Genomic DNA, 115,343 nt, shown 5'->3' on the forward strand with positions numbered 1-115,343 from the left:
GTTGGCTAATCTGAGATCCGAATTGAGTGGATTGCTGGGTGAGATGTAAAATCTGCGCCACATCGGCACCATCTGCCCGATAAGCACTTAATAAACCATTGACGCTGCGTGAGAGTTGCTGCATTTGATCTAGGCGAGTTTTTGCGATCACGGTTTGCCCTTGGCGGTCTTGTAATAACGATCCATCGCTTAAAGTAATCGGCGCTCCGCTAGGGGTGCCGATGGCCAGTAGGATCAAACGCCATGGACTACCTTGCAAGATAGGGGTGATCTTGGTGCGTTCTGTGGGACTTAGGTCATCGGCCAGTAAAATCAGATCGCCACGGGCATGTCCTGCTTGCTGCATCATAGTGATGGCTAACTGGATGGCGGCGGCGGCATCGGCTCCTTGGTAGGGCATGATATCGGGTGACAAAGACGGCACCAAGCTGGCGAGGGTGGCGCTATCACTGGTCAGTGGACTTACGATATAAGCGTCGGCGGCGTAGGCGATAAGCCCAGTACTGCCTTCTGACCAACCTTGCAGTAGATCGAGAGCTTTATAACGAGCCTGAGTTAAGCGGTTAGGCTGCAGATCCGTGGCGTACATTGAATGTGACATATCCATGATCAATACGCGGGCCGCACTGTTTTGCATACTTGGCCGCGTCGCGGTTTGCCAGCTTGGGCCGGCCAGTGCCAACGTGGCGATCAGCCAAGCGAGTGCCAGTAATCCAGCTTGGTGGCGGCGAGAGTGCGTGGTTACACCTAACGCCGGTGCCAAATGTGCGGCAATTAGGCCACGCGGTGGCCGACGGAGTCCTAACCACAGCGCGAACATGCCTAGCGGGATCAGTAACCACAACCAGTGTGGATAGAGAAAAATCAGCGGTGACATGTCATCTCCTCACTATCACCAACATCACTGAGAGCAGTAACGCCAAGCTGAGCGGATAGTAAAACCATTCGCTTTGTGGACGCCAAGTTTGGTTGGCTTGGCTAATCGGTTCCAATTGATTAATCGCGTTATAAATGTTTTGTAAATCTTGTTGATTACGGGCGCGAAAATATTGCCCTCCCGTGGTTGAGGCGATGTCCTGTAAGGTTTGCTCATCTAGATCTTGCGCGGTATTGACCTTACGACTAAACAGGAAGTCTTTGACCACCATCTCGCCAGCACCAACTCCAACCGTGTAAATCGTAGTGTGATATTGCTGGGCAATCTGCGCGGCTTCTCGTGGGTCAAGCACGCCTGCAGTGTTGCTCCCATCGCTCAGTAAAATCATTACCCGCTGTGGCGCATCACTGTCGATAAAGATTTTCGTCGCCAGACCAATCCCTTCGCCAATCGCGGTTTGTGTGCCGATCAGCTTTAATACCGCTTGATTGAGTTGGCTAGCCACGGTGGCGCGATCTAACGTCAAAGGGGTTTGCAGGTAGGCATGATCAGCAAATAAGATCAGCCCTATTCGATCCCCTTCGCGCTTGGTAATAAATGGTGTCAGCACCTGTTTCACTGCGGTTAAGCGATCTACCATCTGTTGACCCGCTTGCATATCTTGTTGACTCATTGAATAGGAGAGATCGACCACTAACATTAAGTCACGATGTGCGGTGCTACTGCTGAGCGGATCGCCATACCAGACTGGCCGTGCGGCGGCACAGAGCAGCAAAATCCATACACCAGCTGCGAGTAAACGAATCAGCCACCCGCTTTTGTGGGTGACTGACGTCTGTGGAAGGTAGGCGAGCTTAATCGCAGTCCGAGGGGGGATGGCTGGTACGAAAACATAGATAACCCAAGGCAGTGGTAGAGCCAAAAGCACCCACCACCAAATAAACTCAAAACTTGCCAAGTGCTGATTTTCTCCGCTTTTTAGGGGGTAATGCGTTGGCAACCCAGCAATAACAGTGTTGCACCAACTCATCGGCATTGCTCACTGGCTGTTTTTGATACAGGGCTTGTTGCCATTGGGTCTCATTCGGTATAAACAGGGGCTGACCCATTTCCGCATCTAAAAACGCATACCACTCTTTGCCTGTTAAATGAGCAATGTCTTGCCGAGGGTAATAACACAGCGCCGCTTGACGAACTAATTCAATCGCGGAAGAGGGCGTTTGTGGGATGGCTTTTAAGCTCAATAGCCGCAGTGCGGTTTTCTTTGGCGCGAGTCGGCGACGACGCCAACGCACCGCCAAGCCAATCATGAGCACCACCAGTAGAATGCCACCCAAACTTGCCCACCATCCCCAAGCCAGCGGGAACCAGCTAGGCAGCTCAGGTAGATGTAGGCCGTTAAGATCGAGTGATAGGGTTGACGATTCCTTCATTTCTTATAGTCCGATAATTGTGGTAGCAAAGGGAGTCCGCTGGAAATTGAGCGGTAGTCTATTGCCAATAATAGACAGAGTGATTCTAATTTTTCTTTTTGAGTTTCAAAGGCTTTTTTGATGCCTATCCGGGTACTATTTATCGAAAAGTTGAGCCAGCGCGTCTCTTGGCGATTTTGTACTTGCTCAATGCCACGAAATGAGGTGTCACCACACTCTAAAGGATCGAAAATCTGCACCATACGCACTTGGTTATGCCGACACAGTTGGCGCAGTGCGAGTGCATCTTGATCGGGGTCTAAATCGGTAAAATCGCTGATCAACACCACTTCACTGCCTTTGGGGCATAAACGATGCAGTGTAGTGAAGACTTGCTGGCGGGTCAGTTTTCGATCTGTATGTGATGAGGGGGGTGTTTGCTGCGTAGTGACACAGGCGGCTAAAATGGCTAATACACCTTGTTGACGAGCTGTGGGCTTGATCTCAATCAGTTGTTGACCAAGATCAATCACCGCACCGACGCGATCTTGCTGCTTAACCGCGAGCCAACTGAGTAAACTGGCCAGATGCGCGGCTTGTACGGATTTGAGCAGCAAGCAGGAGCCAAACTGCATTGACTGGCTAAGATCGATGTAAAGTACCACAGCTCTTTCGCGTTCTTCACTGAACAGCTTAGTGTGTGGCTTGCCCGTACGAGCGGTGACTCGCCAATCCATGGCACGAATATCATCTCCGGCTTGATATTGACGCACCTCTGAAAAGTCCATTCCGCGTCCTAAACGGCGGCTTTGGTGCTGACCGATCCGCGTTGACCACACCGGACGAGCAGGGGGTAAGAAATGCACGGTTTGTGGCTGATAGGCGAGCAATTCGGCCAAACACAGCGTAACACCATTAGCATGTAAAGGGAGAGTATCGTGCATCGTGATCCCCTAAGCGCTGCCAACCAGTGACAACAGATGAGCAATTACCTGATTGGGGTGTATGCCTTCCGCTTGCGCTTGGTAACTGAGCAATAAGCGGTGACGCAGCACCGAGAAGGCCATCACTTGTACATCATCTGGACTGACAAAATCACGACCTTGTAGCCAAGCTCGCGCCCGAGCGCAACGATCCAGCGCAATGGTTGCCCGTGGGCTGACCCCCATCGCGAGCCACTCGGCCAGTTTGGCATCGTATTTGGCGGGTTGGCGGGTCGCCATAATTAGGCGTACCAGATAACTTTCAATCGCTTCGGCCATATGAACATTCAGTACCGCTTGGCGGGCACTAAATATCTGTTGTTGAGTCATCAATGGCTTATCAATCGCTGGTACGCCTTTCGCTTCGCCACGATTGAGGCGCAAAATCGCCAGTTCATCCGCCGCATTGGGGTAGCTGACTTCCAAATGCAGTAAAAAGCGATCGAGCTGTGCTTCTGGTAGCGGATATGTACCTTCTTGCTCAATCGGGTTTTGGGTCGCCATAACCAGAAACAGTTCAGGTAATCGATAGGTTTGACGACCCGCAGAAATCTGCTTTTCCGCCATCGCTTCTAACATCGCCGCCTGTACTTTGGCGGGTGCGCGGTTAATTTCATCGGCGAGGACTAATGAGTTAAAAATCGGCCCAGCTTGAAACACAAATTCACCGGTCTCAGGGCGGTAGACATCGCTACCGGTTAAATCAGCGGGCAGTAAATCTGGTGTAAATTGGATGCGATGAAAATCACCTTCAATACACTCGGCCAGTGATTTTACCGCGCGAGTTTTTGCCAGCCCCGGAGGCCCTTCTACCAGAATATGTCCATCCGCTAACAGCGCGACAAGCAATTGGTTGATGAAATCACTTTGGCCGATCACTTGCTGATTTAAATAGTGCTGCAAGGTTTGAAAGGGCTGGAACGTCATGAATGGTTTTACTCCCAAATGGTTTTACTCTCAGACCGCTGTGCGGTTAATGCGGTTTCTCATCGATAAAATTGTGTAACAGGTCACCAGATAAACGGCATTGACTGGTTTGCGATTTTTACCGCGATGTTAGCGTATTTCAGCTTATTGTGCTGGTAGATATCTCGGTGGTGACTGCTGGTTTATTACTCAAAATTGATGGTGGATGGCTATTTTTGTTTAAAATTGTGATTTATGTCGCGCTTGGCGTGCCAAGTTGTAAGAATTTGCTTAAGTATTGTGATGTTAGGCCGATAACTAATCAGTTTTAGTGATAGTCATGATGTAGGTGGGGAATATGTTCAAATTGCAGCAGATAAGTATTAAACAAAAGGTTGTGTTAGGCGTGACGTTTGCCGTATTGGCATCAACATTGATTGTGGGTGTGATGGCACAGCGTCAGGCGCGTGAAGTTCAAGAGCACCGCCTGATTGATTTAGAACTGCCGAATATGCTGAATCTGATCAAAAGTGATATCGATCATCAGGTGATGCAACTGTTGGCATCTGCCCAGCAAATTGCGAGTAATGAATTTGTGCAACAAGCGATTGCAACTACGCAGAGAGATCCCGCTACAGAAGCCTTGTTGATTAAGCAACTGAATAATTTACGCGATCAATATCAATTAAATGATGCTTCAGTGGCTAACCGAAAAACCGCCTATTACTGGAATCAAGATGGCTTCCTACGCCAACTGAATCGACAACAAGATGGGTGGTTTTTCGGTTTCACTGGTTCCGGCAAACCGACCATGGTCAGCATGTTCCAAGAAGCCAATGGTGACGTCAAAATGTTTGCTAACTATCAGTTGCTCAATGGCGATGCGATGTCTGGAATGTCGAAATCGATGGATGACATGGTTAACTTACTGAATAGCTTCAAAATCGAGAAGACAGGGTTTGTCTTTTTAACCAATGCGCAAGGTGAGGTACAAATTCACCGTCAGCAAGCGCGAGTCAAATCCAATTTACAGCAAATCTATGGCTCTGCGACCCATTCACTGCTCAATAAGCATGGCTTCAACTTGATTTCAGCACAGGATCAAGGCAAAGAGGTGATGGTGGCAAGCTTGTATATTGAAAGTATGGATTGGTTCTTGGTCGGGGCTGTTCCGGTTAATGAAGCGTTTGCTGAATTAAATGCGGTGGCACAGCGTATGATGTTAACCACCTTGATTGTGGCCGCTATTTTTATTGTGATGGGAATTTTCCTGGCTAACAGCATTACTATGCCAATTAAGCAAATCGCCAAACGTTTCAGCGATTTGGGTAAAGGCGATGGCGATCTTTCCCAGCGGATTGAAATACAAGGTAATGATGAAATTGCCCAACTTTCTCAAGGCTTCAACGGTTTTATCGAAAAGATTCATCATTCGATCAAAGATGTCGCACAAACTAGCCGAGAGCTACAAGTGGCTGCCGAAGGGGTATCGCGTAAAGCGTTAGTGACCCATGATAATAGTCAGCAGCAGCGTGATCAGACCATCCAAGTGGTGACTGCGATTAACCAAATGGGGGTGACCATTAGTGAAATCGCCTCTAATGCGGCGACGGCAGCAGAAACGGCGAATTTTGCATCCACCAATGCGGATCAAGGGCGTAATGTGGTTAATAAAGCCAAAGATGCCATTAGCGGTCTGGCCAATGATATTGAACACACAGGAAACGTGGTGGCGCAATTAGCCTTAACCACTCAAGAGATAGGTTCGATTCTTGATGCCATTCGAGGCATCTCGGAACAGACTAACCTGCTGGCACTTAATGCGGCGATTGAAGCGGCTCGAGCTGGGGAGCAAGGCCGTGGTTTTGCTGTGGTGGCTGATGAAGTGCGTAATTTGGCAAGTCGCACCGCCGTCTCAACCGAAGAAATTCAGAAGATGATTAATCAACTGCAAAGTGATGCCAAGAATGCGGTATCGGCAATGGATGCGGGTAAAGTTGTTACTCATCAAGGTGTTGCTGCGTCTGATGAGGCGGTCAACGTGCTGATGAGTATCTCGCAGCGTATTCATGATATTTCCGATCGTAATACTCAAGTCGCGACCGCTACGGAAGAACAATCGACGGTGGTGCACACCATCAATCAAAATATCGAAGAAATTAATGCGATCAACGAAGTGACGACCCGTACTGCTGAAGAATTGGCCGATGCGAGTCAATCACTGCGTGAACTGTTTGGTCGTTTGGACAAATTAGTGGGCAGTTTTAAACTCTAGCAACCTCGCGAGGAGTTGGTTACACTGCCGGCCAGTAAAAACCAAGTAGGTAAACCGTCATGAACGATTTCGAAAAAGAGCTGGAGCTACTCTCTCAGCAGGTGGCACAAGAGCCAGAAACTAAACTGCCGAGCCTTGAAGAGCAAAAAGCGATTGCTCAGCAACTCAAGCAGTTGGAAGCAGAAGGCAAATTGACGCCTGAAGTGTTGGAAGCTTATTTTGGTCAATATTATGTGACGAATGATGCGCCAGTACACTAAGTGAAGTGTGACGCTATCCATATTATCGAGCCGCTATTGCGGCTCGATGTCTATCGAAATGATCGTATCGGTGGGTTACCCCTTTCCTATTTGAAGCTGCAGCGGTGTTGACGACGCTCCTTCACCCCAATTACATAGTTTGCCGATGCTCATGGGGACTCACTCACTGGCCGCCTACCTGCAACTTCAAGTGGTTTGGGTATTATCAGCATGCTCAAGTGTATGTTGGCGGGCAACCGTGATCCCTAAGCGTTTGGCGAGTCGAATAAGATTAGCGCGATCGGTATGCAGGCGTCGTGCGGCTTCGGCCCAATTGAAGTTGGCTTGCGTGAGGGTTTGACTGAGCAGATGGCGCTGGAATTGATCGGTAGCTTCACGCAGTCCAATATCAAGGTTGATCGGATCTTGCAGTGTTGCTTGAGCGTGATCGGCAGCCATACTTGGCCGTGTTGGGCCTTGTAACTCACCGATATCTAATGCACTTAAAGTGGTGACCGAGCGCCCCACTTGGCGGGCCTTCGCTTTGAGCGCGGCGCGATTAATTACATGCTCCAGTTCACGTACATTGCCTGGCCATGGGTAGGCGATCAGTAGATTTAACGCATCCGCATGCAATTTAAGCTGAGTGATAGCTAATTTACGTCTGGCATGTTCAACGAAATATCCGGCCAATAAAGCAATATCACCCTGCCGTTCGCGCAGTGGTGGCACATAAATCGGATAAACACTCAATCTATGGTACAAATCTGCCCGAAAATGACCATTTTGTACTTCCTGTTTTAGGTCACGATTGGTGGCCGCAACAATCCGTACATCAACGGTTTGTACCCGATCTTGCCCAACGGGTTGAATCTCTTGGTTTTGTAAAGCACGCAAAATTTTACTTTGTGCGCTTAACGGCAACTCTCCAATTTCATCGAGAAATAGCGTACCGCCATCGGCGAGGGCAAATTTGCCCATTCTTTGCCGATCGGCCCCGGTAAATGCACCTTTGACATGACCAAATAGCTCACTTTCCAACAAATGCTCTGGGATCGCCGCGCAATTTACATACACCAGAGGTTGGCGCTGGCGATTTGAGCGCTGATGGATGGTTCGCGCAACTAACTCTTTGCCCACTCCCGTTTCACCATGGATCAAAATAGTAAACTGAGAGGGGGCAACCACATCAATATCGGCTTTCATGGTCTGCATTGGGTGACTATTGCCGATAATTTCGAGGTTGTCGCGACTCCACACTTCTTGATTCAGCTCTTCTAACCGTTGTTGAGTCTGTTTGGCTTGATTTTCCAGCTCGGCAAAAGTGAGCGCCATTTTCAAGGTCGCGGCGGCAATCGCGCTCAGCATTTCCAAACTGCGTGATGAGAGAGGATCAAATGCATCCGGCTTAAGACTATCGAGGGTCAGAATCCCGAGCAGTTGACCACCGAAATGCAACGGTAATCCCATACAGGAATGGATGGGCAGATCTTCTTCACTGTCGAGCAGCAATCCATCAAAAGGATCGGGTAGCGGGCAATCAGCAGCAAAACGAACTGGGCGATCGGCACTGCAAATTTGTGCCAGTCGTGGATGCTGATTGACCACAAAGCGCCGTCCTAACGTATCTCGTGTTAGCCCTTGCATGGCAAGTGGGATCAATGTTTGATTATGCAGCGCCATCAGCACTACACAGTCACAAGTGACCGCTTTGCGTAGCGCATCGAGTAAACGGTGAAAGCGGTCATCGTTATTGGTGCCGCTGGCGAGCCCAACGGTCATTTCGAGTAAATTCGCCAGTGAGAATTCTTGCATACTTGTCATTGGGTTATGTTTTTTTGATAGTGTAGTGTCCAATTGACTCGTTTCAAAGGGTTTAATTGACACGGTCAAAATAATTTTATTACTATTTTTCATGGTGTTAGCTTTTGGCACGTATTCTGCTTTGTAACAAGGCTTATTGAGAGTGGCTCTAACCACCGTTTTTATGCCTTGATTGAGGAAAAGTTATGCTCACCGAACAACACATTACGATTATTAAAAGTACCATTCCTGTTTTGGAGTCAGCTGGTCCGGCTCTGACTCAATATTTTTATCAGCGTATGTTCAAATACAATCCAGAACTGAAGCATATTTTTAATATGACCCACCAGAGCACCGGCCGGCAAAGTGTGGCTCTATTTGAAGCGATCGCCGCTTATGCGAAACATATTGATAATTTAGCGGCTTTAACCAGTGCGGTTGAGCGCATCGCTCATAAGCACACCAGCTTTAATATTCAGCCTGAGCATTACCAGATTGTTGGCCATCATTTACTAGAAACACTACGCGAATTGGCACCGCAAGCGTTTACTCCGGCAGTCGAAGAGGCTTGGACGGCGGCGTATCTGTTTTTGGCACAAATCTTTATTGATCGAGAAGCCGCCCTTTACTTAGCGCGTAAACATGCACTGGGTGGTTGGCAAGATGGCCGTGCGTTTATTGTGCAGGATAAACAGACTGAATCTGCGGATGTAACCAGTTTTACACTGGCGGCAGCGGATGGCGGTGCGGTGCTGGATTACTTACCAGGACAGTATATTGGCCTGGAAGTGACGCCGACTGGCAGTGATTATCGTGAGATCCGCCAATACTCTTTATCGCAAGCATCGAATGGGCAGGAGTATCGGATTTCGGTTAAGCGTGAAGGGGTCGGCTGTAGCAATCCGGGGCTAGTTTCACACTATTTGCATCAGCAAGTGCAAGTGGGTGATACGGTTAAGCTCTACGCGCCAGCCGGTGATTTTTTCTATATTGAGCGTCAACGCCCAGTAGTGTTGATCGCTGCCGGTGTCGGCGCAACTCCGATTCAGGCAATGTTGCACACGTTAGCGCAGCAAGGTAAAACCGAGGTGACTTATCTGTATGCTTGCAATGATGCTAGCCAACACACTTTTGCTTTAGAAACGCAAACCGTGGTTAAACAGCATGGTTGGGATCAGCATGTGTGGTATCGCGATGAAAACTCAGAGCATGCTCAACATGGTGAGATGCAGCTCAGTCAGGTGGTGTTGCCGATCCAAGATGGGGATTTTTATCTGTGTGGCCCAATCGGCTTTATGCAGCATGTGGTGAAACAACTGTTGGCGTTAGGCGTGGAGCAAGAGCGCATCCATTACGAAGTGTTTGGCCCGCATGCTTCGCTAGTTGCTTAGCGAAAAAAGGCCATAAAAATAGCCAGCCTAATTAGGCTGGCTATTAAAATCTTTGGCAAGTCTATTACAGAACTTTGATGCTTTCAGCTTGTGGACCTTTTTGGCCTTGAGTGATCACGAATTCCACTTTTTGACCTTCAGCCAGAGTGCGGAAACCGTCACCTTGAACTGCACTGAAGTGAGCAAAAACGTCAGGACCGTTTTCTTGCTTGATGAAGCCAAAGCCTTTAGTTTCGTTGAACCATTTCACGGTACCAGTAACTGGAGTAGACATAATAAATATCCTAAAAACATTTTTTAACGTAGGCCGATTACGGCGCGGATAGCGTGGAAAAGTAGCGTGCTATTGCGTACGACACGGACGGTTACGAATAATCCAACCAAGCGATGTGTATACAAAGAACTTTTTCTAGCCGCGATTGAGTCTAGAGCAAACCATTAAGTTGTCAATCGAATCTTGAACAGAGTCGAAACTTGTTAACAAAATTCATCGATTTTTTGCATCCCATCGCATTGAGCGGTGATTTGGTGTTCTGAATACTGAAAGATGAGTGTGTTAGGTGCTGAGCAAATTGTAGGCTACGCCGTTTCTAGTGGTAGCAAGATAAAGTGGGTCTTATCTCTCAGAATAGAAAAAATGAGCAGATGAATATTGTGGTTATTAAGTCGTTCAAAGTTGCCGTCAGTGGCGATATTGACCTCTGCTTTCTAGTTATCTATTGAATTTATTGATGATTTTTATTTGGCATTTGGTTAATGGTTGGTTTTTGTAAAATTGATTAACTCAATACATTACTTGTTTAGAACTTGAAATAAATTTAGGAAGGTTCAAAATTAACTAAAAATGAGTTTGCAAAAATGAAGGGATGCGGTTAACGATAATTTGAGGTAGGTGCACCATGAAACTATTTTTAATTCTGATGCTTTCTGTATCCGGTGGAATCGCTTCTGCGGATCATCTCTATTCGTTTATGCTCGGTTTTGGCGTGGCTTCCCTTGCCGTCGGTAGCTGTTACTGGCTGGCGTTTCGCAGTACTCGTTTTCCACAATTGGCGGTGTTTTTGCTGCTGTGTGGTTTTTTTGCCAAAGTGGCGGTGACTGTGGTCGGAGTGCTGTGGGGTATTTCTAATCAGCTGATGACCTCCCCATTTGTGTTTGCGTTGTCATATCTGTTCTTCTCGATTGTTGCGACCTATTTTTGGTTTCGTTACCGCGAATTATCGATGAAACTGAAAGACAAAATTATTGCTTCACATACTCAGCACCATTCCCATTAACGGTAGCGGGATATGGTTGACTAAAGCAGAACCTGCGTGTTCTGCTTTTTTATGCCTCAAAAACGGATCATGCTAGCCATGTGAGTTAGCTGATTAGCGTTGCTCTAGGTTGATCTCGCCACCGTGTAATGGTAGGTATACACTGTAGTCTCTGATAAAAATATTAATAAAAACCAATAATAAGGTGGTGGCATGTCTGTTCCTATTTTGATCTGTGATGACTCTCCACTAGCGCGCAAACAGATGGCGCGTTCGCTTCCCGCCTCACTCAATGCTGACATCACTTTTGCAGTGCATGGGCTCGATGCGATGGAGATTTTGGCCCAGCAAAGTTTCAAACTGATGTTTTTGGATCTCACCATGCCTGAGCTCGATGGTTTTGAGACCTTAGAGGCCATGGTGAAAAAAGGCGATACCACGCCGGTGGTCGTGGTGTCTGGCGATATCCAACCTAAAGCGGAACAGCGAGTGTTAGCGCTGGGCGCGAAAGCATTTATTCAAAAGCCGATTGATAAAAAGGTGCTGAACGATGTGCTTAAGCAGCTGTTTGAGCCACCGACTCAGCCTCGCATGATTACCCCTGTCGCGCTTGAACTGCCAATCTTGAAACGGCGCGATATTTACATGGAAGTGGCTAACGTGGCGATTGGTCGTGCGGCGGATGCCTTGGCTCGCCACTTTGATGTGTTTGTTGAGCTGCCATTACCGAACGTCAATATTTTTGAAGTCAGCGAGCTGCATATGGCACTGCGTGACTTGGCCAATAACAGCCAAGTTTCTGGTGTTTGTCAGGGCTTCAGTGGCGAGGGCATTGCTGGTGAAGCTTTGGTATTGCTCAGTGATTCGAGTGTCGCCGAGCTGAAAAGGCTGATGAAAGTACCTGTGGCCAGTGAAGATCTGCAAGAGCTAGAGCTGTTGATGGATGTCTCCAACATTCTGGTCGGGTCATTTTTAAATGGTTTAGGCCATCAAGCCGAAGTGCGCTTTTTCCAAAGTGCTCCGGTGCTATTAGGTCGCCATCTCTCGATTGATTCAGTGATTGATTCCACGGCCGGTTCATTTGGTAAAACCATGACCTTTGAAGTGAGCTTCAATATTGAAGGGACCGCAATCCGTTGTGATTTACTGTTTATGTTTGTCGATCAATCGTTACCACTGCTCGACAATAAGCTGTCGTATTTGATGGAGGACTTCTAATGCTAGCCTTACCTGCGGAGTTTGAGCAGTTCCATTGGATGGTCGATATGGTACAAAATGTCGATATGGGCTTGATGGTGATTGATCGCCATTATCAGGTGCAAGTGTGGAATGGGTTTATGACCCACCATAGCGGTAAGCAAGCCCATGATGTGATAGGGAAATCTCTGTTTGAGATTTTTCCAGAGATCCCTGTGGAATGGTTTAAGTTAAAAACCAAGCCCGTGTATGATCTCGGTTGCCGCAGTTTTATTACTTGGCAGCAACGCCCTTATCTTTTTCACTGTCGCAACGTGCGTCCGGTGACTCAACAAGCGCAGTTTATGTATCAAAACGTGACGCTGAATCCCATGCGCACTCCGAATGGGATGATCAATGCGCTGTTCTTATCGATTCAAGATGTGACCAGCGAGGCTCTGATTTCACTGCAAGCCTCAGCCTAGCCATACTATTTGCACAGGCCAGAGTGACACTGGCCTGTGCGGTGCTTGAGCACGATTTATTGAATAAGCTCATTACCGGAATGTTGCTGGTTGAAAAATAGCGCAATATTATTCAGTGTGGTCTGGGCAATATTATTCAGCGCATCTTCGGTTAAAAAAGCTTGATGACCCGTGAATAGGACGTTGTGGCAAGCCGATAGGCGGCGAAATACGTCATCGACAATCACATCGTTGGATTTATCTTGGAAGAACAGATCCTTCTCATTGTCGTACACATCTAAACCAAGTGCGCCAATCCGGCCACATTTCAGCGCTTCAATTGCTGCGGAAGAATCGAGTAGCTCACCGCGGCTGGTATTGATGATCATCACCCCATCTTTCATCTGTTCAAAGGCCGATTGGTTGAGTAAATGGTAGTTTTCTTGACTCATTGGACAGTGCAATGTGATCACATCGCTGTGGGCAAACAGCTCGGCTAGTTCAACATAGCGTGCACCCAATGCTAGCGCATCTGGGTTTGGATAAGGGTCAAAGCACAGGATCTGCATACCGAGCCCTTTGAGAATACGCATGGTGGCTACCCCGATTTTTCCAGAGCCAATCACACCAACGGTTTTGCCATAAAAGTTAAAGCCGACCAAACCATCGAGCGAGAAATTGGCATCGCGTGTACGTTGATAAGCTTTATGGAAACGGCGGTTTAAGCACATCATCATCCCCACCGCATGCTCTGCGACCGATTCAGGTGAGTAAGCAGGAACGCGAACCACTTGCAGGCCCAGTTTTTTCGCTGCGACTAAATCGACTTTATCAAAGCCTGCGCAGCGCATGGCAATCAGACGAGTCCCGCCTTGATAGAGTTGCTCTAATACCTTGGCATGCAGCTCATCATTAACAAAAGCACACACCACTTCACAGCCTTGCGCCATCTGTGCGGTTTTTTCGGTGAGTCGGAAATCATGAAAGTGCAGGGTCAATTGTGAGTGATCAACTAGCTGATTAAATGAGCTGATATCATAAGATTTGGCACTAAAAAATACGGCGTTGAGCATAGTCGTTCCTTGTATTGGGGACTTTTGCTATTGATATACCCATTGTCGGCAAAAATAAACCCCAAATTTTCTAAGTATAAGCTTGGCTTAATGGATGTTTGGACGTCTAGACTGTTGACTTCCATGCTGCTTGGCTTTAGGCTTTGCGACCAATTTTATAATAATATTTTGATATCAATATGCACTCCACTTCTTCATCACAGCCGCAACAACCGAATGGATTAGCCCTGTTACCACTGATGGTTTTCTTACTGCTCTTTATGGGGGTGGGAAGCTATCTGACTTGGCAACAGGTTGATTTCGCATTTTATCAATTGCCTGCACCGGTTGCGGTATTACCTGCTGTAGTGCTGGCGATTGCTTTAAGTAAAGAATCACTCAATCGAGCGATTGAGCAGTTTTTACGCGGTGTGGGTCATAGCGATATTATGGCGATGTGTATGATCTACCTACTCGCTGGGGCATTTGCTGCGGTAGCCAAAGCGACTGGAGGTGTGGATGCCACCGTGAATCTTGGCCTTGCATTGTTGCCGGCTAGCCTGATTTTGCCTGGCTTATTTGTGATCTCCGCTTTTGTCGCCACCGCGATGGGCACCTCAATGGGTACCATTGCCGCGATTGCTCCGGTGGCTTTGGGGATTGCTCAAGCCGCTGAGTTGAATTTAGGTTTGACGGCGGGTGTGGTGCTAAGCGGTGCGATGTTTGGTGATAACCTTTCGATCATTTCTGATACTACGATTGCCGCCACACGCTCACAAGGCTGCCACATGCGTGACAAGTTTAAAGAAAACATCCGTATCGCGCTGCCTGCTGCCGTGTTGGCTTTGGTGGTCTTTGCCTTGAGTAGTCAAGCTGCACAATCTCCACAAACCAGTGCGATTGAGTGGCTAAAAGTGCTGCCATATCTCACCATCCTAGTGTTGGCGGTGATGGGACTGAATGTGTTTCTGGTGCTATTGGTTGGGATTTTAATTGCGGCTGGTGTGGGTAGCTTTAGTGATGGCTACGCACTTTCGGCACTTAGCAAAGATGTTTACGCTGGATTTGGCAATATGCAGGAGATTTTTCTGCTGTCGATGCTGATCGGTGGTATGGGCGAGCTGATGAAGCAGCAGGGCGGATTATCCTTCTTAACCCACCAAATTAGCCGCATGATCAATAAATTTGCCCGTTCACACAGCGATGTCCAAAAAATGCGTGCCAGTGAGTTAGGCATTGCTGGTTTGGTGGCTCTCACCAACGTGTGTACCGCTAATAATACGGTGGCGATTATTGTCAGCGGTGGCGTTGCCAAAGAGTTAGCCCAGCACAATGGCGTAACGGCTAAGCGCTCGGCAAGCCTACTCGATATTTTCTCTTGTATTATGCAGGGGGTGTTACCGTACGGCGCACAGGCGCTACTGCTGGGCTCTATTTTCCACCTGTCACCACTTAGTGTGGTCAGCTATTCTTACTACTGCTTCTTCTTGGCTGCCGCGGCGGTGGTGGCGGTATTTTTACGCCACCCTGCCCGCGGGTAAGTATTGCTAAGCGCTGTTGTGGGTTGCTAACGCAGTTGTCATTAATGCAGTTGTTATTAATGACATGGCGGTTAACCTGACACACGACGGCGCTTAGTTTGAGGTTTCGAAGCGGTTCTTTGAGTGGCACGTTCCGCTAACTGTTGACGATAATTCGCGAGATGAAAACGTCGTTTTGGGCGCTGCGCTGCGACCAATTGCGCTAGTTGTGCTTCTAAGAGTTGATTGCTTTCAAGCAGGGTATTGAGCGATTGGTGATCTTTTTGCGCCGTATCGTCTTCGAAAAAAAATGACGCAACACTGGCGGTCAATAAACCAAACAAGGTAATGCCGGTCAGCATTAAAAATACTGCCACGCCACGGCCAAAACCCGTTACCGGATACATATCGCCATAACCTACCGTGGTAATGGTTGTCATTGCCCACCATAGTGCATCGGTATAGCTGTTGATTGGGCTTGGGGTGCCTTTTTCGACTAAATACACAAACGCCGCAGAGAGTAAGACGGTTGAGAGACTAGTGAGGCCAATAAAGCTGAACGTCTTTTGTCGCAACACCGATTTGGTTTGTTTCCAAGCTTTGGGCAGCACTAATAAGATGCGCAGAAAGCGCAGTGGCCGCAAAAATGGCATCGCGACGATCAACACATCTGGCCAATTTTGTAGCATGTACTGCCATGGCTTAGGGCTAATAAAAATCTTCACCAGCAGTTCGGTGGCGAAAATTCCCCATATAATCCACAGCAAGCCATCCAGAAACTCTAAATCATCGCTGGCGAGATCTGCAATATCGGGCAGCAGAGCCACCACAACATACAGCACAGAGAGAATGAGCATTGGGGTTTCAGTAGTAGTTTCTACTTTTGCTAACAGCTTTTTCCGAATCGCTAACTTCATAAACTTAGAGGAGAGAGGGCAAAGGTTGCCTTAGACTATCAAAAAATGCTGGGTAGGTATTGGTTAGAAATCAAGTTAATCGCTGGCTTAAAAGCGATATTGTCCACCGAGCGTAAACGAGAGGCTCGAATAATCTTGCTCTAAAAATTGGTAGCTCAGCTCCATGGTAAACGCCAAACTTTTGTCGAGACTCGATTGTACTTTAGTGCCCACGCCGAGATAGGGATTGGTTCCAGAATACTGCTGATTATCATACGGCGAATCAAACGGATGGCGCTCTTTAATTTTCATGCGCGCCAAGCCACCTCTGGCATACACCATCGTCATATTATTCAGTGGTTGCTCCATAAATGCACCGAAGTAAAAACCTTCGACTTTAACGTCAATATTTTGCCGCTGCGCATTGAGCATTTCTGCTCCATCACCAATCATGCCTGAGTAGCCGACATCGAATCCGATAAATGGTGAAAATTGGTATTGGTAACCAAACTGAGTCAGCCAAACCTCATCGGTACTGACTGGGCTATCAATTCGGCTGAGCCCGGTTTTTAACGAGAATAAATAAGGGCTGGAGCCCGCATAGGCAGGCAGCGCCAACCAACAACAGAATATAAGCCAATACCGTCCGCGTACCATAGGTCACCTATTTCTTTCCTTGTAAGGAGATGTCAAACCACATTGTTACCCACTGGTCACTTGATGGGCGGTGGGTGAATGCCAATTGAATTCTGGCATTATAGTTGGTTTAAAAGTAAGCAATAAATGCGCCGAATCGCGGTTTATCACTAACCATTGATATGTAGTGTGATTTTGATCGATTTTCGATATCAATGCGAGTCATCGTGCGTACGCAGGGGACTTTAAGATGTGATCTGTGTCTAAATTAACACAATTTAGGCTTAAGCAATCGATTCCCAAACCCAGTAAAGTGAGATGAACATAGCCATGGATCTGGTGTAACTATCTGTTTTTAAATTTATTTTTTGAGAGTGGATGTGTCGAGGTTATGTTGAGTATGAAAACTTCGGCAGGGTAACACAAAAAAAAGTCAAATATCAGTCTTGAGAGAAAAAAAACGCGGCCTATAATGCTGAAAACCGGAGCGTCTGCCAACGCTCCGGTTTTTTTGTGTCCGAAAGGTACTCACGTCTGCCAACGAGGGTACTACGCACTGTGCTAAACGACACAAATGGTCAATTAATCAAGGAATTACATAATGCGTATCGAACAAGAACTTAAGTTAGGTTTTAAAGATGTCCTGTTTCGCCCGAAACGTTCCACGCTGAAAAGCCGCTCTCAAGTTAATTTAACCCGCGATATTACTTTCAAACATAGTGGCCGTCAATGGTCTGGCGTACCAGTCATTGCAGCTAACATGGATTCGGTAGGCAGTTTTGCCATGGCCAGCGCATTGGCGGAACACGGTGTGATGACTGCGGTACACAAGCACTACACGGTGGCGGATTGGGCTGAGTTTGTAGAAAATGCTGATAAAACCACGCTCAATAATGTAATGGTATCTACTGGCACTTCTGCGGCGGATTTCCAAAAGACGCAAGATGTGATGGCGTTGTCTGATGAGTTGATTTTCATCTGCATCGACATTGCCAATGGTTATTCTGAACATTTGGTCGAATACGTACAAAAAGTTCGTGCCGCTTTTCCCGATAAAGTGATCTCGGCAGGCAATGTGGTGACTGGCGATATGGTTGAAGAGCTAATTCTGGCTGGTGCCGATATTGTGAAAGTCGGGATCGGTCCAGGCTCGGTGTGTACCACGCGGGTAAAAACCGGCGTAGGCTATCCACAGTTATCAGCGATTATTGAATGTGCCGATGCCGCCCATGGTTTAGGTGGCCGCATTATTGGTGATGGCGGTTGTACTTGCCCAGGGGATGTGGCCAAAGCGTTTGGTGGTGGTGCCGATTTTGTGATGCTCGGTGGCATGTTAGCCGGCCATGAAGAAGCGGGCGGAGAGCTGGTGGTGCAAGAGGGCGAAACTTTCATGAAATTTTACGGCATGTCATCCAAGAGCGCGATGGACAAACATTCCGGCGGTGTGGCGGGCTACCGTGCAGCCGAAGGAAAAACCGTACTATTGCCCTACCGTGGCAGCGTACACGGTACCATCCAAGATATCCTCGGTGGCGTACGCTCAACCTGTACCTACGTAGGCGCAGCGGAACTTCGTGAGTTAACTAAACGTACCACTTTCATCCGTGTTCAAGAGCAAGAGAACAACGTCTACGGGCGTGAGTAAGCCTTATATTGATCGGAAAAATCGAATGATTAAGAGCCGTTTTTAACGGCTCTTTTTTTGCTCTAAATTTTGGTAATGGTGAAAAAGTGGCGGCAGTGGCGATGAAAATTTTTGTGGCGACAGCCTGAGCAATTCCAAATTGGAAAGCGGATTTCGTGTGATCCGGTCTGATAAAGGATTACCGTTACTGTTTGCCAATAGTAGCAAGAGATGGTATCTACAACCTGATGATTGTGGTGTGTCATCTTGATTTTTCTCGTATTCGATTTTTTTATTTGCGAGGCTTATGATGAAAATTGTAATTGCTCCTGACTCTTACAAAGAAAGCCTGACGGCAATGGAAGTAGCGATGGCCATTGAATCTGGGTTTCGTAAAGTGTTGCCAGACGCCGATTACGTTAAATTACCGATGGCGGATGGTGGTGAAGGCACTGTGCAATCGCTGGTTGATGCGACCGGCGGTGAAATTATTCGCTGTCAGGTCACGGGGCCGTTGGGCGAGCAAGTTGATGCGTTTTACGGTTTGCTGGGGGATCAGCAAACGGCAGTGATTGAAATGGCGGCAGCATCCGGTTTGCATCTGGTGACGCCGGAGCAGCGCAATCCACTGCAAACCACCACCTACGGTACCGGTGAGCTGATTTTGGCTGCCTTAGAGCGTGGGGTGCGACGCATCATCATCGGGATCGGTGGTAGTGCCACCAATGATGGTGGGATTGGTATGGCGCAAGCGCTCGGTATTCGCCTGCTGGATAAGCAAAGCCAAGAGATCGGATACGGTGGCGGGGCACTGGCACGTTTAGCGACGATTGATATGTCGGGTCTGGACCCCCGTTTAGCGCACACCGATATTGAAGTAGCGTGTGACGTAGATAACCCACTGTGCGGCCCGAGAGGGGCGTCGCACGTGTTTGGTCCACAAAAAGGGGCCACGCCAGAGATGGTGGCGCAGCTCGACGCTAACTTGGCGCACTATGCCGATTTGATGCAGGCGCAACTGGGTTGCGATGTGAAAAATCGCGCTGGCGCCGGAGCGGCGGGTGGTCTGGGCGCAGCGCTAATCGGGCTGTTACAGGCGTCCTTGCGACCGGGCATTGATATTGTGATGGATGCGGTGAACCTGCGTGATGTGGTGCGCGATGCTGATTTGGTGATCACTGGTGAAGGGCGAATTGATAGCCAGACCATTCACGGCAAAACCCCGATTGGTGTGGCGCGCGCGGCTAAAGAGTTCAACAAGCCGGTGATCGGGATTGCCGGTTGTTTGGCCAACGATTGTGATGTTGTTCACCAGCATGGTATCGATGCGGTGTTCAGTGTGGTGCCGGGGTCCGTCAGTTTGGTGCAAGCTTTACGTGATGCGGCATTCAATGTGGAGCTGACGGCGCGTAATATTGCTGCGGTGTATGCACTCACACGCTAATTGTCATGCTTATCTAGTCAGGAGCGTGTAGATTGTCGGCTTCAGCATATGGTTACAAGATATCAGTATAGACATTTAGTCCTTTATCAAGCAGATCCTGTACGACGTTGCTTGGAAGGTTTTTGTCGGTGATAATCCCATTGAGTTGTTCAATATCTAAGGCGTGAAAGCTTGCGATGCGGCCATATTTGGTAGCATCTGAAATGAGATAGCTCAGTTGAGCAGCTTGAGCAATAGCTTGCTTTACTTGTACTTTATTTTCATTCGGGGTTGATAGCCCTTTCATGCTCCAAGAGGATGACGAGATAAACGCCACATCAATATTCATTCCTTTTAGGAACTCTGCAACTTTACCGCCAATCGCTGATTGATTTTCTCGATCAACCCTTCCTCCAGTATGATATAGATCACATTGACCATTATTCATCAGAAAATTAGAGATAGAAAAGTCGTTAGTGATCACTAAAAGATCTGCTCGATCGGCTATTTGATGAGCAATCTCTAAAGCGGTAGTTCCGGCATCTAAGTAAATAGTCGCATTTTGCTCAATAAGACCTATCGCAATTTTTCCAATATGGATTTTCTCATGCGCTTGCTGCTCTATTTTATCATTGTGTGATAACTCGACGTGTAAGGCTTGGGCTAATTGAGCTCCTCCTGATACCGAAATGACCTTGCCTGAAGATTCTAGTTTGGCAATATCCCGACGGATTGTCATATGTGAAACCTTAAGGTGCTCAGTTAAATCTGAAATACTCAATACCTCCCGATGAGATAATAGGGACAAAATAGTTCTTTGCCGCTCGGCTGGGATCATGATTTCACTTCTCTCTATCTACCTGTTTTTCATATCCTAACAAACTTTCTAATGTATGTGAATATATGTGAATTTATGTTCGATTCATCAAGTGCAAATGAGCATCATGGCTATTTAAAGCGTGTTTTTGGCTGTTATAGATAAAAGCCAAGTATAAAGTGTTATCTGTTGTTAATTTATGTGATTGCTGTCTGAGTTATGGTTTGTTTTTCACATATAATCACAATAGTGAACAATATGTGACGCATTTGAATTCAATCTCTGATTAGGAAGGTTAATGGTGATGAAAAAAATTCAATCAGTCGGTGTGATTGGTTTGGGCTCAATGGGAATGGGCGCCGCCAAGTCATGTATACGTGCAGGTCTGGATGTGTATGGTTTTGACCTGAATCCTCAAGCGCTCAAGATACTCGCAGAGTATGGTGCGAAAGCGGTTTCAACTAACGCGCTTGAATTGGCAGATAAACTTGATGCACTGCTGATCCTGGTGGTTAATGCGGAGCAAGTAAATAGTGTGCTTTTTAAACATGGACTTGCAGCAGCATTAAAACCCAATACCCCAGTAATGGTGTCGGCAACCATTTCAGCACAAGATGCAAAACAGATACAAGCCAATTTGGCTAAACATAATCTCGTGATGCTGGATGCTCCGGTGTCCGGTGGTGCGGTAAAAGCAGAGGCTGGTGAAATGACCATTATGGCATCTGGAGCCCAGAGTACATTTGAGGTACTAGAGCCAGTGTTAAGTGCTACAGCCACTAAGGTTTACAACATAGGTGAAACGATTGGTCTTGGGGCCACGGTAAAAATTATTCATCAACTACTTGCTGGTGTTCATATTGCTGCGGGTGCGGAAGCTATGGCTCTCGCGGCGCGAGCAAATATTCCGCTTGATCTGATGTATGACATCGTCACCCATGCTGCGGGTAATTCTTGGATGTTTGAAAACCGCATGAAGCATGTCGTTGATGGTGATTATTCTCCTAAATCGATGGTCGATATTTTTGTAAAAGACTTAAACCTAGTATCGGAAACTGCAAAAGATCTGAAATTTCCGTTATCGCTATCCAGTGCGGCTTTAAACATGTTTGTCAGCGCAAGTAATGCCGGATTTGGTCAAGAAGATGATAGTGCAGTTATCAAAATTTTTGATGGTATTAAGCTGCCTGGTGTGGAAATCAATAATCAATAAGCTCACGTAAAGTGGAGAACGAATTATGTTACTCGGTGTTATTGCAGATGATTTTACTGGTGCAACCGACATTGCTAGTTTTTTAGTCGAAAATGGCATGCGTACCGTCCAACTTAACGGCATTCCACAACAGAAGATGGATGTAAGCGTTGATGCGGTGGTTATTAGTCTTAAATCTCGTTCCTGCCCTGTAGAGCAGGCAATTTCTGACTCAGTTACTGCTTTGAAATGGCTCCAAGCCAATGGGTGTCAGCAATTCTATTTTAAATATTGTTCGACTTTCGACAGTACAGCTCAAGGCAATATAGGGCCGGTAACCGATGCTTTACTGGCTGAATTAGATCAAGACTTCACCGTGGTGTGTCCAGCGTTGCCGATCAACGGACGTACGGTGTACAACGGCCATTTATTTGTATTTCAGGATTTACTCAGTGATTCGGGAATGCGCCACCATCCGGTAACACCAATGACAGATTCTAGCTTAATACGCATGATGGATTCACAGTCGCAAGGGTCTACGGGATTGGTGAATTTTCAAGTTATAGAGCAAGGATCATCGGCGGTTATCAAGCGATTTGCCGAATTAAAGCAGCAAGGTAAACGCTATGCGGTGGTTGATGCATTTAACTCTAATCATTTAGCGATACTTGGACAAGCGGTGCAGTCGTTAAAATTAGTGACTGGTGGTTCAGGTTTAGCCGCTGGCATAGCTAAGAACTGGCTAGAGCATTTAGAAGATCAAACTCAGGCCAAGCAAGTGGGTAAGCCCACCAAAGCTCCAACCGTGGTTTTTTCAGGTTCCTGCTCAGTGATGACTAATCATCAAGTGGAGGTTTACAAATCCAAGGCTCCTCATATCGCGATAAATGTTCAAGCGTGTATGACCGATGACGGATACATAAATCAGCTGTTTGATTGGGTTATCAGCAATCTTGACGGTGAATTTGCGCCACTAATATACGCCACAACCGATGCGCCAGCACTAAAAGAGATTCAACAACAATTTGGCGCACATCAATCAAGCCAGGCGGTTGAATATTTATTCAGTCAGTTGGCAAGCCGACTGCAGCAATATGGAGTGAAGAATTTTATTGTGGCAGGGGGGGAAACGTCGGGTGTTGTTACCCAAAGTTTAAATGTCAAAGGCTTCCATATCGGTCCACAAATAGCGCCTGGCGTACCATGGGTCAAATCTTTACAAGGGGAATTATCGTTAGCACTTAAATCTGGCAATTTTGGCGATGAAAATTTCTTTGTCAAAGCACAGTCATTCTTTGCATAAATGGGGTAATTATGAGCCATGATTTACTGACAGAACAGCAGCTACGAGAACAGATGGTTAGCCTAGCCCGCTCAATGTTTGAACGGGGCTATGCGACCGGAGGTGCTGGAAATTTATCACTAAAACTGCCCAATGGGCTGGTTCTCGCAACGCCGACGGGTACCTCACTTGGTCGTTTAGTTGCAGAAGATCTTTCGGTCGTGGACGAGGATGGTAATCATATATCCGGTCACAAACCCTCGAAAGAGGTAGCCTTTCACTTAGCAATTTATCGCAACAATTCTAAGTGTAATGCGATAGTTCATCTGCATTCGACTTATTTAACCGCACTCTCTTGTCTTGAAGGGATAGATACTGCTAATGCAATCAAACCTTTTACTCCCTACTTTGTTATGCGTATTGGTGAGTTACCGGTTATCCCTTATTTCCGTCCAGGAGATCCTAAAATTGCGCAGGAATTAGCGCAGCGGGCGGGTGATTTCCGTGCTTTTTTATTGGCTAATCACGGTTCGGTGGTTACTGGCACTGATTTTGTCGATGCGGTAGACAATGCAGAAGAGCTTGAAGAAACAGCAAAACTGGCATTCATTCTGAAAGATAGTCACATCCGTTATTTAGCGGACCACGATATTCAAGACTTAAAAGGGAGATCTAAATAATGGCAAAGTTCGCAGCAAATCTGACCATGTTATTTACTGAAGTTCCGTTTTTAGATCGTTTTCAAAAGGCGCATCAAGCGGGTTTTAAAGCGGTTGAGTTCCTTTTCCCTTATGCCTATCAGGCGTCAGAACTTGCAAGTAAAATCAAGCAATTTGATCTTGAGCAAGCACTGTTCAATATGCCACCGGGTAACTGGGATGCCGGCGAACGAGGGTTTGCGGCGCTCCCGGGTCGTGAAGCAGAATTCAGAGCCAGCGTTGAAGTCGCTATTGTTTATGCAAACGCCCTCAATTGTAAAAAAGTGCACGCAATGGCAGGGATATTTGATGATCGTTTTACTCGGGAGCAACACATCGCCACTTTTATCGCAAACATACGTTATGCGGCAGATAAGTTCGCACAGCAGGGGATCGAATTGATGATTGAGCCGCTCAATAATCGTGATGTGCCAAATTATTTTATTGCACACCAGCGCGAAGCGGTCGCGTTGATTAAACAAATTGATCGGTCAAATGTGAAGCTTCAATTAGATCTTTACCACGCACAAATTATGGATGGCGATCTCAGTTCATTGATTAGAGAGGTTGCTCCTTATGTAGGACATGTCCAAATCGCTTCAGTCCCAGAACGGCATGAACCATCAGAAGGAGAGTTGAATTATCCACATCTGTTTAAAGTGTTGGATGACTCTGGTTATCTAGATTGGATTGGCTGTGAGTATAAGCCAAGAAAAACCACGCTAGATGGTCTTGGCTGGATCAATTCGTACTTATAAGTCAGCACTGCTGATTATTCCTATTATTTGTGCGACTTAACTTAATGTTAAATCAAAAGTGCAATGAGTGTTCATTTATCACTTTTATAGGCACTTACCCTACAAAGCAAAAGACAAAAGGTAACCCAAATGGACGGAGCATTGATAGGTATTATCATTGGTATTATTGCCATGATGGTGATGATCATAAAAACACGTATTCCAGTAGCACTTGCAATGGTTATTGCAAGCATAATTATGGGTCTATTCGCAGGAATGGCTCCAAATGAACTGATTAATGCGATTCAAGCTGGCTTTGGTGGTGTATTGGGCGGGATAGGGCTCATTATCGCGTTTGGTGTAATAATGGGGGCGTGTTTTGAACGCTCAGGTGCTGCAGTACGAATGGCGAAAACTTTTGTCAAAATTTGTGGCAAAGGACGAGAAGATTTGGCTCTTGGTTTCACTGGTGTCGTGGTTGCAATTCCAGTATTTTGTGACTCCGCCTACATCATTTTACACTCGCTTGTGCGAGCTATTTCAAGAGATACAGGAAAATCAGCGGTTGGGCTTGGTGTCACTTTAGCTCTAGGCTTACTTATCACTCACGCACTTGTACCACCAACACCAGGTCCTGTTGCTGTTGCAGGAATTCTTGGTGTCGATCTTGGCAAGTATATGCTGTGGGGGTTAGTGGTGTCAGTTCCTATGATGCTGTTGTCGATGATTTATATCCGTCGAATTGGCAACGAATACTACCGAGTTCCACAAGGTGACACGTGGATTACTAGCCAAGCACAATGGGCAAACTTAGAGGCGGTTAAGGCAACAGATGATAAACAGTTACCAAGTAACTTCCTATCTTTTGGCCCAATTTTAGTACCTATCACGCTAATTCTTTTTAATACGTTGGTAGGTAAAGGTGATTCTGAGTTTCATACCATACTTGCCCTTATTGGTAACCCCGTTGTTGCAGTCGGTATTGGCGTGTTAATGGCGCTTTACGGCCTGACTCGCCATATTGAACGGAAAGATATGGTAGGTTCAATGGATGATGCATTGTCTACTACAGGATTAATTCTTGTGGTAACCGGTTGCGGTGGAGCAATGGGGGCGGTGCTAAGAGCCTCTGGAGCTGGACCACAAGTAGCAGAAGCGATTGCAAGTAGTGGTATACCGCCATTACTGGTACCACTCGCGATTGCATCAATGCTTAGAATTATTCAAGGTTCAGCAACTGCTTCAATGATGGTGGCAGCAACAATGACACTGCCACTCGTGGAGACGCTTGGCTTAGATCCTGTATTCGTTGCCTTAGCGTGCGCGGTTGGTCCGGTCGGTTTTTCGCATCTCAACGACTCATATTTCCATATTATCAACCGTACACTAGGGATTACTGAGCTAATGGACCAGTTGAAGATTTGGTCTGTCTCTTCAACTATCGCTTGGGCAGTGGGAGCGTCAATTATCATGGCACTCAACCTTGTGTTTGGAAAAGGTGGTACGCTTATTGACCCACTCATTCCTATTGCAGTTCTGATTGTGGTCATTGCTTGGGTGAAGAATAAGCAGCATAAAGTAAAGCCGGAGATTGCGACCAGTTAAAATACCATAGCCTTGCACACGGAAAGTGTAAGGCTCTCATTGAGAGAACGCGCTTTTTAATCACACGCTTTGATAATCACCCCTGAAATTAATTTAGCTTTTAAGCGTAGTAAAAATCGGAACTTACTGAATAAGTTCCGATTTTTGGTGAGCATTGTTCTTATGCTGTAGGATAGTGGTACTTTTCTAAAGCAGTTCAATCACGTGATCTAATCGAGCGCAGATCGGGTGGCCTAATGCGATTACTTCTGGGCTTGGTTTGACTAAATCTGGGATCTGGAAGGCGTGCATTTTGGCGGCCATCGCGGCTTTGATGCCGTTATTGGAGTCTTCAAAGGCTAGGCATTGGCTTGGTTCCACTCCTAAACGCTGTGCCGCGAGCAGGTAAATCTCCGGATCAGGCTTACCGTGGCTCACTTCACAGCCGGTCGTAATATTCTCGAAATAGTGATCTAAACCTGCCAGTTGTAATTTGATCAAGGCTAACTCTTTTTGCGTTGAGGTTGCGACGGCAAGCCGGATTGAGCGAGCTTTTAGCCACTCCAGCAGGGTAATCACCCCCTCTTTATGTGGGATGGCTTGATGCATTACCACCGCATTGTATTGTTGACGCCATTGATTATGTAAGCGTGGCAAATCATCACCATAGGCTTGGCTTAAAATGCCATTAATGGTTTTGGCGTTACAGCCGATGATGGATAAGTAGACCTCTTGATAAAAAGGTAACTCACAAGCGGCACAGGCCTCTTGAAACACGCGCATACAGACTCGCTCAGTATCGAGCAGCAGGCCATCCATATCAAAAATGGCAGCTTGAAATTCCATTGCTTACACCTACCTCAAAAAAAGTGAGCCGCTATTGTTACACATTTTATCGATGGGTGAGAACTCTAAACATCTTGTATTAAAAATCAGCAGATTAGCGAGAGAGTTGGGTTTATTTCCGCTAAACTGTGTGGCAGAAGAATAACAATTGAATGTCGGCTGGTGGATGAAATGAAATTAGCATGGGTAAGACAATGGTTACCGGGGCTCTACCAATATCAAGGTTATGAGCGAAGCTGGTTAGTCGATGATGTTCGTGCCGCATTTTCGGTGGTGGCGGTGGCGTTACCGGTGGCGATTGCTTATGCGCAATTGACTGGCGTGCCGGCGATTGTCGGGCTCTATTCTTGTGTGCTGCCGATGTTAGTTTACGCCTTGATGGGGACTTCTCGGCAATTGATTGTCGGGCCTGATGCGGCAACGTGTGCGGTTATCGCCGCGGTTGTTACGCCACTGGCTGCGGGGGATGCCACGAAACATTGGCAGTTAGTGATGACCATGACCGCGATGACTGGTTTGTGGTGTCTTTTGGCCAGTCGGCTCAAATTAGGGGTGTTCGCTGATTTTTTATCGCGGCCGATCCTACTTGGACTACTCAACGGTGTGGCACTGACGATCATTGTCGGCCAATTTGCCAAAATATTGGGCCTGAAATTCGAAAACCGTTATCTATTGGAGCGAATTGTTGAAGCACCAGAGCTGCTTTACGCCCTGCATTGGCAAACCTTGAGTTTGAGTGTGCTCACGCTAGTGATGTACTTGGTGATTAAACGTTGGCAGCCAAGGTGGCCAGCCGCCATGTTTGCGATTTTGGTTTCGGCTTTGTTGGTCTGGGGCTTCGACCTTGAAGATGTTGGCGTGCAAGTGGTTGGCGTGCTCCAAGGTGGGCTGCCTGAGTTTCAAGCGCCAGTGTTTGATCTGGGGATCAGCCGTGAATTAGTGATGCCCGCGTTGAACTTAGCCATGGTCAGTTTTGTTAGTATGATGCTGACTGCGCGCAGCTTTGCCGCTAAAAATGGCTATGATATTGATGCGGATAAAGAGTTTCGTGCGCTTGGGGTGGCCAATTTGGCGGCGGCATTTTCGCAAGGTTTTGCGATTAGTGGAGCCGATTCACGCACCGCGGTCAATGATGCTAATGGTGGTAAATCGCAATTGGTGTCGGTGATTGCCGCCTTAATCATTGCCCTAGTCGCGGTATTGGCTTATCAACCCTTGCAGTTTATTCCCGTCGCTGCGTTAGGGGTGGTGTTAGTGATCGCTTCATTATCGCTGCTTGATTTGCAAGGAATTTGGAATCTGAGAAAACGCGATAAAGATGCCTTTTATCTCGCGTTGATCACCTTTATTGCCGTGCTAGTGATTGGTGTGATCCCAGGTATTACATTGGCGGTTTTACTGGGGTTATTCCAATTCCTTAAACTGATTATGCGTCCTAGCGATCAAATGATGGGGCTAGATGAAGAGGGGACACTGCGCACTTTGGATGGCACGGAGAAAGCGAAGCCGATCCCTGGGATGGTGATTTTCCGTTTTAACTCACCCCTGACTTACTTTAATGCGCCTTATTTTAAGCGGCGCATCCTCGATCAAACCGAGCGTGAAGAGACGCAGCTTAGCTGTGTGATTATTGATGCGGTGGCGAGTTTTACCCATTTGGATCTGAGTGTGATGGCGATGTTGTCCGACTTACATGGCATACTCAAAAAACGCGGTATCCGCCTGATTTTGGCTGGCCGTAAGCGTAGCCTGCGTCACTGGTGTGAATTAACCGGGATTAGCACTTCCGAAGGCGGAATTGTGCTGCGGGCCGATATGTATTTAGCCATCAAACTCAGTGGCTGTTATTTGAGTGCGATAGAAGAAGGTCAGATCCCGGCGGTACAAAAAGAGCCGGAGATCAGTGTGCTGTTAAAACCGGTCACCACGGAAGTGGCTTAAGCGAGCGTTATCGGGGCAATAGGGGCTCAAGGTCTGAGCCCCTATTGGTCTAAAAATCGGCTGCAACCTCAAAGGTCATCGGCTGCTGAGTATAAGGATGAGTAAAACTTAGCTGCTCGGCATGTAAATATAAACGCTGATCTTGGCTGCCATACAGATCATCGCCGACGATCGGGCAGTTAAGGCCAAGCGGATGAGCGCAATGGACCCGCAGTTGGTGAGTGCGCCCTGTATGAGGGTAGAGGTAGACGCGCGTTTTGCCTTGTTCAATCCGTACTGTGTGCCAATGGGTGAGTGCCGGCTTACCTTGTTGTGTACACACTTTTTGCCTTGGTCTATCATCGAGATCGCCGCACAGCGGTAATCTAATCTCACCTTGAGTTTGTTCTAACTTGCCATCAAGTAACGCCACATAGCGTTTCGTCACCGCACGCGTAATAAACTGTTTTTGTAGATGTTTATTGGCGCGCCGAGTGAACGCAAACACCAGTAGTCCAGAGGTCGACATATCTAAGCGATGTAGGGCAAACACCCCCTCGGTATCGGGAAATTGTGCTTGTAAGCGAGTCAGGACCGAATCTTGAATGTGCACGCCGGGCACCGAGAGAAACTCGGCTGGTTTATTCACCACGACGATCGCTTCATCTTGATACACAATGCTAATCTGCTGATTGGCCGCCGGATTATGCAATAGTGGATTATCGTCTAACGCCATTCCTTGTAGCATGTGGGCTAAAATAGGTTGGCACTTGCTTTGGCACGCCGGATAAAACTTGCGATGTTGACGAATTTCCGATTTGGGAGAGCGTCCCCACCAAAACTCTGCTAATGCGATAGGTTTGAGCTGATGCTGAAATGCGTAATGCAGCAGTTTGGGCGCGGCACACTCACCAGAACCAGCGGGTGGCTGCGGATTTTTGCTAGCGGCAAACAGCTCGAGCAAGTTTTTTTGTGTGCCATCGATATTGCTAAAACGATAGGCGGAAAAGAGTTTGTTTTGCAAAGCCGCTGAACGCTGTTTACGCTGCTGCTTGAGCTGTTCAATATGGTTTTGTTTACTCGCCAATTGACTTTCTAGTGCGGCAATTCGCTGCTGCCAATCTTGCTTGAGCAGCTGTAATTGACGTTTTTGCTGCACACTGGCTTGCGCGAGCGCGGCAAACAGCGCGGCTTGCTCTGCCACCGGGCGTTGCTCGGCTGCGGCTCGTTGTTGTTTGCGTACTTGGCGCTGCTCTATCATTAAGGCGCGCTGTTGCTCAAGCGCTTGTGCCGCTTGGGCTTGATAATCTGCCAGCGTGTTTGCTAACCGGGCTAGCTCTGGGTCAGCTTGTTGTTGACGAACTTGCTGATTGATTGCGGCAATTTCATCACCGTCGAGTCGAAAAAACTGTTGATCGGCAAAACGGTCAAATACCGGAGGCACAAAACCGGGTAGCTCATTTTGCTCTGCGAGTTGACCGGAAAATGCCGCTAAATAGCCTAGAGCTCCCGAGTGATGTTGCACAACTAAGACACCAAACATTTTGCCGTGGGCGAGCGGATCGCTTTCGGTTAATCCAAACGGATGGTACCACTCGGTTTGCTGGGTCAGATGCTCTTGCAACTGTTGCGCGGCAATTTCACACAATCGGTGTGGCTGATAGCAAAATGGGTAGGTAAAACGCTCAGGCAGCGCAATCTCGCTGACGGGGGCAACAAAATCAGTAAAACAGTTCGGTAAAGCAGACATAACCAGCATTGAATCGGCAAAGCAAACGCGCATCTTACCTGCTCTATAGCGACTTGTCAGGTGGTGTTTTCCTGTGTTGGTGGGTGATGTTTGACCTGTACTCAATCACCGTTAAGCACCTGTCGAGGGCAATTCTTTTTTCACGCTGCTGCGTTCAACCAAGGTTGGCTCTAACTGCACTACTTGGGGGGCGGCGTGTGGATTTTGTAGTCGATGTAACAGGGTATCGATCGCGGCTTGACCGAGGCGATATTTGGGTTGATGAATGGTGGTTAACGCGGGAGACATAAATTTCGCAATATGAATGTCATCATAGCCAATTAACGACAGATCATCGGGGATCTGCATTCCTCGATGATGAGCGGCTTGGATGACCCCCATCGCCATCATGTCGTTACACACAAACAGTGCGCTCGGCAGCGTTCCGCGTTGGCAAAGCTTTTCAAATGCTTGGTAACCACCAGTGCATTCGAAATCGGCTTCGACAATCCAATCCGGGTTAATGGTTATTCCGGCATCAGTCAATGCTCGTTTATAACCTTCATAGCGCATTTGTGCTTGATGACGCACTAAAGGTCCGGTGACACAACCAATGGTGCGGTGTCCGCATTCAATCAGATACTTGGTCGCCATGTAGCCGCCTTGTAGCGAATTGTCTTGAATTTTATCGCTGGCAAACAGCATCGGGCCCCAGTCCATTACCACCACGGGAATATCGGGATAACGCTCAAACATCTCCAACCGTTCACCTTCTAGGCTGGAACACATCAGTAACAGGCCATCGACCCGTTTTTGCAGCAAGGTATTGATGCTGGCTTGCATGCGTTGGTGATCGCCTTCGGTATTACACAGGATCAAGTTATAGCCTTGCTGGTAGCAGCTACGCTCGACACCTTTCACCACCTCACCAAAAAATGGGTTAGTTGAGGTGGTGACAAGCATACCGATGGTTTTAGTGCGGTTCATTTTTAGGCTACGCGCCAGCGCTGACGGTGCATAATTGAGTTGCTGAGCCGCGTTATTGACTCGCTCAGCAATCTCATCACTCACAAAACGGCTTTGATTAATCACATGGCTAACGGTGGAAGTGGAGACGCCAGCCAGTCGAGCGATATCCTTCATGGTAGCCATTGGTGTTTCTCCTATGCGTGTTGTGCTAAAAAGGCCTCCACTTCTGCCCGGGTTGGGATGGAGGTTTGTGCGCCAAACCGAGTGACTGAAATGGCCGCGGCGGCGTGGGCAAACTTAATTGCTGATTCTAGAGGCATTTCCTCCAACAAGCCAGTGACCAATGCCCCATTAAAGGTATCACCTGCCGCGGTGGTATCGGTGGCTTTAACCATAAAACCGGGAATGCATTGTCCGCGACCATTTTGGCTTAGCCATACGCCTTTTGCGCCGAGCGTGATGATGACAATTGCGATGCCTTTACAGTGTAAAACGTCGGCTGCTTGTTGGGCGCTGGCATCATCGTAGACCGTAACACCGGTTAACACTTCGGCTTCGGTTTCGTTAGGGGTGATCACATCAATGCAGGCGAGCAATTGATCTGACAGCTCACGAGCTGGCGCTGGATTTAAAATCACGACCGTATCGGCCTGTTTGGCCACTTTAGCCGCTTGTTCAATCCCACAGATCGGCGTTTCAAGCTGCATCAACAGGTATTTCGCTTGGCGAATGTGTTCCAGATCTGCCTCAATGGCGGAAGCGGTTAATTTCGCATTGGCTTCTGCCGACAGGCAAATGCTATTTTCGCCACTATCGGCAACTTGAATCATCGCAATGCCGGTTGGGCAATTAGGTTGTAGCTTGATAGCGGAGACATCGATCCCGTCCAATTTAAAACTTTCACGAATATTGATCCCAAACGCATCATCGCCGACACAGGCAATAAAACTGACATCGGCTTGCATACGTGCTGCGGCAACGGCTTGGTTTGCTCCTTTACCCCCAGGTATGACTTGATAATTACGCCCATGCAAGGTTTCGCCAGGGCGAGGGAAGGAAGGCACTTGCAGTACATGGTCTGCGTTAACGCTACCTAATACCGTCAATTTATTCATAGGGTTGTCCTTAGTTCTTCATGAACCTTATGTTATGAAAAGCACAATATGGGTGCTACTGCTCAGAACGATTAGCATCGAGCAGATTAAAATGTTCACCTTCCGCCATGGTATTCAGCAGAGAAGTGAGGATCGCTTGGTATTGGCACGGCTCACTGAGGATCGGAGTAACGGATCCCCGTGCGCACTTTAAAACTACGTGTCTGATTGGGTTGCAGATAAATCACCGTGCCTTTTTGTTGTGCGGCAAGAAAGCCTTCTGGTCGGCCCGTTGCCGGAATAGCGTAGGCGGCAACCTGCTGATCTTGATTGTATAAAATCCAGCGGGTTGCGTTATTGAACTGTTGGGTGCTGAATTCGGTCACCAGATATTTATCGCCAATGTCCATTTTAAATATGGCCTGATCGGTAAATTGCGAAAGGTTATCTAAGCAATAGACAATTTCAGGATCATGCATCTGGGGTTTATCGAGGGTAGATAAGGGAGCCGAACTGCTTAACTGCTGATTATAAGCGAGCCACTGCTCGGTGGGTTGCACATGAGCAGGCACGCTATCGCGTAATGCAAATGCTTGATCTGGCAGGTTTTGTTTCATGACTGCGTTATTAAAATAAGCGGGATTGATATGACACATATATTGCAGTGGCATCGGCACTGAAGCTAAATTTTGTACCGACATTTGAATATCAAACACGCTGGCGTCTTTGCCTAACTGCACTGATGGAGTAGCAAGATAATGATGGCCAAATCCCATCACATATTCGTAGCTGCCTTTAAGGGATACTTGCTCAGGAGTGATTTCTAACCAAGCGTGATCCATTGCAGCGCAGGGCATTTCACCATGCAATACATGATCATCTGCTGGAGTTGGGCACCCCATGCGTAGCATCCCTGCGTGGAAAGCAAAACAGCCGTAAGTCTCGACAATCGTGTTGCCCGGTTTTGGCTCTGAAAACATATTTTTCATGGTCAGATCCGTACCGAGAAACTTGGCATCCCAAATCATCTGTCCCATAAAAGGCAGCAGTACCAAATGCCCTTGTGAGTTTTTAATTTCAACGGCTTGTACACCTGAGTGGTACTGAAAAGTGTGTACTTGAAAATCATCCGATTGCAGCAGTAGAGTTCGCTGCGTGCTGAAGTGCTGTCGGTATAACGGAATCGTCAACATAGTTTATCTCTTACCGAAAATGGCCATTGTTCGGTCAATGGCCGTGGTGAAAATCACGCGTTAGCGGCTGTGTAAGAAAAGGATTTTTTGTGTCTCTTTTCGCTCATAAAATAGAAAAATACGATGCTAAAACACACGGCACTGACCATAAACGAGGCCTGCATACCTAGTGAATCGGCCATTAAGCCTTGCATGACCGGAACCGCTGCCCCGCCGATGATCGACATCACCACAAAGCCACCCGCCGTTTCGGTGTAACGGGTATCAACCGATTGTAGCGTTGACGCAAAGATGGTCGCCCAGCATGGTGCAAACAGTGCTGATGTGCCTACCGCAACCCATACCGCGCTAAAATCGGGCACAATAGCAACGTACAGCAAGCAGACAAATCCCACGCCGGAGTAACCCATTAACACATTTTCTTGAGAGGTTTTGGTAAACAGGTAGTTCGCCAATAGTTTGCCTAAGAAATACATGATAAAGGCATACAACAAGTAGTTGGCCGCATCATGCTCAATCATGGTTGAGTCCATCTCTAGTGCTAGGCGAATAGTGAAAGACCATACGGCTACTTGCATGCCGACATAAGCAAACTGGGTGACGATGCCTTTCAAAAATCGAGTATTGCCCGCTAAGTAAGAGAAAGTTTCACCGAATGTCGGTTGCGGAGTTTGGTTATGAGTGAGCGCTTTACAGTGCGGGTATTCGGTAATGGCAATCAACGCGGCGACGGTTGCAATAATGCCCACCAGCCATTTATAAGGTTCGAGGGTTTGTTGCAAGATTTGCTCTTTAAACAGCGCTAATTCCTCGCCACTGAGTACCGTCATCATGTGCTGAATATTGACATCTTCTTGAAAAATTAGATGTTTACCAAGTAAAAGACCTACGATGTAACCCATGGCATTAATAGTATGCGACACGTTGAGCCGTAACGTGGCGCGATCTGGCTCACCAATCATGGCGGAATAAGTATTACAAGACGTTTCAAGGAATGAGAGGCCGATAGCGATACAGAAAATCGCCGCCAAAAACATGGTGTAGGTGCCTGCATGTGATGCAGGGAAGAACATTAAGCAGCCAAAAATATACAGGGCAAGGCCAAGCAATATTGCTAATTTATAGGAGGTTTTTTTCACCACCATCGAAGCGGGGATCGCGACGAGGAAATAAGCGCCATAAAACGCCGATTGCACCAGCGCTGAGGCAAAGTTAGACAGCTCAAAAATTGCTTTAAACTGCGTGATCAACACATCATTTAAGGCTGCCGCAGCTGACCATAGGGCAAAGACTGAAGAGAGCAGTAAAAACTGAAACAATGGGGTTTTATTTAAGTAACCATCCGCATGTTGCTCGGTCATATTTTTTATAAGCATAATTCACCTTCCATTTCGAAACGACGTAGAGTCAATCACCAAGTTAAAACGTAACACCCGCTTGGAAAATCACATTGGCGTAAGGGGTACATTCGCCAGTACGGACGATGGCGCGGCTGTGTAACGTGCGTTGTTTAAACGCTTGATGAGTGAGGTATTGAATGGTGATTGGTTTACCATTGATCGGCGGCTGTGCGGCTAACTCTTGGCATAGGGCTTGGTGTAGCTCAGGGCTGACTTGGGCGAACTCTTCGGCGATGATGGCGCTTTCAATCTGGGTTTCAGATAATATCACCCGTACTGTGTCCAAAAAGGCTGGCACACCATGAGTCAGGGCCAGATCAATCCGCGTTACGTCATCGGAGATGGGTAACCCCGCATCACAAATCGTGATTTGGTCGGTATGGCCCAGTGTGGCGACCAGGTAGGAGAGTTCAGCGTTGAGTAGGGTACTTTTTTTCATAGGGATACCTTTTATTATTTTACGTTTAGATCACGATAGCGTGGTTTCAAATGATGAAAAAACGGCCATCGAAACGTTTCGATGGCATAATAATAAACTCAATCGCGTTTGCACGTAGCAAAGTGGCAGAGTGTGAAAACGATCCGCAAAATCAGCAATCTGATATGCGTTTTTGTGAGTATTATTTTGCGGCGACGGCGTGTTTTCACGCTGATTGAACACCACTGTGGTGTAGTTTGGTATAGTGATAGTAAGCAATAATAAGGTGATGAGGATTGAGATGAAAAAACCGTTATTAGTTATATTCAGCCTGCTGGTGCTGTCGGGTTGTAGCGAGGTTGGCAGCAAAGCATGGTGTGATGGGATGCGTGATAAACCCAAAAGTGAGTGGAATACCCAAAACACCCTCGATTTTGCTAAACACTGTTTATTCAACAACGAAGTCGGCAGTCAGTCATGGTGTGATGGTATGGATCAAAAATCAAAAGGGGATTGGACTGCTAATGAAGCAGGTTCCTATGCCAAATACTGCGTGCTGTGAAACTAAGCTATTGGTCGAGTCGTGCGGTAAAAAGCACACCGATAGCGGTATCCGGTATGCTTTTTTGAGTAAGATTGCCGCTCACCAATCAGTGCGTAGCACAAGCACAGTACGGAAATAACAAGCCGCCATCGGTAAAATGTTTGGCTTCTTTGAGTCAGACAGCAGCCCAATCTAATACGCCGTAGCGGATCAGGTAAACAAAAGGATTGGCAATCGCAATAGACCACAGCAGTCTATTATTAAACAAATACCTGAAGAAGATCTGTTTGGCGGTCATCTCGCTTTCGTACGATGGATCATAATCATCGGGATAATCGTTTTTGTACTTTTCAATACAAGGTAAATAAATCTTGAAAGCGTGAGGTTGGAGTGTTGGTGCACTACGCGATTAGTTTGAGCGATTAGTTTGAGAGTCGCTTCGAAAGGTGGCGTTACGCACAATCACGCAGTTTATTAATGTGTCAGCAGTGATTGATTTTTGACATGTCAACGCAATTGCTCATTTTCTGGCACAGATTCTCATTTTTGTTCTCTACTTGTGACCAAGTTGGAACCCCTCTCCCGTTGCGGTTCAGCACATTTTTTAGAAATGGCGTTCTGTAACTGATAATGAATTGGTAACCTGGCTGTCTAGATCCAGAATCAACGCTGAGTGCGCTCGCCGAGATCCTGTGGGTTACTGCTGCCTAAATTTGGGCGCATTATGATAATAAAATAAATAGGTAATCCGATGATGATCAACAAGAAACCATTAGCATTGGTAATAGCTGGGCTATTAGGCAGTGCATCAGCGTTGGCACAAGATGGGCTGACACTGATCCAGATAGGTGAAAAAACCGTTGAGCGGCTCGAATCGATTAAAGCGATGGCTGAGCGTGATGAAGGGGTGTTTGAGCGTAACGGTGAACGCTGGATCACCTACCGAGGTATCGAATACCGTTTAAGTTACAAAAATGACCTGCATTTTCCATTTCTGCCTTATGAAGGCGGTGATGATAGCGCGTATCGCAACGTGATCGATTTCGTCGATCAGAGTTGGGAATTTATGATGTACAACAGCGGCTTTTATTTGATGAGCCGTGAATTTGGTGTTTATCAACCTGATGACCGAGGCTGCTTTATTGAATATATCCCAGCGGCTCATGGTTCTAAGCGTGATGATGGTAGTTACATCTGGGAAACTGATGTGGTGTATCGTACCGAAACATCCAATTGTGGCGAGTTAAGTCAGCCAACGTTAGCCGAGCTAACGGTTTCCAGTTTGTCGGATCAAGGTGCTTCTTTTGACTGGCTTGGGCAAACTGAGCAGGACAATGTGACCTTAACGGTGACAAGTGTCAGCAATCGCAGTGCAGTACGCCGTTTTGAGCAGGTTAGCGCAGGCTTTTTTGTGGGGGGATTGCAGCCGCAAACCGAATATGAAATCACGCTGCAGTCCTGCAATGTGCTCGATTGTGCGCAGCCACAAACTGTGCGTTTTACGACTCAAGAGCCGCGTGAAGGGTTTGCCGATGAGATTGAAGTGGTCAATCATTTACAAGGCAGCTTAATCGGCGGCTTAGGTATCACGCAAACTCACACATCGGTCGCTCCCAATGGTAATCAGTTCACGGGTCAAGGTCACTTAGATGCGATCGTTAATCGTGAAGCCATGTTGCTGTTTACCCCTCAGTCAGATCAGGAGATTAACCAGATCCACGCTGAAGTGTATCTTGATGGTGAATTAGTACAGCGCAGCTTAATGCTGCCACCCAGTGCCTTAGCGGCCTCCGATCAACCGGATAATGGTCGAATGAAAGTGGTGTTCTCACACTACGCTTGGTCACTGCCTTTGCAATGGAACTGGATGCAGCCTGGCTTGTCGCTGCGCTTAATCGACAACTTGGGACGCGAAGGTGTGCTTAGTCAAGGTGAGATCCAATTTGGTGGTGCGCCAGAGTTGGTGATTCAAAATATCGATATCGGTATGCTGACGGAACCGCGTAACCGCAATACCATGATCCAAAATTTACCTACGCTCACCGCTGACTATTTCCAAAAGATCCCCGCTTCTAAGTTGGTGATGGCGGACTATACTCCAGCGCACTTCCCTGTGGTGACCATGCCTAACGGTGTGGTGTACACCGATAAAAGTGCCAGTACTGGCGGATGGCATAGCGGTGATATGCGTGAAGCGATTGGTAAGGCGCTGGTGTCGACCGGTATTAACAATGCCAACGTTGGGATTGTAAGCAGCGAAGGCTATACCCAGCAGTATAACCGTCGTTATAACCATATTACCGCGCACACCAATGTTGGGGTTTACACCCAGCAAGATACCGATCTTGCCCAAGTGGTGGTGCATGGTGGCAGTGGTGGTGGTGGCATCGTGACGCTAGAAGATACCACGGGTAATGAGTGGTCTCACGAGTTGGGGCATAACTATGGCCTTGGACATTATCCATACATGGCTTCACTGCACGATATGGAGTCCGGTTGGGGATGGGATGCTTTCCACCAACGCTTTATTGGTAACTTACACTGGAAAGGTGATGTTTATACCCAGCAACAAGGGGATGATATTGTTCCGCCATTCAAAGATGCTTTCCGTTTTCTGCGCGATGCGCAAAATGGTGGTGAGCAAGAATACGTGGGCACCATCAGCCGCTTTACCCTTGAACACCCAGCGCAATCACGTAAAGCGCAAAACTGGATGAACGGAGGCTTTAATCTTGATCGTAGTAGCCCAAGTGGGTATGTACAGTGGGATCAAGCTAGCCAAAGCTACAAAACGGTTGAAACCGACACGCCTAAACCGCAGCAAATTGGTGTACCAGTCGTCACCCTGCTGGGGATTTATGATCCACAAAATACTCATCCAAGCCAAATTTATCCGCTGATTTATTCCAACTACGGTAATCTATTTGAGCTAGCACAACCTGAATCGATGGAATATCAGCTAGAAGGTTGGCAAGTAGTGGCTAATTTGACCCCTGCACAGCTTAACGCGACCGATTGGCAAACATTGCTGATCGATGGTGAGCAATTGCCGATTTGTCGTTTTGACTACACCAATACCAATGGTGAAACCGCAACTTTTGTCGGGGCGGTTAATGCCGAGCGCAATGTGTGTGAAGGCAGCCGAGATATGCGCTGGTATAACGATTACCAGATTGATTCGCCAGTCGGTGACTATGCACTGCTCTCGCAAGCCGGTGAAGGGAATGTGACTTACACACCCAATGCAGAGATTGGTGAAGTGCAGCTTTGTACGTTAAATAAGCCCGCAGACAATGGCCGCCATGATGGGGCAGGTTTTGTACGTAATGGGCGCTGTGATCAAGTCGAAGGGGTTAAAAATAACGCCGAAAGCAGAACTTGGAGCTATGCAATTCGCACCAATGAAGTATTGCCAAGAACGATGAGCTCTCAGCGTCGCTGTGAATTAGTGGTTGAGCAGCGCAATGGCACTACTCACATTGCTCTACCTGGCAGCCGTCATAAGACCACGGACAGCAATAAGTTCCATGTCAACTTAGCGCTGGATAATGGTGTGCCGAGTCAAGTCAGTTTGAATTGTGCTGATGTGAATGGAGTCACTGAGTTGACGCGCTTTACGCCGGATCAAAATCCGCCATTAGATGAGCTGAAAGGCCCGATCATTATTGGTCAGGAATACGGCTATAGCCAAGTGATCGATGTGACTAAAACCTTCGTGCAAAATGAAACCTTAATCAGTACTGATTTTGCCACGCTCACGCAGTTTGATGATTTTATCGCAGAGCATTATGGCAACGGCATCTTAAACAATGGCGTGAATAAAACCGAACGTCGTGCTGGAGCAGTGTATGTATTTGCTAATCCAGCCACTGGTACACGTGATTACTTTGTGATGCGTACGCTAGAAGCCGAAGACTTTCCAAGCGATCAAACCAGTAATCAAGGTTGGAAATACCTAGGTTCTGCCGATGATCACGTTAACTTCGCTTTTAACCCGATTAAGCTTAACCGAGCGGAAGGGATCAGCGTGGCGGCACGTGTACAAAGCTACTTCGGGGTTGCACGTTTACTGACTTGGGATGAACGCACCACCACCCGTTGGGAAGAGTCACCGAATGCGGTATTTGTTGGGCAAATTGATGGTGAAAACCATTACTTTGTGCAAAAGCGCCCCGGTGTCGGTGATGCATTTCCTGCTCATCACGCTTCCAATCAAGATTGGTATTTCTTGGGCAGTGATAGCACAATTCAAGCCTATATCAGTGAGCTCAACCACGATCTAGCCAGCTTTGAACAGAGCTTACTGGAGTGGTACCAACAAGAGGAAATGGGTATCTGGGGTAGCGATGGTAAAAATGGTACTGTCAACGATATTTATCAATACGTGTTCCGCGGCGGTTATCACTATTATCGTTTGAAAACGACCAAATACGGTTATTTCCCTTATCCGACCGATCCCAACCCAAGCAATAGTAATTGGGAATATTTAGGTCAGTTTTAACGCTTTTGAACTTGTTCATTAATTACTCAAGCCAGTCATAATGACTGGCTTTCTTTTTATTTTACATACCGTGAGAGGCGGTTTCTGGTGCCATATTGAGATTTTGCTTGCTGAATATGCCATCACCCCTGATGGGCTGAGAGTTCAGGACAGGTTTACAAATGACAGAGAAAGCACTATCTTACGCCGCGTTATTTTTATTCAATCTTATGATTCAAGGAAACCATGGCTGTTCTAGAGATTCTTACTGCACCCGATCCACGACTGCGCGTTCAATCGAAATCGGTAACCGATGTTGCGGCAGTGCAAAGCTTGATTGATGACTTGCTCGATACCTTATATGCCACCGACAATGGCATTGGCCTTGCTGCGCCACAAGTTGGCCGTGAAGAGGCAATCGTGGTGATTGATCTCTCTGACGAGCGTGATCAGCCGCTGGTATTGATCAACCCACGCGTGGTCAGTGGCAGCAATAAAGAGATGGGGCAAGAGGGTTGCCTCTCGGTACCGGACTATTACGCTGATGTTGAGCGTTATACCTCGGTGGTGGTGGAAGCACTGGATCGTGATGGTCAGCCACTGCGCATTGAAACCAGCGAGTTTTTAGCCATTGTGTTGCAGCATGAAATTGATCACCTTGGCGGTAATCTGTTCATTGATTACCTATCGCCGCTAAAGCAGCAAATGGCGATGAAAAAAGTTAAAAAATACGTTAAAAATCGCGCCCGTTAGTCACAGACGCGATGATGATTGCCAAATAATAAGGCCGCTCCGGTAATGAGCGGCCTTATTTTATCTCGATGGGATTTTAAACAGTTAGCGAACAATCAAACCGAGCAAAATACCAACCGCGCCAAAGTCTGCATCACTGAAGGTGGTATTGGCAAAACCAAGATCACCGAGCACTGGCATCAGGAAGACTGGCAAGAAGGTGATCAGTAAACCTTGGGCAAATGCTCCGAGGATCGCCCCACGGCGTCCGCCAGTCGCATTACCAAATACCCCAGCCGCCGCACCGACGAAGAAGTGTGGTACCACCCCAGGAATGATCACAGTTAAACCCATGATATACAGCAGGAACATCCCAAGTAAACCAGCAGCAAAGCTCGATAGGAATCCCACCAACACTGCATTTGGTGCGTATGGAAATACCACTGGGCAATCAAGTGCCGGTTTGGCATTTGGCACCAGCTTATCGGAAATACCTTTAAACGCAGGGACAATTTCTGCAATCACCATACGCACACCTTGTAAGATGACGTACACCCCACCAGCAAAGGTGATCGACTGCATCAGTGCAAACATAAACCAATGTTTGCCGCCACTCACTTCACGCACAAAATCACCACCAGCGAACAGGCAAGTCACCATGAAAATAATGCCCATGGTGAAGGAGATCGCTACCGGTGTATCACGTAGAAATAGCAGCCCTTTCGGCACGTTCATCTCTTCTGTGGAGTGGGCTTTATTACCGAATTTGCTACCAATAAAGCCAGCCAGTACATAAGAGAGGGTAGAAAAGTGGCCGATGGCAACATCATCCGATCCAGTTACTTGCTTCATATATTTATGCGCAATCGCGGGGAACAGTACCATCACTGAGCCAACCACTAATGAACCGAGAGCAATCAACGCCACGCCGCTCATGCCACTTGAAGAGAGGATCGCGGCGACCATCATCGACATAAAGAGGGTATGGTGCCCAGTGAGGAAAATAAATTTCCAAGGGGTTAAACGCGCGATCAGAATATTAACCAACATAGCGAAGAACATGATCATCGCCATCTCTTTGCCAAAAGCTTCTTGTGCAATCGAGACAATCGCTTCGTTGTTAGGCACTACGCCAGTAATACCAAACGCTTGTTGGAAAATGGTTGCAAAATCACCCAGTGAGCTGACCACCAGCCCAGCACCTGCACCAAGAATGATAAAACCCAAAATGGTTTTGACGGTGCCTTTAATGCATTCGGTCAGCGGTTTTTTCTGTGCGATCAAACCGATCAGTGCAATCAACCCAACCAGAACCGCTGGTTCTGATAGGACATCATTCATTAAGAAACTGAAAAACTCCATAACGCCTCCTTATAGTGCGCCTAACTCTTGCAGTGCTACTGACAAACGCTCTTTCATTGCAACTTTATCCACCATATTGGCAAGGCTGACAATTTTCGGGGTTACCCCAAGTGCGATTAATTGATCGGTAATATCGTTAGTACCAACAAAAATATCGCATTGAGTCCCTTTCGCACTGCCAAGATCGATATGGTCGACCTGCGCATCAACCTGCAGATCTTTTACGATCGCTTTGATGCTCATTTCCATCATTAGGCTGGTGCCCAAACCATTTCCGCAAACCACCATAATTTTCATCATTCAGTACCTTTTATTTTGTTGAGTTCCGCTTGGGGATAAAGCGGATTAATAGTTTTGGATGACTGCTAGCACATCGTCCACGCTTTGCGCATCACAAATTTGTGCGACATGTTCTTCATTCATAAACAGTTCTGCCAGTTTGGCAATCGCCCCGACATGGCTTTCGCTGTCCGTAGCGGCAAGGGTGACCAGCATTTTTACGGGATCATTTCCATCAGAATTGAAATTAACACCTTGTTGGATCACGGTAATCGCTAAAGAGAGACGATTGACCCCATCTTCCGGTCTGGCGTGGGGCATTGCCATGCCTGGACCAACCACGTAGTAAGGACCAATCTCTTGGTGGCTACGAAAAATAGCATCCACATAGCGTGGCTCTACAGCACCATTATCGATCAGCGCCTGACACGATTTTTGCACCGCATCTCGCCAGTCACTCGCGCTTGGGTAGATACGAATCACCTCACGGGTAATTAGCTCACGTAACATTCAGTTTTCCAATAAGTCGTTATTGATGGCGCTACTCTAGCGATGATGCGGTGAAGAAAAACCGATGGTGATCACAAATGAACGTCACTACTGATAGCGCTACCATTATTTGTGATAGCGCTATCATTTCGGTTTATTCAAGGATTTTCACATGGTCGCTTTGGATGACGATGAGTTACACTCGAGGCCATTGCTAGGTTGTTGTCAGTGGCGGCAGTCTCAAATCAAAACCAATAGTTAAAATCGAAATGAGTGAAACGCGCAAAAGAAGAAATACCGGAAATGTGACTCTAGCGGATGTCGCTAAACAGGCTGGGGTGGGCACGATGACGGTTTCGCGGGCGTTGAGAACGCCGCAACTGGTCTCGGATAAGCTCAGAGAAAAAATTCAACAAGTGGTTGATGAACTTGGTTATATTCCTAACAAAGCCGCGGGAGCCTTGGCTTCTGCCGCCAGTCGCTCCATCGCTTTGATCTTGCCATCCTTGCTAGAAAAATCCTGTGCTAATTTTTTACCGAGTTTTCAGCAGCAGCTTAATCAAGCCGGTTATCAGCTACTACTGGGTTACAGTGGCTACTCGGTGGAGCAAGAACAACAACTGCTGAGCACATTTTTAGAAGATCGCCCTGCCGGTGTGGTGCTTTTCGGTAGTCACCATAGTGAACGCACCCACCAATTACTGCACTTGGCTAATACACCTGTGCTTGAAATCGCAGAATTAAACCGTGCCTCTCGCTATATGAATATCGGAGTAGATTATTTTGAGGTCGGCCGAATGTGTACGCGGCACCTGATTGAACAAGGCTTTAAAAACATTGGCTTTATTGGCGCACGGGGCAATCATTCCACGCTGCAAAAAAAACTGCACGGTTGGCAGACGGCCATGATTGAAAGCTACTTGGCCCCTGATCATTTTCTCACCACACCGCAAGCGCCGTCCGCGCAATTGGGGGTAGAAGGGGTATCGAAACTGCTGCTAAGAGATTCATCACTCGATGCCTTAGTCTGTAGCCATGAAGAGATTGCGATTGGCGCATTATTTGAGTGTCATCGTCGTGTACTTAAAGTCCCCACTGATATCGCACTAATTTGTTTGGAAGGTTCCACTATGGCGGAACATGCGTTTCCCAGCTTGAGCTGCGCAGAATATGACTACGAGCACATGGGCTTACATGCAGCCAATCAATTGCTACAGGCCATCAATGGTGAGCCATTTGAACTGGTGAGTAATTTGGGCTTTCAGCTAAAACCTCGCACCAGCACACAGCCAAAATAATCCGTTCTCCAAGAGGGTTTGCCCTTTACTCAACTTTACCTTCCTACAACGGTGCTTTACGTTGGATCTGTTACGGTTAAATAACCTTACTAATAGAATGGAATTTGGTTATGAGACGGATGAAAGTCGTACTTTGGGCAAGCATCGGTATCGTTATCTTACTATGGCTGCAAGCTGACCCTCATTGGTTACAGTCAACCAATCTATTTCAATGGCGCTCGGGTTTTGTTCAATTATCCGGCATCTTAGCAATCATGCTGATGTCATTGGCCATGCTGCTAGCCTTGCGTTTGCCACTGATAGAGCAATGGACACAAGGTATCGATAAAGGTTATCGAATGCATAAATGGTTAGGGATCACCTCACTATTGCTTGGCATTTTCCATTGGATGGCCTACCAACTCCCCAAATGGCTTGTCGCACTTGAATGGATAAGCCAACCAGAACGCAGAAATAGTATGGGCTCTCAAGCGAGCTTGGAGGGTTTTTCTTTATGGCTTAATCAGGCTAGACCCTGGGCGATGGAAAGCGGTGAATGGGGATTGTATGCCTTACTTGGGCTTATGGTTATTTCTCTTTGGTCGGCCATTAAATACAAATGGTTTCGTATTACTCACCGGATGATGGCGGCGATCTACTTATTGATTGCTTTCCATAGTTTAATACTGCTGAAAAAAGCCTATTGGGGTACGCCGATTTATTGGTTAACACTGCTGGTTATTTTGGTCGGGATATGGGCTGCATTATATAGTTTGTTTGGTTTCGTTGGGCGGCAGTCTCGTTATCTAGCCCATATTCAAACTTTTGATTACAGTTCGAAAAGTAAAACGTTGGATTTAACTATTGGCTTAGATAAACCTTGGCAAGGGCATAAGGTGGGGCAATTTGTTTACTTGAAATTTACTGGAGAAGAGCCTCATCCATTTACGATCGCTTGCGCCAATCACGGTTCACAATTGCGTTTTCTGATCAAAGAGTTGGGAGATTTTACCACGGGCCTACATCAACGGTTGCAACCTAGTGAAGTTGTAGAAGTAGAAGGGCCCTATGGCAAGTTCGACTTTTCGGTTGATCAAGCGCAAATTTGGATTGGAGCCGGGATTGGGATTACTCCATTTATGGCTGTTCTGGATGGTTTACGGATTGAAAAAAGCCAATATCCCATCTATCTATTTTTCTGTTGCAATCAGGTAACGCCAGAGTTGTGCGCCCAACTGAGTGAGCAAGCCGAGCTTGCCGGTGTTTGCTTAACCATTATTGATTCAAGTGTTACACCCCATTTGTCGGTGGCTGATATTGCGCGCTGTTGTGGAGATTTAAGTGACTATCAATTTTATTTCTGTGGACCGGTCCTATTTTCACGTTATTTGAAAAAAGCGCTAAAAGACTACCGTGTTGATCTGGTGCACCAATTTCACGAAGAGCTGTTTATGATGCGCTAATCTTGTCACTGATGGTTGTGATCTTCTCTATTTAAATATGCATCTAGTATTGTCAGCCTGTTCATTCGTAACGTTTCGATTTTTGCTTGTTCGGTAAAAACAAGAGATAGATCACATTTAACATCTAGGACATATCTCTATCTAGATCACAAAGGTTTGCGACTAGACCTTATCTTTGTTGATCGATTTCACATTAAATTTATATGACCAAAGCGAGCCATTGTCACACCATAATCGTAACGTTAAGATTTGTGCGAAATGAGATGATTTGATCCTGCCACTATCGAGTTTTTAGCGATTGCATGCAGGATATTTTTGGGGAGCTTACATGTTTGACTTGACGCTAAAACAGCAGCAAAGGTTAATTATCGTGGCATTTTTAGCGATACCGTTGACCTTACTGTTTACTTTTTCTTACTACCCGGCCAGTCAGCTGTTTTATATGAGTGTGACCGACTGGGATGGTTATGCACCGGTAAAAAACTTTATTGGCTTAGAAAATTACACTTACCTTTGGCACGAGCCAGATCAGCTACAACCGCTGTTGGTTACCTTGTATTACTTTGCTGGTGCAGTGATTCAGCTAACCCTCTCGCTGTGGTTTGCGGTGTTAGTCAACTCGAAATTGGCGGGGCGAAATCTCTTTAAGACGTTGTTATTTATTCCATTTGTATTAAATGCTGTTGCCGCCTCTATGGTGTTTCAAATTTTTTACCAAGTGGATGGCGCGCTAGATAGCTTTTTGATCTTGATAGGATTAGAGGAGTGGATCAAACCGTGGTTGATGGATCGCAATGTTGTCAACTGGGCATTGGTTGCGGCATCCATATGGCGTTATTTAGGCTTCAACCTGATTTTATTTTTTGGTGTACTGCAATCCATTCCGCAAGATCAATATGAAGCCGCCCGCATTGAAGGGGCGAGTGAATTACAACAGTTTCGTTTTATCACCTTACCTTCGATTAAATTAGTGATTGGTTTGCAGGTGCTACTGGCTTTTGTTGGCTCACTGTCGGTATTTGAAATCCCAATGATCATCACTAAAGGCGCCAATGGCACCAAAACGTTCGTGATGGCAACATTGGAAACCGCCTTTAACTTTAATGATTTTGGTCTCGCATCGGCGATGGCTGTATTGCTGCTGATGATTGTTGTCCTATTTATGATTCTACAAAAAGTGCTGTTTAAGGAAGGAAAATAATATGTCGCAACCATCAACCGCCATCAGCTATGAAGAGCAGCGACTTATCGCCAAGGTAGAGCGTTCGGAACGGGCGATGAGAAAAGCGCGTTTGAAGAAGACGTTATCCAATCCAAGCCAGGTGTTTTGGCTAACATTTAAATATTTAACCTTAGCTTTAGCTTCACTCGCGGTATTAGTTCCACCGTATTCGGTACTGATGGCTTCATTTAAAACTTTAGATGAATATTACAATACCAGCAAAGTAGGTTTCCCTGAGACATTTGCTAATTTTAGTAACTATGTCAAAGTTTTTACCGATGGCAATTTAGGCTTGGCGTTTTTTAACACCGGCACTATTTTGATGATTTCATTATTTTTTACTATCGTATTTGGTACTCAGGTTGCCTATGTATTATCGCGTTTTGATTTTCGAGGTAAAAAACTGGTTTTATTAGCCTATGTGGTTGCAATGGTCATCCCTGCGGTGACCACGCAAGTGGCTACCTTTGAAGTGATTAAAAGCTTAGGGTTGATTAACCATAAAGCGGCAGTGGTATTATTGTATATTGGCGCAGATGTGGTGATGATTTATGTCTTTTTACAATTTATGAAAGGCATTCCGGTTGAGCTTGATGAAGCGGCTAAAATGGAAGGGGCTTCGTATTTCCTTATCTACCGTAAAATCATTTTGCCATTGTTAAAACCAGCGATAGCCACGATCATTATTTTACGCACCATCTTTATTTATAATGACTTCTATTTCCCATTGCTGTATTTACCGGAAGCTTCTCAGGTGACGGTCTCGACAGCTTTGTATAAATTCACTTCCGTATTTGGTACGGAATGGACCACCATTTCTGCTGGGATTGTGATTATTTTAGTACCATCGATTGTGATTTTCCTCACCTTGCAAAAACAGATTTATGCTGGTGTCACTAATGGTGCAGTAAAAGGCTAAGCACAATGAACTCTTGCTCCCCATTAATTATTCTGTGTCATTGGCTTACTCGTTTAGCGTGGCTAAATCTGGCTTGGATTGGCTTTAGTCTGCTGGGGGGCGTGTTATTCGGTGTTTTTCCTGCGACGGTGATGGTCTGCGTCATGCTGCGTCGTTATCTCAATGGTGCCGTCAAGGTGACGATCAAACAAATGTGGCAGCAATGTAGACAAGAGTTCATGCCCAGTAATCAACTTGGGTGGCTGTTACTGTTACCGACTGGCTGTGGACTGTGGTATGTGCAGTGGGTGGTTATTCATGCTGAACATACTTGGGTAATATTGGCGTTGAGTTTTTTACCCGTGGCGTGTTTGGTATTGCTGGTGAGCTATTGTGTTTTAATTATGCAAGGTTGTTATCATGCCAATAATATCTCTCAGCGTATATGGCAAGCATTATCATTGCTAAAGCAAGACAAAATGGCGTTATTTTCTTCATTGGGTGTGCTGGTGGTTTGTTTATTACTAACGATGTTTATGCCAATTTTTGGATTATTTTATGGCTTATCACCATCGTTATTGACAGCGGTTGGTTTATTATGGCTTAAGCGTGATGAATTAAAGCGCTATTGAGCGTTTGAATTCAACGCCTAAAATTTTAAGAGAAAAAATTATGTTAGAGTTAACCCAATTTAAACAACAACTAAATGATGAAGCAAAAAATATTTTGGAGTTTTGGTTAGGCTTACAAGATAACCAACAGGGTGGTTTTTATTGCTATGCAGATTTTGTCGGTAAGATTGACCCACAACATAATAAAGCGGTGTTATTGCATTCGAGAATTTTGTGGACTTTTTCTGCCGCCTACCGAATTTTGGGTGATGATCGCTATTTGCAAGCCGCTCAGCATTGCTATCAATTTATTATTGAGAAAGCGCTCGATCAGCAGCATGGCGGTGTTTTCTGGTTGTTAGACAAAAATGGTAACGTTGTGGATTCGCAAAAGCATATCTACAACCAAGGCTTTGCGATTTATGCACTGAGTGAATTTTATTTGGCGAGTGGCGATCCACAGGCGCTGGCGGTGGCGATGTCGTTATTTGAATTGATTGAGTCGCATGCGTTTGATGCGACCTTTAGCGGCTATCGAGAAGCGTTTGATCGCACATGGGATCCGATTGAAAATCAATTGGTGTGTGATACCGCAGAAGGGGTATTGGCTGAAAAATCAATGAATACTCATCTACATGTCTTAGAAGCTTACACACTATTGCATCAAGCCAGCCAAGATCCTCGGGTCGCGTCACAACTGGCTGCGCTGAGTCAAATTATGGCCGAGAAAGTGGTCAATGATACGTTGCATTACGGGCTATTTTTTACTCGTGACTGGCGCTGTGTGTCACAGGATATCTCCTATGGGCATGATATTGAGGGCACATGGTTGATGGATGCCGCGGCGCAACAGCTTTCGGATGCACAATTGGCGGCCAAAATTGTCGCGCAAAGTAGTGCAATGGCGCAAATCACCGCTCAGCAAGGGATAGATCGCGATGGCGCGGTATTCAACGAATTACGTGAAGGGCATCTGCTTGATTGCGATCGAATTTGGTGGGTTCAGGCCGAAGCTATGGTCGGTTTTTTTAACGCTTATCAAAAAGATCGCCGCCCACAGCAGTTAGCCAATGCCCTTGGCTGCTGGACGATTATTCAACACCAGTTAAAAGATCATCTCAATGGTGAATGGTATTGGAAAGTGAATCGCTGCGGGCAGCCTTATCGCAACACGGCCAAAGTCGAGCCTTGGAAATGCCCATACCATAATGGACGCGCTTGCCTAGAAATGATTAAACGAATTACCGATGTAGAGCAGACTGGTCAAGTCGTTCAAGCAACGGCACGATAACACGAGGATGACATTATGCACGCTGTAGAAGTAAAACAACTCAACAAAACTTTTGGAAAAACCGTCATCCTAAATGACATCGATTTGGAAATGGAAGCGGGTGGCTTTACCGTGTTACTCGGCCCATCGGGATGTGGTAAATCGACATTGCTGCGTTTAATTGCCGGTCTAGAAGATGTCACCTCGGGTCAAGTGGTGATTGGTGGTAAGGATGTCACTCTCGCGGATCCGAAAGATCGCGATATCGCAATGGTGTTCCAATCTTATGCATTATTTCCGCACATGACGGTGGGTGAAAATATTGGTTTTGGTATGAAAATCAATAAGAAACCAGCAGATCAGATTGCCAAGCGAGTGCAAGAAGTGGCGGATATGCTGCAAATTGGTCACTTATTGGATCGCACTCCTGCTCAATTGTCTGGTGGCCAGCGTCAACGGGTGGCGATTGGCCGCGCTTTGATGAGACAGCCGAAAGTCTTTTTGTTTGATGAGCCGCTCTCTAACTTGGATGCTAAGCTGCGCGGCGAGATGCGCTTAGAGTTGAAAAAACTGCATACATCGCTCGATTCGACAATTATTTATGTGACTCACGATCAGATTGAGGCGATGACTTTAGCGACTAAAATTGTGTTGCTGAACAAAGGCATTCCTCAGCAAATTGGCACCCCTTATGAAATCTATAATCAGCCTGCCAATGTGTTTGTGGCTAAATTTGTCGGCTCACCACAAATTAACTTACTGAAAGGTTTTTTATATCAAGAAGGCAATCAGTGGGGAGTGCTAGTGGATAATGTTTGGATCCCAGTGAAGGATTATCAATTTACCACTAAGCCAGTAAACGACCGCAAAGTGTTATTTGGTATCCGTCCTGAGCATGTGACTCAATCCCCGCTCAACAGCCATTTTGAATTGACACTGCCAGTCAGTGCTTTTGAAATGACCGGTTCTGAAACTTTGGCTGAGTTTGATATGCATGGTCAGGCGTTAAGAGCAAAATTAGATGCTAATTTAAAACTGAATAATGGCGATGCATTGCAACTGCATATGAATCTGAACAATGTTTCGATTTTCTGTGCCGCTACCGAAGAGCGACTGTAATCGATTGCCGGTGTATCGGTGAGCGTATCGCTAAAGTGACAAGCCATCCCAAGCTATTTGGCGCGGGATGGCTTGATCTTATGTGCATCTCGCATACTTAGCTGATCTGCGTGCGATAGCGCTTAGGGCTCACGCCCGATTTACGTTTAAACACCCGCGAAAAATAGAGTGGATCGCTATAACCGACAATTCGACCGATATGGTTAACCGAATAGTTGGAAGTGACGAGCAACTGTTTGGCGCGACTGATGCGTTGATCATCGCGCCATTCGGTGATGGTCATGCCGACTTCGGCACGAAATAAATGGCCTAAGCGCGAAGCGGATAAGCAAGTGGCTGCGGCAATATCTTCGAGGCTAAAGTTGAGTTTCAAATTTTGGGTCATGTAATTCATCGCTTCAATCACCCGCGGATCAAGCGCTTTACTGACCACATCCGGTTGAATGCTTTTACAGCGGATCAGCAGTTGTTCGAGCAGATTAATCGCCAAATCATTGCGGTAAGGCAGATCGGATTTAGTCACATATTCAATATCAATAAACAGATGTTCGATTTGTGCAATGGTGCTGCTGTCTAAGCCTTGGGTTAAATAGACCCCGTTGGCCTGATCATGCCAGTGTAGCCAATCATGCCAAAAAGCCCGTGGTCGAAAATAGACCCAACGATGAAACCAAGAGGCACTGTCTGCTTTACGCTGATAAAAGTGGGTCGCACTGGGGGGAAATAGCAATAAATCGCCGGTTTTGACATCAAAAGCGTGTTCGCCTTGGAAAATAGTCCCCTCACCTTGGCTGGTGAAATTAATGATGAAACCTTTCATACCATTAGGACGGTCGATGGCAAAATCCAGCTCATCCCCTTCAATAATCGGCGTTAATCCTGCCACAAGGTGAGCATCGAAATTATATCCGGGCTTTAATGGGTCGCTGTTTTGCATGCATCATCTTTATCGATTTTTAGCGCAGTGTATTCTGCTGCGGATTCACTGTCACCGTGATTGCTCACAGTTTATCCAGAATAATCCACTGTTTAGCTGAAAATGCTTCTCTGAACAAATCAGTTTTTTGAGTTTTGGCGAGAAATTCACTGGGTAGCCCATTTCTGTGGTGCTGCCATGCTGACGCTGAGAGGGAGCAAGCGGCGGGCGCTGCATCGCTGGATTGTGGTAGAGGTTGAATGGTGTGGCGGATATCTAAACGAGTCGGTACCGCATTACGAGCCAAATATTCAATCACCAGCGCATCATTGACAAAGTGGTAGTTGATGTTAATCGACAAGGTTTCTGCATGATCAATCTGACACCATTGCTCTAATCGATCCAACTTGTGGCGAAAGCGCCAGTTGGCGCAGTGCATGGCAATTGGCTGTCCGTTATTCATCACGGCCATCTCGCCGACATAGCGAGTTTCACCATTCCATTGCAGCTCAAAATTAGCCGAATGGGAGGTCGAGAGTTTGAGGGTCCACTCGGCCTTATTTAACCGTAACCAAGGCGCGGCAGCGAGATCGGTATCATTCACAAATTAACTCCAGAGTGCTCCCCTACGGGAGCACCTGTTCGGGTGGATTAACGCCGGTAGTATACGCCGTTATTGCGTAATTCTTGCTTGAATTGACGCAGATTGGTGTGATTATCAATCACCACCATTTCTAGGCCAAGGATTTCCGCGTAGTCGGTTAGGGTTGCGAGGCTGACCGCTTGGCTGTATACCGCATGATGCGCGCCTCCTGCGTGGATCCACGCGGCCGCGGCGAGGTTAAGATTGGGCTGTGGCTCCCACAAGGCATGTGCAACTGGCAAATGGGGCAGTGACTGCGGTGGCGTTACGGTGTCTACTAAGTTGACCACCATTCTAAATCGCTCACCCAAATCAATGATTGATACATTGAGGGCCGCGCCCGCCTGACCACTAAAAATCAAACGCGGAATATCACAGCGGCAGCCGATCGTGTGGCGGTGAATTTCTAACTTCGGTTGTGCTGCGGCGATAGACGGGCAAACTTCTAACATATGCGCCCCTAAAACCTGCCCTTTATCACCGAAATTGTAGGTGTAATCTTCCATAAACGAAGTGCCACCCGCTTTGCCGTGCCCCATAACCTTCATAATGTGAGTCAAGGCGGCCGTTTTCCAGTCACCTTCGCCACCGTAACCAAAGCCTTTGCTCATCAAACGTTGGGTCGCGAGCCCGGGTAAATTGGTCAGCCCAGTTAGGTTTTCAAAGGTGTTGGTGAATGCATTGGCGCCAACCGAGTTTAAGAATGCCTCCATCCCCAGCTCTAAACGCGCTTCTTGGACTATCAAGCGTTTTAAGCTCGCGTCACTGAGCAGTGAGTCGGCCATTTGGTAGCTTGAGGCGTATTCATCGAGCAGATGATTCACCTCTGAATCGGTCACAGCGTTTACCACTTCACTTAATTCACCGAGCCCGTACGCATTGACTTCATAGCCAAACTGGATTTGCGCCGACACTTTATTGCCTTCGGTGACCGCCACTTGGCGCATGTTGTCACCAAAACGGGCCACTTTCAGTTGCTGACCCGCATTGACCCCGATGGCTGCACGGCACCAATCATCAATTTCGCTATGCACGTGTTGATCTTGCCAATGTCCGACCACCACTTTGCGTTCAATGTTTAAGCGAGTGCCGATGAAACCAAACTCGCGACAACCATGGGCGCTTTGGTTCAAATTCATGAAATCCATGTCGATTTCATCCCACGGCAGTGCGGCATTGAATTGGGTGTGCAGATGTAAGAACGGCTTATTCAGTTGAGAGAGTCCGGCAATCCACATTTTGGCGGGCGAGAAGGTGTGCATCCACAGCATTAAGCCAATACAGTCCGGATCATTGTTGGCCGCGCGGCAAACCGCGAGAATTTCGTCCGGCGTTTTAACCGTACCTTGGTTGGTGATGGCAACTGAGATACCGGGCGCGGCATTTAATCCTGCAATAATCGCGGCACTGTTATGCGCGACACTGTCTAATACTTTCGGTCCGTACAGGTGTTGTGAGCCTGTTACAAACCAGACTTGTTTTTGATTAAAAATCTTCATCATCTTTCCTTATTGCTTGGTTTGACCGTAGTAGGCGTTAGCGCCGTGTTTACGTAAGTAATGTTTGTCGAGTAGCGCTGGGTTAATTGCGCTGACTTGTGGGTTGATTTGTAGAGTGTGCAGAGCCATTGCCGCGACCACTTCCACCACCACCGCGTTGTGTACCGCTTGGTGGGGATCTTGGCCCCAAGTGAAGGGCGCGTGCTCTTTGACTAAAATACCAGGGCAGGCCATCACATCGCGCTCAGCGATAGTTTCAATGATCACTTTGCCAGTATTGAGCTCGTAATCATGAGCGATTTCGGCATCGCTCAATGCCCGTGTACACGCAATTTGACCGTAGAAATAATCCGCGTGAGTGGTGCCGAGGGCTGGAATTGCTCGCCCCGCTTGTGCCCAAGCCGTCGCTTGTGGTGAATGGGTGTGTACAATGCCACCAATCGCTGGGAATTGGCGGTAGAGTGCTAAGTGGGTCGCGGTATCCGAGGAGGGCTGCAGATCGCCGCCGATGATTTTTCCTTGCAGATCCACCACCACCATGTTTTGTGCACTGAGAGCGCCGTATTCGACTCCGCTCGGTTTGATCACTACTAAACCGGATTCACGATCGATGCCGGAGGCATTGCCCCAAGTAAAGGTGACTAAGTTGTGGCGCTGCAGATCCAGATTGGCTTGCCACACCTGATGGCGCAGATGATCGAGTCGTTGCGCAAGTGGCGTGCTGAGTTGACGTGCGATGGAGTCAGACATCTTAACGCTCCTGTGCTTGGTGAAAGTTTGCCATCTGCTCAATATGCTGACCGAACTGACGATAAGTAGCGTAACGGTCGGCGCGCAGGGTTTGTTGCCCGGGCTGAGGTAAGTAGCTGTGACGTATCGGACTGGCCATCACTTGTTGTGCCGCTGTGGTGGTCGGGTATACGCCAGCGGCAACCGCGGCAAAAATCGCTGCGCCGAGAGCACAGCACTGATCCGATTCCACCACAATGATTTCGCGGCCAATCACATCAGCACACATTTGCATGACATACGGTGATTTTTGGGCAATGCCTCCAATCGCAATCACCCGCTCAACATTGACCTCTTGCTCAATAAAACCATCGACAATCGCTTTAGCGCCGTGGGCCGTCGCTTCAACTAAGGCTGCAAAAAGAGCGGGCGCAGTGCTGCCTAGATTTAAATCACACAGCGCGCCCTTTAAACGTTGATTGGCGTGAGGGGTGCGGCGGCCATTGAGCCAGTCGATGGCCGCTGGAGTGTTGTGGTCGATAGCTTGCTGCTGGGCTGCCTCGGTTAGCAGTGGAATTAATTGCGCGCTAATTTGTTTGGCCGTCGGGGCAAAATCGGGGTGCTGTTCGGCGTAAGCGTGTAGTGGCCACATCAGCAGATTTTTGAACCAAGCGTACAGATCGCCAAATGCCGATTGGCCCGCTTCGAGTGCCAGCAGCTCTGGCATTGCACTGCCTTGCACTTGGCCACAAATACCATGAATGGTGCGATCACCGACTTGCTCTGCCTCAACCATCAAAATATCACAGGTCGATGTGCCGATAACTTTGACCAAATCATGCGCGCCAGCGCCAGCTCCCACCGCACCCATATGGCAGTCAAACTCACCAATCGCAATGGTAATGCCAACGGTTAAGCCGAGTTGTTCAGCCCATGACTGAGACAGGTAGCCCGCGGCTTGGTCAGCGGTGAACACTTCGCTGAACATACGCTCGCGTATGCCATCAAGAGTTGGCGAAATGGCACTGAGAAACGCTTGGTCGGGTAGGCCTCCCCAACTTTGATGCCACATGGCTTTATGTCCGGCGGCACAAATACCACGGCGCAAAGTGTGCGGATGCTCGGTTGCCGACAAAATCGCTGGGATCCAGTCACACAGCTCCACCCAACTGTAGGCGTGTTGGGCCACGAGTGGATCTTGTTCGCTCACCCAAGCGGCTTTGGCCCATAGCCATTCCGAAGAGTAAACCCCGCCGATGTAGCGGGTGTAATCGGTAAATTGGCCAGAGTGGGCGAGTTGATTGATCCGTTCGGCTTTCGCTACCGAGGTGTGATCTTTCCACAGCACGAACATCGCATTTGGGTTGTCGGCAAACTCGGGCCGTAACGCCAAAATCGTACCGTTTTCATCGATCGGCGCTGGGGTTGAACCGGTCGTATCCACGCCAATGCCGACGATAGCCGCGCGGATGGTGGCCGGTACCGTCGCCAGCACTTGTTGCATCGCGCTGGTCATCGCTTCCAAATAATCGAGCGGATGGTGCCTAAATTGTGATTGTGCTGGCTGGCAATATAGCCCTTGCATCCAGCGCGGATAATAGACCACAGCGGCAGAGACTTCGCCACCGGTCTGTGCATTAACAATCAGTGCCCGTACCGAATCGGATCCGAAATCCAAGCCAATCACATGCGGCTGAGGGGTTTTGTTTGTATCCATAACTGCTCCACTTTTGCTCAGCAAACCAAATTTTGTCCAAGTTATAGCGGTAGCATGGCGCTTATCCCATAAATCAGCTTGCTAAATTTATGGATAAAAACGTCATGAAGAGTTTTTTGTGTTGTGACTGATAGTTTGTAATTGTGGGGATAAATTAGCCAAGTTTACGATTTTGTGGCTAAATTTGCTTATTTTATTGGCATTAATAAGTTGCGCTCGATATGAATGCGAGCTGAGTCATATCCTCTATGGCTAAATTAATGGATAAAAACGCTACATTTTTTGACTGTGATTAGGGTCACTAATAAATCTTGTTAAATCTACAACTATGAATAGCGAACACTCACCTCTACCAGTGGATGGATAACAATGAAACTAAAAAAACTACTCACAATCGCTGCTCTATCTGGCGTTACCGTACTCAGTGCCTCAGCCAATGCATTTTTTGGTTCCAATGATGATACGAGACTAGGTTACCTCGTTAAGCAACCTGAAGAGCCGTGGTTTCAAACTGAATGGTCATTTGCGGAAAAAGCCGGTAAGGATTTGGGCTTTCAAGTGATAAAAATGGCGGTACCGGATGGCGAGAAAACCCTCAATGCGATTGATACATTAGCCGCGCAAGGGGCGAAAGGATTTGTCATTTGTACGCCAGATCCTAAGTTAGGTCCTGCGATCATGGCTAAAGCCAAAAGTTATGATCTCAAAGTGGTCACAGTGGATGATCAGTTCCTCAACGCACAAGGCGAGCCGATGACCGAGGTGCCATTGGTTATGATGGCCGCTACCGCGATTGGTGAGCGCCAAGGGCTTGAGCTGTACCAGGAAATGCAAAAGCGTAATTGGGATGTCTCAACCACGGCTGTGATGGCGATCACCGCCGATGAGTTGGATACCGCACGTCGCCGAGTCAGCGGCTCTATCGCGGCGTTGAAACAAGCAGGTTTCCCTGAAAGCCAAATCTACCGCGTACCGACCAAAACCAATGATATTCCAGGAGCACTGGATGCGGCCAACTCTCTGCTAGTGCAATACCCGAATGTGAAGCAATGGTTGATTGTGGGCATGAACGATAACACCGTTCTCGGCGGAGTGCGTGCCACTGAAGGCCAAGGCTTTAATGCCAATAACGTGATTGGTGTTGGCATCAATGGAGTCGATGCGGTGAATGAACTGGCCAAGTCGCAACCGACCGGTTTCTATGGCTCATTACTGCCTAGCCCAGATGTGCATGGCTATAAAAGTATTGAATCGCTCTACAAATGGGTGAAAGAGGATCTTGAACCCGAGAAGTTTGTGGAAGTGACCGATGTGGTACTGATCACCCGTGACAACTTCAAAGCTGAACTAGCGAAAAAAGGGCTATAAGCCGATTGGCGATGACGGTCACACTGGCCGTCATCCACTCATTTACGGAGAGTATGTTATGGCAACGTCCCCGTCTTATCTTGAATTTCGAAATATCTCTAAACATTTTCCGGGTGTGAAGGCTCTGCACAATGTCAGTTTTCGCGCGGATGCCGGCAGTATTCACGCTTTAATGGGGGAAAATGGGGCTGGCAAATCAACCTTACTGAAAACGTTAAGCGGTTTGCATCAGCCGACCGAAGGTCAAATCGCGATTGATGGGCAACCCGTTGTGCTCAATTCAACCAATGATGCGCTTGAGCACGGCATCGCGATTATTTATCAAGAGCTCAACTTAGTTCCTGAACTGACCGTGGCGGAGAACATTTACCTTGGGCAATTGCCGACCAAAGGTGGCCGAGTCGATACCGAAACCCTTAACCGCAATGCACGAGTTCAACTGCAGCGTTTAGGTGAAACTTTCGATCCTGCTTGTCCATTGAAAGCGTTGTCGATCGGTCAATGGCAAATGGTGGAAATTGCCAAAGCACTCAGCCGCAATGCACAAATTATTGCCTTTGATGAGCCGACCAGTAGCTTGTCACAACGTGAAATCCAAAACCTGTTCAAAGTGATCCGTGAACTGCGTGATGACGGCAAAATCATTTTATATGTTTCACACCGTATGGAAGAAATTTTCGAGCTGTGCGATGCGATCACTATTTTCAAAGATGGCCAACATGTGCAGTCATTCTATGCGATGTCAGAGCTGACCCATGATCGTTTAGTGGCTTTAATGGTTGGGCGTGAAATTAATGATATTTACAACTACCGACCACGTAAGTTAGGCGAAAGTGGTTTGCGTTTAGCCAACGTTGAAGGCCCAGGCTTAAGTGCCCCAGTATCTTTAGATATTCAGCAAGGGGAAATTCTTGGACTATTTGGCCTAGTCGGTGCGGGTCGTACCGAGTTGACCCGCCTGATCTTTGGTGCGGATAGAAAAACCGCTGGCGATCTTTATCTACACGATGTCAAAGTCAGCGTGAAAAGTCCGCGCGATGCGATTCGTCTAGGGATCACGCTGTGTTCCGAAGACCGCAAAGCTGATGGCATCGTGCCGATTATGTCGCTGCAAGAAAACACCAATATCAGTGCTCGACCATGGCACTTAAAACTGAGTAGTTTGATCGATTTTGCTTGGGAAACCTCTAACGCGACTAAGCAAAAAGAGGCGTTAAATATTAAAGCGGCATCTTTAGATCAACCGGTAGGCAAGTTGTCTGGTGGTAATCAGCAAAAAGTGATTCTGGGACGCTGGTTATCAACCGCGATGAGTGTGATTTTACTCGATGAGCCGACGCGCGGGATCGATGTCGGAGCGAAATCCGAAATTTATGAACTGATTTTTAAGCTGGCAGAAAATGGGGTAACGGTGCTGGTTGTTTCCAGTGATTTACCAGAAGTGTTGGGTATTTCTGATCGGATCTTGGTGATGAAAGAAGGTGCAGTGGCTGGCGAATTAACTCGTCAGCAGTTTAACGAACAAACCGCACTTCGTCTGGCCATGCTTGATCAGGACGATGCGGCAGCCGCTTAACATTAAGGAGTATCATTATGTCTATAACGAGTTCTACAAAAATACTCACACCGCAAGATGAGAAACGTACCTTGAGTTTTGCCGGTATTTGGGATCGCTTCGGAATGCTGATGGTGTTTGCCGGCCTGTTTTTGTTGTGCGCATTTTTCGTGCCTTACTTTGCGACCTTTATCAACATGAAAGGGTTAGGGCTCGCCATTTCGATGAGTGGCATGGTGGCATGTGCGATGTTGTTTTGCCTTGCGTGTGGTGATTTGGATTTATCGGTTGCGTCAATTGTTGCTTGCTCTGGCGTGGTGACTGCGGTGGCGATCAACGCCACCAGTAGTGTGGTGCTTGGGATTGGTGCTGGTCTACTGTCTGGAGTGGCATTTGGGCTACTCAACGGTTTTGTGATTGCCAAACTACAAATCAACGCTTTGATCACGACGCTAGCCACGATGCAAATTGCGCGTGGTTTGGGCTATATCATCTCTGATGGTAAAGCGGTCGGGATCACCGAAGAGAACTTTTTTGCCTTAGGTAATTCATCAATTTTCGGTATTCCGACCCCGATTTGGTTAACCATGATCACTTTTGCTGTGTTCGCTTTTTTGCTCAATCGCACCGTCTATGGGCGCAATACGTTAGCAATTGGTGGCAACGAGGAGGCGGCACGGTTGGCTGGAGTTAATGTGGTGAAAACCAAGATGATCATCTTTACGGTGTCGGGATTTATCTCGGCATTGGCTGGAGTCATTTTGGCAGCACGCATGACCAGTGGTCAGCCAATGACTTCGGTTGGTCTTGAACTGGTGGTGATTTCGGCTTGTGTCTTGGGTGGCGTTTCACTGAAAGGTGGGATTGGTAAAGTCTCCTATGTGATTGCTGGGGTGCTGATTTTGGGCACGGTCGAAAATGCGATGAACCTGCTGAATATGTCACCTTTCTCACAATATGTGGTACGCGGCATCATCTTACTCGCGGCGGTGATCTTCGATCGTTATAAACAAAATCAACATGGCTAAGTTGGGCTCGTGCCATTTCGTATGGTAAAGCAGAACAAATCCCTCAGCCTTGGCTGAGGGATTTTGCGTTACAGCACTGCTGGCTGCGACACTTAAGGCGGATTGAGATAGTATTTTGCCAAAAATCGCGCATAATCGGATCACTCAACACGTTAAAGAAGAAATGATCTATGACTGATTTTCACTATTACTTTGAACAGCTGCCTTGTTTTAACTGTAAAAACACCAAAGTCAGTACCGATCTTGGTTGGTTAACTGCCGCGATGAAAGAGGAAGTCTTAGCTCAGGTTGCAGAGTTGATTGCCCAAGACAACCTTGAGCCGGATTTAGCCGTAAACGTGACTTGCAGTGAATCGCAAGCGCGGGATTACTTGTTACTGAATTTCTTTGGTTATTCAGAACAAGAGCTGGTGGATCAGGTGGATGCGGAAGATGAGCAAGAAGTTGCCGATGAAATTGCTGAACTACTGGCAGATGGTGACGAGAGTATTGTGTTTGAGCACGACATTGCCCTGCAAAGTTGTACTGAGTGTGAGATAGAAGAAGAGTAACACTCCGTCAGGATTGAGTGGCTAACTGTTGGCTGAACGCCAATTGTGGCACTTGCCGCTTGGCATAAAAAATCCCCCGGCCTTGGCTGGGGGATTTTGTGTTTTAGAGCGGGATTACAGTTTGTCCCACGCCATTTCCCAATGACTACCCGTACCTGGTTGGTACTGAGTCGCATTGGTAGTCCACTGTTGGCAGTAACCTGAGTATGGCCATGGCTTACATTGGTAAATGGCGCCATCTTCAGCCAGCACTTTGCTGCCATCAACGTATTGATCTAAACCGTGAGGGAAGACAAAGTCATAATCCCCTTCGCTAGGTGGCGTTTGTGGCTCGACCAGCATGAAATCTAGGGTTTGTTGATATTGCAAGTTGCCATCGCGATCTTTGCTGCGAGACACCAGCATATGGTGGCCAGCTTTGGCTTCGCTGAGTGTCAATTGCACTGATTTTACTTCACCATCGTTAATGGCTTGGCTCCAGCTTGCTAATGGTGTCTGATGATGATTATACACCGTCAGTTCTGCGGTCATGTCACCTTGCGCTTCAAGCGTCAGATCCAGTTGCACCGGTTGTTCACCAATCTGGTAGTTGGCAGCTAAACCGGATACGGTGAGCGAATATTCTGGCTGTGGTGCTTCGATGTGATAACCGATTTCAACCCGTTGTAAGCCACTCGAATCTTTTAGATAGATTGGGTTAGTGCCGTATACTGGCACAAACTGATCACCATTGAGCTGGCCAGCTCGTAGCTGAGTTTGGGTTTGGTTGATTTTACTGGCTAAAGCATAAGACCACTGGTTGGCTTGGGTCAGCGTTTGCGAATCGATTTTAAGCTCAGTGCGGTAAGCTGGGTTTTCACCGGCAGCATCAAATACACGAGTAAATACGGTATCACCAATACTCAGGTCCATGGTTGGGATGATCTGCCCACCTTGTTGCCAATCTGGGATCACTGGGCTATCGCCAGCAAATTTGACATCGATGACGTTGTAAAACGCCGCCGCCGTATCACCCACATCCCACACCGCAAGGATCACATGGTAGCCTTCGCGCTCAGGCACAATACACTCATGGCTAACCAATTTCGGCGGTTGCACCATATTGCCTTCAATCACACAAAATGGGTTTAGATCAAAAGAATCACGTGATAGGGCTTGGTTGGCGTTCCAATCCGGTTTGGTGATGTAGTATTTCCAATCTTTGGTGACGTGGTTGGCGGTAAACGTCCACTCAAAGTTTTGTGGACCGGCTTGAATTGGGCGTTTTACCCAACGATCCGCAGTTTGCTCATCAAGTGCAGCGGCCAGTGCGCTTTCTGCGCTGGCGATTTTGCCATCACGCGGTCCTGAGATTGGGAAACCTTCCGGTCCTTCAACACTTTGTGGCTCATATTGAATTGCGCCGCAGTTGGTGTTTTTCTCACCGCTGTCATTGGCGGCATATTTACACAATGCGACACGTCCTTCCGCGACGCCGTTTTCCACTGCTGACACATAACCATGGCCATAGGCGATACCACTGATTGCCGATAATGCTAAAGTAATAGCGGTCATTATAGGTTGCTTTTTCATCACAAACTCTTTTTTGTTGGCTGACATATTGTGCCTGATCGATAGTCAGGCGTTATTTTTTTGTTCATTCAGCAACGCAAGCCGACAACGCAGTGAAACTGTGCTGGCAACCCCGCTATCATAGCGATCAAGCCTGTGTTTGAACGAGCGGCTTGAACGCCACAGACCGGTGGTTTTGCGTCCCACTTTTTCAAGTGGTTTGCCGAAATGTGATCAAGCGCAAATTTAACCAAATTAAGCCCAGAAAGCCACTGAGTGCCCAATTTATGGAATCAAACTCTCATCATGATGATTTTACATTTAACTGATTGATATTAAATGTAAATGATTATCGTGTTTTCTATGGGAATGCTTGGTGTAAGGTCAGATTTTGCCTACATGATTTCAGGCTCAAACATAGTGATCGAATCACCAACAATTTTGAGATTGGCAGCTAAAATGAAAGGTGTAATTACTTTCATCGAGATAAGACTAATAAAATAATGTTTTATTGTTAACTTGTTGTTTTTATTTAGCTTGTTGCTTACAGAATACGCCTGTACGCCCGAAAGTCATTGCAGCTTACTGTGAAGTACTTCAAAATTAGGACGTTTATATTTCTTCTTGGTTAAGAATGAGGTTGTGATGAGAGTCGCTGATCTGCTAAAGCATCGAGCTGAACATTTGGTTAAGCACACTGAGTTTAAACAGTGGATGTCACCTTCAGTACGTGAATACTGGGATGATATTTTGAGCAAAACCCATCGTCGCCCGCTATTTGCTTGGGTGAAAGATTTGCATTTGCCAGCCAATGAAGAGACTCCCATCCCAGAGCCGATTGTGCTCAATCCTCAAGCACAACAAGTGTATGATCAGCTACAACATCAAGTGGGTGAAGTGATCCACACGGGTGAATGGTTGCTGGTCGATCAATCGCGCATTAATCAGTTTGGTGCTGTCACCGAAGATATGCAGTGGATCCATACCAATCCTGAGCGTGCTGCAGTGGAATCTCCCTTTAAAACGACCATCGCGCATGGCTTTTTGACGCTAGCGTTATTGCCGAAATTGACCGACAGTGTTGATGAAGAGAATTCGCTATTCCCGAGTGCCAAAATGGTGGTCAACATTGGCCTTAATTCCGTGCGTTTCCCATACCCAGTTAAAGCGGGCAACCGCGTGCGGGCGGTGAGTACGTTATCAAAAGTCACGCCGATCAAAAAAGGTCTTGAGATTGAACGTGAAATTAAGGTTGAAATTGAAGGTGTGCGCCGCCCTGGCTGTGTGGTGGTTTCAGTGATCCAACTGCATTTTTAGTGGCTAACGATCACAAACGACAACAAATCAAATTCAACTAAGGAGAGCACAAGCTCTCCTTAGTCTTTTTTGCTCCGAACACTTCTTAATCCGGCAAGTTACTCTTCATTGCTTGGCATAATATAGCCATATTCCACAATCAATTTTTTGGTTGGTTCAGATTGTAAAAAGGCAATGAATTGCTTGGTCTGCTCACTTGCTTTCTCTGGGTAGTGCAAAATCAAGAAAGGGCGTGAGAGTTGGTAGCTGTGTTTAGCGATGTTATCTGCGCTGGGTTCGGTTTTTTCAAACTGGATGGCCTTAATCGATTTATCGACCGAACCAATCGAGATAAAGCCAATCGCTTGGGTATTGTGGTTGACTAAGGTTTTCACCATGCTGTTGCTATTCACCACTAAAGCGGTTGGAGTAACGTCAGACACTTGGCGATTATTGACTGTTTTGGTCAATCCCATCAAGCTTTCAAAGCTGTAGCGCGAGCCGGAAGAGGCCTCCCGAGTGACCAAGGCAATCTTCTGATCATGACCACCGACTTGTTTCCAGTTAGTGATTTGGCCCTTGTAGATGCCGTAAAGCTGCTCGCGGCTTAAATTGGTGATTGGATTGGTTTGGTTAACCACAATGGCTAAACCATCAAACGCCAGCGTAAAACTGTGCAGATCATTTTGCGCCTCACTTTCGGTCAGGTAACGTGAGGTCATTGCAATGTCCGCCACCCCTTTTTGTAATAGTGAGATGCCTGCCGTTGAACCGACGCCTTGTACGGCAACATAAGTTGCAGGATGCGCCTTGTTGTACTCTTCTGCCAGTATATCCATGATTCTGGCCACGGAAGTGGAACCTGAAACGTTAATTTCACTTGCTTGCACAGAAAATGTCATCGTGCTGATAGAAAAGAAAACTGCGCAAACGGCGGCAAGTGCCATTTTAAACATAGAGTTGCTCCCGTATTATCAAAAAAATATCTTAACCAGCTTACCTGAAGCGTATGACAAAAATGTGAATTTATGCGTAGAGTTAGCGATATCACGTTGGAATTGATCGAAAATGGTTACTGTTAAATCATCTTGCAAGCATAGAATGGTGGTGTACCGTTAGCCATACGAGCAACCTTGATTGAGTGGTGAGGTTAAAATGATTGTTCATCTGCAGCAAAAACAGCTTGAGCGCCGCGCTGAGCTACTGTGCAACTATCGCAATCAAAGCCTGCCGGCTGAGCTTGGGAAAGCGAGCTTTGAGGTGATTGATCATGGTGTGCAGTTTATTTGGTGCCACTACAAGTTAGATTCAACCCAGTGTGATTATCAAAGCTTGGTCGCGAAAATTATTTGGCAACCAGAGTCAAACCAGTGGGAGCTCTATGCTTATGATTCGGATGCCGCTGTAGGCGATGAGCCTTGGATCCCTTATCCTTTTTTAGCGCGCAGCCATGATTTGACCGCGATGATCCGTGAAGTGGAAAAAGATCCGAAAAGCTATTTCTGGGGCTAATCGCGCAGTAAGCACATTCTGTGAGATAAAAAACAATGTGAGATAAAAAAGGGAAGCGCGAGATAAGGCGAGATAAAAGAAAGGCATTCCGAAGAATGCCTTGTGATCACTGGGGGAGTGGTCAGCGTACCTTACGCTTGTGGCTCACTCTGCTCGACAACTGGAGAAGCAACTTCAACGGCGGCATCCGCAAACACTTGGGTAGGTTTACCAACTAAGCTGCGATTTTCCTGATTCACTTCTGTCAGCACAATTTCCAATACATCACCCAATTGATACACCACTTGTTTATCAATCAGTACCGTGCCGGTTTCGCCGTTACATTCGAGACGCTCTTTATTGGCCAAGATCAGCGCACCCGGAATAAAGGTCATTGCGCCGTTTTCCAGTAAACGTACGCGCATGCCCGCACGGTTGATATCAAAGATTTCGGCTTGGAAGCGAGTCTCTTTGGCCGGTTCATCCGCCAGTGTGCGCGCATAGAGCCAATCGGCGACATTACGCTCTGCAATTTTGTGGTGTTTACGATGCAGCGCAAGCTCTTCACCCACCGTTTCATCTGGCGTTTGCACTGGAGCTTTACCCAAAATGTGCGCTTTGAGTAAACGGTGGTTGATCATATCGCCATATTTACGGATTGGAGATGTCCAAGTCGCGTAGACATCAAGCCCCATCGCAAAATGCGGCAGTGGCTGGTTGCCAATTTCGCTGTAGCTTTGGCTCTTACGGATCCGGTTATCGAGATAGCTGGTCTGTTGGGTCGCTAGCCAACGGCGCAGAGCAGCAAAGCCAGCGACACTGGTCAGTGTTTCCACATCGGCATCCGGTGCACCGTGCGCGGCCATTAATTCAACTACATCGGCCAATTTTTCAGCTTTGAAACCAGCGTGAGTATTGAATACGCCAAAGCCAAAAGTTGCTTGCAGGGTTTGACCTGCACAAATATTGGCGGTGATCATCGACTCTTCCACCAAGCGGTTTGCCGAGCGGCGCATATCGGCATGAATGGCCACCACATCGTTATCTGCGCTCAGTTCGAAACGATAATCTGGGCGAACAGGGAACACTACGGCGTGGGTTTCGCGCCAATTCGCACGTGCTTGTGAAAAGGCGTAAAGATCGCGGACTACTTGGGCAATCTCGGTACTCGGTTGCCATTGCTCAGAGTGGCCAGTCTCCAACCAGTCAGAAACATGGTCATACACCAAGCGTGCATGGGATTTGATGTTGGCGGCAAAGAAGCGAATGTCATCGCCAATTACGCCATCTTTACTGATGGTTACCGAGCAGCACAGCGCAGGGCGAACTTGGTTTTCCATTAACGAGCAAAGCTCATCGGCCAGATCACGTGGCAGCATTGGAATGTTGCGCCCTGGCAAGTAGATGGTAAAGCCACGCTCGCGGGCGACTTTGTCCATCTCATCTTCTGGCGTGATATAAGCGGTTGGATCGGCAATCGCGATGGTTAACGCAAAATCATCGTTAGGCAACTGCTGCGCGTACAGCGCATCGTCCATATCTTTGGTCGATTGACCATCGATGGTGACAAATGGCAGGTCAGTCAGATCTTCACGCACCAAATCAGCGTCATCTTTTAGTTGCCAGTCGTCAATTCCGGCCGGTTCGCTATTGGGCAGATCATTTTCCGCCAGCGTAACCCACCAAGGTGCAATTTTATCATCCGCATCGGTGATTTTATGCGTAATTTCGGCAAAGAAACCGTTATCACCCTTCAGGGGATGGTGGATGAGCTGCGCCACCACCCAATCACCTTCTTGCAGATCTGTTCCGTTAAGGCCTTTTTTGGCTTTCGCCTTGAGTGCCATCTTTTTGAGTTGTGGATGATCCGGCGCAACATTCAGTTTGCCTTTAAACAGTTTTACGCGGCCAATGAAGCGCGTCAGCGATTGTTCGACCAACTCTACAGGCTCGGCGACTTCACGTTCATTCTCGGTACGGATGAACGCCATGACTTTGTCACCATGCAGGCACTTCTTCATATATGGAGGTGGAACAAAGTAGCTAGTCTTACTATCCACTTCGAGGAAGCCAAAACCTTTGTCGCTGGCTTTGATGGTGCCTTCTTTTTTAGGCAGGGTTTCTTGGATTTGCTGTTTAAGCTGCGCGAGGAGCGGATTGTCTTGGAACATTTTATTTATCTAACCGTTTAAGTTGGGCACAACTATAATCATTGAAGAGGTGGATTACTACCGAAAACGTGAGATTGGATGGGATTTGCAGCCGATTTGCACGCTGAAAATATCAGCAGTTTCTCAGTTTTTATGGTTTTTTCGGTTAATCAGACGCCATTTTTCCTTTGCTAAGAAAATTTTGTGATGAAATTCAATTTTTTCTGGCTTTTTTTATGCGTTTAAGGAATAATCCGCGTCCCTTATATGTCCCTAGCGGCTTGATGCGTTTTAATACTTATCCGCATCTGAACGGACTCAGCAATTCATTGGATTGGTTGGAATGGTAAAGCACGTGGGACCTTGGTTATTTCTTCATTTAGTGGGATCCCCATGCAAGATACTGCAATTCAATTCAGTGATTTAGCACTGAACAGCGACATCCTTTCTGCCCTAAACGAAATGGGCTTCGTATCACCAACGCCAATTCAAGCAGCGGCAATTCCTTTTCTGCTTGATGGCCGTGATGCACTAGGTAAAGCGCAAACCGGTACTGGTAAAACAGCGGCATTCTCTTTGCCTCTGCTCAACAAACTTGATCTGTCACAATACAAGCCACAAGCTATCGTTATGGCTCCAACTCGTGAACTGGCGATCCAAGTTGCAGCAGAAGTCAAAAACCTTGGCAAAAACATCAAAGGTCTTAAAGTTCTTGAGATCTACGGTGGTGCTTCAATTCTTGATCAAATGCGCGCACTGAAATCAGGTGCGCACATTGTGGTTGGTACTCCTGGTCGTGTAAAAGATCTGATCACACGTGATCGTCTACACCTTGACGAATGTCATACCTTCATCCTTGATGAAGCAGACGAAATGCTCAAAATGGGCTTCGTGGATGACGTAACTTGGATCATGGAGCAAGCGCCTGAATCAGCACAACGTGTGTTGTTCTCTGCGACTATGCCACCAATGGTAAAAGACATCGTTGAACGTTACCTACGTAACCCAGAGAGCATCGACGTAGCGGGTTCTAACCAAACTGTTGCAAAAGTTGAGCAGCAATACTGGGTAGTAAAAGGTGTTGAAAAAGACGAAGCGATGGCGCGTCTGCTGGAAACCGAAGAAACCGATGCTTCAATCGTATTCGTGCGTACTCGTCAAGATACCGAGCGCCTAGCGGATTGGTTGTGTGCCCGTGGCTTTAAAGCGGCGGCTCTGCACGGTGATATTCCTCAATCACTGCGTGAGCGCACTGTTGATCATATCAAACAAGGTGTGATTGATATTCTGGTCGCGACTGACGTTGTGGCTCGTGGCCTTGATGTTCCACGTATCACTCACGTATTTAACTACGACATTCCGTTTGATGTGGAATCTTACATCCACCGTATCGGCCGTACTGGTCGTGCTGGACGTAAAGGTAAAGCGATCCTGTTAGTGCGTACTAACCAAATTCGCATGCTGCGTACCATTGAGCGTGTAACTCGTTCTTCAATGGAAGAAATTCAACTGCCGCATCGCGATAAAGTAGCTGAGTCTCGTCTGAATAAGCTGGGTCTTGAACTGGCTGAAGATAAAGAACACAGCTCACTAGAGCGCTTTACCGATTTGATTGAAAAGCTGCAAGCTTCTCTGGAAATCGATTCAACCACACTGGCGGCGATCCTGCTTAAGCGTCAGCAAGGTAAACGTCCACTGTTCTACGTTGGTGCAGACCCAATGATCGAAGCGATGGAGCGTGAAAAATCACGTCGTCGTGAGCGTCGTGATGACCGCCGTGATGGTGATCGTCCAGCGCGTCGTGAGTTTGGTGGCCGTGATCAAGAGAACCACGATTGGAACACTTACCAACTGCAAGTTGGCCGTGACCAAGGCGTACAAGTAAAAGATATCGTTGGCGCATTGGCGAACGAGCTGGGTCTGACTAAAGGTTCGATCGGCGCGATCAAACTGGCGCAAGGTCATACTTTCGTTCAGTTGCCAAAATCAATGTCGAGCGATGTGACCAATAAACTGCGCAAACTGCGCATTCGTCAAAAAGAAGTTGGTGCAGTAGTGTGTGACTTCGATGATTTCCGCGAATCTCGTGGTGGTCGTCGTGACGGTGGTGCTCTACGTCGTGATGGCGCGCGTCGTCCAGAAGGCAACCGTGAAGGCGGTTTCCGTGGCGGTCGTGAAGGTGGACGCGAAGGCGGCCGTGGTCGTAGCGGTGAAGGTCGTCCTTTCCGTGAAGGCGAGCGTCGTTTCGAGCGTAACCGTAGTGGTGAAAGCAGCGGTAGCTACCGCGGCGAGCGTGGCCATGGCCAAAGCCGTCGTCGTGACGAAGCTTAATCATTAGTGGTTGATTGATAAACCCGCCGTTTTTACGGCGGGTTTTTTATTGTTATCCCTAAACCACCGCCTTGGGCGGTGGTGATTGTTTTGAAAATAAAAGGGAAAGATGGCTAATGTCAGAGCTATATTATTCTTCGAACGGCAGTAAAAATAAGCCGCGAGGGTTAAATACCAAATAAGCGTGCTGAGTTAACGCGTGATTAAACTGCGCGGAATTGAGCTGTAACAGCAGTTCTTGATCGTGCCATTTTACGGTCACTTCATACATTGAACCCATATACGCGGATTTGAGGATTTGGCAGGCTTGGTTTTCGCAGCCTTGCGTATGTAAGGTAATGGCTTCTGGTCGCACGCCAATTTGGTATTCGCCGATAGGCTTATCCCGCGTTACTTCTAGATCGGCATCAATCGCATAGCCATGAATATGGATCTGCTTCCCATCAAAATAGCCTTGGAACATGTTTGCTTCACCCATAAAGTTTGCCATAAACATCGACTTAGGCGCTTTATACAACTCTTGTGGCGTGCCAATTTGCATGATATCGCCCTGTTTCATCACGATAACAGTATCTGATACCGCGAAGGCTTCTGCTTGATCGTGCGTCACGTAGAGCGAAGTAATATCAAAGCGCTGTTGCAGTTCGCGAATCGTTTCACGCATGCTACGGCGCAAGTTGGCATCTAAGTTACTCAACGGCTCATCAAACAACAGCACTTTAGGTTTGAGTACCAAAGCACGGGCAAGGGCAACACGTTGCTGCTGGCCGCCGGAAATCTGGTCAACATAACGTTCACCCATTCCTTCGAGATCAACAATTTTAAGTGCTTCATCAACTCGCTGATGCACTTCTTCACTCGGCAATTTGAGCATCTTTAAGCCATAAGCCACGTTTTCGTACAGAGACATGTGCGGGAATAGGGCGTAAGACTGAAATACCATACAGATATCGCGTTGTTGGATGGAACGTTCGGTGACATCTTCACCATCAATGAAAATCTGCCCGCTGGTCGGTTTCTCTAAGCCGGCAACCAAACGCAAAACGGTGGTTTTACCGCAACCGGAAGGGCCAAGTAACGTAACCAAGCTGCCTTTTTTGATCTCAAGATCCAAGTTGCCAATCACGGTATTGCTACCAAAGCGTTTGCAGATGTTTTTGAGTACAACAAAGTTTTGTTTTTCCACGGTGATGTCTCCTAAGAATCTTGATTGGTGGCTTTGGAACGAGAAACGCGAGCTTCACCGACCAGTAAATCGAACAACAAAATGATGGCTAACATCACGACAATCAGCACGGAACCGTAGGCAATAGCGATGCCGTACTCACCATCTTCGACTCGGTTGAGAATGTAGGACGTTGCAACGCGGGTTTCCGGTGTAACCAGAAAGATGATGGCACTGACCGTGGTCATCGCCCGCACAAAGCTGTACACCAGCGTGGATAGAATCGCGGGGCGTAACAGTGGCAAAATGATGTAGCGAATGGTTTGTAATGAGCTGGCACGTAAGCTGAGTGAAGCTTCATCCAATGATTTATCGAGCTGCCCGAGTCCTGCAATACCAGAGCGGATCCCCACAGGCACGTTTCGCATCACCATCGAGATCACCACAATTGCGGCGGTGCCAGTTAAATAAATCGGCGCATCGTTAAACGCCAAGATGTAGGAAACCCCTGCTACTGTACCGGGTACGGCAAAGCAGAGCATGGTAGAAAACTCGATCACTTTTTTGCCGTAGAACTGCTGTCTCACTACCACATAAGCAATCAATAAGCCGAACAGGGCAGTAATCGGAGCCGCCACACCCGCATAAATCATGGTGGTGATCAGTGAAGGCCAAGCGCCATCAGACATGCCATTCCCAAACAGATTGAGATAGTTTTTGAAGGTCAGGGTGTAATCGACGCCCCAGTTGACCGTAAAGCTGCCAAAGAAGATGCTGCCGTAGAGCAGAACGTTAAAGATCATCCACGCATACAAAGTCACAGTCACGCCAAATTTCAGTGAGGCAGGCATCTCTTGCACATCGCCACGGTAGGCTTTGCCAGAAATGGTGACGTAGGAGCGCTGCCCGATCCACAGATACTGCACTACAAAAATCGCGAGTGAGAACAGCAGCAGAACCGAGCCGAGTGTGCTGGCTGAAGCGTAATCCAACTGCGCCCCTGCAATATAGAAATAGATTTGCGTCGCGAGCACATCAAAGCTGCCGCCCAGCACCAAGGGGTTACTGAAATCTGCCAATGATTGCACGAATATGATCAAAAACGAGTTGGCTAACGCAGGTTTAAGCAGCGGCATGATAATGCCAAAGAAGGTTTGATAACGGTTGGCTTTGAGCGTGTAGGAAGCCTCTTCCAACGAAGGATGCAGAGACTTGAGTGCGCCATCCAAAATCATGAATGACATAGGTGCAAACGCCAGCACCTGTGCGAGCCAAATGCCCGTGAAGCCATATAACCAATTGGTTTTCTGTAAACCAAACCCATCGACCATTAACTCAGTGATATAACCCGAACGACCCAGCATTAAAGTCACACCCAACCCGACAATAAAGGGCGGTGTCACGATCGGTAAAATGGAAAACACGCGTGCGATAAAGGCGGAACGTTTAGCAATACGTGTGGTGTAAATGGCAAAAATCAGTCCGAAGAAGGTTGCGCCAACGCCTACCGCAATACCGAGTGCAATTGAGTTGTAGATGACGGTCAGAGTATGAGACTGGGACATGATCGTCATGAACTGCCATGCCGTCCAGTTGCCCATGTCATCTTTAAACATCGGCAGGAAAATGGCGATGCTCGGATAAACAATAAAAATCACAATCAGCAGAATGATGCTGATCAGTGAGCCAATCACAAAGTGATCGCCACCGAGGTATTCCAAGCGGGCGAAGGCGAGCGTCATAATAGCACCAAGGGCAGTGAACAGAATGATACTGGAATAACCCAACCCTTTACTGCTTAGCCATGCACTCAGCAAAATGGCCAACATGCAGAAGCCAGAATACGCAATGTCGAGGTAGTGGCGAATCGTGTGCTGACGCCCCTGTGCTTGCCGAGGCCGAAAGACAAGCAATAAAGGCAAGCCAAACCAGAACCAAGAAATGTTTGGCTCACTCCAACCCATGGCGGCATAAAATTCATCTGGAGTGGATTCAAACAGCCCATAATCCAGAGCAAATGATGGCAGAAGAATAAAGCTAAACAGCACCGCAGCCAGCCAGTAAAAAACCGGATCGGTTTTGACTGGCTGGTGGAGTGTCAGTTTCAGCGCTTGAGAAGGCTCATGCATGGTAAGACCTTAATATTGAGTCGCACTTAACCAGCCCGCAAGCTGTGAGCAAACTAAGTGTCAGGGGAGAAATACCGCCACTGAGTGGCGGTGCGACTACGATTTCGGGTTAGTTACCCATTTTGATCTCGTTAACCCACTTGGTGATCAAACGCTTACGCTCATCAGAAGAACCGTAGGTTTCCATATCGTAATTGATCAGCTTGAGTGCTTTCGGGTCAAGCGCATAGGGTGATTGTTCCGCTTGAGTATTAGTCAAGATTTGGTAGGAGTCCCCTTGTTTCCATGCCATTTCTTGGCCTTCTTTCGACAATACCCAGTCAACGAACAGCTTGGCGTTATTGAGGTTGCGTGCACCTTTAATAATGCTGACTCCACCAATTTCGTATCCAGTGCCTTCACAAGGAGAGATGAGTTCGAGTGGGGCACCTTTGGCTTGTTCTAGCGAGTAGTCATGCAGGAATCCAATACCAATCGCCACTTCACCACGTGCAGAGTTTCGTGACGGCGTCACTCCAGACTTGGTGTACTGAGAAACGTTTTTGTCGAGCTTTTTGAAGTAGTCAAATGCGGTTGGTTCATCCCACAACTGAATGAAGGTTGCGAGTGCAGTATAAGCTGTGCCAGAGCTTTGTGGGTCGGAGATTTGAATTTCGCCTTTATATTCCGGCTTGGTCAAATCCGCCCAGCAACGCGGAATAGGAATGCCTTTTTGTGCTAAGCGTTCGGTGTTCACACCAAAGCCCAAAATGCCCATGTAAACTGCAGAAGAGTAGTTACCTTTGCGTTTGGCTGGATCACGGAACGCTTCCATGATGTTGGCCAGTTCTGGGGATTGGTAAGCTTGGAGTAAGTCCATTTCACCCGCTTGTGACTGTGGGTCAAGCGTGCCGCCATACCAAACATCTGCTCGTGGGTTGTTTTTCTCTGCATCAATTTTTGCGAGTGTACTGCCTGAACCGTTGCGTACAAAGGAGGTCTTCACATTGTATTTATCGGCAAAAGCTTTGGTGCTCGCCTCACACATAGCGTTTGTTGCACTGCAGTAAACCACCAAACGGCCTTCAGCATGAACCAGCGGCGCGGTCATTATCGAACCAAGAACACTCAGTGCCAGCAGCGTGCGTTTTGCATTAACAATCATTGGGTTTTCCCTCTTGTTGATGCTCCCTTGTGTCCTTGTCAGCTCGGTACTGTGTCAGGTCATAAAGTGGAGCACAATTACGTTATTGGATGGTAAAGATTGGTTATGTTTATCACTCATCTTCCGTCACTGGTTGCTGAGCTTTTATAAAGGGCAGCAGTTGTAAACTGATCACGGCTGCTGACGCAGTAATAAGGCAGAAGAAGCCTTCCCAGTCCCATGCTTCAATAGCCAGTGACATGGGGTAGCTGGCTAAAGCTGCACCGAGATAGCTAAATAGTCCAACAAATCCGGTCGCTGTGCCTGCCAAATCTTTCCTTGCGCATTCTGCGGCTGCCATACCAATCATCATTTGTGGGCCGAAGACAAAAAATCCGATGCAGAAGAAACAGCCAGCCAAAAACCATAAATGATCGATAGGTGTCAGCCATAAGGCAGCAACGGAGGCAAAAATGCCTAATGCAAAAATCAAATTCATCGGGGCGCGGTTGCCGCGAAAGTAATAGTCGGAACCCCAGCCACCAAGCAATGAGCCCAAAAATCCGCCCACTTCAAACATCGCTACTGCGGTATTGGCACTGAGAATGTTGTAAGCGTGCCGCTCAACCAGATAGAGCGATCCCCAGTCGTTAATGCCAATTCTGACCACGTACACCAGCAAGTAAGATCCACACAACAGCCAAATGTAGCGATTAGTCAGTACGTAGCGATAAACCGCAACGCGGAAGGCGAGTCCTTGGCCTTCTTTTTCGTGTTCCAGTTCAAGTGCATCACCGCGCCATTCGCCGACCGAAGGCAATCCCATTTCGGTCGGCTTCTCTTGAATGCGATAACAGAGCCAAAGCCCAACAAAAATCGCAATCCCACCCGCAAACAAGAACCCATAACGCCAGCCAAAGGTTAAGCTGATAAAACCAATCACGATGGGGATCAATGCGCTACTTAAGTTGTGGCAAGTATTCCAAATCGACCACCAAAAGCCCCGTTCGCTACGTGAATACCAGTGTGTGAGCACCTTGGCACACGCTGGCCAGCCCCAGCCTTGAAAAAAGGCATTCGCCGTCCATAACAAAGTAAAAGCCAACAAGGACGAACTTAAACCAAAAGCCATGTTGATGATGCCAGTGGCTATCAACCCCAGCCCCATGAAATAGCGAGAGCGGGAGCGGTCAATCATCAAACCCGAAACAAATTTTGACACCCCGTAAGTGAGGTAGAACAGCGTACCGAGAAAGCCTAAATCTGAGTAATCGAGTCCTAACTCACTGAGCATTTGCGGCATCGCAAAATTGAAGCTTTTACGTGTGAGGTAGAACACGCCATAACCCACATACATGGAAATCATCAAATGAATGCGCCAGTGACGGTAAGCCTGATCGATTTCCATCGTTCCTATGGGTTGTACCTTGGGTACAATCTTCATATTGCTTGTCCTTATTGAGTTTTATCCTAATCAAGTAAGGTCGGAAAAACATGGGAAGGAGTTGTATTCATCTAGGAAATTTTCCTAGTTTTTAGGCATTTGTTAACGGTTTTGTGGGTAAGTTAACAATTATTCGCGTGCCAGTTTGGAAACTGGGCGACGTCATCATTAATTGGCCGCCCAGCGCCGAGACTCGCTCGCTCAATCCTTTTAAGCCTTGTCCGCGCACACGCCAGTCGGGGGGTAAACCAATGCCATCGTCTTTGACTTCCAGCACCATTTCACTACCCGGAAACAGGCTAATGTGTACGTGGTTCGCTTTGGCATGCTTGGAAATATTGTTCAGTAATTCCTGCACAATTCGATACAAAGTCACCCGCGTGGTATCGTCCAGCTTTTGTGGATTCACCCCCATATTGAGACGAACCGTAATACCTTGTTCGGCAAACCGCATTTCTTGCACGAGCTGACGAATCGCATGTTCTAACCCGAGTTCATCCAAAATGTGCGGTCGCAACTGCTTTAAAAGTTGTCGAGTGGATTGATGAATACGCATGGCGAGCGACTGCACGCTGGACGCTGCTTGCTTGGCTTGATCGTTACTGGCTAAACGTTCAGCGAGCATGGATTGAATTTGAATCGCGGTAATGTTTTGGCCGATCTCATCATGCAGTTCACGGGCAACCGATTTACGGATTTGTTCTTCCACTGAGACGAGCTGGCGCGCGAGATCTTGCTTCTCACGTAACTCTTTGGCTAAACGGGAGTTCATTTTGTGCAGCAATAAAGAAAGCTGGTGCTGGCGGCTAATGGCGATACCCAGCCCAAGTCCCACGAGTGCTTGGCTCGACATAAAAATCAGCAGCTCTTGATCCGAAGAGAATGAACCACTGAACTGGCGTGCAGTTGCAAGCAGAATGCAGTTTAAGCTGCTCGCCAACACGCCACCTTGCCAACCATAACGATAGGCAAGAAAAATCGTCGGTAGCAAGATGATCAATAGGGCAAAGGGTTTCATCTGTTCAAGCAACGTCAGCTCAGCCAGCAGCCCTAAGCTGAAAAACACTAAGCTCCACACTAGCATTTTCGGCTTAAGTTTCACATCGTGGTGAATCAGTTGCGGAGAGAGGGGATTCCACGTTTGGTGACGAAGGTAGTCGGTCACCAGATACAAAAATGGTGTGAGCACGATGCCTCCCGTGAGCGAAGCGATGCTCACGGCAATTAACGTATCCGCTCCCATTTGTAGCGGTTTCGCCAACAAGGTAAAAGTCAGGCCAACCAAAATGGTGTGCAGCAGCACCAGTGCAACGATCAGCAGCAACTTTTGCCAGTACAGATTTAATTTCTGCCAATGCTGGCGGGCAATGGCCGCGGCCAGCCAAACCACCCAAGGCATGAGCAGCATCAAAGGGCTGGACTGTTCTGGGAGCAACACCAAGATCGCGCCAGCCAAGAATATGTCACTCAGTAACCAAATCCAAGTATGGGTTGGGCGTGCTAATAAATAGACCACCAAGCGTAAGCCGGTGGGAAAAAGCAGATAGGCTTGTAGTGGATTGTGGCTCAAATATTGGCTGATGTTCCATAGGCTAAATTGACTAATACTGTAGAGAACAAAAGCAAAAATTAGTGGAAACAGCTTCGGCATAATTAACCTTCCGCGAGCAGATGGTGCTGCAGAGCAAAGCGGATCAAATCAACGTTATTGGTTAGGTTTAACTTGCTAAGAATGTTGGCTCGATGAACGTGAACGGTTTTGTGGCTAAGAAACAGCGCTTGCGCGATCTCTTTCACCTCTTTGCCTTGTACCAATAAATCAAACACTTCTACTTCACGCTTGGTGAGGTCGGCAAGCACATTATTGATATCGGGATTACTCAAGTTGACCAAAGCATCGGCGCACAAATATCGTCTGCCAGAGGCAACGGTGCGAATGGCACTCACCAGCTCACTCGGGCCACAACGTTTTGAAAGATAACCTTGTGCACCTGCATCCAGAGCTTTTTTCACAAACGAAGCAGAATCATAAATACTAAGGATGATAGCTTTGAAATTGGGGTTATGCTGATGCAAGCGTTCTAGCAGATTCAGACCATTTTCATCCGGCATTGAAATATCAATGATGGCCACATCGACAGGAGAGCCTATCAAGGCATGAAATGCTTCTTTTGCACTCTCATATTCACCTTGTACCATTATATCTTGCTCAAGATTGAGTAACTGAGCGAAGCCTGAACGAACAATCGTATGGTCATCAATAAGTGCAACTGTAATCATATGGTGGCGTTCGTTGAAGCAATTAATATTTACAAAAGTGTAATGTTTTTGCGTTGTGATGGTTGAGACATACTGCACGAAGAGTTACTTCGCGATAAAGAAAATAGAATTGTTGTTGTCCGTTCAACTTGAAAATACCGGTTTTCAATATTTTAACATTATGGTGAATTCTGGACGTGGGGGAGTTGTAAACAGTAGGCCAATTTTTGACATGAAATAACCCGACGCACTGTTGGTATAAATTGACAACGTTGAGATAGCTGTGAATGAAAAAAGATAACCAGATAAAAACCAATAAGGTTTTATCTCTACGGCAACGTTTGAATCGCCTTATACTTAGAAGAGCTTAAATCTATTTTAATAGAGCGACTCAATAGCCACCGTGGTGATATTAAAGATTTGGTCTCCCCGAAGCGCAGCAAAATTGGCTAGCTTATTGGTTTAAGTGGGGGCACGAGGTGAGGCTGTGTCGGGTCTGGCGATGGTTATACAACATGCGCTGCCTGCTTATAGGCTGGCGGCCTTTTAGCGGTGGTGATTGTGGCTATCGATAACTTGATCAGCGCACAGTTTTACTGCAGCTAAAAAATAAGGCGACCACAAATAGGTCGCCTTATGGCATTTTAACGACAATCCGCTTAAACGATTAACGGTCCCAATACGCTTCTTCTAAACTATCTTCACGTTCAGGCAGGGCACGTGATAAGCGAGGTGAGTGCTGAGTCAGTACTTCGTAACTGACTCGGTTGGCGTATTTACACACTTGTGAAAGTGATGAGTAGGTTAAATAGGGCAGTTCATGCTTGGCTGAATTTGGCACGTTACGTTGGTGATAGGTATTGGCGGCCATATCATGCAGCAGTGCTGAAAGTGCGCCATCGCCAGCGCCATTGGTGTTTTTGATCTCCAGCGGGCCGCCTAAGTAGGGACCAATGAAAGAGTATATTTTTAGGGGTTGTTGGCAATCTTGTTTACGCATCGCACGGCTGAATTCATATTGATTAAATTGCGCAATATGACCGGCGAGCAGTGGCAGTTCCGTTTCACGCTTGGCAGACTCTTCAATATAGCCAGCCATATATAAGCCATCAGGACCTGCGGTACACAACACCAAATCAACCCATTGCAGGGCTTGATCTGCAGCCAGTAGTGGATCGCTTTCACCGGTGAGTGCTGCACCCTCTTCTTCATTCATGGCGACCACAGTGATGTGCTCTTTTAAATAGTTTTGCCACCACTCGGCTTTACCTTCGATCACATATTTGGTGCCAAGGGTGAGAACCACCGGAATTGAGCGCGCTTTGGCAATTTCAATCGCGCGTTGTACCGCTTGTGGCATTGGGTCTTCTGGCTTGCCACGCATCAAATAGGATGACACTACCAAAGCGGAGGCTTTCTCAAATACTTCTGTTGGAATATTTTCCGGGCGTAGTTGATTCATATGCCCTTCATTAATCGCAAAGGTGCGTTCCCCATCACGTGAAATCAGCGTATAGCAGCGTCCAATCGGACCATCGACCGTTTGTAAGTGGTTGAGATTCATTCGTGATGATGTACGGCACAGATAGCGATAAGCATAAGAGCCGACTTCAATATTTTTTGACATCACGCCAAGCAACACCGATTTGCTATCGGCCAGTACCGAGTAATTGTGCAGTGTGTTACCTATGGTATCACCCGGATACTGATGAGTGATTAATCCGCGCTCAACCAATTCCTTATACAGCGCATCGGCTTTGCTCTCTTCAAGCACCAGTGAGTGGCCTTTACTGAGATCGTAGCGAGCTAAGAACTCGTCATCGACGCGCGCTTCGATATCGACAATCGTTTGTCCTACGCCGACTATGGTGGGTCGATGCAATTTAGGAGCAGGCTGGAGTTGGTTGATAAGTGGATCTCGGGCGTGAGTTGGAAAGTAGTGCTTAGATTTGCGCTGGCCAGGAAACTTCATTTTGAAAGTGCGGATTGAAAATTTTCGCGGATCATATCACAAATTCTATGGATTACTTTCATTTTATTACCGCAAGAAGTGAGCTTGATCAGCTCCGAGGGTTTGGTTGATGGGACGATCGTTATCGTCTCTGTCGAACAAAACAGGCCAAAATTGGGAGAGAAAGGCCGTAGTAAGGGATGCTTGAGTGAGAGTATCACCGAGCAATAAGCCAGTGCAGAGGCACTGGCCACATCGATACAGAGTGTCACTCGGAGAGTGGAGTTACTTAATTTGCTGGTGGGGTCGGTTGAACATATGCGGCGGTTCCCCAAAGTGGCACGGTAGATAGACTGTGCTTGAAACTGCCATCGGTTTCTTTGGTGGTATAAGACAAATAGAGCAGGGTTTGATTATCCGCATCATAGATCCGTCTTACTTTCATCGATTTGAAGAAAATGCTTTTGGATTTTTTAAATACGATTTCGCCGGATTTGCTCTTATTAATTTGTGCAATCATGGCTGGGGTGATTTCACCGGTTTGACGGCACGAGATCGAACTGTCACTGGGATCCGATAGGCTCAAATTGGCTTCAATAGACGCAATATGACATGTCACGCCCGTGACAATATCATCACTTAAATTTTCAATTTTCACATCTTTAGATAAAGACATTATTACCAACACTATTACAAAGTTTGATATGATGTTTTAACTCATTAATTTTTAGTAGGTTATAATGATGGGCGAAAAAACTTTAAAAGAAGAAATGTTTCGATACGATAAAACGAAGTACAACGGAATATGTGTACCTTATGCGCGTTTTTCGACAAAAGGGCAATCGAAAGTCGGTAAAAAGTCTCTTGATCGTCAATTATCAAAAGCGAGAGATTTCGCTAAACGTAATAACCTCTTCATTAATGAAGACCTCATCTTTACTGACAAAGGCGTTTCAGGCTATTCAAACCAAGGTGAACTTTCAAAAGCTTTTAAAAATGGGCAGATGGCAACGATGCTTTTGCTGCTTGAAGAAGTTCCTCCAGAAGAGCGTGATAATTTCTACATTACCTTTCATAACTTCGACCGATTCAGTCGAATGTCACCTGATGCGGCTCAGGCGCACTTCAACAAAATCCTGAATCGTGGATTCAAAATCGTCACGACTATAGACAACCAACTCTATGATCGTAGGGATAAAGGTATGTCGAATATGCTTATCTCTATCATCAAAATGACAACCGCTTGGCAAGAGAGCTTAAATAAGTCGATCTATATTACTGATGCCTTGAGTAGAAAGAAAAAGGTCATTGAATATCTTTACAACCACCCATCTCAGAAAGGTAAACATAAGAATATAGGTGTGATGCAACCGTCAATACCTAGATGGGTAGATCAAGAAAATATTATTTATGAGTACATTGCTGCTGATGGTTCAAAACGTACAGACACGTTTAAGAAATTCTCTCTTAATCAACATAAAGCAGAAGTTGTAAGAAGAATCTTCGAGTTGAAACTTGCTGGGCTTGGTTATACAAGAATTTGCCAAAAACTTAATAATGATGGTGTTGAAGTCTTTGAGCAAGGCAGTTTCAAAAAAGCTAAGAAATGGCACCCATACGCAGTCCAAAATATCATCACCTCAGATAAAGTGCTAGGTCACATTACGTTAAAGGAGATGGTAACGGAAGAGTACCACTGTAAAGAAACTGATGAGATTAAGACTAAAAAAGTCAAGAAAGAAGTTACTTCAAAATTAGAGAATTATTATCCAGCAGTTGTTGATGAAGAAGTGTTTAGACTAGCAAACGTGCTTAAGTTCCAAGAGAAAAAGGGAAAGCCGCTAGGGCGCATCGGTGAGAGAACAAACATCTTCGCAACATTTATGAGTTGCTATTGCGGCGCAACGCTTCAATATAGCCGTTCCCAAATTAATAAAAGATCGAACAAAGCACCTGTATATCGAGAGCAGTTACGATGCAATAATGCTTTGGTTAAGAATGGATGTTTTGATGATTACATAAACTATGTAGAACTAGAACAAGCATTTTTCAAATACGTCAATCATATTGACTTTAGACAAGTGTGTTTAGTCGGTGATAAGTCACTTGAGACAGAAATCAAGAACCTTCAAGCTGAAATTACATACCTAAACGGACAAAAGAAAGAGTTAAAGTTAAAGAACTCAGGTCTTGAAAAGACGTTTGAATCAGCAATTAGTCAAGGTCTCAACGCCGACTATGTTCTTATTGCACTAAATGAAGCAAAGAAAAGTGCTGACCTAATCGAAACTAAAATAAATGACCTGAAAGTTAGAATCACTAAGTTACAACTATCTCTCGATTCAAAAGAGTCTGAATTTCTTGATATAGTTGAACATAGTAAGAGAATAAAAAACTCATCGACTGAAACCAAGATAATGATGAGAAAGAAGTTAAACGAGTTTTTACATTCAAAGATTAAATGGATGGAGGTCTGTTCCTCAAAACATAGCAAATTTGTAATTTTATGCTTTCACGACGATGTGATTAGAACGTTCGCATATGGTGAAAACTATGCAAATGATTTAATGTTCAACACGATAAAGATCAGTTACGAAGTAGACGATTCTAAACTTAACTATGAACTATTTCTTATCTACATTCATCAGATTAAACGTTCGTTACGAGGGGAAACTGAAGTCGTTTCTAATGGAGATCTTATCGAAGCTTTACAACGTCTGAAGCGTAAGTTCTACGCTGGTAAAGGGATTGATTATGTTTGATTATGACAAGAGCATATTTGACGGTATCTGTATCCCATATGCACGTTTCTCAACAACGGAGCAAGACAAAGTAGGTCGAAAGTCGCTAGAGCGTCAGCTAGAAGAAGCGAAACGCTACGCAAGTCAAAACAACCTTTATATTAGCGATGATCTCATATTCACTGATAAGGGTGTTTCTGGCTTTGCAAAGCAAGGTCAGCTCTCAAAGACGTTTGAAAAAGGCCAAATGGCGTTATTGCTTGACGTGCTAGAAGATGTGCCATTTAAAGAGCGTGAGAACATATATCTATGCTTTCACGCATTTGATCGATTCTCTAGACAACATCCAGAAGTTGCTTATGAGCAGTTTTCTAGAATTTTAAAGCGTGGATTTAACATCGTAACAACTATTGATGATTGTTTGTATTCAAGTAAAGAAGCAGATCTTGAAAGTATGCTTATATCAATCATCAAAATGTCTAGTGCGCACTACGAGAGTGAGGTTAAGAGCGTATATGTGTCTGATGCTCATAGGCGCAGAAGAGAAACGTTAGAGTATCTTTACAATCACCCAACGCAGAAAGGGAAGCATAAGCATATTGGGCTAAAGCAATCAACAACTCCGCGATGGATTATTGAATCTGAAATCATTTATGATTTTGTTGATGATAATGGAGTAGCAAGAAAAGACTCGTTGAGTAAATTTTCGTTAGATGAAGCAAAGGCCGAAATTATCAATCAGATTTTTGATTGGAAAATTCAAGGCTTAGGTCATACGAAGATATGTCAATTGCTAAACCAAAAAAAAATCCCAACTTTTGAAGATGGAAACTGTAGAAAAGCTGAAAAGTGGCATACTTTTGCGATCTCTAATTTGTTCAAAAACAAAAGCACAATAGGTACATTCACGCTTAAAACTGTAGAAGACGAAGAATATTTTTGTGAATCTGAGCGTATTTTTAAAACACGTTCAAACAAAGTAGATGCGACTTCTGAAATGGAGAATTACTTTCCTGCTGTTGTGACCGTTGAAAAATATGAAGCTGCATTAAAAGTCATTGCGATGAATAATAAAAGGGAAAAAATATCAGAGCCAGAAGACAAAACGCACGTTTTCTCAAAAGTGTTGAGGTGTATCTGTGGTGGACGTCTGGTCTTTAAAGGTACGAGAAAGACTGGCAAAAGCGAGGAAGCTGATTGGTTTGAGTACCTTCGATGTGAAAAAGCAATTCTGAAAGATGGTTGTGATGCAGAGAATATTATTTACAAAGACTTTGAAATGGCATTTTTACGCTTTACCACATCTTTAAACTATACTGTTTTCTCTACGACGCAATCTAAGCTGAAAACGAAGCTCAAAAGACTCAGCATAAAACAATCTTATTTGAACAGTGAAAAAGAACAGTTGTTACTAGAAGCAAAGGGTTTGAAGAAAACTTTTGAAAGTATAGTGACACAGAATCTTGATGCAACCATATTACTTGATTCAATTTCAAAAAATAAATCGTCACTAATTACCGTACAAAATGAACTTGTTAAAATTGACAACCAGGTTAAAGGCCTTGAAATAGAATATGAAAAATCAGGAAAACCAATCGACAAACGAACAATTAAAAAAGAGCTTCGAAGCGAGGACTATTCGAAGCGATTGTTGATGAGAAAAGTAGTAAATCAACAACTAAGAAAAAATGTTGTTCATATGGAAGTTTGTTCAACAAAATTATTGAAGTTTGTGGTTGTGTGTTTTGACGATTATGTAATTCGCACGTATGCGTATCAAGATGAATTTTCATCAGACTTAATGTTTAACTCTATCAAGATTAACATTGAAAACCACGATGAATCGGAGGCATATGATTTAATAATGCATTTGTTTAAGGAAGTAAGGAATTCCCTTTCAGGAAAGAACGCAGTAATTACTAACTTTGATTTGAAAGTCCATTTGTCTGGAATAAAGGAAAAATATTTTAAATAAGTTAAAAGTTAACCGACTTAAAGGTGTAGAAGTACACTATTTGTACGAAGTGAACGAATTGATTATGCGTTTTTCAATGGTATTGTTGGAATCTAGATAAAAATACAGATACAAATGTCGGTCTTTTTTTAGCCATATTTTGTATGTTACATAGTTGATTAAAAATTTGGGAGGGGACTTTATGGCGGTCACACATTACAGCGTCTATCGCTCAGAACATTACAAAAGAGTCAAGCAAGCGATAGACAATGCTACTGAACGTAATGCAATAAACGTTTCGAAACGATACTACTCGAACACACCTGAATTAAGTGAAAACAAAACATTTATTCACTACTTATTAGATGAACTAATAGAGCAATTTGGTGCAAATTACTACTACAGAACAGAAGTAGTAGAAAGTTTGAATCCTGTGAAGTCTCAAATACACAAACAACTCGAAGCAGATCAGCTTTCTATAACTGGATTTGAACAACTATTTGAAATCAATGTTAGATATATTAAAAATCTATATCCTGCTAGGTTCAAATCATTTGAAACCATTGATGAGCTATTTGTGTATCTTATGAGATTTCCAACAATTTCATATATGGTTGATTGTGAAGTATACAATAAGAAGGATGCAATCAAGAAATTAACATTAATTAATGATAATCATTTATAGTAATCAATTGTAGTACTCCATCATCGATCTTACGCATCCGATGATGGAGTAGTCACGACTAGATCTTACTCTGTTGAACTGGTGACTCACAATTAGACATTCGAGACTATCCTTAATTCTGTTTAACTGTCTAAACTTAAGCCTTAAAGGCTAAGGATGGACAGTATGGATAAGAAAGCACTTGAAGCTTTTGCTCGTGAAGCTGCTAAATCAATCAAGACCGAATCTGATCTTAATAACTTCCGTAAGATGTTAACCAAGGTGACTGTTGAGACAGCATTAAATGTGAGCTTGATGAGCACCTTGGCTACGAAAAATACTCTCAAAAACCAAACTCCAATTCCCGCAATGGCTAAAAAGAGAACTCCAATGAACAAAATCAAAGAGGTATTACGCCTTAAGTACGACTGCGGTCTCTCAAATCGCAGCATCGCACTTGCCTTAAACTCGGCCCCTCCACCATATCGGAACTCCTGACTCGCTTTAAACAAAGCCAACTTGGCTGGCCTCTACCCGAAGGTTGCAGCGATGCTGATCTCACGCAGGCGCAGTATCACGGCAAGAAAACCAGTTAGGATAAAGTCATGCCAGAGTTCACGCAATACGCTGTCGAACTCAGACGTAAAGGTATGACGAAGATGTTGCTCTGGCAGGAATATCATGAGCAATATCAAGAGCAAGCTTACGCTTATACTCAGTTCTGCGAGCACTTCACTCGCTGGTTCAAAACCCAAAAGCGCAGCATGCGCCAACTTCATGTGGCAGGTGATAAGCTGTTTATCGATTACTGTGGGCCTCGGCTTCAAGTGGTGAACCCTGACACAGGTGAAGTGAGCGAAGCCGAAATGTTCGTGGCGACCTTAGGCGCGTCCAACTACACCTATGTGGAAGCCTTCCCGAGTCAAGGTAAGTCTTACTGGTTAGAGGCACATGCCAATGCCTTCGAGCACTTCTGTGGCGTCCCCCATCTCTTGGCCCCCGATAATCTACGCAGTGCTGTCACCAAAGCGAATCGTTATGAGCCGAGACTGAACGACAGCTATCAGAAACTGGCGAATCACTATCAAACTGCCGTGCTGCCAGCTCGCCCCTACAAACTATACCTTCAAAGAGCTGAATCTCGCTATCCGAGCGCAGCTGATGGATGAGTTAAACCGACGTGAGATGAAACAGTATGGCGCGAGACGCAAAGCGCTGTTCGACAAACTCGATAAATCTTCATTAAAGCCGCTGCCCAAGCAGCGATACCTCTATACCGAAACGAGACGAGCCAAGGTTGGGCCTGATTATCACATCGAATATCGCCGTCACTACTACTCGGTTCCCCATCAACTGGTTGGCCACCATGTCGAGCTGGAAGCCTCCAACCGTAAGGTGCAGGTCTACCACCAAGGTAACTTGATCGCTCAACATCCTCGCAGCCAAAGGTAACGTGGAAACAGCACTCAACCAGAGCACATGCCGAGTAACCATCAACATCAAAAGTGGTCGCCTGGACGCTTGCTCAACTGGGGAGCCAATATCGGCCCTGCAACGCGAGAAGTCGTCAATAAGATGCTGAACGTTAAGCCTCATCCAGAGCAGGCCTATCGTTCCTGTCTTGGGCTGCTCAATCTGAGTAAAACCCATGGCGAGTCGCGCTTAGAGCAGGCCTGTAAAGATGCGCTGATGCTGACGAAACCGAACTACACCTTCATCAATAATCTGCTGAAAAACAATCGCGAGGGGCAACTGAGCAAAGACACCTCAAGCACACCGAACCTTGTTCACAGCAATGTTCGTGGCCCGAACTGTTATCACTAGGAGAAAAAGGATATGAACGCACTGAACGACCAACTCAAAACCCTGCGCTTAAGTCATGCGGCCAAAGCGTTAGAGCAGCAACCAGCGCCTGTGATCAACAACAAACGGTCAGATACTACCGATTAACTCGCTTGCTCGATGACCTGACCGCAGGTCGTCTGGATGGTAGCTATCAAAAGCAACTGCAATCGTTGGCTAAGAAAGCACTGCTTATCCTCGATGACTGGGGAATGAAAAAACTGACTCAAGAACATGCGGGTCACTTGTTAGAAGTGCTTGAAGACCGCTACCAAAACAGCAGCACAATCGTCATCAGCCAACTACCTGTAAAGTAGTGGTACAACATGATCGGCAACGCCACCGTCGCAGACGCTCTAATGGATCGTCTCGTTCAGGATGGTCAATGAGAAAACTGGCGCCATCCGAACACTTAGAGTAAAAATAGGGAAAGAAAAAAGTGCTGGTTCAGGTGTTCGCAATCAACGAAATACGCAACATGCAAAAACCGTTCAGTTGACTAAGTAAGGTTTACTGGAAAGATAACATTGTTCGGTCACTAGGTTACTTTTTCAGTAGCGTAGTCGTAAATGAACAGGTTATAGCGAATTATGTTAGGCCCAGGGTGAGAAGGATTCTGGTCAACTCCGCATGAGTTGTAACAGTAAGTACCCCGTGCATGCTCGGGGGGATCTACTTCTTATGAAATTTTCCTGTTCTCTATGCATTTCGAGGAGGTTAGCTAAGCTAGGCAGATGGAGCAGATAAACTAGAGGCTAGCGTTATATCGACGAGGTGTTCCTAAACCCTGAAAAGAACATAAACGAGTGATTACGATCACTTAAATATGTGCTTGATTGCCCTTGTTGTGGTTAGTGGTTTCGTAACGGGCTTTAGGCATAGGAGTATGGTGACTGAATAGAGTAGCAGATCAGGTCGTAAGTTTCTGATTGAGTCCCATTGAATCACACAAAAAACTATCAAAATTTGGTAAATTATTTTCTGATGTAAAGAATGAATATTTAGATATAAATATAACGAAAGACGATATTATAAATAATATATTAAGTCATGGATATTTTATTTTTAATATCACTTAATTAAATTGAAATATTATTTGACAGTGATGATAGTGAAGTTTAATATTTACTGAGTTCGAAAATTCTATACGTTTTACATAAGGAGGCCTAAGGAATAGTAGAATAAAGGTAGAGTAATGAAACTCGAGAAGATCTTGCATGAAGAGTTTAATCGCCGACAAAAAATGGATAATCCTCCAAAGGACTATAGAGAAATGATTGTTCGTTCGCTCAAAGAAATAGAGTCTACACCATTTTTTAGGAAAGGAAAGGTTGACTATGCATTCTCTAATGAGATTGTTGAAATCTAATTAAAAGCCAACAAATAATGTTGGCTTTTTTATCATATTAAAAACTACTAGGTAATTGATATCATCGTTGAATTACATCTGTCCCGTAGTATGATTTTTGTTCAAGTTCAAGTTCAAGTTCAAGTTCAAGTTCAAGTTCAAGTTCAAGTTCAAGTTCAAGTTCAAGTTCAAGTTCAAGTTCAAGTTCGGTTTAAAAACACTTTGAACAAATAGTAAAATATTAACGTTGAGTGTTTTTTATTTCTATGTGGATGACACAATAATTAGCATTGAATAAATTATTTCCTTTGTTAATTTTTTATAATAACTAACTACTTATACTATAAGAACAACACTTTTCATGAGTAATTAATGTTTAAGTTTCTTTGATAATTAATTTACTTACGAAGTGAGTAAATTTTAAAATAATATTAATTAATAACTAGCCATGATATTGATTTATAAACGTTTATTTAACTTTCTTATTCGTAATTTCATTTTTTATTTTTGTTGATTGAGTTTATGTATGTTAAAATAAAAGTTGAAATAAGTGTTTTTAAAATTAATAATATAGGTAATAAATTTTGAAGCAAGCTATGTCTGTGAGTTCTATTTGTCCCAAATATCCTCATCAGACGATTCCCTCACAATTCGTTCGGTTGCACTAACACTCTTCGAGGTTAGCGCTATATTAAGCCATTATCGCTTCGCTCAAAAATTTGACATACAATAATTAAAATAAGGAACATAAGCAAATGAGTGATTACATCGATATATTCAATGCTATAGATAAAAATGAACTATTGAAAATAGAGAAAGCACTACAATCTGCAAAAAAAGATAAAATTAAACAAAGGAAATCGGATGAAGATAAGTTTTCTAAATCAGTGAAGATAAACTTTACAGAAATGGAATATAGAACACAAATAGAGAATAAGAAGAAATCAGGCTATAGCACTTTATCTGCTTATATGAGATCTGTGTTAAATAATACGATGGTGGTTAAGCCAGTCGTACTTGAAGCTTCAAAAACCTTTTTTCATAATACATCTAATATTTTTAAAGATATCAGCTCTATTGCTTCATATCTGGAAAATGGAAGCCAGCTTGATAGACAAGAGGTAGAACTAGTTTTCCGAGCATTTGAAGTATTAAAACGAGAATTTCAAGAAACTAGGCTCTTGTTAATAAATTGCTTTACTGAAGATACTGCGTATGAAATAGCAAAGGAGCATATTTCGATCGAAAAATTAGAAAGTTTGATACAAGAAAAAAAGAGAACAAACTATGATATATGAAGAACCTGAACAAAAGAAAAAAAAGCACAATAAGAAGACTGTACATATACTTGTCGATTATATAAAAGGTAACGATGAGCGTGTTGCGAAAAACCTAATTAACTATTCCGCTGGTACTAGCAAAGAGCGTGCTGCAATAACAGAGTTCATATACGCCAACAACATCATCCACATTCCACATGAAGCCAGAACTGCACCAGGGGAGCTATTAGACTTGTCAGAGGCCATTGCGGATATGCAGCAATCAATAGCTCTAAATCCTTCTGTAAAGCAACAGTTCAAGCACATGATAGTTTCTTTAGATACCAACGAACATTTGAGTAACACTCAATGGCAAAAGACTGTCAAGAGGCTTATGGATAAACTCGGATACGACAATTGTCGCTATATATCTTTCAAGCATAATGATACGGACGAAGAGCATGTACATATCGTGACTAGCACTATAGATATGATAACTCGAAAGAAAGTCTCTGACAGCTATAGCTATTATCTTGCACAAGAGGTAATGAGGGAACTTGAAATCGAGTTCGGCCTGCGGCAGTTAGTTTCGAGTATAGATATTTGCTATGACGATAGTTCAAGCATCAATAATGCAAGAGTTAAAACTAAAAAAGCGCAAGTTGCACGATTGATTTCGAGAGCGATTAACCGTCTTAATCATTGCTCAACGCTAGCGGAATTTGTCTTTGCGGTAGAGAAGCAACATCCAGAACTCACAGTCGAAGTACGAGAGAAGGACGGGAAAGTATCTAGCCTTATCTTTAAACTGAGCGACCACCGATTTTCTGCATCTCAGCTAGGTGGAAACCGCAAGTTTACCCTCGGTAAGCTTATAAAAAACGGAATACTATCGGCTGATTCACTCAATTTCGAGCGTTTTAAAGAAGAAATTAATAAGTCAGCTTTGCTATCGCAAAGGCAGAAACGAGAAGCGCATATAAGTTACGTAAAGCGTCAGTCTGACGATAACGGCTGGTTACTTGTTTTGTTCACTGCTAACAAAATTTACTTTAATAAACTGCAAGCGATTTTACAGAACGATCGATTCCATTTTCGCTCTAGAAGGTTTATACAAAGTGGAAATAAAATGTCTTGTGCGATCGCTATTCAGATCAATTTAGTACAACTTAGCGACACATTCTCTGATGTTCTCCGCCAGTTGTTTATTGATTTGTTCTCTTCTATCAGAGATAACAACAACGAGATTCAACACAAGTTAGCTATGCAAACATTCATCAACGATTTCAATTTAGAAGTGATCTCTTTAAAGGAACTTAAAAAATTTGAGTCACAGAAAGATGCTGAAACTTTTTGTACTGAAGAATTGATTGAGTGCAAATTTGAGAGCAAAGGAGAAGCTATTGACATAGTGTAATATATTCATAATTAATTTTTTATCTGTAAGTTAGAAAAGGTTACTTCCAGAGTTAGTTATAAGTAGATGCTCGTTTCATATTAATTATCTTGGTCATTCAATGTAGATCTTTTATTATCTATAGATAATGATCTAGTCATTGTTTTTTAATGTTTGCCTAATGCTTGAAAAATCAATGATTCATCATGGTTAATAAGTAATTTATCAAATTTTCCTGCCAATAATAATAAAATATTAGTTCCTTTGTATGAGATAGATCTTTAAGATCAATATCTTAAAATTATTTTTTTTGGCAAATTTCAGTTTCTTTACTTATATTAATTTAATTGGTATCTTATATTAAAAGATAAAAATAAATGATAAGGTTTTAATCATGGCTAATAACGCAGATGCAATTAATATAGCAGTAGATAAAGAAAGAGATAACATAAACGATGATGGTAAAAATTATACGCCGTACCGACATAGGAAAGGCATGACTCTTTATCTTCGATTAAATATAAATGTAAACAATGAAGATTTTAGAAATGGATCTCCCAAAACAATGGTGATTAATGTTGCTCAAAAACGTATTGATGAGTATCCAAAGTATACATTTGAAGAGTTTATAAATAACAACGCTTTGGCATGTGTGAAGTCGGGGGAGTACGAGATTACTAGAGGGGCCTATGAAAAATTTTTAGCCAAACATAAATACTATTACAGAATATATCATGAAGCAAAAGTGAATGAATGCCGCGGTTACTTCGAGATTGACAGAACGGGAATTAAGAAAGAGGCGGCAAAGATATCAAAGCCAGTTCATGACGTAGCAGATATGGTTGAAAAGCTTGCTTTAGATGGTCTTTTGACTGCTGTAGAAGCACAAGATCTGTATCAGTCAATGTACAGAATTAAACAAGTATTAGACGCATACGTTATGCCTGATATTCTTTTTCAGAATATGCTTTTCTATGATAAAAAATTGACTGATAAAATTAAAACCTACAATAATTTGTTTAATTTTAAAATTTCAAGTAAAGCAAATGCTGATCGCTTTGTTAAACACATGAGCAAAATAGACGGTTTTGAAACTGGTAATAGAGTTAAAAAATTAAGCACTGAAAGAAAGATATTAGAGTCTTTGTGTTCCAGTCTTTAATAAAACCTCATTGATATCTGCCAGATCAACGATCTGGCTTTTCATATTATATGCAAGTGACACTTTGTAATCTAATAGATGAATAGTATTGTTTTCCTGAACATCATGGATTAGTATTCATCATATTCTGCTATCAACATGTAATAGGGGTGATTATGAAGGATGATATTCATGAGCAACTTGGCGTCAATAAGTCATTTCTTAACGAAACATTTGCAATGATCCGTGTGGCAAAAAACGGGGAAGTTTGGGTGCAATATCAAGATAAGATAGATATACCATCCAACACTAAAGCAGTAAATATCGCAGCTGATATCCTTAAACTTATTGCTAGTCATCAAAGTAGTGAATAATGATAGTGAGATTTAAAGATAACTTAAATATTATTAACATGGGTAGACTATGAACTATAAAAGCTAGAATTGGAATAGCCTCGGAAGAACTCGTTCGCAAGTATATATTGGATGTTGCAGCTGGTAAATTAAACCATGTCGAAGATATCCTCGATTCTGGTTTGCATTTTTAACAGAGCTGTCACAGGTTTTAACTAACGATAATATTAAGCTCTTGAATGTGATGGCTTATGAACAACTGATATCGGTATTGTAACTTAGTTCTAAAGAAAAATTTCCATCACGTGATTGCGCTGAATTCTCCCTTTGTTCGCAATGAGCGTTGCGTATCTCGACTTTTAACTAGGTGCAGTCATAGGATCTAAAGCCAATTCCAATCAGCACAGCTCGCAGTGCATTGCCGATGTTTGAATCCTAGTCCACATTCAATGTTTACCCATAGAGTTCCTGGTTTTTGTGTGGTTCGTTAACGAAAACGAAGATTTTTCTTTTGATACATATCTAGGTCCACTAGATTGAGTAGTTGTTTCGATGTAAGTTTCTCTGGCCCTTTCATGTTATATACATGACATCCAGTAGAGACTGTGATGAGAGGCGATGGGGGTGTATATGTCCCTTGTTGTCGTTCGAGGGTTTCATGAACTCGTTTACACCAATCATCTAATTCTTGACGTGACACATTCGGCAACACTGCAAGGAACTCGTCGCCGCCATATCGTGAGATAGATTCGTAAGGTTTCTTAAATTTTTTTAGTGTACTACCGACATAAGACAAAACTTCATCCCCAATCACATGCCCTTCCGTATCATTGATTATTTTAAGATGATCGACATCTATGAAGACTAGCCCTAGTGAGTCCAATTGTTCATTTTTTAAAGACATTTCTAGGTATGACATTCCATATTCACGAGTTTCAACCTTAGTTAGGCTGTCTATTCGAACCTGATTTTCTAAGGAGTACACCTTTTCTCTGAGGCTCTTATTCTCAGCTTCTAAGACACGTATCTGGTTGATGAGATCCTGCCATGTCACCTTAGTAATCGTGCTGATACCAGTGGTTTCAGCAGAGAGATTTTTATCACACGTATTAACAGACATTGTGCACTCCGATGATAAAAGTGTCCTTAATAGAGGTGATCTTAAACCAAAGTACGACATTATGTGTCACATGAAACAACAGATTGACTGTGCGTCAGAATCTGCTCTATTACTCAGGGTGGTTGTTTTATAAACGATTTGGAGCGACACAATTTGACTCATAGCACGTTATAGTGAACTTGTTAGCTCTATGTGTTACTTAGCACTTAACAATAAGTTTCATATTGCTGTATAAGTAATTAATCAAAAAGAATGACATAACAATAATGAATCTCTAAGACCTTTGTTGTTTTTTTAAATCAAGCAATTAAATTTTGAGCAGTTGGGCAAGAACAAGTATGGCTAAACGATCGAGCACTAACGAATCTCTAGTTATCGCGTTTGAATTGCTAAAGCGCATACCCAGATCACATCAGGTGACGGCACGTGAACTACACTGCCAGTTAGAAGAAGTTGGGATTCTTCGAGATCTTAGGTCTGTACAAAGAAGCCTTGAAATGCTTTGTGATCATTTTGATATTTTGCGAGATGATCGAACAAAGCCTTATGGTTATCGCTGGAACAAGGGTTCCGAGAGTTTATCTTTACCAAAATTATCGTCCGTTGATGCCTTGCTACTCAGTTTAGCTCAAGAGCATCTTAAGTACTTATTACCTGCAAACCTTACTTCTTCATTGGATGGTTTTTTTCAAGAAGCGAAATACCAATTGAATCCGACCTCTGGAAGTACCAAAGATCGTGAATGGCTTAAAAAGGTAGCGGTGGTTAGTGAGACATTGCCACTGTTACCGCCGAAAATAGACAGTTTGGTTTTCAGGAAAGTAAGTGATGCTCTGTATCACAATCGTTATCTCACCATTGACTACGTAAACGCAAGCCAAACACAAAAATCATCAATGGTGATGCCGCTCGGATTAGCGCAGCAAGGTCAGCGTTTATATCTAGTTTGCCGTTTTGATGGGTATGACAACGAACGAACGATTGCTATCCACCGCATTAAGAAAGCCACAGTCTCAACATTTGAGTTTGAGAGACCAAAAGAGTTTAAGCTCAGTCAATATTATACGGATGGGCGCTTTGGCTTTGGTGAAGGTGACAAGTGTTCTATTCGATTCTGCATCGCTAAACAAACAGGTTTTTATCTAAAAGAAACGCCACTATCGAGTGACCAAACGATCGAAGAACATCCAGACTATTTCGTTGTGACAGCGACTGTCATAAAGTCAAAGCAATTAGATAGGTGGCTTAGTGGGTTTGGTAACTTGATATGGGATGTAGATATTACTGACTATGAATATGAAACATTAACTTAAGGAGAGAAAGATGGGCTTTTTGATTCATTGGTAAGTGCAGGCAAAGTTGCCGTTAAAGCCGCTGGCTATGCTGTAACTCAAAAAATATTGGAAAACTGGGGAAAGATATCTAAAGCTCCCCGTGACCGTGCATTGATTACTACCATCAAAATAACAAGCAAGAGTCTCAAAACTCCTTGAAGCGAGCATTAGCTATTGCTGCTCTTCAAGACCATAGCTTGTTTAGCCAAGATGAAGATGCAAAAAGACAACTAATTCGTTTGCGCGAAAAGCTTAGTTTAGATGACAGTTCTCACGCAAGAACTCTTATGAGAGCAATAGATAACCTGTAGCGTTAGTTAAACGTTCTCAATTACCCTGCTAAATCGTATTTTAAGAAAGGACAAATATGTTTATTCAGTATCTCAACAGTGAACAACAGGCAATATTGATTACTTTTACTAAAAAAATTATCGCTGTCGATGGACATATCGACGAAAAAGAAGAGCTTATGTTGGAAACAATTCGCTCCCAGTGTGATGTCAACGTGAATTTAGATAGCAACCCCGAATTGGACGAACTGGGACGCTTATTTGAATTTAAGCATCAAAAAGTGGCGTTTATACTGGAACTTATTGGTGTTGCTTATGCAGACGAAACTTACCAAGACAGTGAGAAAGCTGTTATTGGGCATTTGGCAGAAATTCTCAATATTTCACCTAGTCTACTCATTGACATGGAAAGCTGGGTTAAACGCCAAATGATTCTGGTTAAAGAAGCCAACTTACTCATGGAGATATAACGATGCCTTTACCATTTATATTAGCAGGTGCGGCTATTGTTGCAGGAGGATATGGTATTAAAAAGGGTCTCGATGCTAAAGATGACTTTGATACAGCCAAAACTGTCAACCATCGAGCACAAGTTCTGTTTGATAATGCAAAATCCGCACTAGAAGTAGAACGAGATTCAACTCAAAAAGCTATGGAAGATTTAGGACGAGTAAAATACAGAATTTACGATGAGTCGATAATTCCATTTGTTGATACTTTCTCAAAAATTAAGAATATTTCGTTTGAAGGTAATGACTTTGATGATACTGCAAATTTGCCAGTTGTGAGTGCTGGAGAACTTGCAAAGATGCAAACCAGTATACTAGAGATAAAAAGCATTCTTTCAGATGGTATCACGGCTCTTGGTAGTGGCGGACTTGCTGGTTTGGCAGCCTATGGTGGAGTTGGCGTTCTCGGAACGGCTTCGACAGGTACGGCTATAGGTACATTAAGTGGTGCTGCTGCCACTAATGCTACTCTCGCTTGGCTTGGTGGTGGCTCTCTAGCTGCTGGAGGATATGGAATGGCAGGTGGAATGATGGTTCTTGGCGGTGTTGTCGCAGGGCCTGTACTTGCTGTCGGCGGCATGATTATGGCCTCAAAGGCCGAGGCGGCCAAGGAAGATGCCTATTCTAATCTAGATAAGGCAAGGTTAGCTTCAGAGCAGATGAAAGAAGCTAAGGTGGCAACCAGTGGGATACGTCTAAGATTTGATGAAATAAACAAAGCGTTACGTAGCTTAGAGCTTAGATTTCAGCCATTGCTCCAATCATTAAACGAGTTGGTAGAATCGAATACAAACTATAGTGCGTACTCCGAAGAAGATCGTAAGGGTGTAATGATCGCTGCGTCTACTGCAAAAGTTTTAAAGAACTTACTTGAAGCACCTATCATAGACAATGAGGGTACGCTAACACCTGAGTCTCGCAAGGTGTTGGAAGAAACCGCAATAATTATTGCGTAATGTAACTAAATGGGAAGGCAGTAATGCCTTCCTACTTGTTTAATCCAAGGCTTTCCAATCATGAAAAAACAAGATGATTTTGTGTCCATTTTGGGTGGATACACAGCTGACGCTGCTACAAAGAGGTTTACAGAGAGAACATTCAATATTTTTGAAGATAGTGAACATCTAGTCGAACTCGCTCAAAAGTGGAAGAATGTTGCTGCTGATAAGGCTCAAGGCCATATGTTCGAACAGCTTGAAGTCATAAAATTTAACTTGGATGCGCTAAAAAAAGATAGTGAACTTTTCGCCAAGACTACAGCAAGTATGGGCTTTCCAACAGATCCTGTTGACATCATCATTTCCAACGGCAAGGAGACCTTGAGGGAAGTGCAAGCAAAATCCTGTAACAGTGCTGCACGCAGTGCATTCGCATTGTCCAATGAAAAATACCAAGAAATGCAAAGATTGGCACCTCAAGACCAAGTTGAAAAAATTAAAGAATTGCTTGAGAAGAGGATTGAAGCAGGAACCCTTAAGGCCGAAGACTACGAGCAAACTTATAGAAACCTGACGGAATCACTTGAGTATGGAAATGTAAGATCTGCTGGCACAACTTATGATGAGGCGCTAAAGGCCACCGATGCCAATGTTGCAGAAGTCATCGCTAATCAATCTAAACTGGAAGCAGCCTTTGCTGATATGCATGAGTCAGGGAAAAGGGCTGGTAACATAGGCGCAGCATTGAGTGGGGCGACCAGTAGCGTGACAGAGTTTTATCAAGTTTATAACGGTGAGCGTGAGCTAGGAGAAGCAACAGTAAATATTGCAATATCGACAGCAAAAGGTTACGCGACTGGTTATACAGTAACAGCATTAAGTAAAGGTATAACACACTCTGCGACGCATTTTTTAGGTGCTGGAGTGTCAAAAGCGTTAGCAAGAAGCAATGCCCCAGTCGCAATTGCCTCAGGGATTATTAGTTCTAGTAAGTCGATGATTAGTTACCTAAAAGGAGACATAGAGCTAGAGCAACTTAGTGATGAAATTACACATACCGCAATAACCAGTTCAGCGTCATTCTATTATGGTGCCCTTGGTCAAGTTATGATTCCTATCCCAGTCGTTGGTTCCATTGTCGGGGCTGGCGTCGGATATATGATTGGCAATTTGATCCATCAATCAGGTCTAGTAGCTCTGGGTGATAGTCAATTAGTGAAAATTGCGAAAGAGAGAAGACGTCAGATACAAGCTCTTTGCCTTGCAGCTGTTCCTCAAATTCGACAAAATCGTTTAGCACTTCAGCAGCAACTTGATCAGCATTTTGAATTAAGAAAACAATTATTCATGTCTGCATTTGATTCATTTGATCTGGGAGTGAATGATTGGGAACCAAATCAATGTTTAGAAGCATTGAATACGATAGGTGATCAATTTGGTTCTGTTTTACCATACAAATCTTTTGAAGAATTTGATCAAATGATGTGCTCAGAGGATTCATTTAAATTCTGATGAGCTACTCATTCCCTTGCTATCAATGTGGTAAATGCTGTTCTAACGTCCATCTCTCTGATGAAACGAAGTTTCTTGATAGGGGAGATGGGTGCTGTAAGCATCTCGATTTAGATACAAAGCTCTGTTCTATCTATGAAGATAGGCCAGATATTTGTCGGGTCGAATTACAGTATCTGTCTCGGTTTTCAAAACAGTATGCCTGGGACCACTTTGTCGAACTAAATTTAGAGATATGTGCAGCGCTTCCTGAGAGAATCAGTTCTGACCCACAAGAGTGACTGGTTACTTGTTCTTTGCGGCAGTAGCCGCATTTGGTAATTTCTAACGCCATAAAGTTACTAAATCGCCTAAAAGGCAAGATGGAAAGCTATTTCTATTTGCTTACCTTTGTGATCAGCTGAAATTCCATACCAGACCGCTTATTATTACGGACTCTATAGCGGGTCGGATACTTATCAAAAAAGTCAGAGAGTTTCTTTAATTCGTAGTTCCTAGGGTCAAAATCTGGCTTCAATCTCTTTAAATATTTGCCGACTTCCCCTAGTTTAGCCCAACCAGTCTCATCTCTATAATTTTGCCATGCTTGGTGCATTAATCGCCAGAGTTCACGTTCTGCGTCTTGAGCTGAGCTAGATTGTACTTCTTTAATCTCAACGTCAGGATTTAGGTTCTCTATCGCTACAAAGTCATCACAAGCGTTTTTAAACGCAGTCGGTGTCATTGCTTTTCCGACACCAATGACGTGTATTTCTGATTCTCTTAACCTTGTGGCAAGGCTAGTGAAGTCACTGTCACTGGAAATTAAAGCAAAAGCATCAAACCTGTGGGTATATAATAGATCCATTGCATCAATAATCATTAACGAATCTGTCGAATTTTTTCCAGACGTATACGCAAACTGTTGCTTTGCTTGAATTGCTAGTTCATTTAACGGCTGTTTCCAATTTTTCAAATGTTCAGAAGAGAAGTCGCCGTATGCCCTTTTAACGATTATTTGTCCAAAGCTAGATAATTCTTCAATGATCAGGCTCAACTTTGAGTGGGGAGTATTTTCGGAATCAATAAGTACTGCGATTTTTCTGTGTCCCATAACCTGTGTAGCCATCTAGTATTTAGTTAGTTGCACTATATAAGCATACGTCAATCGAATTCAGAATAAGCTTACAGGGTTAGGTATGCCTGAAACTCAGTGTATTGTATAAAAGTTGCTCAACTTTAGGCTCTTTGATTTCTCGTCGGAATTACGCAACAAAGCCTACCGTTGGATAAAACATTTCGATTCAATGACAGGATACATGAGGTAAGTAGTCGGTTTATTATGTTAAACCCTGCTCAAATAAAAAAAGAGATTGTGACTCATGAGAAGGTAAAGGCTCCAGCTATTAGGTTAGTTGATATCAAGAATGATATGAAAAGCCTAACATCGGTTACCGATGTAAAGAAACGAAAAAAGCAAGCTTATCTAATAGCTTTAGAGCGAGCTTTGGCAACGTTGAATCGATCGGCTGCTCATAAAGGGACAAGGGCATCTGTGCTTATCATTGGTCGTTTTCGCCAAGAAAATACACCAGAATTTAGTGATATAAATCTCAACAAATATTCGTATTCATACTTAACCGTTAATTTTGTCACTGCTCATGCCAGTAAGGGCTTAGAAGCCGATTATGTCATTTTGTTTGGTGTTGAAACAGGTGCATTTCCATCGAATAGAGAAAATGACGAGCTGATCGATTTGGTTTTGCCAAATAAAGAAAACTTTATTCACGGTGAAGAAAGGCGTCTATTTTATGTGGCGTTAACGAGAGAAAAACATTTTGTCTATGTATTATTTGACGGCGAAAAGAGTAGTCCGTTCTTATCTGAAATGGCAAAGTTTGGTTTGCAATATGTTGATGATAAATTAGCAAAATGGAGTTGTAGTCAGTGTAAAACGGGTAAGCTGAGGCCAATTACCACCAAGCACAATAAAACGCTTTATAAATGCTCCTTTGCACCCGCTTGTGATACGTTAATCAATAGTTGTAAGCATTGCAACTCACCTTTAGAAATCTATGCCGAAGGTTTTAGGCGATGTCTTGGGTGCGGTGAGATTGAAATTGGTTGTTTACGTTGCGGAATTGGGACGATGGTGGCTCGTTGCGAAAATGATCCAAATCGAGAAACATTTTATGGTTGTAATCGTTTTAGGCGCGGTGCAGACGATTCTTGTGGTGAAAATATTAGAATTAAGGCGTATGAAATGAGAGTAAATAAAGCGAAGATGCTAATTAAAAAGCTTGATTCAAATAACGAGCTTTGATATCAGATCTAATCTGACAGACATATGCTGCATTTTCTGAAAGAGAGTAATCAACACGAATCTTATTCTTTAAAAAAGACATTCACCTCAACATTAAGAACCACGGCCAGGTTGTGTAAGATTTCATCTGTCACACGTATCATACCTGTTTCAATTTTTGCCAATTTACTACGAGTCATATCCATACCGCGTAAGGTTGCAATACGCTCAACATCCTGCTGAGACAACCCTTTGTCTATACGGGTCTTTTTTATATTTTCACCCGTGATATTTTTTGATTTTGTGATCGGATTCATAATATTCAATGCACCTGAATGGGTGCATTGAAATATCTCAGATAGTACTATACGAGTGTGCACCCATATGGGTGCATGTTGTATTTATAAAAGGAATAGTACAGATGACTGATAAAAAGACTTTACTCGCAGTGAGTTTGGCAGGGATCATTACAGGATGCGGGGGAAGTGATGGCGATACAGGTAGCAATACTTCAGCACTAAAGGCTCAAATTATTGATGGTTATTTAGTCAATGCGGAAGTGTATGTTGACCGCAATGGTAATAAGGTAGCCGATGAAGATGAGAAGCTGGAGGGAACAACGAATGGGGAAGGCTACATTAATCTAGCTGAAAGCGATAAAGATTATGTGCTCATTGCCCGCGCTGTAGCAGGCCAAACGTTTGATACAGATAAAGGCGGCACCATTACAGCAAGCTTTGAATTAGCGGCACCAGCAGGTGCTATGGTACTCAACCCTTATACAACACTTGCTGTTATTGAAGATAAAACCATTGATGAAGTTGCTACCGAGCTAAATATCAATTCAGCTTTGATATCTGGAGACTACGTAAAAGCGAAAAGTGGTAACGATGCCGACGAAGCGAAAAAGGCACATCTAGTGGCTCGCTCTTTAGCCCTTAAGTTAGAAGATAATATTACTCAATCGGCTTCTAATGTCAGCACGATAAAGACCGAGTTAGCTAATATCCAAAGTCACGTTGATTCAGAAGTGAACAAAGGGACAGATCTTGATGGGATTATCATCAAAGATGGGAATGTGGCTGATGCTCCCAAAGTCGCTCGAGAATTACTTGTGGGTAACACTTATGACTCGATCCCGACTAATTCCTCCTATTTTGCAGATGAAGGTGTATTACAGGTAACATTTTCGGCTGATAAAGTATCGTGGCTAGATGATAACGGTGCTCCTGCAGGAACTATGTCAATTGAATACACCTACAGTGGGTACCAAACCGATGATGGGCATGAAGAAATTCTCTTTGTTGCTGATGACTTCTACCTTTCAGTTACCCCACAGAATGACATGACTTTAATGGCAAGTAATACACTGGGTATCAATGAAAATAGCTATCCTCAAGATACCAACATTGCTACCGCTGATTTCACAGGTAAAACGCTTTATCACTTCTGGGATGATTCTACTACGTTTTTGGCACAGCCTAGTCTATCTAAATTTGCCTTTAACAACGATGGTACAGTTACTGTTTCGGAAAGAAATATCCGAGGAAGTTGGGTTGAACATGCGGTGGTTAAGTGGGAAGTAGTCAATGCTCAATTGATTATGGATGTGCCACAAGAGGCCGACAAACAATTTACTTGGTCGTTTAGTACCCTACAGCACGATGGCTTACGTATTGCGTATGATGATCGTCGGATCCCTCTCTTCTTTACAGAAAATGAAGATCTTGCTGCTAGCCTATATCTGAAGTGGGTCGCTTTATCAAAATAATTTAATACCATCTCCTCAAGCTGTCTTGGGGAGATGTTTCCCAATTAGTATAATTAAACAGAAGTAAGATAATGATAAAGCAAGATATTAAATTGAACTAGCCATTAATAATTCAAAGGTAAGATAGAAAAATGTAAAAGCGAAATATTTTTATCTGGTTTTTTATTTATTGCATTAATTAAAACCATTTCAGACTTTAAAGCTTCTTCATTTAATAAAGAAGTTAAAAACAACTTAAATGCAATTATTTAATGACTTAAATAAAAGGTATTGTTATTAATCATGCCTTTAATTGCTAAACTTTCGATCCCTGTGGCGTTAGCCGCTCGCAATCAGCACTGCTTTCGCAGTGCAGTAAATACCGACCATCTTTACCCCTTATAGAGGGTAGCCTGTCGTTTACCCTTTATCGGGGGTAAAACCGATTCTTTGTTTCTATTAGGTATGAATTGAATCACAAGTCAATAACCTACTGTTTTAATTGAAATAAATAATTTAAGAAAAGGTTTTTATTCGTTTTAATAAGCTTGAGCACTCTCTATCTCAATTTGTATAAAGATTGAGTTAAATAAATTAAACAATATCAAAGAATTCATAACCTTATCGGTGAGAGGAGGGAATTGTTTTTTAATAAAAAGAAACGCCAAAATGGCCAAGCAAACACTTACCCTCGTACGTGGATTACCAGGTTCTGGAAAGTCTACATATGCAAAAATTCTTGATGCTATCTTAGTTGAAACTGATCAATTTTTTATCGAAGTGATGGACGGGTTGTAACAGTGCGGCAATCATGCATGTAAAGAGAATGGCCATTCGTTCTATGCGGCGAAAGCCGCTTTATTCAGCACTGCTTGCGCAGTGCATTGGCCAATGGTTTGCATTAGCCACTTCAAACACTATCCTAGGACGCGCACAGCACTTTTTCTATGACTTTACCAACGCCACATTTTTGAATGGCAGCTCTGACTTTGCGGTACTAGATTACTGACCCGATCTGCAACATCCTGTACAATCAGCACAATTTTTTCATATTCAATGTGCTGATCCCCTATGTCCCAAGATACGACTAACAACAATTTCTCTTCTATAGCCGCATTTTTATGGTCGGTGGCTGACCTACTGCGTGGTGACTTCAAGCAATCTCAATACGGACGCATTATCCTTCCTTTCACACTGCTAAGACGCTTAGAGTGTGTGCTAGAAGCCACAAAACCAGAGGTGCTGGCAAAATACGAAACAGTCAAAGCCATGCCGATTGAGGCGCAAGATAAACTGCTCACCCACGCCGCACAGTTAAGCTTTTACAACACCTCAAAAATGGATTTAAACCGCCTTGGTGAAACAGGCGTAGCAAGTAACCTAGAGAGCTACATTCAATCGTTTAGCCCTAATGCGCGTGAGATTTTCGAGCACTTCGATTTTTTCAATACCATCGACAAACTGAGCGAGGCCGATCTGCTTTACAAAGTGGCAAAACGCTTTGCGACCACCGACCTTCACCCGAATACCATCAGCAACTATGGTATGGGCTTAGTGTTTGAAGAGTTGATCAGACGCTTCGCGGAATCCAGTAATGAAACCGCAGGGGAACATTTTACCCCAAGAGACATTGTTGAGCTAACCACCTCATTACTCTTCACCAACGAAGAAGAACTAACCAGTTCTGGCTTAGTGCGTTCAATTTATGACCCTACCGCTGGGACTGGCGGCTTTTTATCGTCTGGTATGGAGTATGTTCATAAGCTGAATGAAAAAGCCTCTTTGTCTGCTTTTGGTCAAGAGCTAAACCCTGAGTCCTACGCTATCTGTAAAGCGGATATGCTGATCAAGGGGCAGAAGGTCGATAACATCAAACTGGGTAATACCTTATCGAACGATCAACTGCGCAACGACAAGTTTGACTATATGCTGTCAAACCCTCCGTTTGGGGTTGATTGGAAGAAAATACAAAAACAAATCAATGATGAGCACACGCAAAAAGGCTTTGAAGGTCGATTTGGCGCAGGCTTGCCACGAGTGTCTGACGGTTCATTACTCTTTTTGCTGCACCTAATCAGCAAAATGCGCCCCGTCAGTGAGGGCGGTTCACGTATTGGTATTATCTTGAATGGCTCGCCACTCTTTACGGGTGGTGCGGGCAGTGGTGAAAGCGAAATTAGACGCTACATTCTGGAAAATGACCTGCTAGAAGCCATTGTGGCGTTGCCTACCGATATGTTCTACAACACAGGTATTGCCACTTATATTTGGGTGCTATCGAGCCATAAGCCTGCTCATCGCAAAGGCAAGGTTCAGCTTATCAATGCATCAAAAGAGCGTGCCAAAACTGGCGGTCGTGGTCGCAGTGGGGGGTCTGAAGTCGAAGGTGATGATGAAAATGTATTCTATGCAGCAATGCGTAAATCACTGGGTAGCAAACGCAAAGAACTGACACCTGAAGCGATTGATAAAATTGTGCAAACCTATGGTCAGTTTGTAGAAAACGACTTTAGTAAAATCTTTGACTATAAAGCGTTTGGCTATCGTCGCATTACGGTTGAGCGCCCGCTGCAACTGGCCATTTACCCGAAAGACGAACTGCGCCTTGAAGCTCTGCAAGCTGATAACGCTTGGGCGAAAATGGATGAAACGATTCAACAAGCCATTCTGGATGCGCTTGCTTGCTTTGAGCAAGAAAAATACTTATCGCGTGATAAATTCCTCAAACAACTCAAAGTTAAACTGGAGCGAGAAAGCGCAGCAAAAGCCGTTAAACTCAGCGCAGTTCAACTAAAACTGATCGTCAAACACCTAGGCGAGCACGATGACGAAGCCGAAGTATGCAAAGCAAAAGGCCAGATTGAAGCCAACCCAGACTTACGTGATAACGAGAACGTGCCACTAACTGAAACGGTTGCCGATTACTTTGCTCGTGAAGTGCTGCCGCATGTGCCGAATGCGTGGATTGATGAAAGCAAGACCGACCCTAAAGATGGTGAAGTGGGGATTGTCGGTTATGAAATCCCATTTAACCGCCATTTTTATGTGTATGAACCACCGAGAGCATTAGAAGAAATTGGTGCGGATTTGGATGCGGTATCGGCTGAGATTATGCAGCTACTGCAAGAGGTGCATTCATAATGACAGGTCGTTATAAAGCATATCCTGAGTATAATGATTCAGGGGTTGAGTGGGTTGGTGACATACCAGCTTCTTGGACTGTAAAACCGACTTTCTCAGTATTTGACCCATCGGTGAAAAAAAATATTGAAGGACAAGAAAGTACTGTCTTGTCGCTAAGCTATGGGCACATCGTTGAACGAGATGTAGACACTAATTTTGGTTTACTGCCAGAATCGTTCAATACATATCAAATTGTTAGGGATGGAGACCTAATTCTACGATTAACCGACCTGCAAAATGATAAAAAAAGTTTACGTGTAGGCTTGGTTAAACAAACTGGGATTATTACATCGGCATATCTAAAACTGAGATCTAACCAATCTATTGATTCTCGTTTTGCTTACCGTCTGCTTCATTCTTACGACACAACAAAAGTATTCTATGGTATGGGTGGTGGCTTGAGACAATCAATGAAGTTTGAAGATTTCAGACGACTACCTATTCTAGTGCCTCCATTGGAAGAGCAACAAAAAATAGCCAGCTTCCTCGATCACGAAACCGCCAAGATCGACATCCTAATCGCCAAGCAAGAAAAGCTGATTGAGCTGTTAAAAGAAAAGCGCCAAGCGGTGATCTCTCACGCCGTAACCAAAGGGTTAAACCCTGACGCACCAATGAAAGATTCTGGTGTGGAGTGGTTGGGTGAAGTGCCTGAGCATTGGGTTGTTGCTGGATTTAAGAGATTTTTATCTTCTATTGTTGACTATCGAGGGAAAACCCCAAATAAAGTTGATAGCGGAAAGTTTTTAATCACAGCTAGAAATATTAAAAAGGGAACCATTGATTATTCACTATCGCAAGAGTATGTGTCTGAAGAAGAGTATCTCAGTGTTATGAGCAGAGGCTTACCAGAGGTTGGGGATGTGCTTTTTACTACAGAAGCGCCACTGGGAGAAGTTGCTCAAATAGATAAAACAGATATTGCACTGGCTCAACGAATAGTTAAGTTCCGAGGTGAAGAGAATGTGCTTGATAACACTTTCTTGAAATATTTCATTATGTCATCTTCTTTTCAAGATAGTTTAGGAATGTTCGCTTCAGGCTCAACAGCTCTTGGAATAAAAGCAGAGCGGTTAGTCTACTTGAGACAGCTAATCCCTCCATTGTCAGAGCAACACCAAATCGTAGAGCATATACGGAATGTTGAAGACAAATTGAATGCTCTTGAAGTTAAAGCAACCGATGCTATTGAACTAATGAAAGAGCGCAAAACAGCCCTAATCTCAGCTGCCGTAACAGGCAAAATTGATGTGCGTGATTGGGAGTTTCAAGGAATTGAAGGATGAGTAACTTAAATAGCCTGCTCCCCTTGAGCCAAGAGGTGGCCGCGCTGATCCGCACTGCCAAGCAGCGTGCCGCCGCCGCCATTAATAATGAAATCACCTTGCTCTATTGGCAGGTCGGCAACCGAATTCGTCAAGAGGTGTTAGGCGGCGGGCGGGCTGATTATGGCAAACAAGTGATCGCCACCCTAGCCACCGAACTCACGGCACAATATGGTAAAGGGTGGAGTAAACGTAACCTTGCCCAAATGGTTAAATTTGCGGAGGTTTTTACAGATGCTCACATTGTGCAGACGCTGTCTGCACAATTGAGTTGGAGCCATTTTGTTATCCTTTGCGCCATTGACGACCCGCTCAAACGGGATTTTTACACCAGCATGGCCATGCAAGAGCGTTGGTCAACCCGTACCCTTGATGAGCGCATTGGCGCATTGCTTTTTGAGCGCACCGCCATTTCTAAAAAGCCCGACGAAACCATCGTTGCCGAGCTAACTGAACTGAGAGTCTCTGGTCAATACAATAAAAACTTGCTGCTAAAAGATCCCTATATATTGGATTTTCTAGAACTGAATGATCGCTATCTCGAAAAGGACTTAGAAGATGCCATTCTAAGAGACATTGAGCAGTTTTTATTAGAATTAGGCGCGGGCTTTACATTTGTTGCCAGACAAAAGCGCATCCAAATTGATAACGATGATTTTTACATCGATCTACTGTTTTACAACCGTAAATTAAAGCGCTTGGTGGCGATAGATTTAAAGCTAGAAAAATTCAAACACAGCCACAAAAGCCAGATGGAGCTTTACCTTAGTTGGTTGAAAAAATACGAAACCGAAGAAGGTGAGAACCCGCCGCTAGGCATAATATTATGCTCCAGTAAAAAACAAGAACAAATTGAGTTACTCGAGATGGAAGGCAGCGATATTCACGTGGCTGAATATTTGACCCGCCTGATAGACGTTGAATTACTAGAGCAAAAGTTACAACACTCGATTGCCAACGCCAAGCAGCGACTCAACAATCAGGGCGGATAAATGAACCAAGAAAAAGCATTAAAAGAGTTTCAGTTTCAAAACGACATCCTTGAGCAAATGCAGTCTCACGGTTGGTTACTGGGCGAGTCGAACAAATACAACAAAGCGTTGGCACTTTACCCTGAAGATGTGATTGCCTTTGTCAAAGCAACACAGCCTGAGCAGTGGGATAAGTTGGCTCAGCACTTCCCAGCAACAGAGCGTAACCCCAATGCAACGGCTGATGCCCTACTCAAGTCATTAGAGCAAGAACTTAAAAATGAAGGCACGCTGTGGGTGCTGCGCAACAAACTCAGTAATCGTGGAGCGAAGTTTGACCTTTGTAGTTTCAAGCCTGATCACGACTTAAACGAAGCGGCAACGGCCCGTTATGAACAAAACATTCTGCGAGTCGTGCCAGAGCTGGTTTACTCACCCAATGGCTATGATGGGCGTTTAGATTTAACCCTGTTCGTCAATGGTATCCCTGTTGCTACCTGCGAGCTTAAATCTGAGTTTAAGCAGTCGATCGATAACGCCAAAGTCCAGTACATGAAGGACAGGCAGCCAAAAGACCCAAAAACGCGTAAACCCGAGCCGTTATTAACCTTTAAACGTGGTGCATTGGTTCACTTTGCCGTGAGCCAATACAATGTCGCGATGACTACGCGCTTAGATGGCAAGAAAACCTTTTTCCTACCATTTGATCAAGGTACAAGCGAAGGTGGTAAGGGGAATGATGTACCCGAAGATGGTGGTTACGCAACGTCTTACCTTTGGAACGAGATTTTCCAAAAAGATAACCTGCTACTGATCCTTGGCCGCTACATTCACCTTGAAGTGAAAGACGTTGAAAACCTAGACGGTTCAATCACTCAAAAAGAAACGATGATTTTCCCGCGTTATCACCAGTGGGCGGTCGTCTCTAAGCTGCTTAAAACGGTGGATAGTGAAGGCACAGGGCATAAATACCTTATCCAGCACAGTGCAGGCTCTGGCAAATCAAACTCGATTGCGTGGCTGTCTCATCAACTCGCATCAAAACACTACTACACCGATCATCCTGAGCTTAATAAGAAGGCAGGGGATAAGGTTTTTGATTCTGTTATTGTCATCACTGACCGAACGGTACTTGATAGCCAGCTACAGGACACGATTTATCAGTTTGATCATAACGAAGGTATGATTGCGCGTGTTAACCGAGAAGAAGCGCAAGGTTCTAAATCCAGCCAACTGGCAGGAGAGCTAAAAGCAAGCACTTCAATCATTATCGTGACCATTCAAACTTTCCCACATGTTTTAGAGGCGATCCGCAAAGACTCAACCCTCGCTGGTCGAAGCTATGCTGTAATTGCAGATGAAGCACACTCCAGCCAGACAGGAACAACCGCTCGCAAATTGCGTGAAGTGTTGATGAGCGAGCAGCTTGAAGGTGGTGAAGAGAGCGCCAGCGGCGAGACTGAATTGTCGAGTGAAGATATGCTGCGTTTGTCACTGGAAGCCCGTAAAGGCTCGAACAAGCTCAGCTACTTTGCTTTTACCGCTACGCCCAAGGCGAAAACACTAGAGCTTTTTGGTCGCAGACCAAACTTTGATGAGCCAGCAAGCGATACCAACAAGCCTGAGCCTTTCCACGTTTATTCCATGCGCCAAGCGATTGAAGAGGGGTTTATTCTGGATGTGTTGCAAAACTACACCAGTTACCGAGTTGCTTACCAATTAGCACACAACAACCCAGATTTGGATCACGAGGTGGACAGTAAAAAAGCCGCTTCGAAAATGGCGAAATGGGTTCGCTTGCACCCGTACAACATTGCTCAAAAAGTAGAAACCATCATTGAGCACTTTAACGAGAAAGTGAAACATCTGCTGGGCGGTGAAGCAAAAGCGATGGTTGTCACCAGTAGCCGTTTAGAAGCCGTACGATACAAACTGGCCTTTGAAAAATACGTGCAAGAAAAAGGCTATACCAACGTCAATGCAATGGTGGCCTTTTCGGGCGAAGTAAATGATCCTGACTTACCCGATCAGCCATTTACGGAAACCAATATGAACCCGAATCTGCGTGGTCGTGATATGCGTAAAGCATTTGATACCACAGATTATCAGGTGATGTTGGTTGCGAATAAATTCCAGACAGGTTTTGACCAGCCCAAGCTGGTGGCCATGTATGTCGATAAACCACTAAAAGGTGTTGAGTGCATTCAGACCCTTTCAAGGCTAAACCGTACCTACAAAGGCAAGGACAAAACCTTTGTGCTCGATTTTGTGAATGATCCTGAAGAAATTTTGGCAGAGTTTAAGGTTTACTTCCAAACCGCAGAGCTGGCTGGTGTATCCGATCCAAACATCGTTTATGAGCTGATGAAGAAGTTGGATAAGGTTGGCATTTACCAGTGGCGAGAGGTTGAGGCATTCGTTGAAGCTTATAACAACAAACAAGCGAGCCAAGCTAAATTAGCCAATGTGTGCAAACCTGCCGTTGATCGTTTCTCCGTTCGCTATAAAGAAGCGACACAAGTGCTTCAATCCGCACAAGCGGAACTGTCTAAAGCGAAAATTGAGCACTCTCTACCTAAAGAGCGGGACAAGAAAATCAAGTTTGCCGAAAACAGTGTCAAACATGCCAAAGAAGCACGAGATATTCTGGAAGTGTTCAAGAAAGATTTAATCTCTTTCTATCGCTTCTACGAGTTTACGTCTCAGATCGTCAATTTTGATGATTATGATCTGGAAAAGCTGAGTATCTTCGCCAAACATCTTTACCCATTGCTGCGCCTTGATGTGGTGGAGGATGAAATTGATTTATCCGATGTGGTAATGACGCACTACCGCTTGCACGAGCAGCGTGAAGCCGATCTACAGCTTGGAGTGAAAATCGGTGAAGAGCCAAAGTCTTACTTGCCAGCCGCAAAGGAAGGCACTGGTGCCGTGCCGAAAGATCCAAAAACTGAACTACTTAACGAGATCATCCAGAGAATGAACGATTTGTTTATCGAGGATGGTTTGTCTGAAAATGATATGCTCAATTATGCCAATACCATTGCAGGCAAGATCTCGGAAAATGAAGTTGTGATGGATCAACTCCGCAGCAACACCAAAGAACAAGCGATGCTCGGTCAATTCCCAGAGTCGATCAACAACGCCATCATCGAGAGTATGGACGTACATAACGAGATGGCAATGAAACTTCTATCTAATGAAGCAATAGCGAAAGGCTTTGCTGGATTGATGTTTGATGTGTTGATGAAGGGGTTAGGCAAATCGGTTTCAGAGTCGAACTCATCGTTAACATAGATGAAAGATGCTTGTATGACGGAGTTTGTTTTGTGATTAAAAAAGCCAGTGCATCCGCACTGGCAAAGTCGATGGGGTAGAGGAAATGTATTATTATAATGATTAACCTTGGTTTAAGCGACAAAGCCACTCTTGTAATGAAAAACAATTAGAAATGATACTTTCAGAGTCAGATAAATCATCATTGAGATAAATCTTTAACTGATTATCTTCGCAATGTGTTTTAATGAGGTTCGATTTGTTCATCGTAAACACGACATCTAGAATGTCATCAAAACTCTCAATTTGATGAAGAAATCGATTTGATAAACGCCCTAATAAAAGATTTCTATCTTCTGAGTATTCATGTGATAAACATACAAACCTATGGGCTTGAGCGAAGACAACAAATAAATCAATGGGATCTTGAAAATGAACTGTTCGAGGATGATGTTTTAATGCACTGAAGTTGAAGCTAACAATAGCGCTAGTATCAGCCGAGGTCGGCTGTGATGACAGTGCTTTTTGATTCTTAGATATAGCAAAACTCATAAATTAATCCTTAATAAATCAAACCTCCCCAAAAAAGATTTAATGATTCGTTTATTATAGATTAATTTAAATGTGTAAAACTGGGGTATAAAATACACAGTTACAAAGCTAATATGTTAAGTGGTGATTGTCAAATGTTTTTTAATGTATAAAATCTGATTTTTATAAACTTAATCTTCGTTATAGAGTTCTTCGTAATCGATAAGATGCATGTTTCTATCAATCCGTTTTAAATCTTCAAAAGCGAAGAGTTTCTTTGCAAGACGAATAGTGTAAAAAGGTTCAGTTGTGTTAGCCATTATTACTTCTTGGCTATGAGGAACATGCACAAACTCAATACTACCAAATCTTGTCTTATAAAAGCCTGATTTCCCAGTGGTGCCAAGGATTAAAACCATCGGGATCTGAGAGATAACACTCCACCTTGAGAGGGCATCTTCAAAAGAAATGTAACACATTTCGCCATCTCGCAGTGACAAAGCTAGTTGGTCAAAAAAATCAGGCGGCAATGTTGAACGCAAGTAAACAAATCGCTGAAAATCAATACTCACGATATAGACGTGTTTTGCAATGATCTGCTCAATATCATCACATCTAAAGATTGAGCAGATCTCTTCACGTTTATAAATGAACTTTTCTGTACGGCGGTACTGCATTTCGAAAATCATTTTCATAGATTAAAATTAGATGTTATTTAAACAATGGTGATGATTGCATAAAATCTTGTCTTAATTCAAGTTGAACTCATTAATTTTTTATTTAAAGCGTTATCTAAATAAAGCTTTGAAAACGGATGAAGTTCGGCTGTACTTTTCCTAGAATTAGATCTTCCTTCATTTCTGCAACTGAAACCTAGGATCTTAAGGAATTGATTAACACTTCTCTTTATCTGCGTGATCTCACTCATTTTTTTATCCACCCTTAATGAAACTCCATTAAAATCGGATAAAATAACTTGATTATCTTTATTCTTCATGAACGAGTAAGCAGATAAGTAGCTTTCGTTAGATATGACAACTTTATCTGTAAAACTTAAGCCAAGTATTTTAATGACGGAGCTTGCCAAGGATATGATTTTTTTGGATTTCGGAGATACTATTCGCTTATATGATTCACTATTTTTTAACGAAAGCAACTCATTTCTTAGTTTAAATACATAGTCGAACTTAACTAACTCAACACTTACACTTTCTGACGAGATACCAAATTCCTTGGCCAAAATGGCTTTATCAGCAGATGCTTTTTCCTCATTAGTAGCCTTACCTGACTCAGAAATGGCAATGGCTTCAGGCTCAGAGATATCTTTGGCTTCAACTATAGCAATAGCTTCTTCTCTGGAATCGAAACGATTTCTAGTCGCTAGTGATTGTTTATTAATGTGGTGATTATAGGAATCGCTTGGCTCGATAGTGACATCAACAAATTCTAACGCCTCAAGGGTTTTAATTAATGCAAGAGGCATGTTAGAGCGCAGAATAGTTGATTGCACCTCATGTACAGCGAGCATATCATCAAACGTGAATTTATTACTAAGCCTTGGTTTTGATGGCAACAGGCTAGCATTGCGGTCTTTAGATACCGCAAAGTGGATTTCCTTCACTGCTCTAAATCTTAGAGCTAATTGAATTAGATCATTCGGATTAAGCACGCTATTGCTTATAATCGTGATAACATCAGAATAAAGAGTCTCTATACTCACACCGCATCCAATGTAGGGTGAGTAGAAAATTTTGTCATAATTTTTCGCTTCAATATTCGGATTTGAAACAAAAGCCATCACATCAGGCTGTGATTTCGTATCAGAGCAGACTACTAATATTCCAGCTTCTAATGCCTTTTTGTAACAACCTCTCTTATTTTTGTGGTAACCCATAAGTTTTAGCTTTCGGTACATCATTTTCAAATTATCAAAAGCATATAGACGATGCTGAAACGGAGACATAAGAACAGTTGAGCGATCTTTTATTAATACACGTTTATTTTTATAAGCAGAATAGTCTTCAACGTTATAGATAGCATAGTCAGTTATCTCAGTGCTTTTAATAAAATTACAGCTTATATTTTCAGAAATATCCGCATCCATCATAATTAACCATTTTGCATTTTCAACCACATACTTTAGTGCATCATAACTGCTATGCTTACTAGCAATGCTTCGAAAATGATCACCACTTGTCGCAAGTATTCCTTTTTCGCATTCATCAAAGATAATTAGATCTGCTTCTAAAACTTCAGGTAGTAAAGCTGGGAGACTGTTGACTGTTGTTGTCAATACTGACGCTGATTCTTGGCTTCCAATGTTTCTTTCAGTATGATCACAGATAGATATGTTTCTAGGGCATTTTGATTGAATTTTATTTCTAAAAGATTTTCCTAAAATTTCAAGATGAGAAATATAAACAATCTTAGCATCGGATTTTGAGAAAAGTAAATCTATTGCAATATCAATTGTCTTAGTGGTTTTACCCAGAGACATTGGTGCTCGAAGCAGGTTTACACGATTTAGAGCAAAATCTATTTCATGAATTGATGAGGCATTTTTAGCACTTTTCAAGTTAGTCAATTCAAGAACAGTTTTATGAATTGGGTCTTTATACCGATTGACTGTTTCTTGTGCTTCTACATAGTGCATACTGAGTTTTTGGTAGATCATTGATGTAGCAGCTTCTTTAGTTAATGAAAAAGGTACTGCGCACATTAATTCGTCGATCGCTAGCTGTTTTAACTCTTTGATTGGCTTGATTTGATAAATACCAGAAAAAATGCTAAAACCGTAAGTGACAGGACAATTGGAGAATGTTTGACCTTTGAAACGAATTTCAATGTTTTTTTTACAAGCCACTTTTGCCGCATCAATCAGGTCTTCGTCGGAGACATCGTTACTTAATTGAATACAAGTTAGAACATTTTCCTTACCTTCGTAAAATTTTGAGGCCATCGAAGCCGATGTTAATGCAGTATCAATTCTATATGCTTCATATAGTGACAAATCGCTAGGAGTACCCACTAAAAGTACACAGTTTTTATTATATGGGTTTTTTATGTTTTTTATGGGTTTTAAATTTAGCATGATGGAACCATTTTTATCTTTTTTATTATTATATCCATCTTAAAGAAAAAATATATAAAAATAAAACAATAATAAAAACT

94 protein-coding genes, 5 pseudogenes and 1 riboswitch (1 of these 100 running past the window's edge) are annotated in these 115,343 nt (G+C 44.8%); of the genes and pseudogenes, 55 read left to right on the forward strand and 44 right to left on the reverse strand.

Annotation, left to right across the window (positions count from 1 at the left end):
- The 5 genes in view from OOK74_RS14065 to OOK74_RS14085 are tightly spaced (at most 9 nt apart) and all read right to left on the reverse strand, a layout consistent with a single transcriptional unit that may run on beyond the window.
- Window positions 1-877: the 5' end (the start) of a VWA domain-containing protein gene (locus tag OOK74_RS14065; RefSeq protein WP_278183338.1), read on the reverse strand. 1,055 nt of this gene lie to the left of the window's left edge; only the first 877 of its 1,932 coding nucleotides appear in the window; it begins with the start codon at window positions 875-877; its stop codon lies off the left edge, out of view.
- Between the two features lies 1 nt (window position 878).
- Window positions 879-1,835: a vWA domain-containing protein gene (locus tag OOK74_RS14070; protein WP_278183339.1), complete on the reverse strand. Its 957-nt coding sequence runs from the start codon at window positions 1,833-1,835 to the stop codon at window positions 879-881.
- On the reverse strand, window positions 1,822-2,310 hold the full coding sequence (locus OOK74_RS14075) for a DUF4381 domain-containing protein (RefSeq protein WP_274721689.1): 489 nt from the start codon (window positions 2,308-2,310) through the stop codon (window positions 1,822-1,824). Before OOK74_RS14075 ends, OOK74_RS14070 begins: the two co-directional genes overlap by 14 nt.
- Window positions 2,307-3,233, reverse strand: a complete 927-nt coding sequence (locus OOK74_RS14080; protein WP_406707943.1) for a DUF58 domain-containing protein — start codon at window positions 3,231-3,233, stop codon at window positions 2,307-2,309. Before OOK74_RS14080 ends, OOK74_RS14075 begins: the two co-directional genes overlap by 4 nt.
- Before the next feature lie 9 nt (window positions 3,234-3,242).
- Complete coding sequence (locus OOK74_RS14085) at window positions 3,243-4,199, reverse strand: AAA family ATPase (protein WP_274721690.1); 957 nt, start codon at window positions 4,197-4,199, stop codon at window positions 3,243-3,245.
- A 337-nt stretch (window positions 4,200-4,536) separates the two neighbouring features.
- Between OOK74_RS14085 and OOK74_RS14090 the strand changes: the two genes are divergently transcribed.
- Window positions 4,537-6,453 (forward strand): methyl-accepting chemotaxis protein, encoded by a 1,917-nt coding sequence (locus OOK74_RS14090; protein WP_278183340.1) that lies wholly within the window; start codon window positions 4,537-4,539, stop codon window positions 6,451-6,453.
- Between the two features lie 59 nt (window positions 6,454-6,512).
- Window positions 6,513-6,713 carry a restriction endonuclease subunit S domain-containing protein gene (locus tag OOK74_RS14095; RefSeq protein ID WP_166015248.1) on the forward strand — a complete coding sequence of 67 codons (201 nt, stop codon included), beginning with the start codon at window positions 6,513-6,515 and terminating at the stop codon, window positions 6,711-6,713.
- A 186-nt stretch (window positions 6,714-6,899) separates the two neighbouring features.
- Here OOK74_RS14095 and norR read toward each other — a convergent pair whose 3' ends face one another.
- Complete coding sequence (norR, locus tag OOK74_RS14100) at window positions 6,900-8,507, reverse strand: nitric oxide reductase transcriptional regulator NorR (RefSeq protein WP_278183614.1); 1,608 nt, start codon at window positions 8,505-8,507, stop codon at window positions 6,900-6,902.
- A 194-nt stretch (window positions 8,508-8,701) separates the two neighbouring features.
- Between norR and hmpA the strand changes: the two genes are divergently transcribed.
- Window positions 8,702-9,886: an NO-inducible flavohemoprotein gene (gene hmpA / locus OOK74_RS14105; RefSeq protein ID WP_278183341.1), complete on the forward strand. Its 1,185-nt coding sequence runs from the start codon at window positions 8,702-8,704 to the stop codon at window positions 9,884-9,886.
- Window positions 9,887-9,950: 64 nt separating this feature from the next.
- Here the strand turns inward: hmpA and OOK74_RS14110 are convergent, their stop codons facing one another.
- On the reverse strand, window positions 9,951-10,160 hold the full coding sequence (locus OOK74_RS14110; RefSeq protein ID WP_166015251.1) for a cold-shock protein: 210 nt from the start codon (window positions 10,158-10,160) through the stop codon (window positions 9,951-9,953).
- Between the two features lie 625 nt (window positions 10,161-10,785).
- Between OOK74_RS14110 and OOK74_RS14115 the strand changes: the two genes are divergently transcribed.
- The 3 genes from OOK74_RS14115 (at window position 10,786) to OOK74_RS14125 (ending at window position 12,803) form a co-directional block, all read left to right on the forward strand.
- Entirely contained in the window at window positions 10,786-11,163 is a 378-nt protein-coding gene (locus tag OOK74_RS14115; protein ID WP_166015252.1) for an NADH:ubiquinone oxidoreductase, read from the forward strand.
- Between the two features lie 192 nt (window positions 11,164-11,355).
- Window positions 11,356-12,360, forward strand: coding sequence for a response regulator (locus tag OOK74_RS14120; RefSeq protein WP_278183342.1), 1,005 nt, complete (start codon window positions 11,356-11,358; stop codon window positions 12,358-12,360).
- Complete coding sequence (locus OOK74_RS14125) at window positions 12,360-12,803, forward strand: PAS domain-containing protein (RefSeq protein ID WP_166015254.1); 444 nt, start codon at window positions 12,360-12,362, stop codon at window positions 12,801-12,803. Before OOK74_RS14120 ends, OOK74_RS14125 begins: the two co-directional genes overlap by 1 nt.
- A 56-nt stretch (window positions 12,804-12,859) precedes the next feature.
- On the opposite strand, the gene OOK74_RS14130 is transcribed toward OOK74_RS14125, so the two are convergent.
- Window positions 12,860-13,855, reverse strand: coding sequence for a 2-hydroxyacid dehydrogenase (locus OOK74_RS14130; protein WP_166015255.1), 996 nt, complete (start codon window positions 13,853-13,855; stop codon window positions 12,860-12,862).
- Window positions 13,856-14,094: 239 nt separating this feature from the next.
- On the opposite strand from OOK74_RS14130, the gene OOK74_RS14135 reads away from it, so the two are divergent.
- Window positions 14,095-15,375 (forward strand): Na+/H+ antiporter NhaC family protein, encoded by a 1,281-nt coding sequence (locus tag OOK74_RS14135; RefSeq protein WP_274721819.1) that lies wholly within the window; start codon window positions 14,095-14,097, stop codon window positions 15,373-15,375.
- Window positions 15,376-15,446: 71 nt separating this feature from the next.
- Here OOK74_RS14135 and OOK74_RS14140 read toward each other — a convergent pair whose 3' ends face one another.
- A complete protein-coding gene (locus OOK74_RS14140; protein ID WP_277206435.1) occupies window positions 15,447-16,271 on the reverse strand; it encodes a potassium channel family protein in 825 nt (274 codons plus the stop codon).
- Between the two features lie 87 nt (window positions 16,272-16,358).
- Window positions 16,359-16,907: an outer membrane protein gene (locus OOK74_RS14145; RefSeq protein WP_166015258.1), complete on the reverse strand. Its 549-nt coding sequence runs from the start codon at window positions 16,905-16,907 to the stop codon at window positions 16,359-16,361.
- A 580-nt stretch (window positions 16,908-17,487) separates the two neighbouring features.
- Between OOK74_RS14145 and OOK74_RS14150 the strand changes: the two genes are divergently transcribed.
- Both OOK74_RS14150 and OOK74_RS14155 read left to right on the forward strand, forming a co-directional pair.
- Window positions 17,488-18,531 (forward strand): GMP reductase, encoded by a 1,044-nt coding sequence (locus tag OOK74_RS14150; protein ID WP_274721697.1) that lies wholly within the window; start codon window positions 17,488-17,490, stop codon window positions 18,529-18,531.
- Window positions 18,532-18,820: 289 nt separating this feature from the next.
- Window positions 18,821-19,954, forward strand: a complete 1,134-nt coding sequence (locus OOK74_RS14155; RefSeq protein ID WP_274721820.1) for a glycerate kinase — start codon at window positions 18,821-18,823, stop codon at window positions 19,952-19,954.
- A gap of 52 nt (window positions 19,955-20,006) precedes the next feature.
- Here OOK74_RS14155 and OOK74_RS14160 read toward each other — a convergent pair whose 3' ends face one another.
- Window positions 20,007-20,771 (reverse strand): DeoR/GlpR family DNA-binding transcription regulator, encoded by a 765-nt coding sequence (locus tag OOK74_RS14160; RefSeq protein WP_274721698.1) that lies wholly within the window; start codon window positions 20,769-20,771, stop codon window positions 20,007-20,009.
- A 283-nt stretch (window positions 20,772-21,054) separates the two neighbouring features.
- Between OOK74_RS14160 and ltnD the strand changes: the two genes are divergently transcribed.
- From ltnD to OOK74_RS14185, 5 genes are all read left to right on the forward strand, one after another.
- The gene (gene ltnD, locus OOK74_RS14165; protein ID WP_278183343.1) at window positions 21,055-21,963 is read left to right on the forward strand and encodes an L-threonate dehydrogenase; all 909 of its coding nucleotides are present in this window, start codon (window positions 21,055-21,057) and stop codon (window positions 21,961-21,963) included.
- Between the two features lie 25 nt (window positions 21,964-21,988).
- On the forward strand, window positions 21,989-23,245 hold the full coding sequence (gene otnK / locus OOK74_RS14170; RefSeq protein WP_278183344.1) for a 3-oxo-tetronate kinase: 1,257 nt from the start codon (window positions 21,989-21,991) through the stop codon (window positions 23,243-23,245).
- A gap of 11 nt (window positions 23,246-23,256) precedes the next feature.
- Window positions 23,257-23,904, forward strand: a complete 648-nt coding sequence (gene otnC / locus OOK74_RS14175; RefSeq protein WP_274721701.1) for a 3-oxo-tetronate 4-phosphate decarboxylase — start codon at window positions 23,257-23,259, stop codon at window positions 23,902-23,904.
- Window positions 23,904-24,680: a 2-oxo-tetronate isomerase gene (gene otnI, locus OOK74_RS14180; RefSeq protein WP_278183345.1), complete on the forward strand. Its 777-nt coding sequence runs from the start codon at window positions 23,904-23,906 to the stop codon at window positions 24,678-24,680. Before otnC ends, otnI begins: the two co-directional genes overlap by 1 nt.
- 129 nt (window positions 24,681-24,809) lie before the next feature.
- Complete coding sequence (locus OOK74_RS14185) at window positions 24,810-26,264, forward strand: GntP family permease (RefSeq protein WP_274721703.1); 1,455 nt, start codon at window positions 24,810-24,812, stop codon at window positions 26,262-26,264.
- Window positions 26,265-26,450: 186 nt separating this feature from the next.
- Here the strand turns inward: OOK74_RS14185 and OOK74_RS14190 are convergent, their stop codons facing one another.
- Window positions 26,451-27,089: an HAD family hydrolase gene (locus OOK74_RS14190; RefSeq protein ID WP_274721704.1), complete on the reverse strand. Its 639-nt coding sequence runs from the start codon at window positions 27,087-27,089 to the stop codon at window positions 26,451-26,453.
- A 171-nt stretch (window positions 27,090-27,260) separates the two neighbouring features.
- Here OOK74_RS14190 and OOK74_RS14195 point away from each other — a divergent pair, with 171 nt between their 5' ends.
- Window positions 27,261-29,030, forward strand: coding sequence for a SulP family inorganic anion transporter (locus tag OOK74_RS14195; protein ID WP_430741983.1), 1,770 nt, complete (start codon window positions 27,261-27,263; stop codon window positions 29,028-29,030).
- Between the two features lie 49 nt (window positions 29,031-29,079).
- On the opposite strand, the gene OOK74_RS14200 is transcribed toward OOK74_RS14195, so the two are convergent.
- The 6 genes from OOK74_RS14200 to rbsD all read right to left on the reverse strand — a co-directional run bounded on the left by OOK74_RS14200 (window position 29,080) and on the right by rbsD (window position 35,833).
- Complete coding sequence (locus tag OOK74_RS14200; protein WP_278183615.1) at window positions 29,080-30,759, reverse strand: RluA family pseudouridine synthase; 1,680 nt, start codon at window positions 30,757-30,759, stop codon at window positions 29,080-29,082.
- A 111-nt stretch (window positions 30,760-30,870) separates the two neighbouring features.
- A complete protein-coding gene (locus OOK74_RS14205; protein WP_278183347.1) occupies window positions 30,871-31,890 on the reverse strand; it encodes a substrate-binding domain-containing protein in 1,020 nt (339 codons plus the stop codon).
- An 11-nt stretch (window positions 31,891-31,901) separates the two neighbouring features.
- A complete protein-coding gene (gene rbsK, locus OOK74_RS14210; protein WP_278183349.1) occupies window positions 31,902-32,822 on the reverse strand; it encodes a ribokinase in 921 nt (306 codons plus the stop codon).
- Between the two features lie 152 nt (window positions 32,823-32,974).
- A complete protein-coding gene (locus OOK74_RS14215) occupies window positions 32,975-33,994 on the reverse strand; it encodes an aldose 1-epimerase family protein (RefSeq protein ID WP_278183350.1) in 1,020 nt (339 codons plus the stop codon).
- A 53-nt stretch (window positions 33,995-34,047) separates the two neighbouring features.
- Window positions 34,048-35,370: an L-fucose:H+ symporter permease gene (gene fucP, locus OOK74_RS14220; protein WP_278183351.1), complete on the reverse strand. Its 1,323-nt coding sequence runs from the start codon at window positions 35,368-35,370 to the stop codon at window positions 34,048-34,050.
- A 43-nt stretch (window positions 35,371-35,413) separates the two neighbouring features.
- Window positions 35,414-35,833, reverse strand: a complete 420-nt coding sequence (gene rbsD / locus OOK74_RS14225; RefSeq protein ID WP_277206445.1) for a D-ribose pyranase — start codon at window positions 35,831-35,833, stop codon at window positions 35,414-35,416.
- Between the two features lie 280 nt (window positions 35,834-36,113).
- On the opposite strand from rbsD, the gene OOK74_RS14230 reads away from it, so the two are divergent.
- Window positions 36,114-36,374, forward strand: coding sequence for a DUF3012 domain-containing protein (locus OOK74_RS14230; protein WP_166015266.1), 261 nt, complete (start codon window positions 36,114-36,116; stop codon window positions 36,372-36,374).
- Between the two features lie 160 nt (window positions 36,375-36,534).
- Here OOK74_RS14230 and glpT read toward each other — a convergent pair.
- Window positions 36,535-36,720: pseudogene (gene glpT, locus OOK74_RS14235) on the reverse strand (glycerol-3-phosphate transporter); the annotation flags it as partial.
- Window positions 36,721-37,113: 393 nt separating this feature from the next.
- Here glpT and OOK74_RS14240 point away from each other — a divergent pair.
- Window positions 37,114-40,857 (forward strand): M66 family metalloprotease, encoded by a 3,744-nt coding sequence (locus OOK74_RS14240; protein WP_278183616.1) that lies wholly within the window; start codon window positions 37,114-37,116, stop codon window positions 40,855-40,857.
- Window positions 40,858-41,082: 225 nt separating this feature from the next.
- The gene (gene def / locus OOK74_RS14245; protein WP_277206447.1) at window positions 41,083-41,589 is read left to right on the forward strand and encodes a peptide deformylase; all 507 of its coding nucleotides are present in this window, start codon (window positions 41,083-41,085) and stop codon (window positions 41,587-41,589) included.
- A gap of 84 nt (window positions 41,590-41,673) precedes the next feature.
- On the opposite strand, the gene ulaA is transcribed toward def, so the two are convergent.
- From ulaA to OOK74_RS14260, 3 genes are read right to left on the reverse strand one after another with little or no spacing between them, the layout of a single operon-like run.
- Window positions 41,674-42,930, reverse strand: a complete 1,257-nt coding sequence (gene ulaA, locus OOK74_RS14250) for a PTS ascorbate transporter subunit IIC (RefSeq protein WP_274721713.1) — start codon at window positions 42,928-42,930, stop codon at window positions 41,674-41,676.
- Window positions 42,931-42,939: 9 nt separating this feature from the next.
- Entirely contained in the window at window positions 42,940-43,227 is a 288-nt protein-coding gene (locus OOK74_RS14255) for a PTS sugar transporter subunit IIB (protein ID WP_274721824.1), read from the reverse strand.
- A gap of 48 nt (window positions 43,228-43,275) precedes the next feature.
- Window positions 43,276-43,719, reverse strand: a complete 444-nt coding sequence (locus tag OOK74_RS14260; RefSeq protein ID WP_274721714.1) for a PTS sugar transporter subunit IIA — start codon at window positions 43,717-43,719, stop codon at window positions 43,276-43,278.
- Window positions 43,720-43,967: 248 nt separating this feature from the next.
- On the opposite strand from OOK74_RS14260, the gene OOK74_RS14265 reads away from it, so the two are divergent.
- The 7 genes from OOK74_RS14265 (at window position 43,968) to OOK74_RS14295 (ending at window position 51,558) form a co-directional block, all read left to right on the forward strand.
- Complete coding sequence (locus OOK74_RS14265; RefSeq protein WP_274721715.1) at window positions 43,968-44,996, forward strand: LacI family DNA-binding transcriptional regulator; 1,029 nt, start codon at window positions 43,968-43,970, stop codon at window positions 44,994-44,996.
- Window positions 44,997-45,106: 110 nt separating this feature from the next.
- On the forward strand, window positions 45,107-46,438 hold the full coding sequence (locus tag OOK74_RS14270; RefSeq protein WP_274721716.1) for a ferredoxin reductase family protein: 1,332 nt from the start codon (window positions 45,107-45,109) through the stop codon (window positions 46,436-46,438).
- Window positions 46,439-46,766: 328 nt separating this feature from the next.
- Window positions 46,767-47,639, forward strand: a complete 873-nt coding sequence (locus OOK74_RS14275) for a carbohydrate ABC transporter permease (protein ID WP_166015272.1) — start codon at window positions 46,767-46,769, stop codon at window positions 47,637-47,639.
- Window position 47,640: 1 nt separating this feature from the next.
- A complete protein-coding gene (locus tag OOK74_RS14280) occupies window positions 47,641-48,579 on the forward strand; it encodes a carbohydrate ABC transporter permease (RefSeq protein ID WP_274721717.1) in 939 nt (312 codons plus the stop codon).
- A gap of 5 nt (window positions 48,580-48,584) precedes the next feature.
- A complete protein-coding gene (locus OOK74_RS14285) occupies window positions 48,585-49,190 on the forward strand; it encodes a DUF624 domain-containing protein (protein ID WP_278183352.1) in 606 nt (201 codons plus the stop codon).
- 40 nt (window positions 49,191-49,230) lie between these two features.
- Window positions 49,231-50,460, forward strand: coding sequence for an AGE family epimerase/isomerase (locus tag OOK74_RS14290; protein WP_278183353.1), 1,230 nt, complete (start codon window positions 49,231-49,233; stop codon window positions 50,458-50,460).
- Window positions 50,461-50,475: 15 nt separating this feature from the next.
- Window positions 50,476-51,558, forward strand: coding sequence for an ABC transporter ATP-binding protein (locus OOK74_RS14295; RefSeq protein WP_277206453.1), 1,083 nt, complete (start codon window positions 50,476-50,478; stop codon window positions 51,556-51,558).
- 97 nt (window positions 51,559-51,655) lie between these two features.
- Here OOK74_RS14295 and araC read toward each other — a convergent pair whose 3' ends face one another.
- From araC to OOK74_RS14320, 5 genes are all read right to left on the reverse strand, one after another.
- Complete coding sequence (gene araC / locus OOK74_RS14300; protein WP_277206454.1) at window positions 51,656-52,495, reverse strand: arabinose operon transcriptional regulator AraC; 840 nt, start codon at window positions 52,493-52,495, stop codon at window positions 51,656-51,658.
- Between the two features lie 64 nt (window positions 52,496-52,559).
- Window positions 52,560-53,078, reverse strand: a complete 519-nt coding sequence (locus OOK74_RS14305; RefSeq protein ID WP_274721722.1) for a hypothetical protein — start codon at window positions 53,076-53,078, stop codon at window positions 52,560-52,562.
- 47 nt (window positions 53,079-53,125) lie between these two features.
- Complete coding sequence (gene araA / locus OOK74_RS14310; protein ID WP_278183354.1) at window positions 53,126-54,616, reverse strand: L-arabinose isomerase; 1,491 nt, start codon at window positions 54,614-54,616, stop codon at window positions 53,126-53,128.
- A gap of 9 nt (window positions 54,617-54,625) precedes the next feature.
- Window positions 54,626-55,366: an L-ribulose-5-phosphate 4-epimerase gene (locus OOK74_RS14315; RefSeq protein WP_278183355.1), complete on the reverse strand. Its 741-nt coding sequence runs from the start codon at window positions 55,364-55,366 to the stop codon at window positions 54,626-54,628.
- 1 nt (window position 55,367) lies between these two features.
- Window positions 55,368-57,062: a ribulokinase gene (locus tag OOK74_RS14320; protein ID WP_278183356.1), complete on the reverse strand. Its 1,695-nt coding sequence runs from the start codon at window positions 57,060-57,062 to the stop codon at window positions 55,368-55,370.
- 369 nt (window positions 57,063-57,431) lie between these two features.
- On the opposite strand from OOK74_RS14320, the gene OOK74_RS14325 reads away from it, so the two are divergent.
- From OOK74_RS14325 to OOK74_RS14340, 4 genes are all read left to right on the forward strand, one after another.
- Window positions 57,432-58,430, forward strand: a complete 999-nt coding sequence (locus OOK74_RS14325) for an arabinose ABC transporter substrate-binding protein (protein ID WP_166015282.1) — start codon at window positions 57,432-57,434, stop codon at window positions 58,428-58,430.
- A gap of 58 nt (window positions 58,431-58,488) precedes the next feature.
- Window positions 58,489-60,006 carry an L-arabinose ABC transporter ATP-binding protein AraG gene (araG, locus tag OOK74_RS14330; protein WP_274721726.1) on the forward strand — a complete coding sequence of 506 codons (1,518 nt, stop codon included), beginning with the start codon at window positions 58,489-58,491 and terminating at the stop codon, window positions 60,004-60,006.
- A gap of 17 nt (window positions 60,007-60,023) precedes the next feature.
- A complete protein-coding gene (araH, locus tag OOK74_RS14335; protein ID WP_274721727.1) occupies window positions 60,024-61,013 on the forward strand; it encodes an L-arabinose ABC transporter permease AraH in 990 nt (329 codons plus the stop codon).
- Window positions 61,014-61,183: 170 nt separating this feature from the next.
- On the forward strand, window positions 61,184-61,564 hold the full coding sequence (locus OOK74_RS14340; protein ID WP_274721728.1) for a hypothetical protein: 381 nt from the start codon (window positions 61,184-61,186) through the stop codon (window positions 61,562-61,564).
- 114 nt (window positions 61,565-61,678) lie between these two features.
- Here the strand turns inward: OOK74_RS14340 and gbpA are convergent, their stop codons facing one another.
- Window positions 61,679-63,136 carry an N-acetylglucosamine-binding protein GbpA gene (gbpA, locus tag OOK74_RS14345; RefSeq protein ID WP_277206459.1) on the reverse strand — a complete coding sequence of 486 codons (1,458 nt, stop codon included), beginning with the start codon at window positions 63,134-63,136 and terminating at the stop codon, window positions 61,679-61,681.
- A 102-nt stretch (window positions 63,137-63,238) separates the two neighbouring features.
- A riboswitch (cyclic di-GMP riboswitch) is annotated at window positions 63,239-63,350 on the reverse strand.
- Window positions 63,351-63,760: 410 nt separating this feature from the next.
- On the opposite strand from gbpA, the gene OOK74_RS14350 reads away from it, so the two are divergent.
- Window positions 63,761-64,432, forward strand: a complete 672-nt coding sequence (locus OOK74_RS14350; RefSeq protein ID WP_274721730.1) for a MaoC family dehydratase — start codon at window positions 63,761-63,763, stop codon at window positions 64,430-64,432.
- Between the two features lie 98 nt (window positions 64,433-64,530).
- Here the strand turns inward: OOK74_RS14350 and OOK74_RS14355 are convergent, their stop codons facing one another.
- The gene (locus OOK74_RS14355; RefSeq protein ID WP_274721731.1) at window positions 64,531-65,367 is read right to left on the reverse strand and encodes a phosphate ABC transporter substrate-binding protein PstS family protein; all 837 of its coding nucleotides are present in this window, start codon (window positions 65,365-65,367) and stop codon (window positions 64,531-64,533) included.
- Window positions 65,368-65,566: 199 nt separating this feature from the next.
- Between OOK74_RS14355 and OOK74_RS14360 the strand changes: the two genes are divergently transcribed.
- Window positions 65,567-65,923 (forward strand): DUF3024 domain-containing protein, encoded by a 357-nt coding sequence (locus OOK74_RS14360; protein ID WP_166015289.1) that lies wholly within the window; start codon window positions 65,567-65,569, stop codon window positions 65,921-65,923.
- A gap of 131 nt (window positions 65,924-66,054) precedes the next feature.
- On the opposite strand, the gene rnb is transcribed toward OOK74_RS14360, so the two are convergent.
- A complete protein-coding gene (gene rnb, locus OOK74_RS14365) occupies window positions 66,055-68,073 on the reverse strand; it encodes an exoribonuclease II (RefSeq protein WP_278183357.1) in 2,019 nt (672 codons plus the stop codon).
- A gap of 372 nt (window positions 68,074-68,445) precedes the next feature.
- Here rnb and OOK74_RS14370 point away from each other — a divergent pair, with 372 nt between their 5' ends.
- Complete coding sequence (locus tag OOK74_RS14370; protein WP_278183358.1) at window positions 68,446-70,383, forward strand: DEAD/DEAH box helicase; 1,938 nt, start codon at window positions 68,446-68,448, stop codon at window positions 70,381-70,383.
- A 130-nt stretch (window positions 70,384-70,513) separates the two neighbouring features.
- On the opposite strand, the gene fbpC is transcribed toward OOK74_RS14370, so the two are convergent.
- From fbpC to OOK74_RS14410, 8 genes are all read right to left on the reverse strand, one after another.
- Window positions 70,514-71,569: a ferric ABC transporter ATP-binding protein gene (gene fbpC / locus OOK74_RS14375; protein ID WP_274721734.1), complete on the reverse strand. Its 1,056-nt coding sequence runs from the start codon at window positions 71,567-71,569 to the stop codon at window positions 70,514-70,516.
- Window positions 71,570-71,580: 11 nt separating this feature from the next.
- Entirely contained in the window at window positions 71,581-73,677 is a 2,097-nt protein-coding gene (locus OOK74_RS14380) for an ABC transporter permease (RefSeq protein ID WP_278183359.1), read from the reverse strand.
- Window positions 73,678-73,786: 109 nt separating this feature from the next.
- On the reverse strand, window positions 73,787-74,821 hold the full coding sequence (locus OOK74_RS14385; protein ID WP_278183360.1) for an ABC transporter substrate-binding protein: 1,035 nt from the start codon (window positions 74,819-74,821) through the stop codon (window positions 73,787-73,789).
- 112 nt (window positions 74,822-74,933) lie between these two features.
- Window positions 74,934-76,244 carry an MFS transporter family glucose-6-phosphate receptor UhpC gene (gene uhpC / locus OOK74_RS14390; protein WP_278183361.1) on the reverse strand — a complete coding sequence of 437 codons (1,311 nt, stop codon included), beginning with the start codon at window positions 76,242-76,244 and terminating at the stop codon, window positions 74,934-74,936.
- A 91-nt stretch (window positions 76,245-76,335) separates the two neighbouring features.
- Window positions 76,336-77,895, reverse strand: a complete 1,560-nt coding sequence (uhpB, locus tag OOK74_RS14395; protein WP_278183362.1) for a signal transduction histidine-protein kinase/phosphatase UhpB — start codon at window positions 77,893-77,895, stop codon at window positions 76,336-76,338.
- A gap of 2 nt (window positions 77,896-77,897) precedes the next feature.
- Window positions 77,898-78,524: a response regulator transcription factor gene (locus tag OOK74_RS14400; RefSeq protein ID WP_278183363.1), complete on the reverse strand. Its 627-nt coding sequence runs from the start codon at window positions 78,522-78,524 to the stop codon at window positions 77,898-77,900.
- 646 nt (window positions 78,525-79,170) lie between these two features.
- Window positions 79,171-80,475: an inosine/guanosine kinase gene (locus tag OOK74_RS14405; RefSeq protein WP_274721740.1), complete on the reverse strand. Its 1,305-nt coding sequence runs from the start codon at window positions 80,473-80,475 to the stop codon at window positions 79,171-79,173.
- 268 nt (window positions 80,476-80,743) lie between these two features.
- Complete coding sequence (locus OOK74_RS14410; protein ID WP_278183364.1) at window positions 80,744-81,130, reverse strand: CreA family protein; 387 nt, start codon at window positions 81,128-81,130, stop codon at window positions 80,744-80,746.
- 64 nt (window positions 81,131-81,194) lie between these two features.
- Between OOK74_RS14410 and OOK74_RS14415 the strand changes: the two genes are divergently transcribed.
- From OOK74_RS14415 to OOK74_RS14465, 11 genes and pseudogenes are all read left to right on the forward strand, one after another.
- On the forward strand, window positions 81,195-83,216 hold the full coding sequence (locus OOK74_RS14415; protein WP_278183365.1) for a recombinase family protein: 2,022 nt from the start codon (window positions 81,195-81,197) through the stop codon (window positions 83,214-83,216).
- Entirely contained in the window at window positions 83,209-85,170 is a 1,962-nt protein-coding gene (locus tag OOK74_RS14420; RefSeq protein ID WP_278183366.1) for a recombinase family protein, read from the forward strand. Before OOK74_RS14415 ends, OOK74_RS14420 begins: the two co-directional genes overlap by 8 nt.
- Before the next feature lie 181 nt (window positions 85,171-85,351).
- Window positions 85,352-85,834, forward strand: a complete 483-nt coding sequence (locus OOK74_RS14425; protein ID WP_278183367.1) for a hypothetical protein — start codon at window positions 85,352-85,354, stop codon at window positions 85,832-85,834.
- Between the two features lie 165 nt (window positions 85,835-85,999).
- Window positions 86,000-86,187 (forward strand): annotated as a pseudogene (locus tag OOK74_RS14430) (transposase); the annotation flags it as partial.
- A pseudogene (gene istA, locus OOK74_RS14435) lies at window positions 86,183-87,637 on the forward strand (IS21 family transposase). The pseudogenes OOK74_RS14430 and istA, both read left to right, overlap by 5 nt.
- A 77-nt stretch (window positions 87,638-87,714) precedes the next feature.
- A pseudogene (locus OOK74_RS14440) lies at window positions 87,715-88,076 on the forward strand (ATP-binding protein); the annotation flags it as partial.
- A gap of 774 nt (window positions 88,077-88,850) precedes the next feature.
- Window positions 88,851-89,024: a hypothetical protein gene (locus OOK74_RS14445; RefSeq protein ID WP_158108835.1), complete on the forward strand. Its 174-nt coding sequence runs from the start codon at window positions 88,851-88,853 to the stop codon at window positions 89,022-89,024.
- 734 nt (window positions 89,025-89,758) lie between these two features.
- The gene (locus OOK74_RS14450; RefSeq protein ID WP_148538141.1) at window positions 89,759-90,301 is read left to right on the forward strand and encodes a chromosome partitioning protein ParA; all 543 of its coding nucleotides are present in this window, start codon (window positions 89,759-89,761) and stop codon (window positions 90,299-90,301) included.
- Window positions 90,291-91,679 carry a relaxase/mobilization nuclease domain-containing protein gene (locus tag OOK74_RS14455; protein WP_278183368.1) on the forward strand — a complete coding sequence of 463 codons (1,389 nt, stop codon included), beginning with the start codon at window positions 90,291-90,293 and terminating at the stop codon, window positions 91,677-91,679. The genes OOK74_RS14450 and OOK74_RS14455 overlap by 11 nt, the downstream gene beginning before the upstream one ends.
- 373 nt (window positions 91,680-92,052) lie before the next feature.
- Window positions 92,053-92,820, forward strand: a complete 768-nt coding sequence (locus OOK74_RS14460) for a hypothetical protein (protein WP_278183369.1) — start codon at window positions 92,053-92,055, stop codon at window positions 92,818-92,820.
- Between the two features lie 155 nt (window positions 92,821-92,975).
- Window positions 92,976-93,173 carry a hypothetical protein gene (locus OOK74_RS14465; RefSeq protein WP_278183370.1) on the forward strand — a complete coding sequence of 66 codons (198 nt, stop codon included), beginning with the start codon at window positions 92,976-92,978 and terminating at the stop codon, window positions 93,171-93,173.
- 466 nt (window positions 93,174-93,639) lie between these two features.
- On the opposite strand, the gene OOK74_RS14470 is transcribed toward OOK74_RS14465, so the two are convergent.
- On the reverse strand, window positions 93,640-94,272 hold the full coding sequence (locus tag OOK74_RS14470; protein WP_278183371.1) for a GGDEF domain-containing protein: 633 nt from the start codon (window positions 94,270-94,272) through the stop codon (window positions 93,640-93,642).
- A 338-nt stretch (window positions 94,273-94,610) separates the two neighbouring features.
- On the opposite strand from OOK74_RS14470, the gene OOK74_RS14475 reads away from it, so the two are divergent.
- The 5 genes from OOK74_RS14475 to OOK74_RS15135 all read left to right on the forward strand — a co-directional run bounded on the left by OOK74_RS14475 (window position 94,611) and on the right by OOK74_RS15135 (window position 99,136).
- The gene (locus OOK74_RS14475) at window positions 94,611-95,585 is read left to right on the forward strand and encodes a helix-turn-helix transcriptional regulator (protein WP_278183372.1); all 975 of its coding nucleotides are present in this window, start codon (window positions 94,611-94,613) and stop codon (window positions 95,583-95,585) included.
- Window positions 95,586-95,973: 388 nt separating this feature from the next.
- A complete protein-coding gene (locus OOK74_RS14480; protein ID WP_278183373.1) occupies window positions 95,974-96,366 on the forward strand; it encodes a TerB family tellurite resistance protein in 393 nt (130 codons plus the stop codon).
- 2 nt (window positions 96,367-96,368) lie between these two features.
- Window positions 96,369-97,361 carry a hypothetical protein gene (locus tag OOK74_RS14485; protein ID WP_278183374.1) on the forward strand — a complete coding sequence of 331 codons (993 nt, stop codon included), beginning with the start codon at window positions 96,369-96,371 and terminating at the stop codon, window positions 97,359-97,361.
- A gap of 60 nt (window positions 97,362-97,421) precedes the next feature.
- Window positions 97,422-98,855 carry a hypothetical protein gene (locus OOK74_RS14490; protein ID WP_278183375.1) on the forward strand — a complete coding sequence of 478 codons (1,434 nt, stop codon included), beginning with the start codon at window positions 97,422-97,424 and terminating at the stop codon, window positions 98,853-98,855.
- Window positions 98,855-99,136, forward strand: coding sequence for a YkgJ family cysteine cluster protein (locus tag OOK74_RS15135; RefSeq protein WP_074189981.1), 282 nt, complete (start codon window positions 98,855-98,857; stop codon window positions 99,134-99,136). Before OOK74_RS14490 ends, OOK74_RS15135 begins: the two co-directional genes overlap by 1 nt.
- 95 nt (window positions 99,137-99,231) lie before the next feature.
- Here OOK74_RS15135 and OOK74_RS14495 read toward each other — a convergent pair whose 3' ends face one another.
- Window positions 99,232-99,948, reverse strand: coding sequence for an NYN domain-containing protein (locus tag OOK74_RS14495; RefSeq protein WP_347403818.1), 717 nt, complete (start codon window positions 99,946-99,948; stop codon window positions 99,232-99,234).
- 228 nt (window positions 99,949-100,176) lie between these two features.
- On the opposite strand from OOK74_RS14495, the gene OOK74_RS14500 reads away from it, so the two are divergent.
- Window positions 100,177-101,157 (forward strand): 3'-5' exonuclease, encoded by a 981-nt coding sequence (locus OOK74_RS14500; RefSeq protein ID WP_278183377.1) that lies wholly within the window; start codon window positions 100,177-100,179, stop codon window positions 101,155-101,157.
- A gap of 62 nt (window positions 101,158-101,219) precedes the next feature.
- On the opposite strand, the gene OOK74_RS14505 is transcribed toward OOK74_RS14500, so the two are convergent.
- Window positions 101,220-101,453, reverse strand: coding sequence for a helix-turn-helix domain-containing protein (locus OOK74_RS14505; protein ID WP_278183378.1), 234 nt, complete (start codon window positions 101,451-101,453; stop codon window positions 101,220-101,222).
- Between the two features lie 104 nt (window positions 101,454-101,557).
- Here OOK74_RS14505 and OOK74_RS14510 point away from each other — a divergent pair, with 104 nt between their 5' ends.
- From OOK74_RS14510 to OOK74_RS14535, 6 genes and pseudogenes are all read left to right on the forward strand, one after another.
- Window positions 101,558-102,907 carry a hypothetical protein gene (locus tag OOK74_RS14510; protein WP_278183379.1) on the forward strand — a complete coding sequence of 450 codons (1,350 nt, stop codon included), beginning with the start codon at window positions 101,558-101,560 and terminating at the stop codon, window positions 102,905-102,907.
- A 648-nt stretch (window positions 102,908-103,555) separates the two neighbouring features.
- Window positions 103,556-103,675 (forward strand): annotated as a pseudogene (locus tag OOK74_RS14515) (ATP-binding protein); the annotation flags it as partial.
- 282 nt (window positions 103,676-103,957) lie between these two features.
- Complete coding sequence (locus OOK74_RS14520) at window positions 103,958-106,027, forward strand: type I restriction-modification system subunit M (RefSeq protein WP_278183380.1); 2,070 nt, start codon at window positions 103,958-103,960, stop codon at window positions 106,025-106,027.
- Complete coding sequence (locus OOK74_RS14525; protein ID WP_278183381.1) at window positions 106,027-107,355, forward strand: restriction endonuclease subunit S; 1,329 nt, start codon at window positions 106,027-106,029, stop codon at window positions 107,353-107,355. The genes OOK74_RS14520 and OOK74_RS14525 overlap by 1 nt, the downstream gene beginning before the upstream one ends.
- Window positions 107,352-108,386, forward strand: coding sequence for a PDDEXK nuclease domain-containing protein (locus OOK74_RS14530; protein WP_278183382.1), 1,035 nt, complete (start codon window positions 107,352-107,354; stop codon window positions 108,384-108,386). Before OOK74_RS14525 ends, OOK74_RS14530 begins: the two co-directional genes overlap by 4 nt.
- Window positions 108,387-111,662: a type I restriction endonuclease subunit R gene (locus OOK74_RS14535; RefSeq protein ID WP_278183383.1), complete on the forward strand. Its 3,276-nt coding sequence runs from the start codon at window positions 108,387-108,389 to the stop codon at window positions 111,660-111,662.
- Window positions 111,663-111,764: 102 nt separating this feature from the next.
- On the opposite strand, the gene OOK74_RS14540 is transcribed toward OOK74_RS14535, so the two are convergent.
- The 3 genes from OOK74_RS14540 to OOK74_RS14550 form a co-directional block, all read right to left on the reverse strand.
- Window positions 111,765-112,193 carry a hypothetical protein gene (locus OOK74_RS14540; RefSeq protein WP_278183384.1) on the reverse strand — a complete coding sequence of 143 codons (429 nt, stop codon included), beginning with the start codon at window positions 112,191-112,193 and terminating at the stop codon, window positions 111,765-111,767.
- Window positions 112,194-112,363: 170 nt separating this feature from the next.
- Window positions 112,364-112,849, reverse strand: coding sequence for a hypothetical protein (locus tag OOK74_RS14545; protein ID WP_278183385.1), 486 nt, complete (start codon window positions 112,847-112,849; stop codon window positions 112,364-112,366).
- Window positions 112,850-112,926: 77 nt separating this feature from the next.
- Window positions 112,927-115,263, reverse strand: a complete 2,337-nt coding sequence (locus tag OOK74_RS14550) for a DEAD/DEAH box helicase family protein (protein ID WP_278183386.1) — start codon at window positions 115,261-115,263, stop codon at window positions 112,927-112,929.
- Between the last annotated feature and the right edge of the window lie 80 nt (window positions 115,264-115,343).

The sequence above is a fragment of the Vibrio misgurnus genome, assembly GCF_029635775.1.
In the GTDB taxonomy this organism is placed as follows: domain Bacteria; phylum Pseudomonadota; class Gammaproteobacteria; order Enterobacterales; family Vibrionaceae; genus Vibrio; species Vibrio chanodichtyis.

Bases quoted from the DNA above. Each gene is read 5' to 3' on its own strand.
- OOK74_RS14120 (WP_278183342.1), top strand. From the start codon at position 11,356: ATGTCTGTTCCTATTTTGATCTGTGATGACTCTCCACTAGCGCGCAAA.
- OOK74_RS14260 (WP_274721714.1), bottom strand. From the start codon at position 43,719: ATGTTACGTGAGCTAATTACCCGTGAGGTGATTCGTATCTACCCAAGC.
- OOK74_RS14420 (WP_278183366.1), top strand. From the start codon at position 83,209: ATGTTTGATTATGACAAGAGCATATTTGACGGTATCTGTATCCCATAT.
- OOK74_RS14110 (WP_166015251.1), bottom strand. From the start codon at position 10,160: ATGTCTACTCCAGTTACTGGTACCGTGAAATGGTTCAACGAAACTAAA.
- OOK74_RS14400 (WP_278183363.1), bottom strand. From the start codon at position 78,524: ATGATTACAGTTGCACTTATTGATGACCATACGATTGTTCGTTCAGGC.
- OOK74_RS14315 (WP_278183355.1), bottom strand. From the start codon at position 55,366: ATGTCTGACTCCATCGCACGTCAACTCAGCACGCCACTTGCGCAACGA.
- OOK74_RS14470 (WP_278183371.1), bottom strand. From the start codon at position 94,272: ATGTCTGTTAATACGTGTGATAAAAATCTCTCTGCTGAAACCACTGGT.
- fucP (WP_278183351.1), bottom strand. From the start codon at position 35,370: ATGCTTATAAAAAATATGACCGAGCAACATGCGGATGGTTACTTAAAT.
- OOK74_RS14205 (WP_278183347.1), bottom strand. From the start codon at position 31,890: ATGGCTACCATGAAGGATATCGCTCGACTGGCTGGCGTCTCCACTTCC.
- OOK74_RS14080 (WP_406707943.1), bottom strand. From the start codon at position 3,233: ATGCACGATACTCTCCCTTTACATGCTAATGGTGTTACGCTGTGTTTG.
- OOK74_RS14530 (WP_278183382.1), top strand. From the start codon at position 107,352: ATGAGTAACTTAAATAGCCTGCTCCCCTTGAGCCAAGAGGTGGCCGCG.
- OOK74_RS14290 (WP_278183353.1), top strand. From the start codon at position 49,231: ATGTTAGAGTTAACCCAATTTAAACAACAACTAAATGATGAAGCAAAA.
- OOK74_RS15135 (WP_074189981.1), top strand. From the start codon at position 98,855: ATGAGCTACTCATTCCCTTGCTATCAATGTGGTAAATGCTGTTCTAAC.
- OOK74_RS14140 (WP_277206435.1), bottom strand. From the start codon at position 16,271: ATGAAGTTAGCGATTCGGAAAAAGCTGTTAGCAAAAGTAGAAACTACT.
- OOK74_RS14490 (WP_278183375.1), top strand. From the start codon at position 97,422: ATGAAAAAACAAGATGATTTTGTGTCCATTTTGGGTGGATACACAGCT.
- OOK74_RS14370 (WP_278183358.1), top strand. From the start codon at position 68,446: ATGCAAGATACTGCAATTCAATTCAGTGATTTAGCACTGAACAGCGAC.
- OOK74_RS14445 (WP_158108835.1), top strand. From the start codon at position 88,851: ATGAAACTCGAGAAGATCTTGCATGAAGAGTTTAATCGCCGACAAAAA.
- OOK74_RS14505 (WP_278183378.1), bottom strand. From the start codon at position 101,453: ATGAATCCGATCACAAAATCAAAAAATATCACGGGTGAAAATATAAAA.
- OOK74_RS14405 (WP_274721740.1), bottom strand. From the start codon at position 80,475: ATGAAGTTTCCTGGCCAGCGCAAATCTAAGCACTACTTTCCAACTCAC.
- OOK74_RS14145 (WP_166015258.1), bottom strand. From the start codon at position 16,907: ATGGTACGCGGACGGTATTGGCTTATATTCTGTTGTTGGTTGGCGCTG.
- OOK74_RS14425 (WP_278183367.1), top strand. From the start codon at position 85,352: ATGGCGGTCACACATTACAGCGTCTATCGCTCAGAACATTACAAAAGA.
- otnK (WP_278183344.1), top strand. From the start codon at position 21,989: ATGTTACTCGGTGTTATTGCAGATGATTTTACTGGTGCAACCGACATT.
- OOK74_RS14190 (WP_274721704.1), bottom strand. From the start codon at position 27,089: ATGGAATTTCAAGCTGCCATTTTTGATATGGATGGCCTGCTGCTCGAT.
- OOK74_RS14325 (WP_166015282.1), top strand. From the start codon at position 57,432: ATGAAACTAAAAAAACTACTCACAATCGCTGCTCTATCTGGCGTTACC.
- OOK74_RS14230 (WP_166015266.1), top strand. From the start codon at position 36,114: ATGAAAAAACCGTTATTAGTTATATTCAGCCTGCTGGTGCTGTCGGGT.
- OOK74_RS14075 (WP_274721689.1), bottom strand. From the start codon at position 2,310: ATGAAGGAATCGTCAACCCTATCACTCGATCTTAACGGCCTACATCTA.
- OOK74_RS14265 (WP_274721715.1), top strand. From the start codon at position 43,968: ATGAGTGAAACGCGCAAAAGAAGAAATACCGGAAATGTGACTCTAGCG.
- araG (WP_274721726.1), top strand. From the start codon at position 58,489: ATGGCAACGTCCCCGTCTTATCTTGAATTTCGAAATATCTCTAAACAT.
- OOK74_RS14130 (WP_166015255.1), bottom strand. From the start codon at position 13,855: ATGCTCAACGCCGTATTTTTTAGTGCCAAATCTTATGATATCAGCTCA.
- otnI (WP_278183345.1), top strand. From the start codon at position 23,904: ATGGCAAAGTTCGCAGCAAATCTGACCATGTTATTTACTGAAGTTCCG.
- ltnD (WP_278183343.1), top strand. From the start codon at position 21,055: ATGAAAAAAATTCAATCAGTCGGTGTGATTGGTTTGGGCTCAATGGGA.
- OOK74_RS14380 (WP_278183359.1), bottom strand. From the start codon at position 73,677: ATGCATGAGCCTTCTCAAGCGCTGAAACTGACACTCCACCAGCCAGTC.
- rbsD (WP_277206445.1), bottom strand. From the start codon at position 35,833: ATGAAAAAAAGTACCCTACTCAACGCTGAACTCTCCTACCTGGTCGCC.
- OOK74_RS14275 (WP_166015272.1), top strand. From the start codon at position 46,767: ATGTTTGACTTGACGCTAAAACAGCAGCAAAGGTTAATTATCGTGGCA.
- OOK74_RS14215 (WP_278183350.1), bottom strand. From the start codon at position 33,994: ATGTTGACGATTCCGTTATACCGACAGCACTTCAGCACGCAGCGAACT.
- OOK74_RS14150 (WP_274721697.1), top strand. From the start codon at position 17,488: ATGCGTATCGAACAAGAACTTAAGTTAGGTTTTAAAGATGTCCTGTTT.
- araH (WP_274721727.1), top strand. From the start codon at position 60,024: ATGTCTATAACGAGTTCTACAAAAATACTCACACCGCAAGATGAGAAA.
- OOK74_RS14185 (WP_274721703.1), top strand. From the start codon at position 24,810: ATGGACGGAGCATTGATAGGTATTATCATTGGTATTATTGCCATGATG.
- OOK74_RS14160 (WP_274721698.1), bottom strand. From the start codon at position 20,771: ATGATCCCAGCCGAGCGGCAAAGAACTATTTTGTCCCTATTATCTCAT.
- OOK74_RS14095 (WP_166015248.1), top strand. From the start codon at position 6,513: ATGAACGATTTCGAAAAAGAGCTGGAGCTACTCTCTCAGCAGGTGGCA.
- rnb (WP_278183357.1), bottom strand. From the start codon at position 68,073: ATGTTCCAAGACAATCCGCTCCTCGCGCAGCTTAAACAGCAAATCCAA.
- OOK74_RS14485 (WP_278183374.1), top strand. From the start codon at position 96,369: ATGCCTTTACCATTTATATTAGCAGGTGCGGCTATTGTTGCAGGAGGA.
- OOK74_RS14360 (WP_166015289.1), top strand. From the start codon at position 65,567: ATGATTGTTCATCTGCAGCAAAAACAGCTTGAGCGCCGCGCTGAGCTA.
- OOK74_RS14270 (WP_274721716.1), top strand. From the start codon at position 45,107: ATGAGACGGATGAAAGTCGTACTTTGGGCAAGCATCGGTATCGTTATC.
- ulaA (WP_274721713.1), bottom strand. From the start codon at position 42,930: ATGGAGTTTTTCAGTTTCTTAATGAATGATGTCCTATCAGAACCAGCG.
- OOK74_RS14350 (WP_274721730.1), top strand. From the start codon at position 63,761: ATGAGAGTCGCTGATCTGCTAAAGCATCGAGCTGAACATTTGGTTAAG.
- OOK74_RS14285 (WP_278183352.1), top strand. From the start codon at position 48,585: ATGAACTCTTGCTCCCCATTAATTATTCTGTGTCATTGGCTTACTCGT.
- OOK74_RS14135 (WP_274721819.1), top strand. From the start codon at position 14,095: ATGGTTTTCTTACTGCTCTTTATGGGGGTGGGAAGCTATCTGACTTGG.
- OOK74_RS14540 (WP_278183384.1), bottom strand. From the start codon at position 112,193: ATGAGTTTTGCTATATCTAAGAATCAAAAAGCACTGTCATCACAGCCG.
- OOK74_RS14090 (WP_278183340.1), top strand. From the start codon at position 4,537: ATGTTCAAATTGCAGCAGATAAGTATTAAACAAAAGGTTGTGTTAGGC.
- gbpA (WP_277206459.1), bottom strand. From the start codon at position 63,136: ATGAAAAAGCAACCTATAATGACCGCTATTACTTTAGCATTATCGGCA.
- OOK74_RS14480 (WP_278183373.1), top strand. From the start codon at position 95,974: ATGTTTATTCAGTATCTCAACAGTGAACAACAGGCAATATTGATTACT.
- OOK74_RS14520 (WP_278183380.1), top strand. From the start codon at position 103,958: ATGTCCCAAGATACGACTAACAACAATTTCTCTTCTATAGCCGCATTT.
- OOK74_RS14320 (WP_278183356.1), bottom strand. From the start codon at position 57,062: ATGGATACAAACAAAACCCCTCAGCCGCATGTGATTGGCTTGGATTTC.
- OOK74_RS14450 (WP_148538141.1), top strand. From the start codon at position 89,759: ATGAGTGATTACATCGATATATTCAATGCTATAGATAAAAATGAACTA.
- OOK74_RS14415 (WP_278183365.1), top strand. From the start codon at position 81,195: ATGATGGGCGAAAAAACTTTAAAAGAAGAAATGTTTCGATACGATAAA.
- norR (WP_278183614.1), bottom strand. From the start codon at position 8,507: ATGCAAGAATTCTCACTGGCGAATTTACTCGAAATGACCGTTGGGCTC.
- OOK74_RS14535 (WP_278183383.1), top strand. From the start codon at position 108,387: ATGAACCAAGAAAAAGCATTAAAAGAGTTTCAGTTTCAAAACGACATC.
- OOK74_RS14195 (WP_430741983.1), top strand. From the start codon at position 27,261: ATGAAATTAGCATGGGTAAGACAATGGTTACCGGGGCTCTACCAATAT.
- OOK74_RS14525 (WP_278183381.1), top strand. From the start codon at position 106,027: ATGACAGGTCGTTATAAAGCATATCCTGAGTATAATGATTCAGGGGTT.
- otnC (WP_274721701.1), top strand. From the start codon at position 23,257: ATGAGCCATGATTTACTGACAGAACAGCAGCTACGAGAACAGATGGTT.
- def (WP_277206447.1), top strand. From the start codon at position 41,083: ATGGCTGTTCTAGAGATTCTTACTGCACCCGATCCACGACTGCGCGTT.
- OOK74_RS14125 (WP_166015254.1), top strand. From the start codon at position 12,360: ATGCTAGCCTTACCTGCGGAGTTTGAGCAGTTCCATTGGATGGTCGAT.
- OOK74_RS14475 (WP_278183372.1), top strand. From the start codon at position 94,611: ATGGCTAAACGATCGAGCACTAACGAATCTCTAGTTATCGCGTTTGAA.
- OOK74_RS14500 (WP_278183377.1), top strand. From the start codon at position 100,177: ATGTTAAACCCTGCTCAAATAAAAAAAGAGATTGTGACTCATGAGAAG.
- OOK74_RS14510 (WP_278183379.1), top strand. From the start codon at position 101,558: ATGACTGATAAAAAGACTTTACTCGCAGTGAGTTTGGCAGGGATCATT.
- OOK74_RS14200 (WP_278183615.1), bottom strand. From the start codon at position 30,759: ATGTCTGCTTTACCGAACTGTTTTACTGATTTTGTTGCCCCCGTCAGC.
- OOK74_RS14255 (WP_274721824.1), bottom strand. From the start codon at position 43,227: ATGAAAATTATGGTGGTTTGCGGAAATGGTTTGGGCACCAGCCTAATG.
- OOK74_RS14385 (WP_278183360.1), bottom strand. From the start codon at position 74,821: ATGATTGTTAATGCAAAACGCACGCTGCTGGCACTGAGTGTTCTTGGT.
- OOK74_RS14455 (WP_278183368.1), top strand. From the start codon at position 90,291: ATGATATATGAAGAACCTGAACAAAAGAAAAAAAAGCACAATAAGAAG.
- OOK74_RS14465 (WP_278183370.1), top strand. From the start codon at position 92,976: ATGAAGGATGATATTCATGAGCAACTTGGCGTCAATAAGTCATTTCTT.
- OOK74_RS14155 (WP_274721820.1), top strand. From the start codon at position 18,821: ATGAAAATTGTAATTGCTCCTGACTCTTACAAAGAAAGCCTGACGGCA.
- uhpC (WP_278183361.1), bottom strand. From the start codon at position 76,244: ATGAAGATTGTACCCAAGGTACAACCCATAGGAACGATGGAAATCGAT.
- OOK74_RS14545 (WP_278183385.1), bottom strand. From the start codon at position 112,849: ATGCAGTACCGCCGTACAGAAAAGTTCATTTATAAACGTGAAGAGATC.
- uhpB (WP_278183362.1), bottom strand. From the start codon at position 77,895: ATGCCGAAGCTGTTTCCACTAATTTTTGCTTTTGTTCTCTACAGTATT.
- OOK74_RS14085 (WP_274721690.1), bottom strand. From the start codon at position 4,199: ATGACGTTCCAGCCCTTTCAAACCTTGCAGCACTATTTAAATCAGCAA.
- OOK74_RS14550 (WP_278183386.1), bottom strand. From the start codon at position 115,263: ATGCTAAATTTAAAACCCATAAAAAACATAAAAAACCCATATAATAAA.
- OOK74_RS14280 (WP_274721717.1), top strand. From the start codon at position 47,641: ATGTCGCAACCATCAACCGCCATCAGCTATGAAGAGCAGCGACTTATC.
- hmpA (WP_278183341.1), top strand. From the start codon at position 8,702: ATGCTCACCGAACAACACATTACGATTATTAAAAGTACCATTCCTGTT.
- OOK74_RS14115 (WP_166015252.1), top strand. From the start codon at position 10,786: ATGAAACTATTTTTAATTCTGATGCTTTCTGTATCCGGTGGAATCGCT.
- OOK74_RS14355 (WP_274721731.1), bottom strand. From the start codon at position 65,367: ATGTTTAAAATGGCACTTGCCGCCGTTTGCGCAGTTTTCTTTTCTATC.
- OOK74_RS14495 (WP_347403818.1), bottom strand. From the start codon at position 99,948: ATGGGACACAGAAAAATCGCAGTACTTATTGATTCCGAAAATACTCCC.
- rbsK (WP_278183349.1), bottom strand. From the start codon at position 32,822: ATGAATAAATTGACGGTATTAGGTAGCGTTAACGCAGACCATGTACTG.
- OOK74_RS14460 (WP_278183369.1), top strand. From the start codon at position 92,053: ATGGCTAATAACGCAGATGCAATTAATATAGCAGTAGATAAAGAAAGA.
- OOK74_RS14410 (WP_278183364.1), bottom strand. From the start codon at position 81,130: ATGTCTTTATCTAAAGATGTGAAAATTGAAAATTTAAGTGATGATATT.
- OOK74_RS14340 (WP_274721728.1), top strand. From the start codon at position 61,184: ATGACTGATTTTCACTATTACTTTGAACAGCTGCCTTGTTTTAACTGT.
- araA (WP_278183354.1), bottom strand. From the start codon at position 54,616: ATGAAGATTTTTAATCAAAAACAAGTCTGGTTTGTAACAGGCTCACAA.
- araC (WP_277206454.1), bottom strand. From the start codon at position 52,495: ATGCAAAACAGCGACCCATTAAAGCCCGGATATAATTTCGATGCTCAC.
- OOK74_RS14295 (WP_277206453.1), top strand. From the start codon at position 50,476: ATGCACGCTGTAGAAGTAAAACAACTCAACAAAACTTTTGGAAAAACC.